Origin of the sequence: Schumannella luteola (assembly GCF_013408685.1) — a bacterium.
Classification (GTDB): Bacteria; Actinomycetota; Actinomycetes; order Actinomycetales; family Microbacteriaceae; genus Schumannella; species Schumannella luteola.
Genome location: NZ_JACBZY010000001.1, coordinates 2,386,126 through 2,499,762, shown reverse-complemented (window position 1 = coordinate 2,499,762; position 113,637 = coordinate 2,386,126). Strand labels below are relative to the sequence as shown.

The following is a 113,637-nucleotide window of genomic DNA, read 5'->3' as shown; positions in this document are numbered from 1 at the left end:
ACGCCGACAGCAGGGCGACGAGCACGCAGGCGACCGCGAGCGAGGGCAGCAGGATCAGCACCGCGCGCATGGCGCCGTGGTCGGCGAGGCGACCGCCGGCCACGTTGCCCACCGTCATGCCGATGCCGAGGGTGGCGAGAGCGAAGGGGACGAAGCCGGCACCGAGGCCGGTCACCTCGGTCGTGAGCTTGGTGACGTAGCTGTAGACCGCGAAGAATCCGCCGAAGCCGACCGCTCCGGCCGCGAGGGTGAGCCAGATCTGACTGCGGGTGAAGACCTTGAGCTCGCGGCGCAGGGTCGCCTTCGGGTCGCCCGGCGAGCTCGGCACCAGCAGCGCGATCGCGACGGCCGTCAGCGCGAAGATCGCGGCGACGACGACGTACGACACGCGCCAGCCGAACTGCTGGCCGAGGAAGGTGATCGAGGGCACGCCCACCACGTTGGCGATCGTGAGCCCGCTCAGCACGAAGGCGACGCCGCGCCCGCGCTTGCCGGGGCCCATGAGCTGGCCGGCGACGAGCGAGGCGATTCCGAAGTAGGCGCCGTGCGGCAGGCCGGCGACGAAGCGCGCGGCGACCAGGGTCTCGAAGGTCGGCGCGGCCGCCGAGAGCACGGTGCCGAGCGTGAACGCGATCGCCAGGCCGAGCAGCAGACCGCGGCGCGGCAGCTTCGCGGCGAGAGCGGCGATGGTCGGCGCGCCGACGACGACCCCGAGCGCGTAGGCCGAGATCACGATGCCGGCGCGGGCGATCGCCTCCTCGGGCTGGGCCCGGTTCAGCTCGGGGAGAACTTCCGCGGCGATCTCGGGCAGCACGCCCATGGCGACGAACTCGGTCGCGCCGATGGCGAAGCCGCCGAGCGCGAGAGCGAGGAGGGCGAGACGGACGCGGGCGGGCGACAGACCGGGCAAGGAAGACCTGCGATTCGAGACGAGATTCGGTGGTGGATGACGGCTCGCCGTCGAGCTGGTCGAGTCTAGTGGCGGCGGGACCCGCGGCTCAGCGTGCGGAGCCGAAGGTGGGCGCCTCACCGAGCGCCGAGACCCTGCTCTCCCCCGGCGACGCCGTGGCGCGGTGCGCGCGGAGCAGCGTCACCACCGCCCAGACCAGCAGCACGACGTCGAGCGCGTTGCGGAGCGTGAAGACGAGCAGCAGGGCCGGGTCGAGCGAGAGGAACCAGCCGTAGAGATACGGGTAGAAGCCCTGGGTGAGGCCGGCGATCGCGAGAGCGGCCACGGCGGGCACGCGGAACGACGGGCCTCCCGCGGCGCGCGCCACGAGCCCGAACGCGACCGGCACCGCGATCCAGCTCACGAACTGCGGCGAGCCGACCTTCTGGAAACAGATCAGCGCCATCACGACCGCGAGGGCGAGGGGCGGCAGCACGGCTGCCGTGGTGGCGCCGCGGCGCAGCGCGAGCACCGCGACCGCGAGGACCACGAGCACCACGACGACGAGCAACGGCGTCATGACGGCGCTTGCGACCTCCACGCCCGGTCCGCGCAGCTGATACGTGAGCAGATCGTTGTCGTAGTACAGGCTCGAGCCGCCCGGGCGGTGCGCGGCGGCATCCCACATCCAGAAGCTGCTGACCGGCGCCTCGACCTGCAGTCCGCGGTCGCCCTGCTCGGTCACGAAGCTCAGCACGTTCGCACCCGAGCCGAGGATCAGCGCGATGAGGATGATGACGACCGAGGTGCCGACCGCGTAGCCGATCGTGCGCAGCCGGTGCGGGGCGGCGACGAGGATCGCCCCGACGAGGGCCGCGGGCCACACCTTCATCCAGGCCGCCAGCGTCAGCACCACGATCGCGACGCGAGGGTGCGCGGCGAGCAGCAGCAGTCCGGCGAGCGACAGCGGCACCGTGACCGAGTCGATGCGGCCGAGGGCGATGGGGCCGAGCGCCAGCAGGAACGCGAGCCACCACCAGCCGGCCACGGCGCGGACACGGTCGCGCGCGGTGCCCAGCAGCATCGCGAAGGCGCCCGCGTTGAGCAGCATGATCAGGCTCAGCCAGCCCGCGGCGTAGTTATGCTCCCCCGCGATGCGGGCGATGAGCATCGGCACGAGGGCGAGCAGCGGGTAGACGAAGGGCTTGTCGATGCCGACCCAGCCGGCGCCGCCGAGCCCCTCGCGCGTCCACAGCGTGTAGACCCACTCGACGTCGCCCAGCGGGTAGCCGGTCTTCTCGCCGCCGAGCGCGATCGCGCCGACGACGAGGTGCACGACCACGAAGGCGATCCAGAGCGGCAGCGGATGCGCGACCAGCCGGCGCAGCGTCGACGCGGAGGCTTCGGCAGTCGACGTCACCCGCACAGCCTAGGTCGGCTCGGCTGTGACACGGGCCGAGGCGAGCTTCAGCGCGTCGCGACCAGGGCGGCGATCGCGCCCGGCAGCTCCGCGGCGAGATCGAGGATCGTCAGCGGCCCGCCGTGCGAGGCGCGCGCGGCGGCGAGGCCGTGCAGCACGGCCGCGGAGGCAGCCAGGTCGACCAGCACGCCGGGGTCGGAGGCGATCTCGTCGGCGTGCGTGGCGACGAGCGCCCCGAGGATGCCGGCGAGCGCATCGCCCGCTCCCGCGGTCGCCGTCCAGGTCGGCGCGGACCGCGCGACCAGCACCCGGCCGTGCGTATCCGCGGCGTAGGTGCTGTGCCCCTTGAGCAGCACCACCGCATCCAGCTCGCGCGCGGCCGCGACGGCCGCGGCGCGCGGGTCGGCGCTCACCTCGTCGCGCGTCGCGCCGGTGAGCCGGGCGAGCTCCCCCGCGTGCGGCGTCAGCACGACGGGCGCCGAGATGCGCGGGCGCAGCTCGAAGCCGCCGCCGTCGAGCACGGTCGGCACCGGCGAGGCGAGGGCGGGGGCGATGCGGTCCTCGCGCTGCGGATCGGGGTCGGCGGCATCCTGTCCCGAGCCGATCAGCCACGCCTGCACCCGACCGGGCCCGGCCACGACCTCAGGACGTCGCTGCAGCACGAGGCGGGTCGCCCTGCCGGGGCCGAGGTAGCGGATCATGCCCACGCCGGTGCGCATCGCCGCCTCCACCCCGAGCACGGCCGCTCCGAGATAGCGGGTCGAGCCGGTCACGATCCCGAGCACCCCGCGCGAGTACTTGTCGTCGTCGGGGCCCGGCACGGCGATCCAGCGGGCGGCGTCGGCGGGCTGGTGCAGAGCGTCCACGTCGTCACCCTAGCCAGCCGTCATGACACCCGGCGCAATAGCGTGGGCGCATGGCGATCTCGATCCCCGACCGCGTGGTGCTGCTCGACTACGGACAGGTGGTCTCGCTCGCACCGAGCGACGACGATCGGCGGGCGATCGAGTGGATCGCGGGCGGCGGAGACGAGATCTGGCCCGAGTACCAGCGGCTGCGGCATCCGCTCGACCAGGGCGCGATCACGGTCGACGAGTTCTGGACCCGCATCGGCGCGAGCGTCGGCCGCGAGTTCGACCTCGCCACGAGGCACGCGCTCTGGTCGGCCGATCTGCGCGGCTGGCTGACGGTCGAACCGGGCACCGTGCGCCTGGTCGACGAGCTGCTGCAGGGCGGCACGCGCGTCGCGCTGCTGTCGAACGCGGGCCACGACTTCGCCTCGCCGTATCGGGGATCACCGCTCGGCTCCCGTCTCGAGCGCGTCTTCGTCAGCGCCGAGCACGAGCTGCTCAAGCCGGATGCGCGGCTGTTCGAACTCGTCGCCGAGGAGCTCGGTGTGCCGACCGATCGCCTCGTGCTGATCGACGACCGCGCCGAGAACATCGCCGGCGTCGAGGCCGTCGGCGGAACAGGGCACCTGTTCACGACGCCGGACGCCCTGCGGGTCTTCCTGCTCTCGCTCGCCTGATCCCGTGGCGGCGCCCGGCCGTTCGCAGCGATCGCCCGCCGCGCAGCCCTCGCCGCCGTCCCCCTCGCTCGTCCATCGCTCCACCGCCCCGGGAGGCCCCGTGCCCACGCTCTTCGACCCGATCCGCCTGCGCGCGCTCGAGATCCGCAACCGCATCTGGATCCCGCCGATGTGCCAGTACAGCGTCACCGCGCGCGACGGCGTGCCCACCGACTGGCACCTCGTGCACCTCGGCGCCCTCGCCCGCGGCGGCGCCGGGCTCGTGATCGCCGAGGCGACCGCGGTGACCCCCGAGGGACGCATCTCGGCGCAGGACACCGGACTGTGGAACGACGACCAGGTCGCCGGCTGGCACCGGGTGACCGACTTCATCCGCTCGCAGGGCGCCGCGAGCGGCGTGCAGCTCGCGCACGCCGGACGCAAGGGATCGTCGTGGCCGACCGAGGCCGGCCGCGCGCCCGGCTCGCAGTCCGTGCCGCTCGACGAGGGCGGATGGACCACCGTGGCCCCGTCCGCCGTGCCGCTCGAGGACTACGCCGACCCGCGCGCCCTCGATCTCGCCGAACTGCCCGGCATCGTCGCCGCCTTCCGGGCAGCAGCCCGTCGCGCGCTCGACGCCGGGTTCGACCTGGTCGAGATCCACGCCGCGCACGGCTATCTGCTGCACCAGTTCCTCTCGCCGCTCTCGAACATCCGCGACGACGCCTACGGCGGCAGCCTCGAGAACCGCGCCCGTCTGCTGCGCGAGGTCGTGCGCGCCGTACGGGCCGAGGTCGGGACCGACGTGCCGTTGCTCGTCCGCGTCTCCGCGACCGACTGGGCCGACGGCGGCTGGGATGCGGAGCAGACCGTCGAGGTCGCCGGCTGGCTGCGCGACGACGGCGCCGATCTCTTCGACGTCTCCACCGGCGGACTCGTCGGCGGCGTCACCGTGCCGCTCGGCCCCGGCTACCAGGTGCGCTTCGCCGAGCGGGTCGCCGAGGCGGGAGCGCCGACGGCGGCCGTCGGACTCATCGTCACGCCCCGGCAGGCCGCCGAGGTCGTCGAGCAGGGCCGCGCCGACGCCGTGCTGCTCGGCCGCGCCACGCTGCGCGACCCTCACTGGGCGCTGCGCGCCGCGCACGAGCTCGGCGTGGACGCCGCCCCGTGGCCGCCGCAGTACCTGCGAGCGCGCACGAACCGGGAGTGGTGAGGGGACGAAGCCGCACCACTCCGGCTAGCGCCTCCGCGTCGCGTCCTGCACCTCGCCGACGAGCTCCTCGATGATGTCCTCGAGGAAGACGACGCCGCGGGTGGCGCCCTCCTCGTCGAAGGCGCGCGCGACGTGCAACCCCGAGCGGCGCATGATCGTCAGCGCGTCCTCGAGCTCCGCATCCCGGTAGACCGAGACGAGCTGGCGGATGCGCTTCGGCGGCACCGGCTCCTCCGACTCGTCGTCGTCGACGTCGATGACGTCCTTGAGGTGAACGTAGCCGGTCGGCTCGCCCGCCTCGTCGACGAGCACGTAGCGGCTGAAGCCGTGCTGCGCGACAGCGCGCTCGACGTCCGCCGGCGAGGCGTCCTCGGGCAGGGTGACGAGCTGCGGCATCTGCACCGCGATGTCGCGCACCGTCTTCTCCGTGAACTCGAAGGCGTTGCTGAGCGCGCCCGTCGTGTCGCTGAGCAGGCCCTCGCGAGTGGACGTCGCGACGATCGTCGCCACCTCATCCACCGTGAAGGCGCTCGCGGCCTCGTTCTTCGGCTCGATGCGGAACAGCCGCAGCACGCCGTTCGCGGTCTCGTTGAGCAGCCAGATGATCGGCCGGAACACGGTCGACACGAACACGAGCGGCGGCGCGAGCAGCAGCACGGCGCGGTCGGGCACCGAGAACGACAGGTTCTTCGGCACCATCTCGCCGAACACCACGTGCAGGAACGAGACGACGGTCAGCGTGATGATGAAGGCGACCGTCGTGATCACGCCCTCGGGCAGCGGGGTCAGCCCCAGCGGCACCTCGAGCAGGTGGTGGATGGCGGGCTCGGAGACGTTGAGGATCAGCAGCGAGCAGACGGTGATGCCGAGCTGGCTCGTCGCGAGCATCTGCGTCGCGTGCTCCATCGCCCACAGCGCGGTGCGGGCCGAGCGCGACCCGGCCTCGGCGCGCGGCTCGATCTGCGAGCGACGCGCCGAGATGACGGCGAACTCGGCGCCGACGAAGAAGGCGTTGACGAGCAGCAGGATGACGAGCCATACGATTCCCAGCACGTCGTTCATGCGCGGCCTCCCTTCGTCCGCTCAGCCGGGTCGGCGGATCCCGCCGTTCCCGCCGCGTTCGCTGCACCGGCCCCGCTCTCGTCATCCGAGCGCGGGGTGAAGCGCACCCGGTCGATACGGCGGCCGTCCATCCGCTCGACGCGGAACGCGCCCGCCTCGACCTCGACCGTGTCGCCGACCTGCGCCAGGCGCCCGAGCTCGCTCATGATCCAGCCCGCGACGGTCTCGTAGGGGCCCTCCTCGGGCACGGTCACGTTCGCGCGCTCCTGCAGCTCGTCGGGGCGCAGAGCTCCGGGGAAGGTCAGCCAGCCCCGGCTGCGTACCACGTCGGCACGCGAGCGGTCGTGCTCATCCGACACCTCGCCGACGAGCTCCTCGACCAGATCCTCGAGCGTCACGACGCCGGCGGTTCCGCCGTACTCGTCCATCACGACGGCCATCTGATAGCCGCGACCGCGCAGCTCACCCAGCAGCGAGTCGAGGCCCATCGTCTCGGGAACCCGCAGCGCCTCGGTCTGCAGCGCCGACACCGGCACCTGCTCCCGCCGGTCGCGCGGCACGCTCACGGCCTGCTTCAGGTGCACGACCCCGACGACGTCATCGATGTCGTCGTCGATCACCGGGAAGCGCGAGAAGCCGGTGCGCCGGGCGAGCCAGATCACGTCCTGCGCCGACTGGGTGCGATCGATGCTCGCCACGCGCGGGCGCGGGGTCATCGCATCGGAGGCGGAGTGCTCGGAGAAGGCGAGGGTGCGCGACAGCAGCGTCGCGGTCTCGCGGTCGAGCGCGCCCTCCGAGGCGCTGCGGCGCAGCAGGCTGCGCAGCTCCTCGGCCGTGCGCGCGGAGCTCAGCTCCTCCTTCGGCTCGATGCCGATGCCGCGCAGGATCGCGTTGGCCGTGTTGTTGAGCAGCGCCACGAAGGGCTTGAAGACGAGCGTGAAGCCGACCTGGAACGGGATGACGATCTTCGCCGTCGCGCGCGGCACCGCGATCGCGAAGTTCTTGGGCACGAGCTCGCCGAGGATCATCGACAGCAGCGTCGCCACGATGATCGCCACGACGGTCGCGATCGGCGCGACCGCCGGCTCGGGGAGCCCGATCGCCGCGATCACCGGCTCGAGGTAGTGGCTGAAGGCCGGCTCGAGCGTGAAACCGGTCAGCAGGGTCGTCAGGGTGATGCCGAGCTGCGCGCTCGAGAGGTGCGTCGAGGTGACCTTGAGCGCCCCGATGACCGGGTTCAGCATCCCCTCGCCCTTGTCGCGGCGCTGCTCGAGGTCGGCGCGGTCGAGGTTCACGAGCGAGAACTCGCTCGCCACGAAGAAGCCGGTGCCGATCGTCAGCAGCACGCCGACGATGAGCAGGATCCACTCGTAGCTCACGCGCGATCACCGCCCGCAGCGGACGAGGCGCGGATGCCGTGCACGCTCGAGCGCGCGCCGGGATGGTGGGAGGAGGGGCTGGGCGAAGATGGAGGGTCGTCCATGATTGCGGCAACTATAGCGGCGGGCCTCACCACGAGACCGGCAGCGCCTTGCCCTCCTCGTAGCCGGCCGCGCTCTGCACGCCGACCACGGCCCGCTCGCGGAACTCCGCCAGGCTCGTCGCGCCCGCGTAGGTGAACGAGCTGCGCACGCCCGAGGTGATCATGTCGAGCAGATCCTCGAGCGAGGGCCGCAGCGGGTCGAGGTAGATCTTCGAGCTCGAGATGCCTTCGGCGAAGAGCTCCTTGCGGGCGAGCTCCCACGGGTCGAGGCGGCCGAAGCGTGCGTGCACGGCCTTGGTCGAGGCCATGCCCCAGCTCTGCTTGTAGGAGCGGCCGTCGAGGTCGGTCTCGAGCTCGCCCGGCGCCTCGACGGTTCCGGCGAACCACGAGCCGACCATGACGGATGCCGCTCCCGCTGCCAGGGCGAGAGCGACGTCGCGTGGGTAGCGCACTCCCCCGTCGGCCCAGACCGTGGCGCCGAGCTCGCGCGCCGCCTCGGCCGTCTCGAGCACCGCCGAGAACTGGGGGCGGCCGACCGCGGTCATCATGCGGGTCGTGCACATGGCGCCCGGTCCGACCCCGACCTTGAGGATGTCGGCGCCCGCGTCGACGAGATCGCGCACGCCGTCGGCGGTGACGATGTTGCCGGCCGCGACGGGGACGCCGAGCTTCAGCTCGCTCACGATCTTGAGGGCGCGCAGCATCTGCTCCTGGTGCCCGTGCGCGGTGTCGACGACGAGCACGTCGACGCCGGCCGCGACGAGCGCGCGGGCCTTGGAGGCGACATCGCCGTTCACTCCGACCGCGGCGGCGACGCGCAGGCGGCCGCCCGCATCCACCGCCGGCGCGTAGAGCGCGCTGCGGAGGGCGCTGCGCCGGCCGAGGGTGCCGACGACGCGACCGTGCTCGCGCACGGTCGCGAACTCGCTGTCCGCGTCGACGAGCAGATCGAAGGCGCGGCGCGGGGAGTCGATGTCGTCGGCGTCGAGCGAGACGACATCCGCCTGCACCAGATCGCCGAGCCGGGCGTCGGGCAGCGTGTGCGCGAGACGATCGGCCGGGATCGCGCCGAGCTCGCGACCCGACGCGTCCTCGACCACGACGCCGTAGCCGGGCAGCGCCGGAACCTGCGCGCGCGCATCCGCCGCGGTCTGGTCCTCGTGCAGTCGGATCGCCGTGTCCCACCGCACCGACTGCTGCTTGACCCAGCGGATCGCCGCGTCGAGATCCTGCAGCGGCAGATCCTGCGGCAGCACGCCGAGCCCGCCGCGCCGCGCGAGCGAGGCCGCGAGTCGAGGCCCGGTGACCGAATTCATGTTCGCGGCGACGATCGGGATCGTCGCCCCGGAGCCGTCGTCGGGGGCGAGATCGACGTCGAGCCGACTCGTCACGGATGACCGACTGGGCACCAGGAAGACGTCGGAGTAGGTCAGATCATGGGCGGGCAGATCCCTCACGAACCGCATGCCCTCACGGTAACCGCAGAAACCCCCGAAAGTATCGGCCCGACACCCGGCTCACGGCGTCGCCGGCCCCTCCGCGAGCGTTAGGGTTGGAGGCGGTGCGACCGCTGTCGAGAGGCACTTCGGTCTCACCGGAACCTGATCTATTCGCAGCGAACAAGTGAGAGTGGGCGGTCGGCTGTGTCGAGCCACGTGACCGGTGTTACTCCGGAGGGCGAATCCGGAGCGTTCGGAGCCAACGAATGGCTCGTCGACGAGTTGTATGAGCGGTACCTCGTCGACAAGGAGTCGGTGGATCGGAGCTGGTGGCCCGTGCTCGAAGCACGGCACACCCAGGCGTCCGCCTCGGCCTCCTCCGACCCGACCCCGACCACCGCGATCCCCGTCGTCGGCACGGCCTCCGCCGAACCGACCGCAGCGGCACCGGCCGCGCCGGCGCCGTCCGAGGCCCCGGCCGCGCCCGCGACCTCGGCACCCGCCCCCGCGACCGAGCCGCCGACCACGACGGGCACCACGCCGGTCGCGCGCACCACCTCGGCCCAGCCGAAGCCGCAGCCGATCCCCGCCGACGCGCCGGCCGCCGCGCCCGCGACCGAGCAGCCCGAGACGACCGACATCGTCACCCCGCTGCGCGGCCTCGCGAAGACCATCGCGACCAACATGGACGCGAGCCTGACGGTGCCGACCGCGACGAGCGTGCGCACCATCCCGGCCAAGCTGATGATCGACAACCGCATCGTCATCAACAACCACCTGCGTCGCGCCCGCGGCGGCAAGATCTCCTTCACCCACCTCATCGCCTGGGCGATGGTGCGGGCGCTCGAGGAATTCCCGAGCCAGAACGTCTTCTACGACGAGGTCGAGGGCAAGCCCTCCGTCGTCGCGCCGGCGCACATCAACCTCGGCATCGCGATCGACCTGCCCAAGCCCGACGGCACCCGCGCGCTCATGGTGCCCGGCATCAAGCGCGCCGACACCATGAGCTTCGGCGAGTTCATCGCCGCCTACGAGGACGTCGTCTCCCGCGCCCGCAAGAACAAGCTGACGGCCGCCGACTTCCAGGGCGTCACGATCTCGCTCACCAACCCGGGCGGCATCGGCACCGAGCACTCGGTCCCCCGCCTGATGAAGGGCCAGGGCGCGATCATCGGCGCCGGCGCCCTCGAGTACCCGGCCGCGTTCCAGGGCTCCGCCCCGAAGACGCTCGCCGAGCTCGGCATCGGCAAGACGATCACCCTGACCTCGACCTACGACCACCGCGTCATCCAGGGCGCCGGCTCGGGCGAGTTCCTCAAGAAGGTGCACGAGCGCCTCATCGGCCAGCACGACTTCTACGAGGAGATCTTCGCCGCGCTGCGGATCCCCTACGACCCGATCCACTGGGCGGCCGACATCAACGTCGACCTCTCGGAGCGCGTCGGCAAGACCAGCCGCGTGCAGGAGCTCATCAACTCCTTCCGCGTGCGCGGCCACCTCATGGCCGACATCGACCCGCTCGAGTACAAGCAGCGCTCGCACCCCGACCTCGACATCGCGACCCACGGCCTGACGTTCTGGGACCTCGACCGCGAGTTCGTCACCGGCGGGTTCGGCGGCAAGCGCTCGGCACTGCTGCGCGACATCCTCGGCGTGCTGCGCGACTCGTACTGCCGCACCGTCGGCATCGAGTACATGCACATCCAGGACCCGGAGCAGCGCCGCTGGTTCCAGGAGCGCCTCGAGCGCCCCTACGAGAAGCCCGGCCACGACGAGCAGCTGCGCGTGCTGTCGAAGCTCAACGAGGCCGAGGCCTTCGAGACCTTCCTGCAGACCAAGTACGTCGGCCAGAAGCGCTTCAGCCTCGAGGGCGGCGAGTCGCTCATCCCGCTGCTCGACGAGATCCTGCAGGGCGCCGCCGAGGAGGGCCTCGACGAGGTCGCGATCGGCATGGCGCACCGCGGCCGCCTCAACGTGCTCACCAACATCGCGGGCAAGACCTACGGTCAGATCTTCCGCGAGTTCGAGGGCACCCAGGACCCGCGGATGCAGCACGGCTCCGGCGACGTGAAGTACCACCTCGGCACCGAGGGCACCTTCACGGCGGCGGACGGGTCGGAGGTCGCGGTGTACCTCGCCGCGAACCCCTCGCACCTCGAGGTCGTCGACGGCGTGCTCGAGGGCGTCGTGCGCGCCAAGCAGGACCGCAAGGGCGACGGCCAGTTCTCGACCCTGCCCCTGCTCGTGCACGGCGACGCGTCGATGGCCGGACAGGGCATCGTCGTCGAGGCCCTGCAGATGTCGCAGCTGCGCGCCTACAAGACTGGCGGCACCGTGCACGTCGTGGTCAACAACCAGATCGGCTTCACGACCTCGCCGCTCGACGCGCGCAGCTCGCTGTACTCGACCGACGTGGCGAAGACGATCCAGGCGCCCGTGTTCCACGTGAACGGCGACGACCCCGAGGCCGTCATCCGCGTCGCCGAGATCGCCTTCGACTACCGCCAGAAGTTCAAGCGCGACGTCGTCATCGATCTCGTCTGCTACCGCCGCCGCGGTCACAACGAGGGCGACGACCCGTCGATGACGCAGCCGCTCATGTACAACCTCATCTCGGCGAAGCGCTCGACCCGAACCCTCTACATGGAGGCGCTCATCGGTCGTGGCGACATCACTCAGGAGGAGTACGAGGCGACGCACCAGGACTTCCAGGACCGCCTCGAGCGCGCCTTCGCCGAGACCCACGCCGCCCAGACCGGCACGCTGCCGGTCATCACGGCCGACGGCGGCGCCGAGCGCGACCTCGAGCGTCCCGGCGCCCAGCAGAACGAGGACGACCGCACCGGCGAGCCGACCTCGACCGCGGTCGACGAGAGCGTCGTGCAGCTGATCGGCGACGCGCACGTCAGCCCGCCCGAGGGCTTCGCCGTGCACCCGAAGCTGCAGCAGCTGCTCAAGAAGCGCCAGACGATGACCCGCGAAGGCGGCATCGACTGGGGCTTCGGCGAGCTGCTCGCGTTCGGATCGCTGCTGACCGAGGGCACCCCGGTGCGCCTCGTCGGTCAGGATGCGCGCCGCGGCACCTTCTCGTCGCGCCAGGCCGTCTTCCACGACCGCGAGAACGGCCAGGAATGGCTGCCGCTCGGCAACCTCGCCGACAACCAGGCGAAGCTCTGGATCTACGACTCGCTGCTCAGCGAGTTCGCGGCCCTCGGCTTCGAGTACGGCTACTCGGTCGAGCGCCCCGACGCGCTCGTGCTCTGGGAGGCGCAGTTCGGCGACTTCGTCAACGGCGCCCAGACCGTGATCGACGAGTTCATCTCGGCGGCCGAGCAGAAGTGGAACCAGCGCTCCAGCGTCGTGCTGCTGCTCCCCCACGGCTACGAAGGCCAGGGACCCGACCACTCGTCGGCGCGCATCGAGCGCTTCCTGCAGCTCGCGGCGGAGGACAACATGACTATCGCGCGTCCGTCGACGCCGGCGTCGTACTTCCACCTGCTGCGCCGCCAGGCCTACGCCCGCCCGCGTCGCCCGCTCATCGTCTTCACCCCGAAGTCGATGCTGCGCCTGCGCGGCGCCACGAGCGACGTCTCGGCGTTCACCTCGGGTCGGTTCGAGCCGGTGATCGACGACGCGCGCATCCAGGACCCGAACGCGGTGAAGCGCGTGCTGCTGCACGCCGGCAAGCTGCACTACGACCTGGTCGCCGAGGCCGAGAAGCGCGAGACGGGCGACCAGATCGCCTTCGTGCGGCTCGAGCAGTTCTACCCGCTGCCGACCGAGCAGGTGCGCGAGGTCATCGCCCGCTACCCCTCGGCCGAGCTGGTCTGGGTGCAGGACGAGCCCGAGAACCAGGGCGCCTGGCCGTTCGTGAACCAGGAGCTCGCGCCGCAGCTCGACCGCCCGGTGCGCGTCGTGTCGCGCCCCGCCTCGGCGTCGCCGGCCGCGGGTTCGACGAAGCGCAGCGCGGCCGAGCAGGCCGAGTTCGTGGAGCGCGCCTTCCAGCTCGACTGAGCTGACGAGGCGCGGATGACGGCGCGGACGCGGAGACGATGGACCACGAGCTGATCCTGAGGTCTCTGCGCCGCGCCGTCGCCGCATCCCCGGACGACCGCGCGCTGCGGCGTCATCTGGCGCGCACCCTGGTCGAGGCGGGCGCCGGCGAGGAGGCGATCGCGCACCTGAGCACCCTGCTCGCCGCGGACGCCTCCGATTCCGAGTCGGCTCAGCTGCTCGAGCGCGCGCTCGCCGCCTCGATCGACAGCGCAGCCGACCAACCCGACGACGGAGCCGTCGACAGCGCGCCGACGTCGGCGGATGACGGCCCGACCGCGCCTGAGAGCGGGCCCCGTGCCGCCGAGCTCGCATCCGAGCCCTCGCCCAGCGCCGCCGAGTTCGACTGGGCCGCGGCCGAAGCGCAGGTCGACGGCCTCGTCGACCCGATGTTCGTGGGCGGCGACGGCGACGAGCCCGACACCGGCGCCTTCGACGTCGAGCGCAGCGGACTCACCCTCGCCGATGTCGGCGGCATGCAGCACGTCAAGGAGCGCCTCGACGCCGCGTTCCTGGCGCCGATGCAGAACGAGGAGCTGCGCCGGCTCTACGGCAAGAGCCTGCGGGGCGGCCTGCTGCTCTACGGTCCGCCCGGCTGCGGCAAGACCTTCCTCGCCCGGGCGGTCGCCGGCGAGCTCGGAGCGTCGTTCATCTCGGCCGGCGTCGCCGACATCCTCGACCAGTACCTGGGCACGAGCGAGCGCAACCTGCACGAGCTGTTCGAGCTCGCCCGGCGCAACGCCCCCTGCGTCGTGTTCCTGGACGAGCTGGATGCGCTGGGCGTGCGCCGCACCCAGACCCGGCACAGCGGCATGCGCAACATCGTGGTGCAGCTGCTGCAGGAGCTCGACAGCATCGGCGCCGACAACGAGGGCGTCTTCGTGCTCGCCGCGACGAACCAGCCCTGGGACATCGACCCCGCGCTGCGCCGCCCGGGACGCCTCGACCGCACGCTCCTCGTGCTGCCGCCCGACCAGGTGGCGCGCGAGGCCGTGTTCCGCGTGCATCTGCGCGACCGGCCCGTCGAGTCGATCGATCTCGCCGAGCTCGCGCGCCGCTCCGACGGACTCACGGGCGCCGACATCGCCTACGTCACCGAACTCGCCGCAGAGCGAGCCCTGCTCGACAGCGTGCGCAGCGGCACAGCGCGGATGATCGGCATGCCCGATCTGCTCGCCGCGCTGCGCGAGGTGCGGCCGTCGACGGGAGCCTGGCTGGATGCGGCGCGCAACGTCGTGCTGTTCGGCGACGACGACGGCACCTTCGACGAGCTGCGCGGCTACCTGAAGAAGTCGAAACGTCTGTGAGCGACCGACTCGATCGCGCGCAGGCGCTGCTCGCGGCCGGCCGGCCTCATGACGCCCTGCAGGAGGTCGGCGCTCACCTGCGCGAGTTCCCCGACGACCCGTGGGCGATGCTCGTCGCCGCCGACGCCTATCGTCAGACGGGCCGGTCGGACGAGGCGCTGCGGATGGCGCAGGCCGCGGTGTCGCGCGTGCCCGACGATGCGGACGCCTGGCGGGTGCTCGCCCACGCGCAGGCCGGAACCGGGCAGCACCGTGAGGCGCTCGAGTCGGCGATCCGCTGCGCCGATCTCGCCCCGCAGGAGTGGGCGAGCCACGCGACCGTCGCCGTGATCGCGACCGAGATCCCGAGCCGGCGCGACATGGCCATCCAGGCCGCAACGACGGCCTGCTCGCTCGCACCGCAGGAGCCGCAGGCGCACTTCGTGCTCGGCAACGCCTACCTCGAGCGGCAGAACTGGCGAGCCGCCGAGCAGGAGTACCGCACGGTGCTCGCCCTCGACCCGCACGACGAGGGGGCGCAGCACAATCTCGCGGTCGTGCAGCTGCAGCGCGATCCGGCCGGCGCCGCGCTCGAGCTGTCGCGTCTGAGCGCGGTGGATGCCGCCGGTGGCCTCGCCCGCCACAACCTTCTGGTTGCCCTCGGCAACCTCGTCACGCAGGCGCACGCCGTGATCTTCCTCGGGCTCTTCCTCGCCGTGCAGGTGCTGCGCCTCTCCGACCTGCCGCAGGACGCCGCCCGCGTGGTGCTCATCGTGCTCGGGGTGCTCGCGGCCCTCGGCACGGCATTCCTCGCCGTGCGCGCGCGGCGACGACTCGGATCGCGCTTCCGTCCGCTCGCGAAGCTCGTGCTGCACGCCGACCGGCTGCTGGCCGCGTGGGTCGTGCTCATGGGCGGCGCGCTGCTCGCGCTGCTCGTCAGCGGCGTGCTGCCGCCGGCGGCGTGGACCTGGGCGATCGGCGTCGGCGGCGCGCTCGTGCTGACGAGCGTCATCCTCGGCGTCGTGCGGCGCCGCCGTCAGCGTCGCCGCCGCGACGCACTCGGCGCATGAGCGACGAGACCGCGTCCGATCGCGCACGTGCGGCGCGCGGCGACGCCCGTCCCGACGATCCGCGCTGGTCGGCTCTCGCGATCCCCGCGAGCGAAGGCGGGCCGCCCGTGATCTCGGCGGACGCGCTCGCGTCGGCATCCGCACCGTTTCCCGTTCGACCCGCCGCGGTCATCCGGGATGCCGCATCCGACACGGCGAGGCAGGGTCCGGAGCCCACGAGATCGGGTCCGGTCAGCCCGGCGCCCGGGCCCGCGCCCGCCGCTCCTGCTCCGTGGGCGCTCGGCTGCACGGCGCTGATCGTGATCGTGGTGCTGATCGGCCTCGTGGCGGCGCTGACGTCGACCGCCTGGACCCAGATGTCCCCGTCGGGGATCGGTCTGGCCGCCATCGGGATCGGTGCCGCCGGGGCGTTCGCGGCCGGTGGCGCAGTCGCCGTCGTGCGCGGCGTGCTGGCACGCCGTCGACGCTGACCGCGCGCGCGACGCACATGCAGCGCCGCCGCAGCCGCCGCGGTCAGCCGCGAGCGACCGGCGGCGAGGACTCAGACGTGCGCGTTGAGACGCGCGAGGATCGACTCGCGAAGCTCCTCCGGAGCCTTCTCCTGGCAGGCGCTGCGCACCTTCTGCATGAGCGTCAGGCCGACGGCCGCCTCGGTCTCGCACTCGACGCATCCGGCCAGGTGCTCCGAGACGTCCTTGAAGTCGTCATCGCTCAGCTCGCGGTGCAGGAACTCCTCGAGCTCCGCCTTCGCTTTGTCGCAACCGCAGTCGGTCATCGTCCTCTCCTCGGGGTGTCAGCGACGACGAATCCGCGGTCGCGTGCGTAGTCGGCGAGACGCTCGCGCAGCAGGCGGCGTCCACGGTGCAGTCGGCTCATGACGGTGCCGACCGGGGTCTTCATGATGTCGGCGATCTCCTGGTAGGCGAATCCCTCGACGTCGGCGAGGTAGACGGCCATGCGGAAGTCCTCCGGGATCGACTGCAGCGCCTCTTTGACGTCGCTGTCGGGCAGGTGGTCGATCGCCTCGGCCTCGGCCGAGCGGGTGGTGCGACCCTGCGTGAGCGATTCGGCCGAGCCGAGCTGCCAGTCCTCGAGCTCGTCGATCGCGTTCTGGTACGGCTGCCGCTGGCTCTTGCGGTAGCTGTTGATGAAGGTGTTGGTGAGGATGCGGTACAGCCACGCCTTGAGGTTCGTGCCCTGGCGGAACTGGGCGAAGGCGCTGAACGCCTTGACGAAGGTCTCCTGCACCAGGTCGCCGGCGTCGGCGGTGTTGCGGGTCATGCGCAGCGCGGCGGCGTACAGCTGATCCATGAAGGGCAGCGCCTGCTCCTCGAAGAGGCGGCGCAGCTCCTCGGGCGGGAGCGCGCTGCGAACGCGCCCGTTGAGGTCCTCGTCGACGTCGGCGAGGTCATCGTCGTGATCGACCTCGCGCGCCGGGGCGTCACCGGTCGGCATCGGCGCGGCGCCGCGATCGGCGTCGTCCGTGCGGTCCGCGGCGTCGTCGGAGAGGTCGTTGTCGAGCTCGTCGTCGACGAGTTCTGAGTCGTCCCTGTTCATCGGCGACGAGTCTACTTCCGCGCGCCCGAGCACTCGGGTCGGGCGGGGGGCTTCGAGTACAGCCACGGGCGCTCCTCCTCGCCCGGGATGACGGGCGATATCCTGGTGAACCGATGCAGCTCTCCACCTATTCCGCGCCCGACTTCGATCCCTATGGCGACCGCGCCCCCGAGCAGCCGGAGCCCGGCCCCTGGGCGGCGCCGACGGCGACCGGTCCGCTGGATGCCCGGCTCACGCTGCCGGGGTCGAAGAGCCTCACGAACCGCGAGCTCGTGCTCGCCGCTCTCGCCGACGGCCCCTCGCTGCTGAGACGCCCCCTGCACTCGCGCGACTCGGCGCTGATGATCGAGGCCCTCCGCGAGCTGGGCGTGCAGATCGACGAGGTGCCGGGCGACGGCGACTTCGGGCCGGATCTGCGCATCACGCCCCCCGAGGAGCTGAGCGGATCCAGCTCGATCGACTGCGGCCTCGCCGGCACGGTCATGCGCTTCGTGCCGCCGCTCGCGGCGCTCGCGCTCGGTCCGGTCGTCTTCGACGGCGACCCGCACGCTCGCAAGCGCCCCATGCGCACGACGATCGACTCGCTGCGCGCGCTCGGCGTGGATGTCGCCGACGAGGGCCGCGGCGCCCTGCCCTTCACGGTGCACGGCACGGGTCGCATCGAGGGCGGCGAGCTGGAGATCGACGCCTCCGCCTCGAGCCAGTTCGTCTCGGGCCTGCTGCTCGCGGCCCCGCGCTTCGAGAAGGGCCTCACGCTGCGCCACACGGGCGAGCGACTGCCGAGCATGCCGCACATCGAGATGACGATCGCCACGCTCGCCGCCCGTGGCGTCGAGGTGATCTCGCCCGAGCCGGGCGTCTGGATCGTGCCGAACGCGCCCATCCGCGCGCTCGACGTCGACATCGAGCCCGACCTCTCGAACGCGGCCCCGTTCCTCGTCGCCGCGCTCGTCGCCGGCGGCACGGTGACGATCGACTGCTGGCCGGCCTCGACGACGCAGGTCGGCGACCACCTGGCCGAGATCCTGCCGCGCTACGGGGCGACCGTGCGCCGCGAGGGCAGCAGCCTGACGGTCGACGGCGGCGTCGGCGTGCTCGGCGGCGCACAGATCCCCGCGGTCGACCTCGATCTCAGCGAGGGCGGCGAACTCGCGCCCTCGATCGCCGCACTCGCGGCCTTCGCCGACGGCGCCTCGTCGATCACCGGAATCGCTCACCTGCGCGGCCACGAGACCGACCGCCTCGCGGCTCTCGCCGCCCTGTTCGCCGACCTCGGCGGGCAGGTGACCGAGATCGACGACGGGCTCGCGTTCCGCGCGCAGCCGCTGCACGCCGGCCCCTGGCGTGCCTTCGACGACCATCGCATCGCGACCGCCGGGGCGATCGTCGGCCTGGCCGTGCCGGGCGTGACCGTCGACGACATCGGCGCGACCGCGAAGACGCTGCCGCAGTTCCCGGAACTGTGGGAGCGGATGCTCGGGCTGCGCGCCGCCTCGGCGCCGAACCCGGCGGGGCTGCTCTGAACCCCGCGGCGCAGGGCGTCTCGACGACGGGCTCGGCCGGATGAGCTGGCTACCGCCCGACGACGACGCGCTCGACGCCTGGGACGACTCGTCGTACCGGGCCCGCCCGAACCCGAAGTCGAACCGCCCGCGCACCAAGCGCCGCCCCGAGCACGCGGACGCCGCGATCGGCCGCATCATCACGGTCGACCGCGGCCGCTACGGCGTCCTGGTCGACGAAGACGGCGACCAGGAGCGCGAGATCACCTGCACGCGCGCCCGCGAGCTGCGCAAGGCCGCGATCGTCACCGGCGACGAGGTGGATGTGGTGGGCGACACCTCGGGCGATGAGGGCACCCTGGCGCGCATCGTGCGCATCCGACCACGCCGCACCCTGCTGCGCCGCAGCGCCGATGACACCGATGCCGTCGAGCGCGTCGTCGTCGCGAACGCCGAGCAGCTGCTGATCGTGGTCGCCGCCGCGAACCCCGAGCCGCGGGCCCGCCTCGTCGACCGCTACCTCGTCGCGGCGTACGACGCCGGCATCCGCCCGATGCTCGTGGTGACCAAGACCGACCTCGCCGATCCGGCGCCGTTCCTGGCGAACTTCGACGGCCTCGACCTGCCGGTGTTCACGAGCGCGAAGGGCGAGGCCCCGATCACCGAGCTCATCGAGGTGCTGCGCGACCGCAGCACCGTCGCGGTCGGCCACTCGGGCGTCGGCAAGTCGACGCTCGTCAACGAGCTCGTGCCCGGCGCGGGCCGCGCGACCGGCGTCGTCAACGCGGTCACGGGTCGCGGCCGGCACACCTCGTCGTCGACGGTCTCGCTGCGCCTGCCCGGCGGCGGCTGGATCATCGACACCCCGGGCGTGCGCTCCTTCGGCCTCGGCCACGTCGACCCCGACAACGTCATCCGGGGTTTCAGCGACCTCGCGGCCGTCGCGGAGGAGTGCCCGCGCGGCTGCACGCACCTCGCCGACGCCCCCGACTGCGCACTCGACGAGGCCGTCGAGGACGGCCGGCTGACGCCGGAGCGCGTCGACTCGATGCGCCGCCTGCTCGCGACCCTGCGCCCTGGGATCTCGCGCGCCGAGTGAGCACCGGCGGTTCACCCCGCGCCGCTAGCCTGACGGGATGACCGACTACAGCCTCGCCGACGACCTCGCCGTCGCGCTCTCCCTCGCCGCCGAAGCCGACCTGGTCTCGCTCGATCGCTACCGCGCCGCCGACCTCGACGTGTCGCTCAAGGCCGACCGCACGCACGTGACGGATGCGGACACGCGGGTCGAGAAGGTCATCCGCGAGCAGCTCGAGGCCGTGCGCCCCGGCGACGCGATCTTCGGCGAGGAGTTCGGCGGCGAGCTCGGCGACGGCCGCGTCTGGGTTCTCGACCCGATCGACGGCACCGCGAACTTCCTGCGCGGCGTGCCCATCTGGGGCACCCTCATCGCCCTCGTCATCGACGGCGTGCCGCAGGTCGGCGTCGTCAGCTCCCCCGCCCTCGGCCGCCGCTGGTGGGGCGCCACCGGTCACGGCGCCTTCGTGCAGCAGCAGGACGAGGCGCCGCGCCGCATCCAGGTCAGTGACGTCGCGACCCTCGGCGAGGCCAACATCAGCTACAACTCCTTCCAGGGCTGGGATGCCGAGGGCCGCCTCGAGCAGCTCACGGCGCTCAACCGCGCGGTCTGGCGCAGCCGGGCGATCGGCGACATCTGGTCGTACATGCTCGTCGCGGAGGGCGCCGTCGACATGGCCGGCGAGTACGACCTGAAGCCGTGGGACCTCGCGCCGATCGCGCCGATCGTGCGCGAGGCCGGTGGCCGATTCACCTCGCTCGACGGCGGCGACGACCTCGGCGCCGGCAGCGCACTCGCGACGAACGGGCGCGTCCACGACGCGGTGCTCGCCATCACCGCACGCTGAACCGGGCGATCCCGCGCGCTATCGGGCAACACGGTCACCTATAGGTGCCAGAACCGGGCATTATGAGTACGTGCTCGAATCGCTCCCCATCCTCGACCTGTCCCGCCTCGACGCCGGAGCTCAGGAGGCCGACGCCTTCCGCGCCGAACTGCGCCAGGTGACCCGCGACGTCGGCTTCTTCTACCTCGTCGGCCACGGCATCGAGCAGCAGCTCATCGACGACGTGCTGGCTCTGTCGCGCCGCTTCTTCGAGCTGCCCGACGAGGCGAAGCTCGATATCGAGAACATCCACAGCGCGCAGTTCCGCGGCTACACCCGGGTCGGCAAAGAGCTCACGGTCGGCCGCGTCGACTGGCGCGAGCAGATCGACATCGGCGCCGAGCGCCCGACGGTCGACGGCGACGAGGACTTCTGGCGCCTGCAGGGCCCGAACCTGTGGCCGACCGCGCTGCCCGAGCTGCGGCCCGTCATCGAGCGCTGGATCACCGAGCTGAGCGACCTCTCGCGACGCCTGCTGCGCACCTGGGCCGTCGCGCTCGGCGCCCCGGAGGACTCCTTCGACGCGGCCTTCGGCGCCGACGACGCCTACCCGCTGCTGAAGATCGTGCGCTACCCCGGCAGCCCGGCCGGACGCGAGGGCCAGGGCGTCGGCGAGCACCGCGACGGCGGCGTGCTGACGCTCCTGCTCGTCGAGCCGGGCAAGGAGGGCCTGCAGGTCGAGCACGAGGGCGAGTGGATCGACGCCCCGGCCCTGCCCGGCGCCTTCGTCGTGAACATCGGCGAGATGTTCGAGCTCGCCAGTGAGGGCTACCTCCGCGCGACGCTGCACCGCGTCTTCTCCCCCGCCGAGCGAACCGACCGCATCTCGGTGCCGTTCTTCTTCAACCCCGCCCTCGACGCCCGGATGCCGCAGCTCACCCTGCCGCCCGAGCTCGCCGCCGAGGTGCGCGGGGTCACCGCCGACCCCGAGAACTCGAAGATCCTCGAGGTCTACGGCGAGAACGTGCTGCGCTACCGCCTGCGCGCGCACCCGAATGTCGCCGAGATCCACCACCCGGATCTGCTCGCGGCTCGCGCGAGCGCGGCAGCCGCGGTCAGCCCCAGCTGAGCGCCGAGAGGGCGGCCCAATAGTCCGCGGGTGCCTGCGAGAGAGCGCCGAGCGACGCCGTCGCCGAGGTGGCCGGCGTCGCCCGCACGTTCTGCGCGAGCTGGTCGCGGGTCACCGCTCCGAGCAGCACGATGTCGGCCCACGGCTCGGCGAGCACCGTGCCCACAGCGAGTTCATCGGCGGTCGCGCCGGCGGCCTCCGCCGCGGCAGCCAGCTCGACCGGGGCGGAGCCCGGCGCGAGCCGCCCGTTCGCGAGCGACTCCTTGACCACGACGAGCCAGCCGGCGTCGTGCGCGCGCGACAGCGCCGCGCCGGCGGAGTGCTCCAGGAGATTCCAGGTCGACTGCACGGCGCTGAACGGCGAATCGGGCAGGGCGAGCGCGCGATCGATCACGGCCCCCTGCTCGGGTCCGCTGGTCGAGAAGCCGATCAGCACGCCCTCCTCGCCGAGCTCGCGCAGCCGGTCGAGCAGCGGGGCGTCGTCCAGCGCGGGGCTGTCGGGGGTGAGCGAGTGGATCAGGTAGACATCCGGCGCATCGCCGAGAGCGTCGAGGGTCTCCGGCCACTGACGTTCGAGCTGCGCGAGGCTGTGCTCCTTGCGCTCGTGCACGGCCGCATCCATCTGCCAGCCGCCGACGTAGGAGTAGCCCCACTTCGACCCGATCGTCAGCTCCTCACGCCGACCCGGATGCGCGGTCAGCCACGAGCCCAGGAACTCCTCGGCTCGACCGTAGGAGCGCGCGGCGTCGAAGTAGCGGATGCCCGCATCCCAGGCGGCATCGAGCATCTGGTGGGCGTGGGCGCGCATCCACTCGACCGTGCGGTCGCCCGGGGCACCGAGATCCGCGTCGCGGTGCACGGTGATGTAGGCGGGGCGTCCCAGCGCGGCGAGACCGAGCCCGAGACGGTCGACGGCGGATGCGGGTTCGGTCACGACAGATCCAGACGTCAGGGTGCGACGGCGACACCGCGACAGCGGCATGGGCGGCATCGGCACGGAGAAGCCGGCGGACCCCACAACGCGCGACATGACCGGTGGTGGAGATGGGGGGAATCGAACCCCCGTCCACTGCTGCAAGGCTGCGCCTTCTACGGGCGTAGTCCGTGGAAGCGTTCTGCTCGGCCCCGATCTTTGTCACGAACGCCTAGATCGACGGGCCCAGTCTCAGTGCAAGTCCCGCGGTGCCCTGAGACACGACACCGCAGCGAGCCCTCTAAATGACGCCAGGGTCCGGGGCGAAGGCGAACCCGGTCTGACGGACTTTCAACCCTGCTTAGGCAGCGAGGGCGAAGTCGGTGCGCTTGGAATTGGCACCTATAAGTTGCAGAGATCGTTAACGAGATAACCCTGCATCCTCGGCCCGCTTCTCGCAGGGTCACAGGCAATGTCGAAACCGATCATCCCCGTGCCGCACAACCACCGCGATCTCGAGCGATCGAGAGAGCGGATGCTGCGGGCCATGTCGCGCGCTGTGGAGTTGCCAAGTCCGCTCGGGAACCGAGCGGCGTCCCAGTCTAAGCGCACACCGCTGACATCCGCACGGTCGGTGCGAGGATGAGCCCATGAGCGACGTCACGATCACGGTGCAGGGCGAGCACGAGACCTGGTTCGAGGCGGAGCGCGCGACGCTCGACCTCGCGATCGCCTTCGACGGCGGGGATCGCGAGGAGGTGCTGCGGCGCGCGAGCGACGCGGCCGCCCGGGTATCCGCCCGGCTCGAGCCGTTGCACGCCTCGGGTGCTGTGACCCGCTGGTCATCCGATCGCGTGCACGTCAGCGCGCAGCGCCCCTGGAACAACGAGGGCCGTCAGCTGCCGCTCGTGCATGCCGCGAATGTCGCCGTTCAGGCACGATTCCGCGACCGCGATGCGCTGGCTGCCGTCGTCAACGATCTCGCCGACCTCGACGGCGTGCAGATCACCGGCATCACCTGGGACCTCTCGGGCGAGACCCGACGCGCTGCCCTCGCCGAGGCGCAGACGGCCGCCGTCCGCGCCGCCGTCGCGAAGGGCGAGATCTACGCCCGGGCCGCTGGACTCAGTGCGGTCGCGCCGCTCGCGATCGCCGACCCCGGCATGCTCGCCGATGGCGGAGCGACCGGCGGCGGCGGGGTCTTCCCGGGGGCGGCCGCGCCGAAGATGATGCGCGCGGCCGCCGACAGCGCCGGCGGCGCGGCGGGCTTCGACCTGGTGCCCGAGCGCATCCGCATCGTCGCGCAGGTGGATGTGCGGCTCAGCGCGAGTTGACGATCGAGCCGGTCCGACGGCCGGCCTCGCTGCTCAGACCGCGCCGGTCGCGACCGGGCGCTCCGGATCGTTCGACCACTGCGACCACGACCCGGGGAACAGCGCCCCGCGTCGGCCGGCGAGCTCGAGCGCGAGCACGACGTGCGCCGCCGTGACGCCCGAGCCGCAGTAGACGCCGATCTCGGCGTCGTCGGTGGCGCCGATCGCGTCGAAGCGGGTGACGAGGCGGTCGGAGCCGAGGAAGCGGGCGTTCTCATCCAGGTTGCCGGCAGTCGGCGACGACAGGGCGCCGGGGATGTGCCCGGCACGCGGGTCGACCGGCTCCTGCTCGCCGCGGTAGCGCTCGGGGGCGCGGGCGTCGAGCAGCACCCCGTGCTCGGGGAAGGCGGCGGCGTCGTCGATCGTGAGCTGCGGCATGCGGTCCCAGTCGATCTCGATCGTGCCGTCATCGGGCAGCGTCCCCTCGCCGCCCTCGAGGCGACCACCCGCCTCGCCCCAGGCGCGCAGGCCGCCATCGAGCACGCGCGCGGTCGGGATGCCGGCGTTGCGCAGCATCCACCACATCCGCGCCGCCGAGACGCCGTGCGCCTGGTCGTAGACGACCACGTCGTCGCCGGCATCGACGCCGAGTCGGCGCAGCAGCGCCTGGAAGCGCTCACGCGAGGGCAGCGGATGACGACCGCGCTGCGGCGACGGGGGGTCGGCGAGGTCGGTCTCGAGGTCGACGAACAGGGCGCCGGGGATGTGCCCGCCGAGGTAGCGCTCGTGCCCGTCGTGGGCGCCGAGCTGCCAGCGCGCATCCACGATCACCGGAGCCCGGCCGGATCGCACCCTCTCGAGCAGTTCCTCGGCCTCGATCAGCGGTGACGTCATCGTCACTCCTCCTCTGGTTCGCGCAGCGGCGACGTCGTCGCGGCGCCCGCTCGAGAATCCTCCCGCGTCGATCCTGTGCTCCCGCTGTCGGCGCGCGCACGACCGCGCGACCGGGAGATCTGGTCGGCGATCGCGAAGATCAGCGCCAGCACGACGAAGCCGATCGTGACCACGCCGACCGAGCGATAGGCGTCGTGGTAGACCTCGATGCGCGCGCCGCTCTCCCCCGCGATGATCGCGTAGAACACGGCGGTGCCGGCGGCGAGGCCGATCGCGGTGCCGACGCGCTGACCCAGCTGCCCGATCGATCCGGCGACGCCGCCCTCGGCGACGGGCACCTCGGCGAGCGTCAGCGTCTGGTTCGGCGAGATGACGGCTCCCCCGCCGATGCCGGCGACGAACAGAGCCGCGGCCATGCCGTAGGGCGCGAGCTCGGGCGGCAGCACGACGGCGAGCGTGATCTGCGCGAGGAACCCGATCACGACGATCACCAGACCGCCGAGCACGAGCGGACGCCCGATGCGCCCGACGAGCCGGCCGCTGATCCAGGCGCTGAACGCCGAGGCGATCGCGAAGGGGATCGTGATCATGCCCGCGAACACCGGCTTCAGCTCGAGACCCTGCTGCAGGAACAGCGTGACCGTCAGGAAGGTCGCCGGCATCGCCGCGAAGTAGGCGGTCGCGATCAGGGTGCCGTTGCGGAAGCTGGCCCGGCGGAACAGCCCGAAATCGATCACCGGCGTCTTGCCGGCGGCGCGGTAGTGGCGCTCCCAGAGCACGAATCCGGTGAAGGCGAGCACGAAGACGATCAGGAGGAGCCAGCGCGCGGGCGGGTCGTCCTTGCCCGTCGTGAGCACGAAGGGGAGCATCAGCGCGAGCACGCTGACGCCGAGCAGAACGACGCCGATCGGGTCGAGCGTCGACGCCGCCGGCGAGGCGCTGCGCTGCCGACGCGGCAGCAGCCGCCATGCGAGCACGAACAGGATCGCGGCGAGCGGCACGTTCATCCAGAACAGCAGCCGCCATCCGTTCTCGTCGCCGCCGACGAGGATCAGCAGACCGCCGAGCGTCGGTCCGAGCGCGGTGGAGAGGCCGATGATCGCACCGAACAGGCCGAAGGCGCGGCCCCGATCCGGGCCCACGAAGAGCTGCTGCACCAGTCCGAGCACCTGCGGCATCTGGATGCCCGCGGCGACGCCCTGGATGATGCGCGCCACGACCAGCAGCTCGATCGACGGCACGAGCGCGCAGGCGAGGCTCGCGAGCGCGAACAGGGTCAGCCCGACGAGGAACATCGTGCGGCGCGACTTGATGTCACCGAGGCGGCCCGAGGGCACGAGCACGAGGCCGAAGGCGAGGGCGTAGCCGGCGACGATCAGCTGCAGGGAGGTGGGCCCTGCGTCCAGCGCCTTCTCGATCGAGGGCAGCCCCACGTTGACCTTCGACAGGTCGAGGATCGTCAGCGCCGCGACCGAGACGCAGACCGCGAAGGCGCGCCACGGGGATGCGGGCGGGCTGTCGGGGCGGGAGATCGCGTCGGGCTCGCTCATCGCATCCAGCCTAGAACCGGGGCCGTATCGGGCACCGGGTTGTGGGGATGCACACTCAGCGCGCCCGAAGCTCGGCCCGATGCGGGCCTCTGTCGTAGCGTGGCGGCATGACTCTGCGTCTCGGCATCGTGGCCGACTACTCCGACGACTTCCGCGACATCGCCGCCGAGGTGGTGGAGGCCGAGCGGGTCGGCGTGGATGTCGTGGCTGCCGCCGAGGCGTACAGCTTCGACGCGGTCAGCCGACTCGGCTACCTCGCCGCCGTGACGAGCCGGGTCACGCTCGCCTCGGGCATCATGCCGCTGTTCTCGCGCACGCCCACGATGATCGGCATGACCGCCGCCGGCCTGGATGACGTCAGCGGCGGCCGCTTCGAGCTCGGCCTCGGATCGTCGGGTCCGCAGGTCATCGAGGGCTTCCACGGAGTGCCGTTCCACCGCCCGCTCGCCCGGCTGCGCGAGACCGTCGAGGTATGCCGCGCGCTCTGGCGTCGCGAGCCGGTGGTCTCCGACAGCCCGAACCACCCCATCCCGCTGCCCGCCGACCAGGGCACCGGCCTCGGCAAGCCGCTCAAGCTCATCAACCACCCGCGCCGGGCGCGCATCCCCATCGCGATCGCCGCGCTCACCCCGAAGGCGGTCGCGCAGGCGGCGGAGATCGCCGAGAGCTGGATCCCGCTGTTCTACTTCCCGGGCCGCGCGCACCTCGCCTGGGGCGATGCGCTCGACGCCGGCTTCGCGCGCCGCCCCGACGAGCTCGGCGAGCTCGACGTGCAGGCGCAGGCCCCGCTGCTCATCGCCGACGACACCGACCAGGCGCTCGAGATCTACCGCGACCGCGTCGCGCTCTACGTCGGCGGGATGGGGGCGAAGGGCGCCAACTTCTACAACGATCTCGCGCGCCGCTACGGCTTCGTCGACGAGGCCGAGCGCATCCAGGAGCTCTACCTGGCCGGCGAGAAGAAGGCCGCCGCTGCCGCGGTGCCGGAGGAGCTGATCCTCGGCACCTCGCTCATCGGCAGCGAGTCTCACGTGCGCGAGCGCTTGCGCGCGCTCACCGACTCGGGCGTGACCACGCTCACGGCGCAGCCGCTCGCGCCGGAGCTCGGCGGGCGCATCCAGCAGCTCGAGGCGCTGCGGGCGCTCATCGACGAGAGCTGACCCGCCGAGAAGCAGGTCGACGAGCAGCCGCGCCCGACGGCGTCGCTACTCCCCCAGGTGCTTGCGGCTCGAGATCGCCCGCTCGGCCTCGCGCCGGTCCTGACGCTCGCGCAGCGTCTGACGCTTGTCGTACTCGCGCTTGCCCTTCGCGACCGCGAGCTCGACCTTCGCGCGCCCCTCGCTGAAGTAGATCGAGAGCGGCACCAGGGTGTAGCCGCCCTCCTTCGTCTTGTGCGTGATCTTGATGATCTGGGCGCGGTGCAGCAGCAGCTTGCGCTTGCGACGCGGGGAGTGGTTGTTCCAGGTGCCCTCGAGGTACTCGGGGATGTGCACCGCATCCAGCCAGGCCTCGCCGCGGTCGTCGACGAAGCCGTAGCCGTCGACGAGCGACGCCCGCCCCTCACGCAGCGACTTCACCTCGGTGCCGGTGAGCACGAGGCCCGCCTCGTAGGTGTCCTCGATGAGGTAGTCGTGGCGGGCACGACGGTTCGAGGCGACCACCTTGTTGCGGGTGCCTTCGTCCTTCTTGGCCATGCTCGCCTCCTGAGCCGGAAATGGATGTGGGCTGCGCGCCGCGACGAGGATGTCGTCACCGGCACGCAGCCCACCAGTCTAGCCCGCGGGAACTCCGGCTACACGCGCAGGTAGCGGCGGATGGCCACGCTCGACGCGATCGCCGCCAGCAGCGCCCCGCCCACCAGCAGCACCGGCACGACGGCGGCCGCCGCATCCATGCCGATGAACGCCGTGTTCGACAGCTGCGAAGCGAGATAGCCCTGCACGAAGAACTTGACCAGCAGCACGATCGCCCCGCCGGCCAGCAACGATCCGACGAGCGCGGCGATCACCCCCTCGAGCACGAACGGCGTCTGGATGAAACGGTTCGAGGCGCCGACGAGTCGCATGATGCCGAGCTCGCGGCGACGCGAGAAGGCGCTCAGCCGGATCGTCGTCGCGATGAGCAGCACGGCCGCGACGAGCATGAGCGCGGCGATGCCGATCGCCGAGTAGCTGGCGGCGTTGAGGATCGCGAAGATCGGCTCGAGGTAGGTGCGCTGATCGACGACCTCCTCGACGCCCGGCTGGTTCGTCAGGCTGTCGATGATGACATCCGACTGGTCGGGGTTCTTGAGGTTGAGCCAGTAGGCCTGCGGCAGGATGTCGGGCGTCACCAGGTCGGAGACGTTCGAGTCCTTGAACTGCTCCTTGAAGTTCTTGAACGCCTGGTCGTGGTCTTCGAAGGTGAAGTTCTTGATGTACGGGTTGAGCGTGTCGCCCTTGAGCTGCTGCTCGACCGAGGCGATCTGCTCCTTCGTGGCCTCCTGCTGCGCGCAGTTCGCCGAGGCGGAGATGTCGGTGCAGAGGTAGACGGCCACCTGGGCTCGGTCGTACCAGTAGCCCTTCATCTGCCCGATCTGCAGCTGCATGAGCATGGCGGTGCCGACGAAGGTCAGCGAGATGAAGGTCACCAGCACGACGCTGACGACCATCGAGACGTTGCGGCGCAGGCCCTGCCCGACCTCCGCGAAGACCAGTCCGAGTCTCATCGGCGCTCCTCCCCGTCCTGCGACGGCGTTCGATCTCCGCTGCTGCCGCGCTGGATGGGCAGGGTCGAGGTGGCACGGGTGACGGCCTCGGCGAGGGCCTCGGCGGCGGTCATGGGGGCGTCGCCGCGGCGGGCGGCGGGCTGCTCGCCCGTCGAGGCGGCGACGCGGGGCTGGTCGGCGGCTCGAGCCGGGGCGGCGGGAGCCGGAGCGGCGGGAGCCGGAGCGGGGTCGACGACCGGAGCCGGGGCCGGAGCGGCCGCGCGTGCGGCGGCGGGCGCCGGAGCGGCCGCGCGTGCGGCGGCGGGCGCCGGAGCGGTCGACGGCGTCTCGATGTCGGGGGCCTCGGTGAAGGGCGCGGCGGCCGGGGCGGCGGAGGCGACCGGAGCATCCACTCGCGGGTCGGCCTCGGCCGAGATGACCGGCAGCGTTCCCGTCATCGCCTTCTCGAAGAGCTCCTGGTCGTGCTCGAGTGCCTGGATCGGCACGGCCTGGGTCTGGTAGCCGCCCTCGCGCTCGTCGCGCACGATGCGTCCGGCGACGAGCTCGATCACGCGGCGCTGCATCTGGTCGACGATGCCGGCGTCGTGAGTCGCCATCAGCACGGTCGTGCCGTTCGCGTTGATCGCCGAGAGCAGCGCCATGATGCCCGCGCTCGTGGCGGGGTCGAGGTTTCCGGTCGGCTCGTCGGCCAGCAGGATCGCCGGCTTGTTGACGACGGCGCGCGCGATCGCGACGCGCTGCTGCTCACCACCGGAGAGCTCGTGCGGCATGCGGTTCTGCTTGCCGGCCAGGCCGACCAGCTTGAGCACGTCGGGCACGGCCTCCTGGATGAAGCCCTTGCTCTTGCCGATCACCTGCAGCGTGAAGGCCACGTTGTCGAAGACGGTCTTGTTGTGCAGCAGGCGGAAGTCCTGGAAGACGACGCCGAGGTTGCGACGGAAGTACGGGACCTTGCGGTTGGAGAGCGTGTTGAGCGTCTGCCCGAGCACGTGCACGCGACCCTTCGAGGCGCGCTCCTCCTTCAGCACGAGGCGCAGGAAGCTCGACTTGCCGGAGCCCGAGGCTCCGACGAGGAAGACGAACTCGCCCTTGAGGATCTCGAGGTTCACGTCGTCGAGGGCGGGACGCTTCTGGCCCCGGTAGGTCTTGGTGACCGCGTCGAATCGAATCATGGCGGGTTCAGGCTAGGCACCCGTTCGACGGATGTCGGGCGCGACACCCCCGGCGCGCCGCATCCACGCCCCGTCTGGGGGTCAGCGGCGGCCGGAGCTGAGAGCGGCTCGTCGCTCGGCGTCGATTCGGGCCGATCGCGACCGCAGAGCGGGCAGGATGGAGCCGTGGATGCGCCCCGCCCCTCCCCCACGCTGGCCCTGCTGCTGCGCGCTCGCGCCGCCGAGCTCGAGCTCGCGCGCGTCTTCGACCCGCACGGCCTGACCGTGCGCAAGCACGCGGTGCTGCGGGCGATCGCGGCCACGCCGGGGCTGTCGCCGCGCGAACTCGCCCGACGAACGGGAGTGGATGTGCACGGCATCGCGACGCTCGTGCGCGCGCTCGTCGACGCCGGTCTGGTGCGCCAGCGCGAGCCCCGCAGCGTGCACACGCCCTACTACGCGGCGACCGAGCGAGGCGATCGCGCGCTCGACCGCGTCGACGCGGAGCTCGCCCGGCTCGACGTCGAGCTGTTCCTCGGCGACGACGGGGAATCGCTCGCCTCGGCGCTGCTCATCGAAGCGCAGCGGCCGGGGCAGGAGCCGCAGGACTGAGGGCGCGCTGTGAGCCCGTGCCGGAAAGAGCGGAGGCAGCCTCCGCAGTTCTAGCGTCGGGATCATGACAGAGAAGATCTGGTTCATCACCGGCGCATCCAAGGGCTTCGGCAAGGCCTGGGCGACCGCCGCCCTCGAGCGCGGCGACCGCGTCGCCGCCACCGCCCGCGACACCTCCGCACTCGACGAGCTCGTCGAGCGCTTCGGCGACCGCGTGCTCCCCCTGCAGCTCGACGTGACCGACCGCGACGCCGACATCGCCGCCGTCGACCGCGCTCACGAGCACTTCGGCCGACTCGACGTGGTCGTCAACAACGCCGGATACGGGCACTTCGGCTTCGTCGAGGAGCTGAGCGAGTCGGATGCCCGCGACCAGCTCGAGACGAACCTGTTCGGCGCGCTCTGGGTGACCCAAGCGGCGCTGCCGCACCTGCGGGCGCAGGGGGCCGGCCACATCATCCAGGTCTCGTCGATCGGCGGCATCTCGGCGTTCCCGCTGGTCGGCATCTACCACGCCTCCAAGTGGGCGCTCGAGGGGCCCAGCCAGTCGCTCGCGCAGGAGGTTGCCGGCTTCGGCATCCACGTCACGCTGGTCGAGCCCGGAGCCTTCTCCACCGACTGGGCCGGCCCGTCGTCGCGCCACTCGGAGCAGCTTCCCGCCTACGCGGAGTACCGCGAGAAGGTCATGGAGGGCCGCCGGTCCCGATCGGCCGACCCGGGCTCGCCGGAATCGTCGGCCGCCGCGATCCTGAAGATCGTCGACGCCGAGAAGCCCCCCGTTGCGCGCCTTCTTCGGCGCCTCGCCACTCGCGATCGCCGAGGCCGACTACGCCGGACGTCTCGAGAACTGGCGCGAGTGGCAGCCGGTGGCGCTGCTCGCGCAGGGCGGGGGCGACTCGCCGGCGAGCTGATCGTCGGCGCGGCGATCGCCCGCGGTCCTCCCACATGTCGGAGGTCTGCGCGACCCTGGGGGCATGAAGGCGATCCTCGTTCCCGGATTCTGGCTCGACGGCTCCTCGTGGAGCGACACCCTGCCCGCGCTCGAGGCCGCCGGCCACGAGCCCATCCCGTTCACGCTGCCCGGCATGGGCGCCGACCGCGCCGACGCGGCCGCGGTCACCCTCGATGACCAGGTGGATGCGGTGGTCGCCGCGCTCGATGAGGCGGCCGTTGACGGCTCACCTGTCGCCCTGGTCGGCCACAGCGGCGGCGGCACCGTGATCGGCGTCGTGACCGATCGGCGACCCGAGCTCGTCGCCCGCGCGGTCTATGTCGACTCGGGTCCGCTCGCCGAGGGCGGCTCGATCAACGACGAGCTGCCGATCGAGGAGGGTGTGATCCCGCTGCCCGACTGGGGGTTCTTCGAAGAGGAGGAGCTGGCCGGTCTCGACCCGGCGGCGCTGGACGCGTTCCGAGCGCGCAGCATCCCCACGCCGGCGCACGTCGCGAACGACGCGGTGCACCTCGGCGACGAGCGCCGCTGGACCGTGCCGACGGTCGTGGTCGCGAGCACGATGTCGTCCGAGCTGCTGCAGCAGCTGATCGCGAAGGACCATCCTTATGTGCGCGAGATCGCGAAGCTGCACCAGGTGCGCTACATCGACCTGCCGACCGGGCACTGGCCGCAGTTCAGCCGCCCGGCCGACCTCGGAGCAGCGATCGTCGACGCGCTGAGCTGATCGGGCGGGGTCGGCTCAGCCGACCTCGCTCAGTCGTCGTCGTCGCGACGCTTGCGCCAGCGGATGCCGGCGGCGATGAAGCCGTCGAGCTCGCCGTCGAAGACCGTGGCCGGGTTGCCGACCTCGTAGCCGGTGCGCAGGTCCTTGACGAGCTGCTGGCCGTAGAGGAAGTAGGAGCGCATCTGGTCGCCCCAGCTCGCCGTGATCGTGCCGGCGAGCTCCTTCTTCTTCGCGGCCTCCTTCTCCTTCTGCAGCAGCAGGAGTCGGGTCTGCAGCACCCGCATTGCGGCCGCGCGGTTCTGGATCTGCGACTTCTCGTTCTGCATCGAGACGACGATGCCCGAAGGGATGTGCGTCAGGCGCACGGCCGAGTCGGTCGTGTTGACGCTCTGGCCGCCGGGGCCCGAGGAGCGGAAGACGTCGACGCGGATGTCGCCCTCGGGGATGTCGACCTCGACGGCCTCCTCCATGACGGGGATGACCTCGACCGCGGCGAAGCTGGTCTGGCGCTTGTCGGCCGAGCCGAAGGGGCTGATGCGCGCCAGGCGGTGCGTGCCGGCCTCGACGCTCAGCGTGCCGAAGGCGTACGGCGCATCCACCTCGAAGGTCGCCGACTTGATGCCCGCGCCCTCCGCGTAGGAGGTGTCCATGACCTTGACCGAGTAGTCGTGCTTCTCGGCCCAGCGCAGGTACATGCGCATGAGCATGTCGGCGAAGTCGGTGGCGTCGTCGCCGCCGGCGCCGGAGCGGATGGTGACGACCGCACCGCGGTCGTCGTACTCGCCGTCGAGCAGGGTCGTGACCTCGAGGTCGCCGATCGCCTTGGTCAGCGAGGCGAGGTCGCGCTCGGCCTCGGCGGCCATCTCGGCGTCGTCCTCGGCGAGCTCGGCGGCGACCTCGAGGTCGTCGAGACGGCCCTCGATGTCGGTGACGCGGCGCAGCTCGGCCTGGCGGTGGCTCAGCGCGCTCGTGACCTTCTGCGCGTTCTCGGTGTCGTCCCAGAGGTCGGGCGCACCGGCCTGCTCGCTGAGCTCGTCGATCTGCTTCTGCAGCCGCTCGACGTCGACGACGGCGCGGATGTCGGCGAAGGTGGCCCGCAGCGCGGCGATCTGTTCGGGGAATTCAGGAGCGATCATGGCCGCCCCAGCCTACCCGCGTGCGGGCCGAGCACCGCGCGGGTGCGATGCCGGCATCCCGTCAGAGTGCCGGTCGGCCGCGGCAAAGGAGTCGGCACGCGCGGCGAGCCAGCCGGCGCGCGGAGTAGCGTCGAAGCGACATGACCGAGACCGACGCCGCGCCCGCCTTCCGCTGGCGCTCGGTTCTCGTCGTCGCCCTGCTGCCCACCGTGCTGTTCTCGATCGGCGAGGGCGCCGTGCTGCCGATCATCCCGGTGGTGGCACAGAGCCTCGGCGCCCAGCTCGCCCTCGCCGGCCTGATCGCCGCGATGATCACGCTCGGCACGCTGTTCGGCGATCTGCCGAGCGGGGTGATCGTGGCGCGCATCGGCGAACGCCGGGCGATGATGGGCGCCGCGGTGCTCGCCGCGGCCGGCGGCGGCGTCGCGCTGCTCGCACGGAATCCGCTCGTGCTCGGCCTCGGCATCCTGCTCATCGGCATCGCGACGGCCGTCTTCGCACTCGCACGCCACGCCTTCATGACGAGCTTCGTTCCGGCGCGGTATCGCGCCCGGGCGCTGTCGTCGCTCGGCGGCACCTTCCGCTTCGGCTACCTCGTCGGACCGTTCCTGACCGCGGCGATCATCCACCTCACCGGTCTCGCGGCCGCGGCGTTCTGGATCCACCTCGGCTGCTGCCTCGCGGTGATCGTGCTGCTCGCCGTCACGCGCGACCCGAGCGAGACCGTCGCGGCGGCGCGACGCGAGCACCGGGCCGCGGCCGGCCAGCCGCTCGAGACGGATGCGCTCGAACTCGCGCCGGAGGGCCTCTTCGCGACTCTGCGGCGCCATCGAACGGTGCTTCTCTCGCTGGGCCTCGGCTCGATGCTCGTCGCGGCGCTGCGCGCGAGCCGACAGGTGATCCTGCCGCTCTGGGCGGTCGCGATCGGCATGCACGAGGCGGATGCGGCGGTGCTCATCGGCGTCGCCGGTGCCGTCGACTTCGCGCTGTTCTACCTCGGCGGCCAGATCATGGATCGCTTCGGACGACTCTGGACTGCGGTGCCGTCGATGATCGGACTCGGACTCGGCCACCTCGCCCTGGCGCTCAGCGCGCCCTTCGGCTCGCCCGTGTGGTGGTTCGTCGCGACCGCTCTGCTGCTGGCGGTGTCGAACGGCATCGGCTCGGGCCTCCTCATGACCCTCGGCGCCGACCTGGCGGATCAGGCGCGCCCCGCGGCGTTCCTCGGCGCGTGGCGCTTCTGCAACGACAGCGGAGGCGCGGCGGCGCCGCTGCTGGTCTCCGCCGTCACCGCCCTGGCCGGGCTGCCGATCGCCGCGGCGCTGCTCGGCGTGCTCGGACTCGCCGGCGCCGTCGTGCTGCGCGTCTTCGTGCCGCGCTACTCGTCGCGGCGCTAGAGGCGGGAGCGCCCCTCGGCGATCCAGCGCAGCAGGTCGGCGCGGCGGCGCCCCGCGGTGAGCAGGATCAGTGCCGCCGGGATCGTCGCGAGCGCGCCGACGAGAGCGCCGAACGAGGTCCAGGCGAGAACCGTCCACGCGGTGAGCGCGAGCAGCACCACGGCGACGAGGAACAGCCAGCGGCGACCGGTCAGCGCGAAGCCGAGCAGGCTCGCGAACACGGCGACCGAGCGGGCGACGGTCTCGAACGGCGCGAGCGGGCTCGCCGAGCCGACGGCGGCGAAGGCGAGCGCAGCCGCCAGCAGCACGGCGCCGCCGGCGATGATCGCGGGCGCGACCAGCGGCGCGGGCGGGGTCGGCGGCGGGACGAAGATGCGGGGTCCGTCGCCGGGCTGCTCGGCCGGACCCGCGGTCGACGCGCCTCCGTTCACCGCGAGCAGCACGGTTCGCGCCTCGGTCAGAGCCGCGAGATCGGCGGCGACGCGCGGATGGTCGAGCACATCGGGATGCGTGGCGCGCGCCCGCAGGCGGAAGGCGCCCTCGATCTGCGCCCGCGACGCGTCGGGGGCGCATCCCAGCAGCTCCGACGCGGTGCGCACGTCCACGGCGTCAGGATACGACGGGCCGCTCTCCCCCGTCGGGGCACTGCCGTCGGCGCCGTCTTCGGCATCGCCCCGTCGGCACGTCGCTCGCTCAGCCGTAGACGGACCGCGCCCGCGCCGTGACCTCCAGGCGCAGCCCCTCGGGCACGGCGAGGCTGAGCAGCGGCGGCTTCCAGTATCCCGAGAGGCGCACGACGGCGCTGCGCCCGTCGGGCGTCGATGCCGACTCCAGCGCCGTGCCCTCGACGGGGCTCGGTGTTCCGTCGAGATACTCCTCAGCGGCCTCGCGAACACTCACGTCGTCGAGCTGCGGACCGCTGCGATCGCTCGCCCCGGGCTGGTCGAGGTCGAAGGACTCGGCTGCGGCGAGCGCGGCCCCGTCCGCGACCGTGAACAGCCGCTTGCGCTCCAGGTAGAGCGAGCTCGCCGCCGTGACGACGAGGATGACGGCGAGCGCCAGGGCCGCGAAGGCCGCGATCAGGGGAAGGGTCGATCCGTCCTCGTCGCGGAGCCTCCCGACGCTCCACCGGATCCGTCGCCTCATCCGCCCGCCCCGTGGAATCGGGAGACCGGCTGCGTCGCGCTCGCGCGCATGGGCACGCCGGCAGGCACATCGGCGTCGAGCGCCGTCGGGACGAGCGGCAGCGGCACGACGAGCTCGAGGGCGACGGCGACCTCTCCGCCGCGTGTGAGGCAGTCGTCGGGATCCGGATCGCAGGTCACCCGCACGGAGGCGGTCGCGGGATCGATGCCGTAGTCGGCGAGCCCGACTCGGACCGCCCGCTCGGCGGCGGACCGCGCGTCCTCGACCGTGTCGGCGCGCACGTACACGCGCGCCGCCTGACGCGCGGCTCCCTCGGCTGCGAAGGCGCCCGCCTGCAACTGGGCGAGGGCGATCACCAGGTACACGAGCGGGATGAGCAGCAGCATCCCCGCCGTGAGGAACTCCAGGGTCGCCGATCCGCGTTCGTCACGCAGAGCGACTTGACGCCGTCGTGCCCGCCGCCTCGTCGCGCGCGGCTCGAGCGTCCGGGGCGCGAGCAGCCCGGGCACGAGCATCCCGAGGTCAGAGCTGCTCGATCGCCGCATGACCTGACACCTCCAGCGCACTCGGGATGCCGATCAGGCCGATCACCGGCAGCGGCGCCCGCACCGTGACGATCGCGACCGGCTGCCCCTGCCACTCCCCCGAGCCGACCGTCACGTCGATCGGGTAGTCGCCGCCGAGTGTCGCCCCGATGAGCTCGCGAGTGCGCTCGACCCCGGCCTCAGGACCGACGTCGGCCAACGACGCCTGACGCGCGCCCTCAGCTGCGGCGTCGAGCACCGTGTTGCGCACGAAGAGCGCGAGGGCGAGCTGGAGCACGGCGAGGGTCACCAGTGCGAGCAGCGCGCCCACCAGCACGAACTCGGCCGGCGCCGAACCGCGCTCGTCGACGAGCCGGCGCCGGACGCGCGGGGGCACGACGCGGCGCAGCACAGGAGCCGGCATGCGCGAGGTCAGAACCCGGTGACCCGGGAGATCGCGCTCTCGAAGATCGAGCTGAGCGCTGGCCCGGCGAGACCCCAGACCACGATCACGAGCCCCGCGGTCATCAAGGTGATCAGCACCCACCCGGGCACATCCCCTCGCTCGTCGGCCAGAGCGCGCACCACCCGGGTGCGGCGGTTCGGTCGTGACATCGGGCCACCTCCTCGCCGGAACCCTCGCAGGTCGCCGCTGCGGGCGTCGGAAGTTGTCCACAGGGCGGATGTCGGCTCGCCACGACGGCTCTGCTCACCGCACCGATGGACTCGCTCGAGGCGGGCACCTCCGTCTCAGGAGGGATTGCGGCCGAGGTCCGCGCGACGCTAGACCAGAGGGACGGGGTCGAGATCAGGCGGCTCCGCGGGGCGGTTCCGTCGCTCTCGAGCAGCGACGGAACCGCTTCGGCCGAGACCACCACCTCCACCGAGACCGGCGGCGGCTACCGTCGGAGCGTGACCTCGACTCCCGGCGCGCGCATCCTCATCGCCCCCGATTCCTTCAAGGGCAGCGCGACGGCGCAGGAGGTCGCCGAGGCGATCGCCCAGGGCTGGCTCGCCGAGCGGCCGGATGACGCGGTCACCGCCCTCCCGCTGGCCGATGGCGGCGAAGGCACCCTCGATGTGCTGGAGCGCGCCGTGCCGGGCGCGGTGCGCCATCCGGTGCGCGTCACCGGACCAGACGGACGTCCCGTCAGCGCCAGCTGGCTCACGATCGACGGCGACGCCGGCCCCGTCGCGGTCGTCGAGCTCGCCGACGCGAGCGGCCTCGACCGGCTCGACACGCTGATCCCCTGGGATGCGCATACCCGCGGGGTCGGCGAGGTCATCCGGGCGGCGCTGGCGGACGCTCCGTCGGAGCTGCTGCTGGCGCTCGGCGGCAGCTCGTCGACGGACGGCGGGCTCGGGCTCCTCGCCGCGCTCGGCGCGATCGCCCTCGACGCGTCCGGCGATCCGGTCGCCGACGGCACCCGCGGTCTCGCCGACATCGCGAGCCTCGATCTGTCCGGCCTTCCCGCTCTGCCGACCGCCGGCGTCACCGTGCTCTCCGACGTCACCAACCCCCTGCTCGGCCCGCGGGGCGCCGCGGCGGTCTTCGGCCCGCAGAAGGGCTTCGCCACCGCCGACCTCCTCGCCGCCGAGGCCGCTCTCGCCCGTCTTGCCGCGCTGCTGCCGATCGACCCGGCGACGCCCGGCGCCGGAGCCGCCGGCGGCACGGGCGCGGGGCTCCTCGCCTGGGGAGCGCACCTCGAACCGGGCGCCGACCGGATCGCCCAGCTCGTCGGTCTCGACCGCCTCGCTGCGGACTCCGTCCTCGTCATCACGGGCGAGGGTCGCTTCGATGCGCAGACCGCCGGCGGCAAGCTGCCCTCGCGCGTCGCGAGTGCGGCCCGCGCCTCAGGCATCCCCTGGGCGCTCGTCGCCGGATCGATCGCCGCCGAGACCGACGACGCCGTCGCGAGCGTCGCGCTCGTCGACATCTCGGGCTCCACCGCGGCGGCGATCGCCGACCCGGTGCCTGCTCTGCGCGCCGCGGGAGCACGACTCGCCCGCGGCTGGACAGCCGACGGTCTCGACGGCTGAGCCCCGGGCCGAGCTGTGCCTCGTCATCTGCCGTCATACGCCCGGAGGCCGGAATGCCGCGCCGCATCCGCTCGTTCCGACCGACATGACGACGTTCGGAATCATCGGAGCAGGCAACATCGGCAGCCAGGTCGCGCGGGCGGTGATCGCCCACGGCCACCGGGTCGTGATCGCGAACTCGCGCGGACCGGAGACGCTGACCGAGCTCATCGCCGAGCTCGGACCGTCGGCGCGCGCGGCGACGGCGCAGGAGGCGGCCGAGGCCGCGGAGGTCGCCGTGGTGACGGTTCCGCTCAAGGCCTACCGCGACATCCCCGCCGCCCCGCTCGCGGGCAAGATCGTGCTCGACACGAACAACTACTACTGGGAGCGCGACGGCCGCATCCCCGAGCTGGATGCCGGCGAGGCCACGACCTCGGGTCTGCTGCAGCAGCACCTGCCCGAGGCGACGGTCGTGAAGGCGTTCAACCACATCGGCTCGGCCGAGATCACCACCACCGGAAGCCCGGCCGGCACCCCGAACCGGCGCGCTCTCGCGACGGCGAGCGACTCCGAGGACGGGATCGCGGCCATCACCCGGATCTACGACGAGCTCGGCTTCGACACCGTCAACGCCGGACCGCTCGCCGAGTCGTGGCGCGTCGAGCGCGATCGCCCCGCCTACGTCGTCCGGCAGAACGCCGACGAGCTGCGGGCGAACCTCGCGAAGGCGACGCGGACGATCTGACGCCGCGCCGGGCGAGGGCTCGGTGGATGCGGCGGTCGCCGCGCGTCAGGCCGTCTCGATGAAGCGCGCGCGGCGTCGCAGCAGATAGCCGACCGCGACGGCGCCCGTCGTCGCGAGCATCGCCGGTGCGAGCACGGCGAGACCCTGATCGGCGAACTCGACCACGAGCACGAGTGCGGTGATCGGCGCGCGCATCGTGACCGCGAGGAACGCGGCCGCCCCGACGAGGGCGAAGGCGACGATCGGGGCGCCGGGCCAGAGCAGCGTCCAGGCGGCGCCGAGCGCGAGTCCCAGGCCGGCGCCGATCGCGAGTGACGGCGTGAGGGTTCCGCCCGCGGCGCCCGCGCCGATCGTGCCGAGCGTCGCGAGGGTCTTGACCGCCGTGATGCCGAGGATCAGCAGCGCGGGAAGGGCGGCCGACAGCGCCAGCTGACCGAGCGAGCGGCCGTTGCCGAGGATCGCCGGGATCCACAGGGCGACGACGCCGACCAGACCGAAGACGACCGGCATGACGACGGCGAGCCGCCATCCCGTCGGCCGGTGCTTCTGAGCGAAGGCCGCCGCGCGCACGAAGCCGAGCGCCGCCAGCCCGAGGATCGGCCCGATCACGATCGACCCGACGACGAGCGGCGGCGAGAGCTCGACCTGCGGCATGACGTACAGCGGAGTCGTCGGCACGACGACATGGGCGACGAGCGCCGCGATCGCCGAGGTCGCGAAGGCGGGGATCACCGTGGCGAGCGTCACCTCGGCGAGCAGCACCTCCAGCGCGAAGATCGCGCCGCCGAACGGGACGTTGTAGACGGCCGCGAGGCCGGCCGCCGCGCCGCAGGCGACGAGCACCTTGCGCTGGGTGGCGTCGACGCCGGCACGCCGGGTCAGCCAGTCGGCCCAGAGCGCGCCGAGCTCGCGCGGGGCGACCTCGCGTCCGATCGAGGCGCCGAGCCCGACGATCACGATCTGCAGGCCGGCGTTGAGGATCGTGACGACGACGGGCATCCGCTTGCCGCCGACCGCCGCCTCGACCGAGACCACGGCGTGCTCGGCACGACGCGCTCCCCAGCGGCGCAGCAGCCACCATCCGACACCGCCGATCACGCCGGCGACGAGCAGCGCGATCACGCGGGCCGCGGGCGGCGCCTCGAGAAGTCCGTTGATGAACGTGCCCTCGGAGTAGTTGAAGGCGAGGTGCTGGATGCCATGCAGCGTCACGAAGACGAGTCCGCCGGCCACACCGGCGCCGACTCCGACGAGCGCGGTCACGACGATCGTGCGCAGCAGCCAGCGCCGGAACGGCCCGTCGACCGGGATGCGGGGTCGGGCCTCACTCACGGTGACGAGGCTAGTCCGCGGCGGGACGGGCTCGTGCCGCCGCCGGGGCGCTCGTGGCGGAGCCTCTGTCGGAACCCGCGCCTAAGGTGGCCGCGTGCAGCAAATAGTGTTCGTGCGCAACGTGAACGCCGGTCAGCGGGGTCATCCGTCGACCCCGGATCTGATCGGCGCCTTCGTCGACGCGGGCTTCGTCGATGTGTGGTCGTTCCAGAGCAACGGCACGCTCGTGGTCGAGCCGCCGTCCGAGGGCACGACGGGCCCGGCGGACGCCGTGGACGAGGCGATGCAGGCCTTGGCGGCGCGCACGGGCCTCGAGCGCGAGGCCTTCGCGGTGCGGGTGGATGACCTCGTGCGCATCCTCGCCGCCGACGCGGCAGGGCCGACGTCGGCGCGTCGGGAGCTGACGCTGCACGGCGGAGCCGTCATCGATCCGACCGCGATCGCGGTGACGAGCGAGGCGTCCCATCGCCGCTGCCGGATCGTCTCGACCGGCCCAGGGTGGGCGGTGCTCGAGAACGAGCGCGACCGCGAGAGCAACGCGACGCCGGTGGTCGAGCGCATCACGGGCGCCCCGGCCACGTCGCGCGGCTTCCCGACGCTGCAGCGACTGATCGCGAAGCTCGGCTGAGCCGGGCGCCGGTCTTCTCGGTGACCACTTTCGGGGCTGGTCGGCCAGAATCGGCCACAGCTACCGTGGGCCGATGATCGGCTTCCTCATCGACGTCGTCGGCGGATTCGTCGCCGAGGCGATCGGCGAGGGACTGGATCGGCTCCGGCGGACACTCGGCCGGCGCCCACGGTCTCGCGGTCGCAGCCGTCGCGGCCGTCACGAGATGCCGGGATGATCCGCTCCCGGATCGACCCCGGGGCGTGCGCTCCCGACCCGCCGTGCTGCCGAAAGTGAGTTGGTCACCATGTTCGTGATCGAAGACGAACTCCACGCTGAGGAGTTCGGCCGCTACGAGAGCCGTGACGAGGCGATGGATGCGCTCCGCGTCCTTGCGGCTTCGCCTTGGGATCGGGAGCCGAATATGGCTCCGTGCAGCGGCTGGGCTCGGTGCGGACGCGACTACGAGCTGGTCGAATACGACGCGTCGTCAGTGACCCAGCAGGAGCTCTCCCGCCGGACCGTCCTGACGGTCTCCGCCCAGGGCGCTCGATGGCTCTGAGCTCGCCCGTGGTCCGCGCCGATCCCCCTCGTAGCTGAGGTCGTCGTGTCGGCTCAGAATCCGAGCTGGAGCACCAGGATGCCGGGGAAGATCGCGAAGAGCACGGTGACGGGCAGGATCAGGAAGACGAGCGGCACGAGCATCGCGACCTCCTTCTTGCCGGCCGACTCGATCAGGGCGCGCTGGGCCTCGCCGCGCACGTCCTGAGCCTGAGCGCGCAGCACCTCGACGAGCGGCGTCCCACGATCGAGTGCGGGGACGAGCTGGTCGACCGTGCGCGCGAAGGACGCGACGTCGAGGGTCCGGGCGGCACGAGTCAGGGCGGTCGCGAGCGGGATGCCGCTGTTCACCTCGGCGATCACGCGGCCGAGTTCGCGCGCCAGCTCGCCGTTGCCGGCGCGGGCGACGCGACGCAGCGCATCCGCGAGTCCCTCGCCGGCGGCGAGCGAGAGCGTCAGGAACTCGAGCACGGTCGGCAGCTCCTCCGAGATGCGTGCGCCGCGCCGCCGTGCGGCCCGCGCGAGCAGCTGCTCGGGCGCGAGGAGCCCGAGCGCCGCGCCGACCGCCACCACGGCGACCGCCAGCACGATCGGCAGGGTTCCGGCGCGGATGCCCAGCGCGGCGATCACCGCCCCGACGACCGCGCCCGCCAGCGCCGCGAGCAGCTGTCGCGAGCGGAACCGCTCGACTTCGTCGTCGCGACCGGCCTGCCGCAGTCGCTTCGCGATCACCTCGTCGCCGCCGAGGATGCGCGAGATGGCGACGCGCGCCGGACGGGCAAGCGACCCCGCCAGCGCCCCGAACGCCGGGCTCGGTTCGGCCGGCCGTCGGGCGATGAGCTCGCGGGCATCGGCCGAGACGTCGAGGACGAACGGCGCGACCCGATCGACGAGACGCGGGCCCCTCAGGCGCGGAATCAGACTGGCGAGCACCCAGAGCCCGAGCCCGAGTCCGATTCCCGCAGGGATCGCCCAGGCGATCGCGGCGCTCATCCGAACCACCGCCGCTCTTCGGGCAGTCGGCCGACCGCGATCATGATGCGGTAGGCCACGATCGAGACCAGGAAGCCGCTCACCAGCAGCGCTGCGCCGAGCGGCGAGTCGTAGGCGCGCACCGCCTCGGGGCGCGTCGCGAGCAGCAGGAGCACGATCCAGGGCGCCGCGACTCCGAGCCGTGCAGCGTTCTTGACCCACGACTGGCGCGCCTCGACCTCCGCGCGCAGTGCCGCATCCTGACGGAGGTAGCCGGCGAGTCCGCGCAGCACCGCGGTCAGTTCGGTTCCGCCGACCTCCCGGGCCATACGGAGCGTCTCGACGATGCGGTCGGCGACCGGGTCGGCGAGGCGCGCCTTGAGTCCGTCGAAGGCGATCCCCATGTCGCCGGTGGCCTGCAGCTCGCGATCGGCCGCGGCGAAGGCGGCCCGCGTGGCCGTCGGCCCGCTGCGGCCGAGCTCGGCGATCGCCTCCGGCAGCGACATGCCGGCCCGCACGGCCGATACCAGGTTGTCGACGACGTCGGGCCAGACGATCCGGGTCGCGCGCCGGCGCCGCCGGGCCCGCCAGCCGAGCAGCAGGAGGGGCACGACCGCGCCGACGAGCCCGCCGACCAGCGCCAGAGCCGTGACGGGAGCGAGAGCGAAGATCACGGCGGCGCTCGCCACGCCGGCCAGCACGCAGAGCACGATCAGCACGGCCGGATGCAGGTCGCTCAGCCCGGCTTGAACGAGCCGCTCACGCAGCACCCGGCCGGCCCGCGTCTCCCCGCGCGCGATCCGATCTCCCGCCGGCCAGAGCAGCGGCGAGGCCGTGAGCAGCAAGCCCACGCCGAGCAGCAGCCCGAGTGCGATCGTCATCGCGCCGCCTCCAGCAGCAGGCGCGGATCGACGCCGTGCCGCGCGAACTTCGCGCCGCGCGCCGGAAGCCCGCCGGTCGGTACGAGCACGCCGTCGACCGAGCGGAACAATTCCGTCGAGGGAACGGTCGCCCCGATGACCGAGCCGGTCGGCGCGACGATCTCCGCGATCCGCCGGCGACCGCCGCGCTCCAGCTCGCAGTGCACGACCAGGTCGATGCTGCCGGCGACGGTCGGCACGACGAAGCCCGAGTCGATGTTGCGCCCGGCCAGCAGCGGCAGTGTCGAGAGCTTGACCAGCGCATCCGCCGCGCTGTTCGCGTGGATCGAGCACATGCCCGGCAGCCCGCTGTTCAGGGCGATGAGCAGGTCGAGCGCCTCGGCCTCGCGCACCTCGCCGACCACGAGCCGGTCGGGCCGCATGCGCAGCGACTCTTTGATGAGCCGCCGCAGCGTGACCTCGCCGGTGCCTTCGAGGCTGGGTTGACGGCACTGCAGCGCGACCGTGTCCGGCGCGTCGAGATCGAGTTCGAAGGTCTCCTCGACCGTGACGATGCGCTCGGCCTCCGGCACCTCGTTGAGCAGCGCCCCGAGCAGCGTCGTCTTGCCGCTCTGCGTCGCGCCGGAGACGAGGATGTTGAGCCCCGCCAGAACCGCGAGCCGCAGGAAGTCGGCGGCGTGACCGGTGATCGACCCGAGCTCGACGAGCCGGTCGAGGCCCCTGATCGATTTCTGGAACTTGCGGATATTCACCGACCAGTGCCGGGAGGTGATGTCGGGGATCACGACGTGGATGCGCGATCCATCCGGCAGCGAGGCGTCGACGAAGGGGCTCGACAGATCGACCCGGCGGCCGGTCGGATGCAGCATCCGCTCGACGAGTCGGCGCACCTCGGCGGCGTCGAGCGCGAGCGGCACACGCTCGCTCACCCCGGCACGGGCGACGAAGATGCGGTCGGGGGCGTTGATCCAGATCTCCTCGATCTCGGGATCGTCGAGGAAGGGCTGCAGCGCCCCGTACCCGGTGAGGGTCGCGACCACCTCGGCGGCGACGGCGCGCTCATCGACCAGCAGCGGCGCCGAACCCCCGAGGGCCCGCTCGCTGTAGCGGCGCACCTCATCGCGCACGTACCGCGCCGCGAGTGAGCCGTCGTCGCCGAGATCGATCCCCTCGCGCCGCACGCGGGAGCGCACGCGCTCGGTGATCAGGGCGATGGGCGACTCCACCCGCACAGCATGGCGAGAGCGCGCGGATGCCGTCGCAAGTTGTCCACAGGCCGGCACCGCGTGCGAGCATGGGCGGCGATGACTCCCGAGACCGACCCGTCGACGCCGCACGACGACGCCGCGATCCGTCGGCCGGCCCGATCGGACCGGGCGGCGCGTGCCGCCGAGCAGCAGGCCCGCGCTGAGGAGGTCGTGCAGCGCATCTTCGCGGGCGGCGATCTCGGCGCGGAGACCCAGGCGCTCTCCAACCGGTTCACCGACGAGACCTCGGCGCGGTGGCTGCGCCGTCTCCGCCGCCGGCCCTCGTCGCCGGACGCCGGCCGAGACGCCCCCGCCGGCACGATCGGCGACTGACGACGAGGTCGCCCGCGAGTCGCCTCGCTGATCGGCGTCTCAGACCGACACCCCTCAGCCCGCGGCCGCGCGCGCCCACAGATGCAGCATCAGGTACGACCGCCACGGGCGGAAGGCCTCGGCGAACCGCAGCACCGCCGCCGGATCCCACTGCTCTGCTCCGAGCCGTCGGAGTCCGAGCCGCACCGCCGAGTCTCCCGGCAGCGCGATATCGGGTGCGCCGTGGATGCGCAGCGCCAGGTAGTCGGCGGTCCAGGGACCGATGCCGCGCAGCGCGATGAGCTGCGCGCGGAGCCGTTCGGGGTCTGCCGGCGTGTCGAGCGTCAGCTCGAGTTCGCCCGAGTCGAGTGCTGCCGCGGCGCCGCGCAGCGTCGCCCGCCGCGACTCCGGGCCCCGCAGCAGGTCCGCGCCGCGGTCGAGCAGCTCGCGCGAGGTCGGGAAGAGTCGCGTGATCCCGCCGTCCGGTTCCGCCAGCGCCGACCCGCTGGCCGCGATCTCGCGCAGGTGGCCCTGCGCCGCGACGACCGAGATCTGCTGGCCGACGATCGCGCGCACGAGCATCTCCTCGGCATCCAGCGATCCGGCGATGCGGATGCCGGGCCGGGTCGCCACTCGGCCGGCGAGCGCGGGGTCACGCGAGAGGATGCCGTCGATCTCGTCGATGGGGGCGTCGAGATCGAACAGGCGCCGCACCCGGTGCTCCAGCTCCGCGTGCGTCGCGGCGTCGTCGGTGGATGACGTGATGACGATCCGACGACGAGCGTCGCCGCCGACGACCTCGTCCCCACCGACGAGACCACGAATCCCCTCCGCGTCATCGATCTCGACACCCGCCATGACCTCGGCCCCGCCGATCCGCAGCGCACGGCGGTACGACCGCTCCCCGACCTCCTCGATCCCCGGGATCGCCCGCACCCGCAGGAAGTCGAGCACCCCGTCAAGGTCGAGACGGGAATCGACGGTCAGCTCGGTGCGCACGTGACGATCCTGCCCGGCGCTCACGACATCCGCCCACGACATCGGGCGCCGACGACATCCGGTGACCCCACTCCCCTGCAGGTTCGGCGGGTTCGAGGAGTGGGGCCACCGGATGCGCTGAGCGAAGTGTGCGCGCGGCGTGGCGCGGCGGGCAAGCGATCAGGGACAGAATCACCCCCTCGCCGGGCGGGCGCACGACGGCGGCGCCGCCGCCCCAGCCGCCGGCCAGCCCTAGACTGAGCGCGCTCGCGGGAGTGGTGAAACCGGTAGACACGCAGGATTTAGGTTCCTGTGCCGAGAGGCGTGTGGGTTCGAGTCCCACCTTCCGCACTCGGATCCACCGACCTCCCCGCACCTCATAGCGAGGCCATAGCCGACGCAGGGCCGCGGCAGAGCCGCACCCGTCATCCTCGTCGCACGAACCCGCCGCCCCGCACGGCGGCCGAGCCGAGGAGACCGTCATGGCGCACCGCATCCCCGACCCCGAGCAGACCCCGACGGTCCCGCCTACGAGGGGCGCCTGCTGGCCCGACCCGACGAGGAGGTCGTCGACCAGGGGCCCGGATTCGACCTGCGCACCCTGATGAGCCGCCGCGCGATCTTCAGCGTCGCCGGGCTCGGTCTGGGCGCGACCGTGCTGGCTGCGTGCACGAGCACCGCTTCGACCGGCGGAGGCACGAGCACCGCCACCGCGAGCGCCTCCCCCTCGGCGGGCACGTCCGCCACTGCGAGCAGCGCGCTCCCGGCCGCCGAGATCCCCGACGAGACGGCCGGCCCGTACCCCGGTGACGGCTCCAACGGCCCGGATGTGCTCGAGCAGTCGGGCATCGTGCGCTCCGACCTGCGCACGAGCATCGGCTCGAGCGCCGCCGTCGAGGGCGTGCCGCTGACCTTCACCTTCCGCGTGACCGATCAGGCGAACGGCGACACCCCCTTCGCGGGCGTCGCCGTCTACGCCTGGCACTGCGACGCGCAGGGCCGCTACTCGCTCTACTCCGACGGCGTGACCGACGAGAACTGGCTGCGCGGGGTGCAGGTCGCCGATGCCGACGGGCAGGTCACCTTCACCTCGATCGTGCCGGGCTGCTACACCGGGCGCTGGACGCACATCCACTTCGAGGTCTATCCGACCGTCGCCGACATCACCGACGCGGGCAACGCGATCGCGACCTCGCAGATGGCGTTCCCCGAGAGCATGCTCACGACCGTGTACCAGCGCTCCGCCTACGACGGGTCGACCCGCAACCTGTCGCAGATCAGCCTCGCGAGCGACAACGTCTTCGGCGACGACGGCGCCGCGCTGCAGATGGCCACGATCACGGGGAATGCGGATGCCGGCTACGCCGCGTCACTCACCGTGCGGGTCGACACCACGACCACGCCGAGCGCCGGCGCGGCGCCCGGCGGCGGGGGCGGACCTCGATGAGACGAGGGGCCCGTTCGGGCGCGAGATGGCAGCTCGCGCAGCCGAGCACCGAGACCACGGCGCCGCCCGCGTACGTCTGGCGGATGACTTTGCCCGACTCTGCAGCTCCCCTGGGCTCTCTCCGAGGCTGCGGCGAGTAGCCTGACCTCACTATCCGCCGATCGCCCCGGCGACCGACGCCTTCGGAGCTCTCGTGATTCCTCCCATCCACACCGGTCTGATCCCGTTCCTCGACCCGGAGCGCATCATCGTCGCCGCCGGGCCATGGGCGCTGCTGGTCGTCTGCCTGATCGTCTTCGCCGAGACGGCGCTGCTCGTCGGCTTCGTGCTGCCGGGCGACACGCTGCTCGTCATCACCGGCCTGCTGACCTTCACCGGCACCATGACCGCGTCGGGAACCGGCATCCAGATCCCGATCTACCTGGTCTGCCTCGCGATCGCCGCCGCCGCGTTCATCGGGGGCGAAGTCGGGTACTTCATCGGCCACAAGGCGGGCCCGCGTATCTTCGAGCGCAAGGAGAGCGGCCTCTTCAGCCGCGAGAACGTCGAGCGCACCAACAAGTTCTTCGAGCGCTTCGGGCCCTTCGCGGTCATCGCCGCCCGTTTCGTGCCGGTCGTGCGCACCTTCGCGCCGATCGCCGCCGGCGTCGCGCACATGAACTACAAGCGCTACTCGCTGTTCAACGCCATCGGCGCCCTGATCTGGGGCGCCGGGCTGACGTTCGGCGGCTTCGTGCTCGGCTACTTCAAGCCGCTGGCCGACTTCGTCACGAGCTACATCGACGTCATCCTGCTCGCGGCCGTGCTGCTCGCGGTGGTGCCGACGGTGTTCCACACGATCCAGTCGTTCCGCAAGGCGAAGAAGGCGCGCCTCGCCGGCCAGGATGCGGCCGCCTCGGGCGAGTCGCTCAGCCTGAAGCTCGACGACGACGGCGCTCCCCAGGCCTGACGCCCGACGCGCTGACGTCGCGACGCTCAGGCTCTGACGCTGGCGCTGACGCCGCGGCTCAGCCGCCCGCGAGCAGCAGCACCACCAGCACGACGTTGAGCGCGCTGAGTAGCGCGACGGCGGCGACCGCCAGCACGGTCGTCCACCAGCGGTTGACCGCACCCCCGAGCACCGATCGGCGTGCCGTCAGCACCGCGAGAGGGATGAGCGCGAACGGGATGCCGAACGACAGCACGACCTGCGAGATCACCAGGGCGAGCGTCGGCTCGACCCCGCTCGCGATGATCGCGAGCGCCGGGATGAGCGTCACGGCCCGACGGGCGAGCAGCGGGATGCGCACGCGCAGCAGCCCGCGCATGATCTCGGCGCCGGCGTAGGCGCCGACCGAGCTCGACGCCAGTCCGGAGGCGAGCAGCCCGACGGCGAACAGGGTCGCGACGACGGGCCCGAGCGCGTCGCGGAGCGCGGCGTGCGCGCCCTCGAGCGTCTCGGTTCCGCCGACGCCCTGCAGGGTCGCGGCGGCGAGCACGAGGATCGCGACGTTGATCGTGCCGGCGATCGCGAGCGCGACGGTCACGTCGATGCGCGTCGCGCGCAGCACCCGCGGCAGTCGAGCCGGCTCGACGGCGCCGAACCGGTCGCGGGTGAGGGCCGAGTGGGCGTAGATGGCGTGCGGCATCACGGTGGCGCCGAGCACGGATGCGGCGAGCAGCACCGAGTCGGCGTCGGCGAAGCGCGGCACGAGTCCGGCGAGCACGCCGCCCGCCGAGGGCGGCGCGACGACCACCCCGGCGCAGAACCCGATGCCGATGATCGCGACGAGCCCGATCACGATGCGCTCGAACGACCGCCCCCGGCCCGACCCGTGCAGGGCGAGCAGCAGCAGCGAGACGGCGCCGGTGATGAACCCGCCGGCCAGCAGCGGCAACCCGAAGAGCAGGTTGAGCGCGATCGCGCCGCCGACGATCTCGGCCACGTCGGTCGCCATCGCGACCACCTCGGCCTGCAGCCAGTAGGCGCGGCGGGCCCAGGGCGAGCGGAGGCGCTGCCCGAGGATGCTGGGCAGGCTCTCGCCGGTGACGAGCCCGAGCTTCGCCGAGAGGTACTGCACGAGCCAGGCGATGAGGTTGGCCCCGACGACGACCCAGACCAGCAGGTAGCCGTAGCGGGCGCCGGCGCTCATGTTGCTGGCGACGTTGCCCGGGTCGAGGTAGGCGACCCCGGCGACGAGCGCGGGTCCGAGCAGGAGGATCAGCCGGCCGGTCGAGGCCGCGCCGCGCGCGCCGGACCCGCCGGTCGCGCCAGCCGTGCCGCCGGCGTGGCGCGCGCGGTCGCCCTCCTCCGCCGTCGAGGGGGCACGGGTGTCGGAGCTCATCGGGCCTCGCAGATCTTTCGGTCGACCAAAATCATGATTTCGGTGCGCCGAAACTATCACTCCGGCGAGTCGACGACCACCCAGACCGCGTTCTCCGCATCCATCGACACGTCGCCCGCGCGCACCGACGAATCGAGGCCGATCCCCCGTGCGGTCAGCTCGCGCAGCACCGCGGGATCCTCGTCGCTGATCCGGGTGACGACGCCGACGACCCCGCGGGTCAGCTCGGCCAGCAGGAAGCCCCGCGTCGCCGGCACCGCGCCCTCGGAATCGGGTATCGGGTCGCCGTGCGGGTCGCGCTCGGGATACCCCAGTCGCGCATCGATGAGGTCGAGCATCCGGTCGCTCAGCGCGTGCTCGAGCACCTCGGCCTCGTCGTGCACCTCGTCCCAGCCGTAGCCGTACTCCTGCACGAGCCAGGTCTCGACGAGGCGATGGCGTCGCACCATGCGCAGCGCCTCGGCCTCCCCCGCCGCGGTGAGCGCGATCGCGCCATAGCGAGGATGCTCGACGAGGCCCTGCGCCGTCAGTCGCTTCACGGTCTCGGTGACCGACGACGGCGCGAGGCCGAGTCGCTCCCCCAGACGCTTCGGGGTGATCGGCTCGTGCTGCCACTCGGTGTGGCCGTAGATGACCTTGAGGTAGTCCTCGACGACCTGACTGGGCGTGCGGGAGACCCGCGTCGCGCCGTGCTCGCTGCTGGCCGGACTCACGCGTCCAGGGTAGAGCGCACGAATCCGATCAGGGCGCCGAAGGCCTGCGCACGGTGGCTCACCGCGTTCTTCTCGTCGGCCGTGAGCTCGGCGGCGCTGCGCGTCTCGCCCTCGGGTCGGAAGATCGGGTCGTAGCCGAAGCCGCCGACGCCGGCTGCCGCCTCCAGCACATCGCCCGGCCAGCGGCTCTCCTCGACGTGCTCGACCGTGCCGCCCTCGCCCGGCAGCACGAAGGCCGCCGCGCAGACGAATGCGGCGCGCCGGTCGGCGATCCCCGCGAGGTTCGTCAGCAGCAGGCGCAGGTTGTCGCCGTCGTCGCGGGTTCCGGCGTACCGCGCCGAGTGGATGCCGGGAGCGCCGCCCAGCGCATCCACCGCGATCCCCGAGTCGTCGGCGATCGCCGGCAGACCCGTGTGCTCGGCCGCCGCCCGCGCCTTGATGAGCGCGTTCGCCGCGAAGGTGTCGCCGTCTTCCACCGGCTCGGGTCCGTCGTAGCCGACGAGCTCGTGCTCGCCCAGCCGGTCGCCGAGGATGCGCCGCAGCTCCTCGACCTTGTGCGCGTTGTGCGTGGCGAGCACGACCTGCATCGTCAGCTGCCGATCCGGCCGAGCGCCTCGGCGATCGCGTCGCCCTCGAGTCCGAGTGCGGCGCGCTGCAGGCGGGTCAGCTCGGCGGTGCCGGCGAGGCCCAGCTCGAGCAGGCGGTCGAGCTCGGCCTTGTCGAAGGGCGCGCCCTCGGCGGTGCCCTGCACCTCGACGAAGAGGCCGCGTCCGGTCGCGACGATGTTCATGTCGGTCTCGGCCGTCGAGTCCTCGGTGTACATGAGGTCGAGCAGCGGCTCGCCCTTGACGATGCCCACGCTGATGGCCGACACCGAGTCGGTCAGCGCGACGGCCTTCTTGCCGATGAAGCCCTTCTCACGACCCCACTCGATCGCATCCGCCAGCGCCACATAGGCGCCGGTGATCGCCGCGGTGCGCGTGCCGCCGTCGGCCTGCAGCACGTCGCAGTCGAGCACGATCGTGTTCTCGCCGAGCGCCTTGGTGTCGATCACGGCCCGCAGGCTGCGGCCGATGAGACGCGAGATCTCGTGCGTGCGGCCGCCGATCTTGCCCTTCACGGCCTCGCGGTCCATGCGGTCGTTGGTCGAGCGCGGCAGCATCGAGTACTCGGCGGTGACCCAGCCGCGGCCCTTGCCGGTGAGCCAGCGCGGCACGCCGTTCGTGAACGAGGCGGTGCAGAGCACCTTGGTGCGGCCGAAGGAGATCAGCGCGCTGCCCTCCGCCTGCTCGCTCCATCCGCGCTCGATCGTGACCGGGCGCAGCTGGTCGTGCGCGCGGCCGTCGGCGCGGGGTCCGGTTGCGGTGCTGTCGGTCATCGGGGTCCTTCCGGTTGCGGGATGCGGTGGATCGGGATCGTGCCGGTCTCGAAGGTCTCGACGTGCGTGACCTCGGGCCCGAGGAAGCGGGCGGCGAGACGGCGGAAGCCGACCTCGTCGGCGCCGGTCGCTTCGAACTCGCGCGTCGCCGGGGCGGCGTCGCCGGTCGCGGCGATGTCGTGCGAGACGAGCACGCGATAGAGATCGGCGGCGGTCTCGTCGGCGCTCGAGACGAGGGTGACATCGGGGCCCATGACGTAGGAGATCGCGGCGGCGAGCAGCGGATAGTGCGTGCAGCCGAGCACGAGGGTGTCGATGCCGGCGTCGCGCAGCGGCGCGAGGTACTGCTCGGCGACGGCGAAGAGCTCGGGGCCGCTCGTGACGCCGGCCTCGACGAACTCGACGAAGCGCGGGCACGCCGCTGTGGTGAGGCGGATGTGCGCGGCGGCCGCGAAGGCATCCTCGTAGGCGCGCGACTTGATCGTGCCCTCGGTGCCGATCACGCCGATGTGGCCGTTGCGGGTGTTGCGCACGGCGGCGCGCACCGCGGGCTGGATCACCTCGATGACGGGGATGCCGTAGCCCTGCTCGAAGCGCTCGCGCGCGTCCCGCAGCATGGCGGCGGAGGCGGTGTTGCAGGCGATCACGAGAGCCTTCACCCCGCGGGCGACCAGGTCGTCGAGCACTTCGAGGGCGTAGCGGCGCACGTCGGCGATCGGCTTGGGGCCGTAGGGGCTGTGCGCCGTGTCGCCGACGTAGAGCATGGATTCGCGCGGCAGCTGGTCGAGGATCGCGCGGGCCACCGTCAGACCGCCGACACCGCTGTCGAACACGCCGATCGGGGCGTCGGGCGCGGGAGCGGGTGTCACGTCGTCCGAGCCTAGTCGTCGGCCGGTGGGCGCCCGCCGAGCGGGACCGCGCGCCGTGCGCAGCGTGCGTGGGTGCCGACCACCCGTCGTGCGCAGTGCGCCCGCGTGCCGACCGTGCGCGCCGTGAACCGCGCGTCCTAGGCTCGCCCCATGACCAGCGCGCTGCTGACCGACCGCTACGAGCTCACGATGATCGACGCGGCGCTGCGCGACGGCCGCCACCTGCGTCCGAGCGTCTTCGAGCTGTTCGCCCGCCGCCTCCCCGCCGGTCGCCGCTACGGCGTGGTCGCCGGCACCGGGCGCTTCCTCGAGCTGCTGCGCGACTTCCGCTTCGGCGAGGCCGAGCTCGACTGGCTGCGCCGCGAGAACGTCGTGTCGGCCCCGACGGTCGACTTCCTCGCCGACTTCCGTTTCACCGGTCAGGTGCACGGCTATCGCGAGGGCGAGCTCTACTTCCCCGGATCCCCGCTGCTGGTCGTCGAGGGAGGCTTCGCCGAGGGGGTCATCGTCGAGACTCTCGCACTGAGCGTGTTCAACTACGACTCCGCCGTGGCGAGCGCCGCCGCGCGCATGGTCTCCGCCGCCGACGGCCGCCCCCTCGCCGACATGGGATCACGCCGCACCGGCGAGCGCTCGGCCGTCGCCGCCGCCCGCGCCGCCTTCATCGCCGGCTTCCGCGCGACCAGCAACCTCGAGGCGGGACGCACGTGGGGCATCCCGACGATGGGCACAGCCGCGCACGCCTTCACCCTGCTGCACGACAGCGAGCAGCAGGCGTTCCAAGCGCAGATCGACGCGCTCGGCGTCGGCACGACCCTGCTGGTCGACACCTACGACATCACCGAGGGCGTCGCGACGGCAGTGCGGGTCGCCGGACCGGAGCTCGGCGCCGTGCGCATCGACTCGGGCGACCTCGCGCCCACCGTCGCCGCCGTGCGCGCGCAGCTCGACCGACTCGGCGCGACGCGCACGACGATCACCGTGACCAACGATCTCGACGAGTTCGCGATCGCGGGCCTGCGCTCGGCGCCGGTCGACTCCTACGGCGTCGGCACCGCGCTGGTGACCGGCTCGGGCGCTGTCGCCGCCGGCATGGTCTACAAGCTGGTCGCCCATCATGACGGCGACGGCGCGTGGGTCAGCGTCGGCAAGAAGTCCGAGGCGAAGGCGACCGTCGGCGGCCGCAAACAGCCGGTGCGCCGTCTCGTCGACGGCGTGGCGGTCGAGGAGACGATCTACGTCGAGGACCCCCCGGTCGGCGCGGATGCCGGGCGGATGCTGCTGGTCGACCTCGTGCGCGACGGCGTCGTCGACGAGGACGCGCTGGGCGCAGAGGGCACGCTCCGGGCGCGACAGCACCACGCCAGCGCGATCGCCGAGCTGCCGGTCGAGGCGCAGTCGCTCGCCCGCGGCGACGCCGCCATCCCGACCGTCTACCGCTGAGCGGGATGCGGCACGGCCGTCCTGCGACCGCTGACGCCCGGCTCCTCGCGCGGCGCGCATGCGGCGCCGGACGATCAGCGGGTCAGTGCTTCATCCGCTCGTAGATGCGCTGGCAGTCGGGGCAGACCGGGAACTTCTCCGGGTCGCGACCCGGGATCCACTTCTTGCCGCAGAGCGCCTTGACCGGCTTGCCGGAGAGCGCCGACTCGAGGATCTTCTCCTTCTTCACGTAGTGGGAGAAGCGCTCGTGGTCGCCCTCTTCGAGCTGCGCGTCCTCGAGCAGCTGCTCGAGCTCGCGGTCGAGCACATCGATGCCGCCGGCGCCGCCCTGGTCGGGGTCCTGAGTTCTGCCCTGGAAGTCCACGGCCCTAGTTTCGCACGGAGAAGGCGACCAGCTCCGGGCCGCGGCGCTCGAAGCTGCGCCCGCCGAGCCAGATGCCCAGCACCGCCGCGATCAGCCCGGCCCCGATCCCCGCGAGCAGGGCGATCGTGTCCCAGTCGCCGCCCTGCTGCAGCCACAGCACCGTGGCCGTCGCCGCCGGTGCGATCACGAGCAGCACCGCCGCGAAGCTGAGCGTCTGAGCGCCGGCGCCGCTGCCGGAGCTCGACGGCGCCTCGAAGCCCTGCGCTCCGGGCGGCGGAGCCGCGTACGGGAAGCGCGCAGAGACCGCGCTCGAGACGCCGATCCCGCCCAGCAGCGCTGCCGAGCCGAGGCCGATCAACGGGGCGACGAGCGCCCAGTCGCCACCGGCGAGTGCGCTCAGCGGCACACCGATCGCGAGCAGCACGAGACCGATCACGAACGGCGGGATGGCGCGGCCGAGCCGGTCCCACACGCCGCGCACACCGGCGACGACGTGGCTCCACACCGCGCTCGAGTCGAAGGCGACGTCGTTGTGCATGGTCGCCCAGCCGAGCACCACGAGCATCGCCGGAACCGGCACCAGCGCGAAGTACTCGGCGGGCACCTTGCCGACGACGCCCGCCACGAAGGTCACGAGCGGGATCACGGGCAGCACGATCAGCGAGACCCGGTAGCGCGGATCACGCAGCCAGTACGCGGCGCTGCGCGCGGTGATCGCAGCGAGCCGACCGCTCGGCACGAAACGGAAGGCGCCGAGGGCGTCGTCGACGACCTCCTCGGACCGCGGTGCCCGGCGACCGTGGAACTCGCGCCCGATGATGAACCACCAGACGACCCCGAGCAGGGCGACGACGCCGATTCCGATGAGGATGACTCCCCAGGGCGAACTGCCGTCGGCGATGCGACCCGGCGCATCCCACAGCGCCCCGAACGGCGTGACGGCGAGGAACGCCCCCACCGGCACGAGCGCCGCGCCGAGATAGCGGGGGTCGGCGAGCGGCGGGGCGAGCAGCAGCGCGGCGAGGGCCAGGAGCACCAGCGCGACCGCGACGCGCACCGGGGTGCCGTGCTCGCGGCGGATGAGCCAGGCGCCCAGGGTCGAGCCGAGGCGCACGAGCTGCAGACCGAGGATGACGAGGACGACGCCCGAGACCACCGCGACACCCACGGCGCCCGGGACCGCCGCCCATCCGCTCGAGACGATGACCGTGTACAGCACCAGCAGCGCGGCCGGCAGAGACAGCAGGTCGGTCAGCGGCAGAGCGAGGGACAGGAAGCCGGGAGTGAGCCCGTAGCCCACGAAGCCGCGTGCGTGCAGCGACTCGTCACGCGCGGTGACGACGGGCAGCAGCAGGGCGATCAGGAGCACGAGGCTGCCGGCGGTCGTCACGGCCGGGCGGAAGATCCAGTCGTTCGCGCCGGCGAGGCCGGCGATCTGGCCCGCCACGACGACCACGATCGCGATCGACACGAGCGCCGTCACGACGGACACGATCGCTCCCCGCGGAGTGCGCAGACGGTTGCCGAGCAGCGTGATCCTCAGCCGGAGAAGCTCTGCAACCACTCCATGCCCTCCACTGCTCCCGCGCCGCCGGCCAGCTCGACGAAGCGGTCTTCGAGCGACATGCCGCCGAGCACCTCGCGCATCGAACCCGAGGCGAGCACCGAGCCCTCCGCGATGATGGCGACCTCGTCGCAGACGCGCTCGATCAGATCCATGCTGTGGCTCGACAGCACCACCGTGCCGCCCGCCGCTGCGAAACGACGGAGGATGCGGATGATCGCCGCCGTCGACACCGGGTCGACCGACTCGAAGGGCTCGTCGAGCACCAGCAGCCGGGGCGCATGGATCATCGCCGAGGCGAGCGCGATCTTCTTGGTCATGCCGACCGAGTAGTCGGAGACGGGACGCGCGAGCGACGCTGTCAGCCCGAAGGCGATCGCGAGGTCTCGACTGCGGTGCGCGATCGTGGCGCGGTCGAGGCCGCGCAGCGAGCCGGCGTAGTGCAGCAGCTGCGCGCCGGTCAGCCGGTCGAAGAGACGCAGGCGATCGGGCAGCACGCCCATGCCGTCGGTACGGGCGCGGCGCCCGGCCCAGACCTCGGCGCCGCGGACCTCGATCGCGCCGGCGTCGGGGCGCAGCAGGCCGGTGATCATCGAGAGCGTCGTCGTCTTGCCGGCGCCGTTCGGGCCGACGATGCCGAAGAACTTGCCCGCGTGCACGGTCAGATCGACGGCCTTGACGGCGTGCACCGAGCCGAAGCTCTTCGTCAGGCCGCGCACGGTCAGGGCGACCTCGGGGCCGTTGTCGGCGTCCGCCGGGGTCAGAACGTCATCGAGAACCGACTCGGCGACCGTGATGCTCGGGTCGAGCACCAGTTCCCGCTGAGCGACCGGCTCGTCGGCGAAGAGCGAGGCGGGAGGCGCGACGCGCGGCGCGGTCTCGACGACGGGCGACGCCGCGACGGGCTCGGGCTCGGGCTCGGGCTCGGGCTCGGGCTCGGGCTCGGGCTCGGGCTCGGGTGCACTCTGCTCGACCGGCGCGGGGTCGACGATGCGCACCGAGGTGGTCGGCACGTCGGATTCCGGAGTGTCGGCGGCGGGGTCGGCGACCGACTCGAGGACGGGGGCGTCTTCGGTCACAGCAGGATCCTCACCCGGCTCGCCCGTCGATGCCAGGGGGTCTGCCCCGATCTCCTCCTCGAGGATGACGGTCGCAGAGGCCTCCGCCTCCGCATCGGCGGCATCCGCGCCGGCACTCTCCGTCTCGGTCTCGCCAGGAGCTTCGACCTCGGCGGCCGAGTCGCTCTCCACGACCGGCGTCGGCTCGTCGACTGCGGCGGCTTCGTCGAGAGCAGCGGCCCCTTCGACCGCGGCGCTCTTCTCGCTGGTTGCCGCCGCGCCGCTGCGCTCATCAGCGGCGACCGTGCTCGGCTTCGGCGCGTAGGCGCGCGAGACCGGCTTGCGGGTTCGCGGGCTGGTCGCCGCGCTGCGGCTCGATGAGGTGCCGCTCTTCGCCGGCGTGCGTGAGGTGGATGAGGTGCGCGAGCCGGCACCGGAGGCCGCGCCCTTCGCAGCGGCGGCCTTCGCTGCCGAGGTGGTACGGCGGGCGGCGGGCTTGGCCGTGCTCGGTGTCGACGGGGTGGACCCATCGCCCTCGACGGGAGTCTCGGCGGCAGGATCCGCGGCGGGCTTCTTCGTCGAGCGGGAGCGCGCGGGCGTCGTGCGCGGGGTGCGCGACGCGCTCGGAGAACGACTCGCTGACGAGGATGTCGCGGCCGATCGCGAGGTCGAGCGACGCTTCGGAGCGGGGGCGCCCTCGGCGTCCGGAGCCGGCTCGTTCGTCGTCACCTGACAACCTTACCCATGCCGTACCCGAGTGAAACCCACGGCGTCGGGGCGTGACATCCCGTCGACGCCGCGGCGACCGGACGGGTGGACCGGTCGGGTCTCGCCCGATCACGAAGCGGTCACGAAAAGGTCGCAGAACCCTGGGCGCGCGTGACCGGAGATAGTTCGCCTGGCTAAACTTCCGGAGCACGACGTGGTGTCCGATGTGAGTCGGCGCGGTGAACTCCGCGTGAATCGGTCGCCGAAACGCGAACACGCGGTGACCCGCAGGAGTCCAGCTCCCGCGAACTTCCCGCTCACGACTCTCGGACACCCCCGATCGAGGAGAATTCACACGTGACCACGCAGATCGTGATCCTGGCCGCCGGTATGGGCAGCCGACTCGGACGCTCGCTTCCGAAGCCCCTGACGGAGCTCAGCGACGGCCGCACCATCATGCAGCAGCAGTTCGACAACATCCGCGCCGCCTTCGGCAAGAAGGCCAAGGTGACGATCGTCGTCGGCTACAAGATGGAGTACATCGTCGAGGCCTTCCCGCAGGCCGAGTTCGTCTACAACGAGCAGTACGACCAGACCAACACCTCGAAGAGCCTGCTGCGCGCGCTCAAGGCGTCGAAGGACGGCGGAGTGCTCTGGATGAACGGCGACGTGGTCTTCGACCCGGCCGCGCTCATCCGCGCCGCCGAGTGGGTCGAGGGCGACCGCAGCTTCGTCAGCGTCAACACCGCGAAGGTCTCCGACGAGGAGGTCAAGTACACGGTCGACGCCGAGGGCTTCATCGACGAGCTCTCGAAGACCGTCGTCGGCGGCCTCGGCGAGGCGGTCGGCATCAACTTCGTCTCGAGCCGCGACAAGGCCGGTCTCATCCGCCAGCTCGGCAAGGTCGGCGACCAGGACTACTTCGAGCGCGGCATCGAGCTGTCGATCGAGCAGGACAAGACGCGCTTCGAGCCGGTCGACATCTCCGACCTCTACGCGGTCGAGGTCGACTTCGCGGAGGACCTCGAGCGCGCGAACCTCTTCGTCTGACCTCGGACGTCTGAAGATCGCGACGGATGATCTGAAGGCCTTCTCAGGAAGGCCGCACGGCGGCGGCTCGCTTCGGCGGGCCGCCGCTATCGTTTCCCTGTGAGCACCACCACCAGCACCACGGCGACGGCGCTCGGACGCACCTGGTCGCCGGCGACGCGCTACCGCCGATCGCTCTGGCTGCTCACCTCGCGCGATCTGCGCGTGCGCTACTCGACCTCGGCGCTCGGCTGGGTGTGGTCGATCCTCGACCCGCTGCTCATGGCCGGCATCTACTGGTTCGTGTTCACGCAGGTCTTCCAGCGCGGCATCAACCACGAGCCGTACATCGTCTTCCTCATGGCGGCGCTGCTGCCCTGGACCTGGTTCACGGGCGCGATCGGCGACAGCACCAAGGCCTTCACGCGCGACGCCAAGCTCATCCGCTCGACCACGATCCCCCGCTCGATCTGGGTGACGCGAATCGTGCTCTCGAAAGGCATCGAGTTCCTGCTGAGCCTGCCGGTGCTGGCGCTGTTCATCGTCGCCTCGCAGTTCACGAGCCACCCGGCGGTGCTGAACTGGCAGCTGGTCTACTTCGTGCCCGCGATCATCCTGCAGGCCGTGCTGACGGTCGGGATCGGGCTCATCGTGGCTCCGCTGGTCGTCTTCTTCCGCGACCTCGAGCGCGCGGTTCGGCTCATCCTGCGTCTCGCGTTCTACGCCTCGCCGATCATCTTCAGCCTCGACGACCTGCGCCGCGTGCATCCGGCCTTCGAGCTGATCGGCTCGTTCAATCCGCTCACGGGGATCATGTCGCTGTACCGCGCCGGGCTGTTCCCGAAGGAGCTCGATTGGTTCTCCATCGCGATCAGCGCGGGGATGACCGTGGTGCTGCTCATGATCGGACTGCTCGTGTTCCGCCGCTGCCTCCCCGCCGTGCTGAAGGAGATCTGATGGGCGACGTGAGCTCCTCGGTGGCGGGCCCCGCCGCCGCGCGTGCGGCGCACCCCGACGCGGAGGTCGCGATCCGGGTGTCGGATGTCGGCATCCGGTTCAAGCGCAACCGCAGCTCGCGGCGCAGCTTCAAGGATCTGCTGTCGGGTCGCAAGCGCCGCAACCGTCCCGGCGAGTTCTGGGCGCTGCGCGGCGTCTCCTTCGACGTGCGCCCCGGCGAGGCGATCGGCGTGGTCGGCCGCAACGGCCAGGGCAAGTCGACGCTGCTCAAGCTCGTCGCCCAAGTCGTGCTGCCCGACGAGGGCAGCGTGTCGGTGCGCGGCGGTGTCGCCCCGCTGATCGAGATCACCGGCGGCTTCGTCGGCGACCTGTCGGTACGCGACAACGTCTACCTGACCGCGGGGCTGCACGGCATGCGACGCCGCGAGATCGACGCGGTGTTCGACGAGATCATCGACTTCGCCGAGATCGCCGACTTCGTCGACACCCCCTACAAGCACCTGTCGAGCGGGATGAAGGTGCGCATCGCCTTCTCGGTGATCTCCCGCCTCGAGGAGCCGATCATGCTGGTCGACGAGGTGCTCGCGGTCGGCGACAAGGCCTTCAAGGAGAAGTGCTACGCCCGCATCGAGGAGATGCTGGCCAGCGGACGCACGCTCTTCTTCGTCTCGCACAGCGAGCGCGATCTGCTGCGCTTCTGCACCCGCGGGCTCTACCTCGACAAGGGCGAGCTGCGACTGGATGCGCCGATCAAGCAGGTCGTCGACCGCTACAACGCGGAGTACGGGCCGAAGAAGCCGGCGCCGAAGAAGGCCTGAGCCGGCCGCGCTCCTCGGCCGTCTCCCGCGCGGCGCGCCGCCCGCGGTAACGGTCGCGACACGGCTTGCTGATCCTCTTCTGAGTCGCGCCCGGGAACGCGGCGAGGCCCGGAGGCGGCCACGTAGGTTGGCGCCATGCCCCGATCCGACTCGACCCCGAAGGCCCTGCGCCGCGCCGCCGAGGGCGATGTGCACCCCAAGTTCGCGACCGGTTTCGACCGTCTGCTGAGCGTGCAGCGTCCGGTCGTGCTGGCGCACATCCGCGGCATCCGCTCCCGGCACCCGCAGGCCTCGCCCGCCGAGGTCATCGCGATCCTCGAGAAGCGCTACCTCGCGGCCGTCACGACGGGAGGAGCCGCCGTCGGCGCGGCGTCGGCCATCCCGGCGGTCGGCGTGGGCGCCTCGATCGCGCTCTCCGGAGTCGAGACCGCCGGCTTCCTCGAAGTGAGCGCGCTGTTCGCGCAGTCGGTGACCGAAGTGCACGGTATCCCCGTCACCGATCCGGATCGCGCCCGCACCCTCGTGATGACGATGATGCTCGGCGGCGGCGGCGTGGATCTGCTCAAGCAGTTCGCGGGGCAGGCAGCCGGAGCAGGCGTCGCCCGCTCGGCCTTCTGGGGCGAGATGGTCTCCTCGGCACTGCCGAGCGGCGCGGTCGGCGTCGTCGCCGACCGGCTGAAGTCAGCCTTCCTCAAGCGCTTCGCCGCCTCGCAGGGCGCCGGCGTCGTCGGGCGGATGCTGCCCTTCGGCATCGGCGCGGTCGTCGGCGGCACCGGCAGTCACCTGCTCGGCCGCAAGGTCGTGACCTCGTCGCGCACGGCCTTCGGCCCGGCGCCGGTCGTGTTCCCGGCCGAGCTCGAGCCGCGCGTGGTGGCGCCCGGAGAGGACCGCCGTCCCCGCCTGCCGCTCCCCCGTCGTCGGCGCGCCGATGCGGCTGCCGCGGCGGACGACGTCGCCGGCGCGGGGATCCTCGGTGGCACCCACGTGATCGACTGGCGACGCCGGGGCGCTGGCGAGCCCGACGCCGATGTCGAGCAGAGCAGCGAGGGCGCCGCGCGCACCGAGCCGACCCGCTGAAACGAAGGGAACATCCCCCTCCACAGCACCGCCGACCGCGTGTTCTGCACAGGATTCGGTCCGGCGTCAGACGTGTTCCCTACCGTCCGAAGCGTGAACCCGTACCTCGTCCCGTTCGAAGTCGATCGTGAGACCACGCGCGGGATCGTGCTGCGCAACGTCGGGCCGGAGAAGCTGCGCGGGGTGTCGCTCATGCTCACCGGAGCGGGACTGATGCCGCTCGTGCACGCCGCCGTCCTGCCGCCGGCGACGGCACTGCGAGTTCAGGTGCGCGGCGCCGATCTCGCCCTCGATTCGGCGATCATCGTGCGGTGGCTTCGGCCCGACGGCTCCGAGTACCTCTGGCGGATCGTCTTCTAGTTCAGCCGCGGCGGCGACCGCGCTCGGCGACGAAATCGGCTGCGGAGTACGGAGCGTTCTTCTTCGGCAGGTGCTCTGCCGTGATCCCGGCGATCAGCGTGGATGCTTCGACTCCCAGAACGTGGGCGACTCGCACCAACGTGTCGAGGTTCGGATTGCCGATTCCGCGCTCGATCCGCCCGTAGTTCGCGACGTTCAGTCCGGCGAGATTCGCGAGCTCCATCTGAGTCACGCCGACCCGGATCCGCTCGATCCGGATGCGCTCGCCGAGCAGGCGCGCGGCAGCGGATCCGGTGGGCATGCGTCATGCCTATCGACCGCCAGCACAGGAGACGAGATCTAGAACGCGTGATGCTTTAATGCATCACGCACGGAGCATGTCTCATCGAGACCCGACCCGCCTCCGTCGCAGGGGGAACGAGCGTGACCACGATCCGTGAGCTGTTGGCCGAGTACGCGCAGATCGCGCCCGACACCAGGACCAAGGGCCTCTACTTCGAGCGCCTGGTCAAGAAGTTCCTCGAAGAGGACCCCTACTGGAGCGCGCAGCTCGAGACGGTCTGGCTCTGGAACGACTGGCCCGGACGCGACGGCAAGGTCGACACCGGGATCGATCTCGTCGCCGTCTCGCCGTCGGGCGAGGTCTGGGCGATCCAGTGCAAGTTCTACGCCGAGAGCTACTACCTGCAGAAGGGCGACATCGATTCGTTCTTCACCGCCTCCGGCAAGACGCCGTTCACGCGCCGCCTGATCGTCAGCACGGTCGCGAAGTGGTCGAAGCACGCCGAAGACGCACTCGAGGCGCAGCAGATCCCGGTGCAGCGCATCGGGCTCAGCACGCTCGACGATTCCCGCGTCGACTGGTCGACCTACCGATTCAGCGATCCCGACCGCGTCGGGCTCCGCGAGCGGAAGCAGCTGCGCGACCACCAGGTGAAAGCGCTCGGCGACGTCATCACCGGGTTCGGCGAGAGCGATCGCGGGCAGCTGATCATGGCCTGCGGCACCGGCAAGACGATGACCGGTCTGCGCATCGCCGAGCGCGTGGTGGGCTCCGGCGGGTCGGTGCTGTTCCTCGTGCCGTCGATCGCGCTGCTCGCCCAGACGCTGACGGAGTGGACGCAGGAAGCCGAGCTGCCGATCCGCAGCTTCGCGATCTGCTCCGACAACCAGGTCGGCCGCAACGCGGAGGACCTGCGGCTGCGCGACCTCGAGATCGGCGCCACGACGAACGCCGAGCAGCTCATCGCCGCGCTCGCGACTCCGACGAGCCCCGAGACGATGACCGTGTTCTTCTCGACCTACCAGTCGATCGGCGTCGTTCACGCCGCTCAGGAGGCCGGGCTCGTCGACTTCGACCTCGTGCTCTGCGACGAGGCGCACCGCACGGCGGGCGTCATCGAGATCGAGGAGAAGCGCTCCGACTTCGTGCGCGTGCACGACAACACCTTCGTGCGCGCCGACAAGCGCCTCTACATGACCGCCACGCCGAAGCTCTACGGCGAGTCCGCGAAGCGCAAGGCCGATGAGGCTTCGGTCGAGGTCGCGAGCATGGACCGGGTGGAGGTCTTCGGCCCGGTCTTCCACAAGCTGGGCTTCGGCACCGCCGTCGAGCAGAACCTGCTCAGCGACTACAAGGTGCTGGTGCTCGCGGTCAGCGAGGACGCCGTCAACGAGAGCTTCCAGAAGCAGTTCGCTCTCGCCGGGAGCGAACTCAACATCCCCGACGCCGCGCGCGTCGCCGGCATCTACAAGGCGCTCTCGAAGACCGCGGTCGAGGGACTCGACGAGGCGTCACGGGCTCCGATGCGTCGCGCGGTCGCGTTCGCGACGAACATCAAGGCGTCGCAGCAGGTGCAGCAGATGCTCGACGGCAACGCCGCGCTGTCGACGGCGGTCCCTCGACGCGCCGCTGACCTCGTGATGCAGGCGCAGCACGTCGACGGCTCGATGAACATCCTCGAGCGCACACAGCATCTCGACTGGTTGAAGGGCGCGATCACCAAGAACGAGACGCGCATCCTCACGAACGCGCGCTGCCTCAGCGAGGGCGTGGATGTGCCGGCGCTCGACGCGGTCATCTTCCTCAATCCGCGCAACAGTCACATCGATGTCGTGCAGAGCGTCGGTCGCGTCATGCGCAAGGCCGAGGGCAAAGACTACGGCTACGTCATCCTGCCGATCGCGATCCCCGCAGGGTCGACGCCCGAGGAGGCACTCGACGACAACGACAACTTCCGCGTCGTGTGGCAGGTGCTGCAGGCGCTGCGCGCCCACGACGACCGCTTCGCGGCGACGGTCGAAGCCATCCGACTGAACCCCGGCGGCACGAAGAGCGACCAGGTGCAGGTCATCGCGATGAAGGACTTCGCGCCCAACCGCGACAGCGACGAGAGCACGGGGAGCTCGACGCAGCAGCGGCTCGACTTCACGCCGCTCGGCGAGGAGTGGAACGACGCGATCTACGCGAAGCTCGTGCGCAAGGTCGGCGTGCGCGAGTACTGGGAGAACTGGGCCGTCAACGTGGCGGAGATCGCGACGCGGCAGAGCGCCCGCATCCGCCAGCTGCTCGACACGAAGGCTGGCATCCGCCGCGAGTTCGACCGTTTCGTGAAGGGGCTGCGCGCCAACCTCAACGAGAGCATCACCGAGGGCGACGCGCTCGACATGCTCGCGCAGCACATCATCACCGAGCCGGTACTCGAGATCCTCTTCGACGACTTCAGCTTCCGCGACAACAACCCCGTCGCCGCAGCGATGGGGCGGATGCTCGACGCCCTCGCCGACACCAACGTCGACTCGGAGACGAAGGAGCTCGCCGACTTCTACGCCGGCGTGCGCCGCAGCGTGGGCCAGATCACCGACGCGCAGGGCAAGCAGCGCTTCCTCAAGCAGCTCTACGAGCGCTTCTTCCGCCTGGCGATGAAGAAGGCCTCCGAGCGGCTCGGCATCGTCTACACACCCAACGAGATCGTCGACTTCATCCTGCGCAGCGTGGATGAGCTCTCGCGCGAGCACTTCGGCAAGGGTCTCGCCGACGAGGGCGTGCACATCCTCGACCCCTTCACCGGGACGGGCACGTTCCTCGCGCAGCTGATCCTGGACAAGGAGCTGATGCCCGATCACGCACTCCCCCACAAGTTCCGCAACGAGCTGTGGGCGAACGAGATCAATCTGCTCGCCTACTACGTCGCCGCCGCGAACCTGGAGCAGGCGTACCGCTCGCGGATGGGCGGCAACTACGTCGCCTTCCCGCACATCGCCCTGACCGACACGTTCCAGAACACGGAAGACGGCGACCAGCTGGATGCCGAGGGCGTGTTCGAGCAGAACAACGAGGTCGTCGTCAAGCAGCAGTCGACACCGATGTCAATTGTTCTCGGCAACCCGCCGTGGGCCGTCGGACAGACCTCAGCCAATGAGGACAACCAGAACCTTCGCTATCCGACCTTGAGATCACGGATCGACGAGACATACGTGTCTGGCTCTGCCGCGACGCTCTCGAAGTCGATGTACGACGCGTATGTTTCGGCATTCCGGTGGGCGAGCGATGGGGTCGCGAAACCCGGGATCGTTGCGTTCGTGACGAACAGCGGATTCCTGTCCGGGAACTCTGCCGACGGGTTCCGGAAGGCGCTCGTGGACGAGTTCGACGAGATCTACGTCTTCAATCTGCGAGGAGCCACCCGAGAACCCGGCCCAGGAGCCGGCGGCAATGTCTTCGGAGTTCGAGTCGGGGTGGCGGTCACCGTACTCGTTTCGCACGGAGGCGAGCGAGGATCAGTTCATTACGGCCAGAGCGTCGATAACGCGAGCGTCGGAGAGAAGCTGGCAGAGCTCAGGAATGCGAGTATTCGTTCTCTCGCGACTGCGACTATCGTCCCGAACCAATCGGGCGACTGGCTGGATCAGCGCACTGACCAGTTCAGCTCGATGAGCGCAATGGGCGAGACTCGATCCGACCCCGATGGTCTGATCGGCCAATACGGAATGGGCACCGCAACCAACAGAGACGCATGGGTTTACTCCAAGTCGGCCGTTGACGTGCTCGCGCAGGTCGGACGGCTGATCTCCGAGTACAACCGCCAGGTCGAAGAGCGAACGAGAGCCGGCGCGCTGGAACTCGAGCGCGATCCGAAGCGCATCAGCTGGAGTCGCAAGCTGGTCCGGGCTGCTGATGGGGCGGTCAGGCTGCAATCCCCGACGCGAAAGGCGCTCCGTGAAGTTCTCTACCGTCCTTTCAACCGCGAATTGCTCTTTGTCGACCGGACACTGAACGAGAGCCCGAGCCGCCTCACCCGTCAGATGACGGATTCGAACCGCGCGATCGTGGTCACCTCACCGAGTTCGCATTTCGACTTCTGCTGCGTCGCCACCGATCTTCCGATCGATCTTCACACGCTGGACTCGGCTCAGGCGGTTGTCCGTTTTCGGACCCCCGAACCTGCGGAGGGCGAACTCGATGTCTTCGGCGCGAGCGATCCGATCGACAACGTGACCGACGAGATCCTCGCCGAGTACCGGCGCGACTACGACGCAGCGATCACGAAGGACGACATCTTCCACTTCGTGTACGGCGTGCTGCACTCCCCCGAGTACCGCACCCGCTTCGCCGCCGATCTCAAGCGGACGCTGCCGCGCATCCCGAAGGTCGGCGACTTCTGGTCCTTCGCGAACGCCGGCAAGGAGCTCATGGAGCTGCACATCGGCTACGAGGAGGCCGAGCTCTACGAGCTGGACGGCGTCCCGGCCGATGACGAGCACCTGCTCGTGACGCAGATGAAGTACGGCGGCAAGCGCGGCGCCGACAAGACGACCGTGATCTACAACGAGCACGTGACGCTCACCGGCATCCCCGAGAAGGCGCAGGAGTACAAGCTCGGCTCGCGGTCGGCGCTCGACTGGATCCTCGAGCGGTACCGGGTGAAGACCGACAAGGCGTCCGGCATCGTCAACGACGCCAACAAGTGGGGCGAGGAGCACGGGAACCCGCGCTACATCCTCGAGCTCATCCAGCGCATCGTGACCGTGAGCCTGCGCACCGTCGACCTGGTCGACTCCCTGCCGCCGCTGAACATCCCCGACGACCCCGCCGCGGCGTCCACGACGTGATCAAAAGGTGATCGGTCGCCAACTGTCGCTCTCCGACACGGATGGCGACAGCTAGCGACCGATCACCGTCTACGGAGTCCGATCACCCGCGCGGTGCGTTCCGCCGAGCGGAGTCGCGGGGTCAGTCGCCCGTCGCGGGCTCGCCTTCCTCGTCGTCCTCGTCGTCGAGGGGGTCGCCGCTGTCGCGGTCGGGACCGTCGGCCGCGTGCAGCGCCGCGTGGCGCTCCCACTCGGCGACGAGGTGGTTGATGGCCGCATGGAAGCGGCGGGTCGCCGACCCCGGGGTCGTGTCGCCGAAGTGGTGCGCCGACCAGTGCGCGAGCGTCTCCTGGGCTTCGGCGTCGCGCAGCACGCGATCCACATCCCCCAGCACGTCGCCGGCCCGGTCGGCGTACAGCCATTCGGCCGAGCCGAGGTAGCCGTTCTCGTCGACGTCCGCCTCGGGGGCGAGCGGGCGGGTGACGATGATCGGCTTGCCCGTCGCGAGGCGGTCGTAGACCATCGCCGAGACGTCGGTGAGCGCGACGTCGGCGGCGGCGAGCTGCCAGCCCATCTCAGGGCCGTCGTCGAAGACGTGGTGGGCGGCCGCATCCTTCTGATTCGCCGCCGCGATCGCCGCGATGATCCTCTCGTTCGCGGCCTTATAGGCCGGGTCGAGCACGCCGCTGCGGGGATGCGGGCGGTAGATCAGGCGGTGGCTGGGCGAGGCGAGCACCGCATCCGCCAGCGCGACGCCGTGCGAGGCGACCGAGCCGTAGAGCGCCGACGGGCGGTCGCCCTCCCAGGTGGGCGCGTAGAGCACGACGATGCGGTCGTCGTGCGGGTACGGGGTGCTGCCAGCGAAGTGATCAGCCTGCGGGCGGCCGATCTCGATCGCCTTCTTGTCGACGTCGAAGTCCCACAGCTTGCGCGAGAGGCGCTGGATCGCGGCGGGACCGGCGACGAGGGCGTAGTCATAGGCCTTGAACTGGTTCGTCGTCATGTACATCTTGTCCGACTCGCCGTGGTTGATGAACGTGTGCCACATGCGGCTGTAGCGGAACATCTGGAAGTTCTTCGTGTTCTGGTTGACGTAGAGCACGACCTTGATCTGCTGCTCGTCGACGAACGACTCGAGCTCGGTCACCTTGCGCAGGTACTGCACCGGCAGCCCCGACTCCTCGTTGATCGTGAGGGCGGCGCCAGGGCTGCGGGTGATGATCGCGACCGGATGGGTCGCGGCGAGCTCCTTGAGCGGCGCGTACCACTGGCGGATCTGGTACAGGTTCGTGCGGGTGTCGGCGAAGTACACGGCCACGTCGATCGAGTTCGGCCGCGGCCGGGGGAACTCGCCCGAGCGCTGCGCGATCTCGCGCCGCGTGGCACGCGAACGGAGGATGTTGCGCAGCACGCGACGAGCGGAGCGGATGTCGTTCAGAAGCGGCACCGGACCATCCAAACATCGGCCGGAGGCGCGAAATCCCGTTCGGGGGTGATCGTGCCAGAATCGTGAACTTCGGGCAGGATTCCTGAAATCAAAGGGAAGTCGCTCCCCCATGATGGCAGAACGTGCCTAGAAATCGGGCACGATACGGGCACGTCGAGAACACCTCACGGAGTGACGGTCAGGCGACGCCCTGCTACTGGAGGCCCTTCCATTGGCCATCGACGCCGACCTTCACCTCGGCGGGCACCCACGCGCCGTTGACGCCGACGTAGACCTCGCAGTCCTTCCACACGCCGCCCACGGCCACGCGCACGCCCGAGAGCACGCGCACGGCGCCGGTGTTGCTCCAACCGCCGACCGTGCCGTAGGCGTCCGTGTGGTAGTTCCGTGCGGCGACGCGGAAGTAGACCACCGCGCCGGGCGTGAGGCCCGAGAACGACGGGTTGCCGCTGGTCGTGTCGCCCGAGGTGATGAGGGTGGAGAAGTTCGGCGAGTAGGACAACTGGTAGTGCCAGGCGTAGATGCCGTGGCCGCCGTCGTCGGTCGAGCCCGAGAACGTGAAGTTGGCCTGGCCCGTCACCGGGCTCGCGGCGGCGTAGACGTTCGGGGCGCTCGGAGCCTGGCTCCACAGGTAGGAGCCGCCGATGGTGCCGCTCCAGGTCGTGTGCCCGTCGTTGGTCGAGCCGCCTCCACCGCGCCCGAAGTTGGTGGTGCCGGAGTGCCGCACCTCCAGGTTCGCGGAGCCGCCGTTCACGCCCACCCACTGGCCCGTGGAGCCCGCGAGAGAGACCGAGGCACCACCGCCCGACACGTTGGTCCCCTGGAGCGCCAGGAGGCACCCGGTGGAGCCGTTCGCCATCGCGCGCCCGGGTCCGGGCAGACCGATGGGACCGGAGTAGATGACGGTCGGCCAGCCGGAGAAGGCAGAGCCTCCGTTGCCGCCGAACCCCTGCGAATAGGCCATCTCAGCCCACCGGCTTGAACCAGACCGCGTTGTTGCGGACCGGTGGCGTGCTGGTGGAGATGATCGAGTCAGCCTTGTCGGACTTCTTGGCCTCCTCGGTCTTCGCGCGGTCCTGCTCGTCAGCCACGCGGTCGAGCACGCCGTTGATGTCGTCGTAGCCGGTGCTGTGCGCGCGCGTGCTCGGGACCGTCGCCCAGCCCTTCGCCGCCGCCTTGTCGCCGTTCGCCATGATGTCCTCCTAGGTCAGTTGGTGCCCGTGGCCTGCGCCCACGAACCGGTTGCGGCGCTCCAGGTGCCGAGCGCGAAGAGCCAGGCGTTGGGCGGGGTGTCGATCAGTCCCTCGGAGCCGACGCGCATCGTGCTGTCGGTGAGGTCGAACTCCACGGATGCGACCTTGCCGACCTGCGCCGGGATACCCGGCATCGTCGCGATGAGGTCGTTCCCGGGCGTCGTGTTGAGGTCCGAGAGGCTGGCGAGGTCGAGCACCCGTCCGCGGCCCTGTGCGCGCGCGAGAGCGGCGGCGGCGAGCCCGGAGCCAGGGAAGGGCGCATCGACCTCGATGAGGGCTCCTAGGCCCGGCTGAGTGCCTGCGCTGTCGTACTGCTCCATCTGCTGGCCGGTGGCTCGGTCGATCCACGAGTAGCGCACGACCACGTGGTCCGCGTAGCCGGGCACAGCGCCGATGCCCTGCGGCCCCGGGTCGGTCGCTCCGAGGTCCACGGTGTCGCTTGCGTCGGTGAGGTTGACGGCCTGCGCCATGCGGATCACACCATCGACGGCATAGGCGTTGTTCACGAGCCGCCACTTGCGCTTGTCGTCGCAGAAGAGCCGGAGGCCCGCGGCCTGCACGATGGCGTTGAGCCAGTCCCAGACCTTCGTGCCGGGCTTGCGGAGGAGGCTGTCAGCGGAGCGGTTGTCGAGACGCGTGCGGGTGCTGGTGCTTCCGTCCGGCGTGCCGGTCCAGGCGAGCACGTAGTGCGTCGTGTCGAGGCCGGTGGTGCCGTCGAAATACTGATCGTCGTAGACGCCCGTGGCCTCGGTGAACATCCAGGCGGTGGCGTCGAAGGTCTGCCCGGAGGCCCAGTTGGAGCCGCCGTTCTGATAGACGTAGGTGCCGACCACGGTGGCCGTCGCGGGCACCTGGAAGGTGTGCGTGATCTTCGTCCAGGTGTTCGCGGTCAGGTTGACGGTCGGCCCGACCTCAGTCGGCAAGAGCGCGCCGTTGTTCCCGGTCCGCAACTGGAAACGGAGGCTCATGACCTTCGCCACGCTCGCGCGCACCCAGACGGTGGCTCGGTAGACCTTTCCCGGCTGGACGTTGGTGAGGTAGTTGGTGCCCGAGGTCTGCGAGTCGCCCACGTAGTAGAGCCCGGTGGCGCTCGCTCCGGTGAAGGTGGCGCGCACGAAGGTTGTGATGCCGGGCACGGGTGAGGTTCCGATGCCGGAGGTCTGGCGGGTCACGGTGGCGTTGCTGGAGTTCGCGCTCCACGAGTCCGGGCCGCCGCGCACGGCAGGGTTCGCGATGAGGTTGGTGGCATTGGCCGTCCGCGTGATGTCGGAGGTGAGCGTGCCCGCCTCCAGCGTCGCGGAGAACGTCGCCAGGACCGCGCCCACGAGCGCGCGGAGGTCCGTCGCCGTCGCATACGTCATGTCGATGGAGGTCCCGCCGATCATCTGGTCGATGAGAAGGGCCTCGTCGGTCCGCGCGATGAGCACGAGTTCGCCCGTGTCCGGGTTGGTCGTGCGGGCGTGGAACAGAAGGTCGAAGGTGCGGGTCTGCGTGAAGTCGTTGGGCGCGTCCCAGTCCTGCGTGATCGTCAGTTGGAGGCGCTTCCCGCGGTTGACGCGCGGGTCGAGCACGTCGAGCGCCGCCTGCTCGGGCTGAGCCACGGTGAGGCTGACCTCGCCGTAGGGAGCCCGCGACTTGTCGAGGCGGACCGAGCCGTCCTTCACCTTCAGCACCACTTCGGTCTGAGCGCTGGCGGCGTGCTTCGCGCCCGGGAGCACGGTCGGCGGCGTCCAGATGTCGTTGCGCTGGTGGTAGATCGTGTGGCCCTTGTCGGGCACCCACACGCGCACTTCCTCGTGCTCCACGTCGTACGCGACGGCATCGACTCGGATCGCATCGACCGCGATCAGGGCGTCACCCGCGGCCTCGATGTTGACCTGAAAGTAGTTGTATTCGATGTCCTCGACCGAGCGCTCGTAGGAGACCTGCGTCCACACGCCGGGCGCGAGCACGATGTCGTTGTAGTCCGGCTCCACGAACACGGTCGCCGCACCCGACATGTTGAGCAACCAAGCCGAGAACCGATAGACGCGGTTCCCTCGGTCGGTCTTCATGCGGAACTGGAGCGCCGCGCCGCCGCCCTTGTCGAAGTCGATGAGCGCGCCGCGCTTCCCCTCGTAGGCGGCGGCAGTCGGGTAGGTGACCTGCGGGTCGGCCCCGGTCGGGTCGCCGTTCTCGTCGTACGGCGGGTAGAAGTACGAAGCCGACGTGAACCGAGGCCAGTCGCTCGCCGTCTCCAGACCGTTGAAGTCGGTTCGCATTGCGGGCACGTGCTCCGTGTATGCGGGAGTCACGACCTCCCAGTGCGCGGGCACGTCGAGGACGTACTCCGGCACCGGGGCCTGCTTGGTCCAGTGGCCCGCCTCGACGGTGACCGGCTCCTCCCATGCGGCCTTGGTCCAGTTGAGCCCGAGCACCTTCGCGGTGATGGTGGGCTTCACGATGGCCGATGTCATCGAGCCACCTCCTGGAAGCCGAACTCGATGAGCCAGACCGTGCCGTCGTCCGTGTCGAGCGACAGCGTGGAGGCGTCGGTGACGACGAACACCATGCCGATGCGCGGCTTGTCGGAGTCCGCGAGCACGAGCACCCGGCCCGAGTTGAGGAGAAGGTCCCACTTGGTGGCGAGGGCGTCGTCGGTGCCGATAATCGCCTGCCACCGGCCCGTGCGGAGCCCCGCGGGCTGGAGCGTGACGGCAGGGTCGGGCGAACCGATGATGTCGTGCACGATGATCCGGCTGGGACGGTCCACGGAGTAGGCCGTCGTGAGGTCGAAGGAGAGCGCCTGACTCACGCCGTCCGAGACGCTGGTCGTCACAACTGCCTCCCGTACTGGTCAACGGCCTTCGCGGTGACCGTGATGGTGCGCTTCTTGTTCACGAAGGTGTCGATGGCGGTCTGAGCCGCACTCAGGTCCACGGAGGCCTTGATCTTGGCCGTGCGGTCGGCGGCCACCGCGTCGAGGTCAGCATTGGCCTTCGCCTTCCCGGTGCTCTTCGCCTCGATTTCGGCTTCGCGCTTCTTCGCCACCTTGTCGAGGTCAGCGCTGGCGGTCGCGGCGCTTGGCGTGGTGACGTTGACCTTCACGTCCTTGTCCTTCGGCTTGAAAGACGAGTCGAACTTCACCGCGGCCTGAGACCCGCCCTTGCTACCCGCGTCATCGAGCGAGGAGGCGATCTGCGCCTTCAGGTCGTCGGAGCCGGTAGCGAAGGCCGAGGCCAGGTTCTGCTGAACGGTGTCATCCAGAGCGAAGAAGTTCTCCCACTCCTCGGGGGTCAACTTCATCGAGGCGAGGTTGGTCTTGAATGCGCCGACAGCGACCTTCTGCGCCTCCACGGCGCTCAGGTACTTCTGCACGTCGAACGCGCCATCCTCGGCGGTCGCGGCGTCGGCGGCGGCCTGGCGAACCTCGTCGTAGCCCGAGGCGATGGCGTCCGAGGCGCTGGCCTGAATGTCCGCCTTCTGCTGGAGCGCTTCGGCTCCGGAGGCGGCGTAGGCCTGCTCAGCGAGCGCGGCCTCTTCAGCCACGCCCTGCTGTTCCTTCAACTTGTCGATGATCTTCTGAGTGGCGTCGATCTTGTCGGAGTTGGCCTGCTTGACCGCGTAGCCACCCGCGGAGGCGATGCCGTTCTCGTCGCGGAGCGAGCGGAGGTAGGTCTCCTGCTTCTCGATCAACTTGCCGTAGTCGCCACCCGCGCCGACGACGGCCTTCGCGACATCCTTGAACGACGTGACGCCGCTAAGGCCCGACTTCCGGTACGACTCGTACAGGTCACCGAGGGAGTCTTCGTTCTCGCCCGTAGCGGTGGCGAGGTCGCGGAGAGCGCCCGCCACGTAGTCGATGCTGAGCCCGGCGTCGCCCGCCTCGATCAGGGCGTCCGTGAGGTCTGCGACCTTCTCCTTGAAGGCCGCGGTCTGCTCGCCGTTGTTCTCCATCGCACCCGCGATGAGGCCCAGGCCCGCGGCACCGGCCACGGATGCGATGATGCCCGCGGGACCGAGGAGCGGACCGATGCTCGTGGCGAGACCGCCGAAGGTGTCCTGCGCGATCTGCGGCAGGTCGGCCAGGTCACCGCGGAACGACGAGAAGGTCTCGCCGATGTTCTGCGACACCTCGCTCTTGAACTCGGCGGCGGTCTGCTTGGTCTTGCTGAGGTCGTCGCCGCTCTGCCGCGAGAAGCGCTCCGACTCCCGGCGCGCGGTGTCGAAGCCGTCACCGATCTTCTCGGCGGCCTGCTGGGTCTCGCGGGCCTCGCGCTCGACCTTCTCCAGCGCCGTTTCCTGCTGACGGCCCGACGCCTTTGCATCGCGGCCCACCTTGTCCCAGTCATCACTGAGGATGTTGGCGTGGTCGCTCACGTCATCGAGCGAGTCCGTCACCCGGTCCAGGTCGCGAGACCCGGAGCGACCGAGGTCGGAGAGGCTGTCGGCCAGGTCCTCGGCACCGTCACCGGCGCCCTTCACGGCCTTCAGGAAGTCCTTGTTATCGCCGGTGATCGGCAACTTCAGTTCGCCGTTGGCCATTTACTTGAACACCTCCCAGAAGGATCGAACGGTGGTCTGCGCCCAGAGCGCGGCGAGGCGCGGAGCCACGTCCGCGACGGCCTTGTAGAACGGCCCCTCGCGGCGGCGGTAGGGCAACTGAGCGCCCATGCGGCGCGTGTAGGCCCGGGCACGGCGGGAGGCTCCGACCTTCACCGGACGGCGGAGCGAGCCGAACTCGACCTGCCGCGCGAGCGCGTTGTTAGGCAGGCCACCGCGGAGCCGCTTGGTGCCGCCTCCGGCGCGCACGATCACGCCGTAGTTCTTCACGTCCACCTTCGCCGTGCGGGCCAGGATGCTCTGCTCCTGCCGCGTCTGCGCGTGCTCGGTGACCGCCTGCTTCCACGCCGGGCCGATCATGATCTTGGTGGCCTTGTTGATCTGCGTGGAGACCTCACGGTCCATGCCTTTTAGGAGGAGGCCCGCGGCGAGCAGTGGCTTGACGTTGTAGCCGATCTTCACGGCGGACCTCCTTCCCGAGGTCGAGAGGTGGAGGTCAGGGCGTGGGCGCGACCTTGGTCGGCTTCTCGACGCACTCGAAGGTGACGGACGCGGAGAGGATGCCCTCCGACGATCCGCCGATGACGGTCGGTCGAAGCACGACATGGCCGGTGTACGAGGGGCCTCCGTCCACGGGCGTGAACGTGTACTCCTCGATTTCGCCCTCGTGGTCGAACGTGTAGTTGGTGAGCGAGTTCTCGGTCAGCACGTCCTGGAGAACGTCGAGAGCGATGCTCCAGTCGTCCTTCGTCAGCCGGGCCTGGCGGATGCCGCCGATCCCCTTGGCTCGCAGTACCGAGCCGCCCGAGGGCGTGAGGGTGCACGAGGTCACCGGGATGCTGTAGTCGTTCGATCCGAGGGTGAAGACGCCCTCCTCCAGAACGATCGTCTGAACGTCGATCTTGGCCATTTCGAGATTCCTTACTTGGTCGGAACTGCGGGATAGTCGTGCGGCAGGTAGGTCGTCACGGTGATGTCCGCTGACGGGAAGTTTTCGGTCACGTCGAACGTCGCTTGACCCCACTGAAGGGCCACCGCCGACTTGTCCTGAGCGACCTTCTCCAGCGCCTCGACCACTCGGTCCGCGGCGCTCTCGATGGCGTCAGCGCGCTTCTCCGGCGCGGTCTCTGCCACGAGCACGTGGAGCACGAGGTCGTGCCGATGCAGTCGGTCGATGGGCGCGCCCTTGTCGCTGGTGGCGCGGGTGTACTCGACGGTCTCGACCATCACCACCGGCTGGCGGAGGTTGTCCACGCTGAAGAGGTGAGGCTTGATAGTCCAGGCCTTCGGCAGGTGCTTCGTGATGGCGTCGGCCACCGCCTTGCGGGCGCTCATCGGAACCTCGGGATTCTCGACTTCGGGATGAGCAGGTGCTTGATATCGCGGTTGAGCGGGAAGAGCGCGATGGCCTCCGACTCGAAGCCCATGGCGTCGCCGTCGCGGTTGACCCGCCCGGCCTGCCACATCGCTCGCGCCTGCATCCAGTGCGCGACTCGCCACGACTCACCGGGCGCGATGGGCGTCTTGGTGCCGTCCTCGGCGGTCGTGAACGCTCGGTCCTCCAGCCAGGCCAGGAGGCCCGTCTTAGCCGCCGTGAGAAGGCCGTGGAGGATTTCGTCGCTGTCGGGCGCATCCGCCCACGCACGGCGCGCGGAGGCCAGCGTGAGCCAGCCATCCGACACCGCGGGCTCGATGATGATCGGCTCGACCTCGCGGGTGGCGTTGCCCTCATCGAACTGCGCCACGAAGTCCACCGGAACGTAGCCGGGCACGGTGAAGGGAGCCGGAGCGGTGGCCACGACGGCGCGCTCCTCGTCGTCCCAGTGCTGAGTGATCGGAGCCACGCCCGCGATGCGGACGGTCGCCCCGGTCACGTCGGCGTCGAACAGGTCCTCGGGCAGAGGGAAGACCATGCCCGCGGGCTGGTCTCCAGTCTTGTAGTGCATGGTCTTCCCTCCTTCCCCTGCGTCCCCTGTCGAGGCTTGGTGTTACTGGCCGCCCGTGAGCGCGAACGGGCTGACGCGCACGATGGCGTCGGCCTTGTGGATGAACGTGCCCGAGCCGCCGATGACGTTGGTGTCGATGCCGCCCTTCACGGTGTCCGGGGCCTCGATGCGGATCGGAGCGCCGGGCAGGTCGTAGACCTTCGCGGCCTCGCGTGCGCCGACGACGACCTCGCCCTCCGACAGGTCCGGCAGGAGGCGGAGCGTGAAGCCGTCGAGCGTGCCCTCCCCCTTCAGACCGAGCGCGGCGTTGAGGTAGCCGAGCACGTTGTTGGCCGGGGTCTTCGCGATCTGCTTCCACACGTCGCGGGCGACGAGCGCGAAGGTCGGGATGGCGTCGTTCGCCATGACCTGCGAAGCGCCGTCGATGAGCGCCGACAGGCCCGAGCCGATGGTGAGCCCGGTCGGGTCGTCGGCGTCGATGTCGTCGGCGGTGGCCAGGATGTCGGTCAGCGTCTTCGCGTCCTGCCACTTCGCGAACGACTCGGCCATGGCGGCGAAGTACGACTCGAAGTAGTTGGGCGTGTTGAAGAGGCGGTGCTCGATCGCGTGATCGTGGCCACCGGCCCAGAGCACGAAGTCCGCGGTGGCGGGCTCGGTCTCGGCGCTGGACGACGGGATGTTGCTCTTGTTGCCCGCCCACTGCGCGCCGGTCGGCTTGGTCTTCCAGCGGAAGCCGCCGATCTTCATCTCGGTGGCGTTCTCGTGGCCGAACAGGTCCGCCACCTTCTGCTGGTAGGCGACGCCATCCCACAGTTCGCCGACCCACTGCGGGGCGGTGTTGCGCGGGGCGACGGAGCCGGTGCCCGAGTACTTGATGTCCGTGAGCGCGAACAGGCCGGCCTGCGTCGTGGTGGTCTCGCGAAGGCGCTCCACCTGCTCGGCGCTGGCGCGTCCCTCGCTCATGAGACGGAACAGGCCGAACGCATCGGCCTTCGTGAGTGCGGTCGGAGCCGAGCCCGACTCGCCCGCGGTCTGGCTGACAGTCACGTCGGCCTCCTCTTCCTCTTCGGTTTCCTCCGTGACAGTCGTCACGGTGGTGGTCTTGGAACCGGACTCGGTGGTCTCGGTCGTGGTCTCGCTGTCGCGCTGGTAGCGGTAGGTCTTGCCGTCCGGGCCGACGAAGGTCTCCTCCGAGTGCGACTCCTCGGTGACGCTCTCCGGCTCGGCTTCGGTCACCGGGTCGAGGGCGAACAGGGCCGCGCTGGCGAAGGCTCCCTGCGGCACGAAGGCCGCGCCCGTGAGGGTCGAGGAGATGACCTTGGCCCCGCGGTGGACGATGTTCCGGACCTCGGCGGACAGGCGGGTCAACTTGCCCGCCTTCTTCTGCTCGATGAACTCGTCACCCTCGGGAGTGCGCGCGATGGAGAACACCGCGACAAGACCCTTCTCCGTGTCCTCGACGGACTTGAAGGAGGCCACCGGGTCGGTGAGTTCGTGGTTGCGGTTGGCGCGCATGGCGCTGAGGTCGCTCGGGACCTTCACAGTGCCGCGGTCGAACTGGAAGGCGCTCGCGTGCTCCGGGAGCGTCATCTCGCCCCACGGCACGAGGAGGCCGCGCACGGTGCGACTGGCCTCGTCCAGGGAGAAGACCCCGGCCTCCAGAGTGGTGGTGTCGTCGGTCATGGCTCACTCCTCCGTGGGCACGCCGGTACGAATCGGCGGGTTGTATGCGTCGTACTGGTCGAAGCGCACCCGCTGGCCGCGGGGCACGATCTTGGATGCGCTGAGCGCCGCCTCGATGGGCTTGGTCCAGAACGGAAGGTCGAAGTCGTAGAAGGCGTTCCGCTCGCCGTCCTTGGTCGTGTAGGTCAGCGAGTCGATGCCGGAGGTGCCGTCGATCATCGAGGGCCGCAGGTTGAGATGGGAGCCCACGTCGGTGCGGATCGCATTCCGGTTCTCGATGAAGAGCCCGGAGTCGTCGGTCGCCATGTGCGTATCCATCTCCACGCCCTCGGGCACGTACCCGACAGCGGCCCCGTTGGCGCGGGTGGCGGACTTCCACTCGTTCACGAAGTCCTCGATTTCCGCGCCCTCGGGCATCGCGTCGGAGTCGGTGACGCGGAGGATCAGAGCGGCGACGGGATTCTTGATTCGGTCCGTCCACGCGACCTCGGTGTCCCGAGCGCCGCGGAGCGTGCGGTCCCCCACCGCGAGCAGACCGGCGTACATCGGGATGTTGAAGAGCAGGTATTCCGACTCATGGACGGCCTGCTCATCGACCATCACGTGACCGTTGGTGATGGTCCACTTGGAAGCCGGGAGCCACGTTCCGTTGAGCACCGGGCCGAAGGTCGGAGAGTCGCCCGCGCCTCGGTCGAGGAGCCAGAGCGCACGCCCATAGAAGAGGCAGTCATCGACGGTGCCCGCCATGCGCTCATACGGCGTGTCCTGCTGGTCATCCCGATAGAGGAATGTGGGCTGACGCTCCGAGTCCAGCGGGCCGTTCTTGTCGAGCGCGACGAGCGGGAAGCCCGCGATGGTGCTCACCAGGAGGTTCCGAGCCCGGCTCACGGCAGGGATGAGGAGCGCTTCCTCGCGGCTCAGCGGGAAGTCCTCGACCTTCGCGCCGTCCGGCATGATCGCCTTGGCCACGGCGATGGTCGTGAGTCGGTCCTCGCCCGTGATCCACGGCGAGCGGGTCGTGAGGTCGATGGTGGACGCCAGCGCCTTCATGCGCTTGTCGGTCAAGCCGAGACGGTCCAGAATCCCCACGGAACAATGCTCGACAACGGGCGTTCTCAGAGAGCCGCCACGCGCGCACTAGGCGGCGAAGGAGGGCTTCTTGTAGGCCTTGCGCGGCTTGGCCTCGTCGTAGGCGCGGAGGGCGATGCTGGCGGCCTCCACGAGCGTGATGTCGTCCGTCTCGATGTTCACCCGCCCGAGCGCCCAGCGCTTCGCGTCGCCGGTCGTGCGCTTCTTCGTCTGGCTCACGGCGCGGGTCAACTCCTCGTCGCCCCAGTGGCGCACGTTGCCGTCGTCCATCTCGGTCTTTAGGAGCGCGGCGGCGGCGCTGACCTGCGGCCACGTCTGACCCTCGAACCGCGGCATCGGGTTCCGAAGGCGCTTCATGGCGTCCACCGCGGCCACGGTCGAGCCGGAGCCCGAGTCGTAGATGATCGGCGTCCGCAGGCGCTTGAAGGTCTCCTTGCCGCAGTCGCCCGCCCACTTCGTCCCGGCGCGATGGCCGATCACCAGGAGGCACGGGTGCCCGAGGTCGTCACGCCACACGGCCACGAACGCGGCCCACATCCCGAGCGGGTCCACCGCGAAGCCGACCCGGTGGTGCGCCGGGATGACCGGCACCTCGCCCGTCTGCTCGCCCGCGGCCCACTTCGTCATGTCGAAGAAGCCAGCCTCGCCGGAGGTGTCCGCGACGCCGCAGTACTCGCGGAGGAACGACGCCGGTCCGACCGCGCTGTAGGACTTCCGGATCGCGGCCTCGTCGGTCGTGGTGCCAATCACCGGGTGGATGTCGATGATGACGGCGCGGGCCTTCGGCCACTCGTCCACGTCGTCGGTGGTGAGGGTCTGCGGCGCGCTGTAGTCCAGGATCGAGTGCCCCTCCTCGCCCGCCCGGCCCTTCTCCAGTTCGTCCCACAGGAGGTTGCCCTCGCGGTACTTCGGCCCCGTCCCGGCGAACGTGATGTGCGAGCCCGGGCGCGTGTCCTGCGTCGCCGCCGCGCCGTCGAGGATGTCTTCGCCCATGTCGGGCTTCGCCTGCCCGGCCTCATCGAGGATGATCCAGTCCCACGCATCCGAGCGGAACGCATCGCCCTTCGGAGCCAGGAACGCGAAGACCGAGGTCGCGCCGTTCGGGTGCCGCCACTCCACGCGCTCCGAGCCGCCCGCCTTGTTCAGGTGGAAGGGTCGCTCGCGAGGATCGGGGAACAGGCCCTCCAGCGGGCGCACGATGTCGTCGCGGAACCGCTGGCGGGCCTTGATGGCCGTCGTCGTCATCGTGTACGCGACGAAGTAGTCCTCCCGCTCGGCTATCCGACCGATGGCCTTGGCGAAGAGGGTCGAGGTCTTGAACGACCGGCGCGGCATGAGCAGGCCCAGCGAGTCGTGCGGTGCGTCGAGGATGTCTGACAGGTGCACCTGGTGGCCCTGGATGGTGGCTCCTCGCATCGCACGCGGTCCGTGCAAACGGAGGAGTTCAGCACCCCGGACTAGTTCCCTGCGACCTTGCACGTGTGCAGGTGCGTCCGTGTGGAATCTGCCGCGAATGGAAGCGTTCTTCAGGTCCTCCAGGGTCCCGGTGAGAAATTCTCTATCGCTATCGCGCGGGGGTTGCTCGGCGCTCTCAAAAGCGTCGGAGTTTTCGTCACTCATCGCGGTAATCTCCCGAGATGGAGTTCTGGTCGGACATCGGTGACTTCTTCGCGACATTCGAGCCGAAGGACTGGGTGACCTCGGCCCTCGCCCTGCTCGCAATCCTCGTGGCCCTGTTCACCGCATCGCAGACGTGGAGGTACCATCCGCGCCCGCTGATCATGATCGACCGTGCCCTCTTGCTACCCGCGGTCGAGCCGGATGGGTACGGGAACGACGCGGGTCCGCGCATCGAGGTGGATGTAGTGAACCGAGGCAATGCCGCAGCCCACGCTGTTCGCATCGTGACGAAGGCGAAAGGCCGAAGGAAGGAATCGTTCGAGCGACCCATCCTCGAACCGGGTGCGACCTGGCGTATCGAGTTCACACTCGCTGACAAGATCAGGAGTCCGGACCCCGATGAGCCGCGTCGCCAGATAGCGCGATGGTCCCGGGACTCGGTGCCGAAGCGGGAGGTCCGAGTATGGCGACGCTGGCGACAGTCGCCGCTCATGCGCTTCAACCGGTTCTGGCCCGTCTTCGTGCGCGTGGGACGCAACGCCTGACTCACGCCGCCTGCTCCTTCGTCGGGTCGTAGTCCGGGCGCACGGGCAGGATGTGCGCGGTCATGAGGTGAGCACCGAGGCTGTCGCGCAGTTCGGTGACGGCCTGGTCGAAGCCGCCGGGGTGCGTGGTGTTGACCGAGAGCATCCAGTCGCAGTGCTTGCACGCGATGGTGCCCGAGGGGTCGAACTCGAACAGGTTGTCCAGTTCATCCTTCAGGCTCATGCGCTCTGCTCCTCTCCGTTGATCGGGTGGAGGTGCGCCTCTTCTGCGTGCGCCTCGGCGTACTGAGCGACGAGGAGGCGAGGGATGTCGCCGCCGACATAGGCGCGCTTCGTACTGGACCATCCGCACGGGCAGGCGAGCCACCACGAGTTGATGCCGAACCGCAGTTCGATCGCGTCGAGGATGGCGGTGATCGGTGCGTCGGTCATGCTCTCTGCTCCAGTCGGATGTGGTGGCTGGTGACGTGCGTGTCGAACACGCCTTCCTTGAATGCCTCGTCGTCGGCGCGGTCCGCGGGGAGCGTGTACGCCCAGCCGCAGGAGCAACGCACCCGGCCCTTGTCGATGTCGCTCACCACTGGCTCCATTCCGGCCGCCTCTTGGCGGCGCTCGCTTTCTTGATTCGCAGGGATGCGCCGATCTGGCCCCCGCCTTTCTCGTTGCACCTGCGGGTGCCTGCGCCCTTGCCGCCTCGGAAGGAGTGCGTTCCGCCCAGGTTGGACGGGGCGTTGATCTGCGCCTCGGTCCAGCCCATCCGCTTCGCCTGCGCGGCGCTGACCTTGTGGCCCACGCTGAAGTTCTCGCCGGGCTGGATGGGCTTGTGGCAGTCGATGCACACGAGCGAGCCCGCGCGGCGCTGAGCCTCCAGCCGGGGGCGGATGGTGCGCACGGTCTTGGACCACGCCGGGCTCTGGTGGTGGTCGCTCATCGTGCGGCCCTCCCGAAGGATCGGAACGTCTGACGGAGGTTGCGCTTGGCCTCGCGCTTGATGATCCACACCCGCCAGCGGCGACGAAGCCCGCTCACGCCATCACCGCCGACCCTGAGACCACGGAGTCGCCCACGAGGAACTGGACCTCGATGCGGCCCTCGTGCCAGCGGAGGGCGCCGGTGAAGCCGCCAAGGATGCACGGGAGCCACTGGCCAGGCGTGAGCCGTGCCCGGCGCGCGAGGCGGCGGGTACGACGACGATTCGTGAATCGCTCGATGGCACTCACGATGCCTGCTCCTCTGCGAGTCGGGCGGCCTCGACCATCTGCTCCTCACTGCCGAGGGCGAAGAAGGTCTCCCACTCAGCCGAGGTCAACTTCACGCTGGCCAGATCGGCGCGGAACTTGTCGATCCGGTGCGCGCGCTCGATGTGACGGGCCGCGGCCTGCTTGGTGTTCCTCACGACCTCGCCGTCCTCCTCCTGCACCTCCAGCCCCTTGGACATGGCGGCTTCGGCGTCGCGAACGGCCTCGATGGCGGCGGTCTCCAGCGATGCGGCTTCGGCCCGGCGCTCGGCGCGATTCACGAATCCGAGGATGAGCAGGCCCGAGGTCGCCGCGGCGATCACGAGAAGCGGAACGATGGTCAGGTAGTCGAGGAAGTTGAGGGTGATCATGAGGCGTTCTCCTTCTTGATGGCGTTGACCGAAGCGGCGTTCTGTCGCTGGCGGCAGATGATGCAGTAGGCCCGGCGTCCGAGGTCGCGCGAGCGGATGAGGTAGCGGCGTCCGCACGTGTGCTCGGTGCCGTTGTGCTCCCACGAGTTGGTGCAGATGACCTCGCAGGCCTTGTCCGGCGTCCAGTTCTCGCGGGCCTGCTTCGCCGTGCGTGGTGCGCGCAGGCCGGTCTGGATGACGACGAGCGAGCCATAGCGCTCGCCCATCCGCGGCTCCCGGCGCTCGGTCACAGCGGCACCGCGAGCAGGTCGGCCATGGCGTCGTCGTAGGAGGACTGGGGCATGAAGTCGGGAATCTTGAACTGAGCGACGGGACGGGCGTCCGCCTCGGTGGCCAGGTACTCGTGCATGAAGTCCGAGAACTCCTCCGGAGTCATAGCGATCACGGTGGATTCCTCGATGAGTGCGGGAAGGTCAGTGCGGTCCGGCTCCACCTGCGACGCCAGGAAGGCCGCGCGCTCCTTGCGGAGTCGGGAGACCGTGGCGGTGGAGCACCCGAGACGGGCGGCCTGCTCACGGATGGACAGGCCCTCCAGGTCTCCGAGTTGGAAGCCGAGGAACTTCGCCTGCCGCTTGCCCCGGCGCACCTGACCCGACTTGCGGCCCATCGCGGCGCGGTTCTCGAAGAAGTCCGCCCGCCACACCTGGAGCGCCCGCTCAGCGGCCCGAGGAGCCGTCCGGCCCTCGACCTGCGTCCACGTCGTCCCCGCGGCCCGGCGCACGCCCTGCTGGCTCTGGTGGATGTGGTCCGCGGCCTGCCCGGCATCCTCGATGAGAAGGGCCGTCAGCGCCTCCAGGTCGAGCGAGGAGCCAGCGGCGTGCGCGGCGTTGAGATGCCGCAGGGCCTGGCCCATGAGCCAACGTCCGAGCAGGTCGGCGAACTGCGCCTTGCCGTTCGGCTTCGGAGGTGTGTGCACTGGATGCTCCCGGATCGCACTCGACGCCCGGCCAGAGAGGCGGGCGGATTTCGATGGGAGCGGGCGGCGGGCTGAAAGGGACCTAGGTCAAGAGGAGCAATGCCACAAGCGCTACGAGAGAAGTGAAGCACGCGAGGAGGTCCGCTGTCCCGACATTCCGGAATCTGGCTCTATCACGAACTAGGGATTCACAGCATTCCCACTCGCCCACACGTGGGAGTAGCCCACAGCCCTGTCACGACCTAAGAGCCCCGACAGCCCTGCCTCTATCACTGAACTATCCCTCGGAGAAGGACACTTCGTGATAGAGGCAGAGAGCCGATTCCGGGCATAGAGAAGCCCGGTGGCTATCGCTCCTCAACGCCCACCACCGGGCTCACTCCAGACTAGAGAGCAGGGCCTCACGTGCCTTCGCCACGCGCAGAGGCGAGCGCTCTCTTGCGCTCGGCGTGTGCACTGTTCTTCGCTCCGATGCGCGCTCGCGCCTCCTCGGAGTGGAGAGGGCCATCGCCCTTCTCTGCTCGCACCTTCGCCCATCTGGCCAGTGCCGCCGCCTTCTTCTTCGGGTCGGGCACCCGGGGCGGGCGCTCCGGCGTGACGAGGCCCCTGGCCTGCTTCGCGAGGAAGGCGTCGCGGGCCTCCTCGGTGATGAGCACGTAGTCAGCGGCGATGTCCTCCAGCACGCCCAGGTCGCTCATGATCGCTTTCTCGAAGTCGGCCACCACCTGGCGGTTGGCGGCGGCCAGGAAGGAGTGCTGGTGATGCAGGATGCGGTAGTCCTCGGCGGTCCGCCACTTGTGCACCCCGGGCACTAGTTCGCCCTCCTGAGCCGAGCCTCGAAGGCCGCGAGGTCGTCGGCGCTGATGTCGCTGTCCTGGACGTAGACCTTGCTCGTGAGTTCGATGCTGGCGTGCCCGAGGGTCTTGGCCACGAGTCTGATGTCACGGGTGGCCTCGTAGAGCGCTGTCCCGCCTCGCTTGCGGAGCATGTGCGTGGTGGCGTGATCGAGCCCCAGAGAGGCGCGTGCGGCGTTGAATGCCGCGTAGTACATGTGGCGCATCACGCGGTTCCCTCGCGGCGTCAGGAACACGGGAGCATCGCCGATGCCCGGGCGCTCCTTCCGGAGCCGCTGGAGGGCGTCTAGCGCCTCTCCGGCCAGGTAGGTGATGCGGGCCTTCTTGCCCTTCGTGCGCTCGACCATGCCCTCGCGGTTGGTGAGTTGCCGCTCGACGCGGATGGTCTGCTTCTCGAAGTCGATGACGCTCCAGTTGAGCCCGAGGAGTTCACCCACCCGGAGGCCGGTCCCGTACTGGACGACGGCCATGGAGCGATAGGGCTCCGGCATCGCCTCGATGAGACTCCACATCTCGGCCTCGGTGATGACCGGGCGCTTGCTGTCGGGCTTCGTGGCCGCGCCCTCGACCGCGGGCGGCATCGACTTGATGAGTTCGTCCCGGTGCGCCTGGAAGAGCAACGACCTGAGCACGTTGTTGGTCTCCGGCACCGCGTGCGGGAGCGAGGCGAGGAAGGTCTCCACGGTGCTGTGCTTGATGTCCGAGAGCGCGACCTTGCCGAGCCCCGGCACGATGCGGAGCCGGAGCACCCGCTCCACGATGGCCACCCGGCTCTGCGTGATGCGTCCCCGGGCCTGCTGCGCCTGCTTGAGCGCGAGGAACTGCGGCGCGTACTCAGCGACGGTCAGGGCCTTCTTCTTCTTGGGCTTGCCGTGCTTCTTGCGGATGCGCGCGAGCGCCTGCGCGTCCTCAGCGGCGGACAGAGTTGAGAAAGTTCCGAGTGAGTGACCCTGACCGTCGCGTGCTTGATACCGGCCCGATTCGAGGCGTCGCGGCTTGCGCATCCTGGAGGCTTCTTCCACTTACGTGATACGCCCGAACTCGCGATTTTCGCTACTGAAAGCGGGCACGAACCGGGCAGGGACCCGCGACATCCCCGTGATTCCGGGAATCTGGTCCTGCGTGCCAGAATCGTGAGCAAGCGGCCGCGCTGCGGCGGAAGGGAACGGACCCGGGCGTTCTATGGCGAGTTTCACCTTCGGCGCCGGCAACCTGCTCAAGCTGCTGCGAGTGCCGGTCTACGCGCTCGGCGCCGCCGCATCCGTCGTCGTGCCGCGCACCCCGCGGCTGTGGGTCGTCGGCTCGGGGATCGGGCTCGGCGAAGGGGCCGTCCCGTTCTACGAACTCGCGCGGGCGCAGGCCGCGACGACCGCGCGGGGCGATCGACGCCGCGTCGTCTGGCTCGCCTCGACCGACGCCGAGCTCGAGGAGGCGCGCGCACGCGGCTGGGATGCGCTGCCCAAGCACGGCCGCCGCGGGTTCTGGGCAACGCTGCGAGCCCAGGTGGTCGTCGTCACGCACGGCTTCGGCGACGCCAACCGCTTCGGCACCCGCGGCGCGCTCGTCGTGCAACTCTGGCACGGCATCCCGCTCAAGCGCCTGCACCTCGACACGCCCGCCGCACTGCGGCTGTCGCCGCTGCCCGACCATCGGCTCGTCCGCGCGCTGATGCGCCGGGCCTACTCCGTCGCCGGCCGCGGGATCGCGCTGTTCCCGGTGGCGTCGGAGCTGGTCGCCGGCCGCATCTCGAGCGCCTTCGGCGTGCCGCGCTCGCGCATCCCGGTGACCGGCGACATCCGCGACGATGTGCTGCTGCGCGGCGAGCCGGACGCCCGGCGCGCGCGGGCGCGCGCTCTGATCGGCGACGCCGCCGGGCCGCTCGGATCCGGTCCCGTCGTGCTCTACGCGCCGACGTGGCGCGACGGCGCCCCCGACCCGGCCGCGCCCGACGCCGACGGATGGGCGGAGGTCGCCGCCTGGCTCGATGCGCACGACGCCACGCTGCTCATCCGCAGCCATCCGCTCGGCGCCGGCGACTATGCCGACGGCCCGCGCGCGTCGCCGCGCATCCGCATGCTCGGCTCCGACGTCGTGCGCGACGTCACCCCGGCGCTCAGCGCGATCGACACGCTCGTGACCGACTACTCGTCGATCGCCTACGATCACGCCCTCACCGGAGGGACCGCGGTGTTCCTCGCCCCCGACCTGGAGCAGTACGCCAAGAAGCGCGGACTCTACGAGGCCTACCGCGACTTCAGCGGCGGCGACCACGCGGTCGACTGGGCCGGCGTGCTGACGCGCCTGACGGCTCAGCGGGCGGATGCGAGTGCGGCCGAGCGGCACCGCCGTCACCTCGTCGACGAGCACGTCGACCACCGTGACGGCCGCGCCGCCGAGCGCGTGCTCGCCGCTGTGCTGCGCCGCATCGGCGAGCACGTTCCCGGATCGCTGGAGGGAGTGGATGCGCTGCCGCTCCCCCGCCCGCAGCTCACCGAGCTCGAGCTCGGCCTCGACGACGCCGGGCAGCCGGAGCTGCGGCTCGCACTCGAGGGGCTGCCGACAGGCGGCTCGGGTGTGGATGCGGATGCGGGCACGACGGCCGAGACCGTCGTCCGGCTGGAGGGCGCGCGCGCCTCGGTCACCGGACGCCTCCGGTCCGTCGACGACGACCGTGCCGACCGTGCCGGCCACCTCATCCGCATCCCGCTCACCGCCGAGCGCTGGGGCCGTCCGGGGCTCGCGCTGCCCTCGGGCGACTACCGGCTGCAGCTCGTGCTGCCCGGGGCGTCGCCGTCGTCGCGGATCACCGCATCCTCCGCGATCGCGAAAGCCGCTCCGCTGCGTCTCGAGCACGCGCTCGAGAACCTCGAGGTGGCGCCGATCGACGGCGGCCTCCGCGTGCGCGTGACCCCGCCGCTCGCCGCGGACGAGCGCGGGCGGGATGCCCAGCGCCGCCTGCAGACCGAGTACTTCCGGGCGATCTTCCGCCCCGACGACGCGGTGTTCTTCGAGAGCTTCTACGCGCGCACCGTCGCCTGCAATCCGGCCGGCATCGATCGCGCCCTCTCCCGGCTGCGACCCGAGACGACGCGCTACTGGAGCGTCGCCGACGCCTCCGTGCCGGTTCCCGACGGAGCCGTGCGGGTGATCGAAGGCAGTCGCGCCTGGTGGCGCGCCCGCGGCTCGGCTCGCGTGCTCGTCGTCAACGACTGGCTGCGCAAGCGCTTCCTTCGTCGGCGACACCAGAGGGTGCTGCAGACCTGGCACGGCACCATGCTCAAGCGCCTCGCCCTCGACCGCCCGGGAACCGGCCTGCGCACCCGCCTCGCCGTGCGACGGGAGCGCGATCGCTGGGATGTCATGCTCGCCCAGAACGACTACGCCGCCGGAGTCTTCCGCCGCGCGTACGCTTTCGACGGCCCCGTCTGGGAGCTCGGCTACCCCCGCAACGACGTGCTCGTCGACGGCGACGCCGCAGAGATCCGGCGCCGCGTCGGCATCCCCGTCGGCGCTCGTGTCGTGCTCTACGCGCCGACCTGGCGCGACGATCGCACCGAGATCGTCGACTACCTCGACCTCAGCTCCTTCGCCGAGCAGCTGCCCGACGACACCGTGCTGCTCGTGCGCGGCCACTCGCGCACGCTGCCCTACGGGCGCGACCTGCGGGGCGATCGGCTCATCGACGTCACGACCTACCCGGACGTCGCCGAGCTGCTGCTCGTCGCCGACATCCTCGTGACCGACTACTCCTCGGTGATGTTCGACTTCGCCGCGACCGGCCGGCCGATCGTCTACTTCACGCCCGACCTGGCGCACTACAGCGAAGACCTGCGCGGCTTCTACTTCGACCTGCTCGCCGAGGCTCCCGGCCCGGTCGTGCAGACCCGCGACGAACTGCTGGGGCTGCTCAGCGGCGACGCGCGCGCGGACGAGTTCGCCGAGCAGCGCGCCCGCTGGCGGGCCCGCTACGCCCCCGACGACGACGGCCACGCCGGCGAGCGGGTGGTGCAGCGGATGCTCGACGAGGGGATGCTCGGCTGAGCTGAGGACGACGCCCTCGCGGCGGTCAGGATTCGGTGCGACTCGTGTCGACGGCGTCGCGCGCCCCGCGCACCACGCCGACGACGAAGCCCGCCGCCCAGCTCAGGTGCATGACGGCCAGCACACCCGCGAAGCGGAGCCGGTCGACGAGGCCGCCGGTCGTGGTCGCCGCGGCGACCACGAGCAGAGCGAGATACGCGAGCGGCCCGAGATAGGCGAGCGCGAGGATCCAGCCCAGCACCCCGTGCAGCACTCCGGTGGCGTGCAGCGGCAGCAACACGACCGACAGCACGAGTGAGAGCAGCAGCACGGGCGGGGCGAAGAAGCGCAGCGGGTTGCTGCCGCCGAGGCGGCGCACGAGCTCGCCGCGCCAGATGCCGGTCGCGACGAACTGCCGCGCGAGACGTGCCCAGGTGCTGCGCGGCCAGTAGGTCACGCGCAGCTTCGGGTCGAGCCAGACGAGGTAGCCGGCGCGGCGCAGGCGGTGGTTGAACTCCCAGTCCTCGCCACGGCGCAGGGTCTCGTCGAACCCGCCGACCGCATCCAGCGCTTCGCGGCGCATGATGCCCATGTAGGCCGACTCCGCCGGCCCCTCGGGCACCTCGTCGCCGCCGTGGTACGCGCCGCCGCCGAGACCGAACCGGCTGTTGTAGGCCCGTGCGACGGCCGCCTGCACCCCGGGCTTGCCGGTCGCCTGCATGACACCGCCGAGGCTCGCGGCGCCGGTGCGCGCGAGGGTCTCGACGCCGCGCAGGGTGTAGTCGTCGGCGAGCTCGGTGTGCGCATCCACCCGCACGATCACCGGGAAGCGGCTCACCGCGATCGCGCGGTTCAGGCCGATCGGGATGTCGCTGTCGGGGTTGTCGACGATGCGGATGCGGGGCTCGGCCGCCGCCATCCGCTCGACGATCGCGTCGGTGCCGTCGGTGGACGGCCCGAGGGCGAGGATCAGCTCGCTCTCGCCCGGGTTCGCCTGCGCGAGGATGCTCGCCACAGCCGCCTCGATGTAGCCGACCTCATTGAGCACCGGCATGACATAGGAGACCCCCGGCTGCGGCGGAAGCGCGGGCAGCTCGGGGGCGGATGCCGGACTCGGGTCCATCGTGCTCCCCCGGATTCCGGCCGATCGCCGACGTGCGTCGACTCGTCGCGAGCCTAGCAGTCGGCGACCGGCCGTCGGCCGGGGTCGAGGTCAGCTGGTGTAGGTGCCCAGCGTGACCTCGACGGTCGTGGAGCGGTTGTCGCGCACGTAGGTGATCTTCGCCGTGGCGCCGCCGGCCTCGGCCCGCACCTGGGCGGTCAGGTCGGTCGCGCTCGTGATCGGGTGCCCGTCGAAGGAGGTGACGACATCGCCCTTCTGCAGCCCGGCCTTCTCGGCCGCGCCACCCGAGACCGGGGTCTCGGCGATGACGGCGCCGACCGTGCTCGAGGTCTTGAGCGTCGCGTCGCTGACCGACGCGCCGAGCAGACCGTGGGTGGCCTTGCCGTTGGCGATGATCTCCTCCGAGACGCGCTTGGCGAGGTTCGCCGGGATCGAGAAGCCGACGCCGATCGAGCCCGACTGGCTGGAGCTCGACGAGCTGCCGCCGGCCGAGGCGATGGCGACGTTGATGCCGATGAGCTTGCCCTCGTCGTCGAGCAGGGCGCCGCCCGAGTTGCCGGGGTTGATCGACGCATCCGTCTGGATGACAGGGATCGAGATCGAGCTCGTCGCGGTCTGCCCCGAGCCGCCCTGCTGGTTGTTCCAGAAGTCGAAGGGGCTGCCGTTGTCGCTGCCGCTGTTGCCGCCCTGGTTCTGGTCGGCGTTGTCGGGCGCGGCGGACGAGGCGATCTGAATGCTGCGGTCGAGCGCGCTGACGATGCCATCGGTGACCGTGTTCGACAGGCCGAGCGGGGCGCCGATCGCGATGGCGGTGTCGCCGACGTTGAGCTTCAACGAGTCGCCGAAGGTGATCGGCGTCAGGTCGTCGGCCTCGATCTTGATCACGGCGAGATCGACGGTCGGGTCGGTGCCGACGACCTTGCCCGCGAAGATGCGGCCGTCGGAGAGCGTGACCTCGATCGTGGCGTCGCCGGACTCGCCGTCGAGCGTGACCACGTGGGTGTTGGTGAGGATGTAGCCCTTGTCGTCGAGGATCACGCCCGAGCCCGTGCCGGCGGCGCTGGTGGTCGTCGCCGAGATCGTCACGACCGACGGGGTCGCCTTCGCCGCGACGCCCGTGGTCTGGTTGACCGACTTGCTGTCGTTGACGGTGATCGTCTGCGGACGCGCCGAGTCGGCGCTCGAGGTTCCGACCAGGGATGACATCGCGGCCGTCGCGATGCCACCGCCGCCCACGCCGCCGATGACGGCGCCGATCGCGAGAGCGGCGATCACAGGGATGGATGCCGAGCGCTTGCGCTTGGTCGACGCCGCGGCGCCGGTCACGCCGGGCTGCGCGGTCGCGTAGTCGAAGGTCGGCGCCGTGGCTGCGGGGCCGAACGACGCGCCGGGAGCCGGAGCGCCGGAGACCGGAGCGCCGGGGGCGGCGGCGTACGTCTGCGGGCCGGGCGCGGTCGGAGCCTGCGGTGCGCCGTAGCTCTGCGGCGTGGGGACGGCCGGCACCTCGCCGGAGCCGGCGGCCGGCGAGCTCCCGGGCGACGCGGGATTGCCGGGCGTCACCGGGTTCGCGGGCGTCTCAGCCGCGGCGGGGGCGGAATAGCCGCCCGAGTAGGCGCTGTGGTCGCTCGGCGTCGGCGGCGCCGAGTAGCCGAACTGGTGGCCGCCGTCGGCCGGAACCGCGGGCGCGGCCGGCATCGCGGCGGCAGCGGGCGCCTCCGGCGCGGCCGGAGCCTCGCTCGCGGAGGACGGGGTGGGCGCGGCGTGCTCCGCGGGCTGGGGCGCGCTGGCCTCCGGCTGCTCGGGAGTCGGCTGCGCCGGAGCCTGCGAGGGCTCGGCCGCGTCGTTCCCGAGCGAGTCGGTCGAGTTCTCGTCGGGGGTGCGGGGGGTGTCGGTCATGTCGTCAGCCTCACCGTGCTTCTTGTGCGATCTCTATGTCGACCCTGGGAGCGTACTCGGCCCCACCTTGAGGATCTCCGCACGCGCTCTCCCGGGGCCGGACGCCACCCGCCGCGTCAGCAGCCCGCGGCGACGCCCCCGGAGTCGGAGTCCGCGCCATCCGCCCCGGACTCCCCCACGACCTCGACCGACGCGACTCGCAACCCACCCCGTTCGCGATAGCGCTGCAGCTCGAAGCGCATCCGCTGGCGGCTGGGATGCGTCACCGCGTCGAGCGCGCCGTCGCTGAGTCGCTGCACGCGGGCGGCTCCGCTGTCGACGCACGCGGTCGCGAGCACCCGCACGATGCGGCCGTCCTGGCGCTCCGACGCCTCGATCCGCACGGCATCCGCTTCGGTCGCACCGCGCTGCACCCAGCCGCCGGCACGCCGGGTCTCGGCCTCGCGGCTCTCGCGGTCGAACTGCGCCGAGCTGACGGCGTCGCGCAGCGGCTCGACCTCGATCCACCCCGCCTGACCGACCCGGTCGCTGATCTCGCGATAGTCGCGGATCGCGTCGCGCGCTTCGAGGAGCACGCGCTCGTGCTCGCGGGCGGATTCCGCCGGATCGAGAGGGGCCGGCGTCGGCGGCGCCTCGAGTCGCGGCCCGATCGCGACCGCGATCGCCCCGATCGCGAGCATCAGACTCAGCAGCAGGGCGGCGAGGACCAGGGGACGACGGCGCATGTCCCGACGCTAGGAAGCCGCGGATCGGCGCGGATCCGCGGGGTTCGGATCCGGGGAGAACCGCCGGATCCCGCCCCTGTGGAGGAGCGAGAAAGCCGACACCTGTACCGCACCGTCCCCCGCTTTGGGGCGGATCGGGGGAGAACAGATCTGTTCGCCCCCTGCCTAGACTGTCCGGACCCGAAGACCTCACAGACAGGCCTGCTATGCCCCACCCCGCGCTGGACGATGCCATCGACGCTGTCGTCCGCATGATCATCGACGACGGATTCGACCGTGTCGACCTGCGTTCGGTGTCGCGCCGACTCGACTGCCGCGAAGACGAGCTGACCGCGATCGTGCCCACGCTCGAGGAGCTCGTCGTGCGCACCCTCGAGCGCGAGACGAACCAGATGATCGGCGCGGCCCTCGACAACATCAGCCGCGACCCCAACGGCGGGCTGCTGTCGCGCATCTACTACTACGTGCTCACCTCGGTGTACGAGAACGAGCTCGTGCGCCGGCTCTACCTGACCGATCCCCGCTCGCTCGGGCGCATGGTCAGCGCGATCGACGGCTTCGAATTCCGCCCCCGCACGGCGATCCCCGAGCAGCTCGTGATCGACCTGCAGAACGCGGGGCTCGTGCGGCACGACTCGCACCCGGCGACGGTCGCCGCGATCCTCACCGCCCTCTCGGCCGGGCTCGCACTCAGCGCCCCGACGATCGACTTCGACCGGGCCGCACGCGGAGCGGAGGATGCGCTGCGCACGCTCGTGGATGCCGACGTCACCGACACGACACGCGGCAAGGAGATCTACCACGCCTACGCGCTGGAGCTGCAGACTGCATTCCGCTGAGCGGCGGTCTGCGCACCTCGCGCGGGCTCAGTCGCGCGGCACGACCGCGAAGCGCCGCAGCGCGAGCGCCGGGTTGATCTCGCGCACCTCGGCGACGCGGCGCTGCGTCACGCGCGCCACCGCGACGCCGCTCTGCTCGCCCAGCGACGCGAGCGCGACCCCCATCGGGTCGACGATCATGCTGCTGCCGGCGCCGATCGGCGGCGCGTGGTCGGGCGCCGCCACGTAGATCGTGTTCTCGAGGGCGCGTGCCGTCACGAGCGTGCGCCAGTGGTGCTCCTTGAGCGGGCCGCGCACCCACTCACTCGGGATCAGCACGAGCTCGGCGCCCGCATCCACGAGCCGTCGCGTGACCTCGGGGAAGCGGAGGTCGTAGCAGGTCTGCAGGCCGACGCGGATGCCGTCGACCTCGAACACGGCCGGCTCGACGATCGCCCCCGGCACGATGCGATCGCTCTCGCGCGAACCGAAGGCGTCGTAGAGGTGCAGCTTGCGGTACTCGGCGCGCACGCCGTTCGCGTCGACCGCGACGAGGGTGTTCGAGAAGCGCTGCGACTCCCCCGGGATGCGCTCGGCCATCCCGGCGACGATCACCGCGTCGGTCTCGGCGGCGAGCGTGATGAGACCGGAGACGAAGGCGCCGTCGAGGTCTTCGGCGGCGGAGATCCAGCTCTCATCGAGCTGAGGGGCGAAGTACGACGAGTACTCGGGCGCGACGATGAGGCGGGCGCCGTCGGCCGCCGCCTCGCGAGCGAGTGCGCCGAGGCGATCCAGGTTCGCCGAGGAATCGGCACCCGGAGCGAACTGCAGCACGGCGACGACGAGTTCGCCGCGGGGCGTCGGGTCGGTCATCCGCTCAGCCTACAAAGCGGGGTCGCGCGCGATCAGCGCAGCCGCGCCCGCAGCACATCGACCTCGCAGCCGGGCGCGAAGGGGTCGAAGCCGTGCTCGCTGAGCCAGCGCACGTTGAACAGGCTGCGCAGCGACCACCAGCCGCGGATCGCGGCGCGATCGACGTCACGGCCGTAGCCGGCGAGCAGATCGTCGAGCCGGCCCTCGTGGCCGAGCGTGAGGGTCGCGAGGTCGAACATCGCATCGCCCGCCCCGGCCTCCGACCAGTCGAGCACCCCGGTGATCTCGTCCTGGTCGTCGGTGAAGACGTGGGTGATCTGCAGGTCGCCGTGGATGGATGCCGACGCATACGGCCGGAAGACGGCCTCGGCGACGGCCCGGTTCGCCTCGACCAGCTCGGCCGGAAGGATCCCGCTCTCGACGAGCTGAGCGCACTCCCGCTCGAGCTCGGCGCGGAGCTCGGCGGGGTCGCGGCGCACGTCGCGAGCGGGCAGGGGTGAGTCGTGCAGGCGGCGGACGGCCTTCCCCGCGGCGGTCCAGGCGCCGGCCGAAGCCGCCGAGGGCTCACCCAGCCGGCCGAGCGCGCGGCCGGGCAGCAGGCCGAGCGCGATCACCGAGGGCCGGGTCCACAGCACGGGGGCTGTCGGCAGGGGCGCCGCGGCCATCGCCGCGACCTCGGTCACGAGCCGGTCCGGATCGCCGTCGACCTTGACGAAGGTGTCGCCCACGCGCAGCGTCGCCCGCTCGGAGTGCGCGACGACGACCTGCACCTCATCCATCACCCCAGGCAATCACACCCGCCCCAGCCGACGACAGCAATCCGCGAGCCAAGATCAGGCGAGCGAGCGAAGCCGACTGAGAGGCGACAATCTCGCGCCACCCGAAGGCGACTCGCTCCGCCCGAAACGGCACCAGAGCCGACCCACCCCGCCCGAAGCCGCACCGAAGGCGTCCACTGGCGTGCCGCCCGAAGGGCGGACCATGAAAGGGCAAACAAGAAGACCCGTGACCGAAAGGTCACGGGTCTTCTTCTTGGTTGCGGGGACAGGATTTGAACCTGCGACCTCTGGGTTATGAGCCCAGCGAGCTACCGAACTGCTCCACCCCGCGGTGCGAGAACAACGTTACCACGGTTGCGGAGTGCTCTTGACCACAGGGGGCACGGAGGGTGAACGGCGTCAGCTCCCCGAGGCGGCGATGGCGGCTTCGACGGCGGCCTGCATGCGCTTGTCGGCTTCCGCCGCGGCGCTGAGGTCGTTGGCCGCGTAGGCCTTCGTGCGGTCGGAGAGCGCCGTCTGGTAGTCGGACAGCGCCTTCTTCAGCGCGGCGTTGTCGCCGGTTCCGGTCGAGCCGCCGGCGCCGGCTCCGGAGCCCGTGCTGCCGTCACCCGAACCGGATCCGGCATCCGTGCCGCCCGATCCCGCGCCGGTCCCGGTGTCTCCCCCGGTGCCGGTGCTGCCGTCGCCCGGTGTCACGCCGTTGTCGCCGGCTGCGGCGCCGGAGTCGCCGTCGAAGAGCTTGTCGAGCGCCTGGTCGAGGGTGTCCTCGAACTCGACGCGGTCGCCGAAGCCGACGAGCACCTTGCGCAGCAGCGGGTACTGCGTGCCGCTGTTGGCCTGCACGTAGATCGGCTGCACGTAGAGCAGGCCGCCGCCGACGGGCACGGTGAGCAGGTTGCCGCGCACGACCTCGGTGTTGCCGCCGCGCGGCTGCAGCAGGTTCAGCTGCGGCGCGATCTCGCTCGAGGTGGTGAAGGAGGTCTGCACCTGGCCGGGGCCGGGCACCGTGTCATCCTTCGGCAGCGTCAGCAGCGTGAGTTTGCCGTAGTCCGGTCCCGCATCCGCGTTGGCCGTCAGGTAGCCCTTCAGCACGCTGCGGGATTCCTTCGTGGTCGTGGCCGGGATGAACGTGGAGTAGAGCGTGAACGCCGGCTTGTCGGTGCCGGGCACCTTCATCGTCAGGTAATAGGGCGGCTGCTTGCCCTTGTCCTCGCCCGACGCGGTCGGGTCGGAAGGGGTCGTCCACTGGTCGTCGCGCGAGAACCAGGTGCTCGGGTTCGTCACGTGGTAGGTCTCGAGGATCGAGCGCTGCATCTTGAAGAGGTCTTCGGGGTAGCGCACGTGCTGCAGCAGCTGGGCGCTCATGTCCTTCTGCGACTTCAGCGTGCCGGGGAAGATCTTGCTGTAGGTCTTCAGCAGCGGGTCCTTGTCGTCCCAGGCGTAGAGCGTCACCTTGCCGCTGTAGGCGTCGACCGTGGCCTTGACGCTGTTGCGGATGTAGTTGACGTCGTCGAGGGCGTACTCGGGCTGCGGGGTGTTCGTGTCGGCGATCGACGACGACAGCTGCTCGACCTGCGAGTAGGGGTAGTCGGAGGTCGTCGTGTAGCCGTCGACGATCCAGACGACGCGCTTGTTCACGACGGCCGGGTAGGCGTTGCGGTCGAGCGTCAGGTACGGCGCGGCCTTCTTGACGCGGTCGATCGGGTCGCGGTCGTAGAGGATCTGCGAGTCCTTGTTGACGTAGTCGGAGAGCAGGATCTGCTCCGAGCCGAACTTGATCGCGTAGACGAGCTGCTTGAAGACGTTGTCGAGCTTCGGTCCGCCGTCACCGGTGTAGGTGTACTTGCGGGCGGCGCTGTCGTCGTCCTTGTCGCTCGACGGGTAGTCGATCTCGACCGGGTCGCTCGACTTCGGGGCGCCGACGATCGAGTAGCTCGGCGACTTCTCGCCGAAGTAGATGCGGGGCTCGTAGTCGCCGAGCTGGCCGCGGCTGGGGATGTCGGACTCGAGGAACTTGGGCTGGCCGTCTTCCGAGCGCTGGTTGCCGTAGGCGGCGACGACGCCGTAGCCGTGCGTGTAGACGACCGTGTTGTTGATCCAGCCGGGCGAGGCCTGGTTCTGCTGGTCGAGCTCGCGCACCGCGATGACGGTGTCCTGGGTGGTGCCGTCGATGTCGTAGCGGTCGACGTCGAGCTTGTCGGCGAACTGGTAGTACTGCTGCACCTGCTGCAGCTGCGCGAAGGTCGGGCTGACGACGTTCGGGTCGATGAGGCGGATGCTCGCCGTCGTGTCGGCGTCGTCGCGCAGGGCGCCCTGCTCCACATCGGTCTTCGCCGAGTAGGCGATCGTGTCGATGCCGGAGATGTTGTACGCGTCCTGCGTGGCCTTGATGTTGCGCGAGATGTACTCGCGCTCGAGCGACTGGGCGCTCGGCTCGACCTGGAAGCGCTGGATCAGGGCCGGGTAGGCGGTGCCGATCACGAGGCTCGCGACGACCAGCAGGCCGGTGCCGATGATCGGCAGGCGCCAGCGACCGACGACCGCGGTGACGATGCACAGCACGGTGACGAGCGCGAAGGCGATCGCGAGGATCAGCTTGCCGGGGATGACCGCATTGACATCGGTGAAGGTGGCGCCGGTGAAGAGGCTGCTCGCACCGCGCGAGTCGGTGAGCGTCGAGAACTGGTCGAGGTAGATGCTGACGGCCTGCAGCAGCAGGAACACCGCCGCGGTGACGGCGATCTGGACGCGAGCGGCGCGGGTGATGCGCACCTCGCGGTTGCCGACGCGGATGCCGCCGTAGAGGTAGTGCGTGGCGAGCATGGCGATGCCGGAGACGATGACGGCGGCCGAGGCATAGCCGAGGATGCCGTGGTAGAGCGGCAGCTCGAAGACGTAGAAGGAGTTGTCGAGGCCGAACTGCGGGTCCTTGATGCCGAACGGGGTGCGGTTGAGGTACTCGAGCACCGTCTGCCAGCGCATCGCGGTCGAGACGCCCATGAAGAGGCCGAGCACGGCGGGCACGCCGAACATCGCGAGGCGGCGCAGCGGCTCGACGACCTGCTGGTAGCGATCGAGCTGGGCGCTGAGCTTGGCGTAGACGGGGCGGACGCGGAAGGCGAGCTGCACGCTGACGAACACGGGGACCGCCATCCCCACGAAGCCGACGACGAACATGACGACCGTGGCGATCCACTGCGTCGTCAGCACGTTCTGGAAGCCGAGCTGGTCGTACCAGAGGAAGTCGGTGTAGAGGCTCGCGAAGAGGAAGAACGCGGCGACGATCACCGCGACGATGATGGCCGCGATTCCGATGGTGCCGCGCAGGCGGGAACGAGCAGGCCGGGGGCTTGTGGCGGTCACGAGAGTGCTCCTGATGGTGTGCGCCGGTGCCGAGACGCCGCGGCGTCCTCCGATCCTAGGCGGCGCGCCGCGGCGCTCTCTGCGAGATGACCGTGCGGGGCGGCCGGTTCGCGCAGGGCGGAGTCGGGTCGCCCGGGAGCCCGGGTCAGCGGTCTCGTCAGCCGCCGCAGGTCGGCAGCGCCGCGCGTCCCTTGCCGGAGGCGATCGCCTCGACCGCGGTCTCGGCCTGCTTCAGCGTGCCCACCGAGTAGACGGTGAGGCCGGACGGCACGTGCCCGACGACCTCGTCGCAGTTGCTCTTCGGCGCGAGGAAGAAGGTCGCGCCGGCGCGCTGGGCGCCGTACATCTTCTGCCGGATGCCGCCGATCGCGCCGACCTCGCCGGCAGCGTCGATCGTGCCGGTGCCGGCGATGTGCTCGCCGCCGGTCATCTCGCCCGGCGTCAGCTTGTCGACGATGCCGAGGGCGAACATCATCCCCGCGCTCGGGCCGCCGACCTTGTCGAGCTTGAGCTCGACGTCGATCGGGAAGGCGTAGTCGATCGAGGTGTAGACGCCGACCGCGACGGTGTCGCTGCCGTCGGCCGCCTTGGCGACCGCGGGCACGACGTCGATCGTGCGCTCGACGCCGCTGCGGCGCACCACGAGCGAGACCGGCGTGCCGTCGGCGTGCTTCGAGATCAGCTCGCGCAGCGCATCCAGGTCGCCCACGGCGGTGCCGTCGGCCGACACGACCACATCATCGGCCTTGAGCTTGCCGTCGGCGGGGCTGCCCTTCTCGACGCCGGCGACTTTCACCGAGCCGCGCACGTCGTAGTCGAGGCTGCGCAGCGCCGCGGCGATCGCCTCCTGCTGCGAGTTCTGCATCTCGACGGCGCTCTGCTCGTCGACCTGCTTGTCGGAGACGCCCTCCGGGTAGATCGATTCGAGCGGCACGACCGCCTCGGCCGGGTCGAACCAGGCGAGCGCGATATCGACCCAGTTGAGGCGCTGCTCGCGCGAGCCGAGGATGTTGACGGTCAGCAGGTCGAGCTGACCCGAGGTCTCGTAGGTCTTCGCGCCGTCGATGGAGATGAGCGGGGTCGCCTTGCCGTCGACCTTCTGCGATCCGAGCGTGTCGAACACGGGGCCCGGGCGCTCGATCACGTACGGCGCCGGAGTCATGCCCACGACCAGGGTTCCGACCACGCCGAGCACCAGCAGCACCCATCCGACGACCACCGAGCGCGGCGCGCGGCGGCGCGGACGCGGAGCGGGCGCCGACACGGGCTGATCGGCGAAGAAGGTCATGCGCGGTCTCGTCTCGGGGAGGGGCTGTCTCGCACGGCGGGCCGTGGTCGCGGCGGGTCGGGCGGTGTTCGCCAGAGGCGCACGGGAACCGGCCCGGAATGCCCCGTTCACCCGGCTCGGCCGGAGGGGCGACGGCTAGCGTAGTCGCCATGTCTGAGGAACCCCGACAGAGCGAACCCGGCGACGAGGAGTTCCGCGAGATGCTGCGGCAGTTCCTCGCGGGCGGCGGTCAGGGCGGCGATCTCGACCCCGCGAAGCTCGCCGCGGCGGCCGGTCTGCCGGCGGATCCCGAGCTGCTCAACCGTCTCATCGGCCAGCTGCAGCAGGCGCTGCAGAACTCGGCCGACGGCGTCGACTGGAACGTCGGCCTCGAGCAGGCCACCCAGCTCGCGACGCGCAGCAGCGTCGTCTCCACCCCCGGCGAGCGCTCGGCTCTCGAGCAGGCGCTGCACGTCGCGGCGCTCTGGCTCGACGAGGCGACCGAGATCAGCTCGCTCACCACGGCGCCCGCACTGCTGAGCCGCACCGAGTGGACGAAGCAGACGATGCCGGTGTGGACGCAGCTGGCCGCGCCCGTCGCCGACTCGATCGCGACCGCGCTGACCCAGGTGCTCGACGACGAGGGCGTCGGCGACGCCCCGGGCATGGAGGGTGTGGCGCAGAGCGCCGGCCGGATCATGCGCAACGTCGGCGGCACGCTGTTCGCGATGCAGCTCGGCCAGGTCGTCGGCCGCCTCTCGACCGAGGTGGTGTCGGGCGGCGACGTCGGCATCCCGCTGCTCGATGGCGAGACGACCCAGGCGGCGCTCGTGACCCAGAACGTGCACGAGTTCGGCCGAGACCTCGACATCCCCGACGACCAGGTCGCCCTCTACCTCGCGGTGCGCGAACTGGCGCACGCGCGGCTCTTCCGCCACGCGAAGTGGCTGCGGCTGAACCTGCTGACGCAGATCGGCGACTTCTCGCGCGGCGTGCGCATCGACACCGAGCGGCTGCAGGAGCTCGCCGCCGACTTCGACCCCTCGAACCCCGAGGAGCTGCGCGATGCGATGACGAGCGGTGCGCTGATCCCGCCGAAGAGCGCCGAGCAGGAGGCCGCACTGCACCGGCTCGAGACGATGCTCGCGCTCATCGAAGGCTGGGTGGATGTGGTGACGCTGCAGGCGACCGCACGCCTGCCCCGCGCCGACGCGCTCGCCGAGACCATGCGCCGCCGCCGCGCGACCGGAGGCCCGGCCGAGTCGGCGTTCTCGACGCTCGTCGGCCTCGAGCTGCGGCCGCGGCGTCTGCGCGAGGCGGCGGCCATGTGGCAGGCCGTGACGGATGCGGTGGGGTCGGCCGGGCGCGACGCGCTCTGGGCGCACCCCGACATCCTCCCCGGCAGCCAGGACATCGACGACCCCTCGTTCCTCGTCACCCGCCTCACCGGCGGGCTCGGCGAGCAGGAGGACGACGTCGACCGGGCTCTCGAGGAGCTGCTCGGCGACGAGGGCGGCGACCGGCCGACGGAGTAGTCCGCGAGCCCTCGCGCAGGCGCGTCGCCGACGCACCGCGACGGAGCGCCCGTGCCTGTGGATGATTCGCTCGCCCGCGACCGCACCCGGCGCAGGATGTGCGCATGGTGCTGCGACTCGATCCCGACGTTCCGGTGCTGTGGCGCTCGCCCGACTCGCTGCAGGTGGGCGTGCTGCGCGTGCACGGCGTGCTCGAGCGGGTCGGTCCCGCCGAGGAGCAGGTGCTGCAGGCGCTGCGCAGCGGGGCGAGCCGAGCCGCGATCGAGGTGCTCGCGGAGCAGGCGGGCGGCACGCACCTTCCGCTCTCGACCGTGCTGAGGATGCTGCAGCCGGCGCTCGCGCGCGCTCCCCGCTCCGGCCCGCGGGCCGCCCTGTTCGGCGCCGGCGCGATCCCGGAGGCCGTGCAGCGCCTGCTCGCCGACCGCGAGCTGCTCGTCGACGACACTGCGGATGCGGATGGCGCAGCCGATTCCGACCGAGTCGGCAGCGCCGCGCGGGCCCGCATCCGGCCCGGTCGCCGACCGCGAGAGATTCAGCCCGCCGCGGTTGTCATCGTGCCGATCGCCCCCTGGGTCGTCGCGCCCGCCGACTCGGGCCACTGGCTACGGCGCGACGCACTGCATCTGCCCGTGGTCATCGCCGACGGCGCGCTGGCGATCGGGCCGCTCGTGCGCCCCGGCAGCAGCGCGTGCCTGCACTGCATCCACCGCCACCGCGTCGATGCCGACCCGGCCTGGCCGGCACTCGCCGCCCAGCTGGTCGGCCGGCCGTCACCGCGGCTGGATGCGCTGAGCACCGCCCGCGCGGCCGTCACGATCGCCGAGGCGATCGAGGAGGTGCTCGACGATCCGGAACCCGCACTCGGGCGGCAGACGCTCGTCGACCTCCGCACGCGGACCGTCAGCGAACGACGCTGGCCGCCGCACCCGGAGTGCCGCTGCGGAGCTCATCCAGGAAGCGACTGGGCGCGCGACGCCGCGCCGACGGCCCCGCCTCTCCCCCGCCCGGCGAGGCGGACCAGCTGAGCGACAGCCGGCGACGGGCGCGGGTGATGCCGACGTAGAGCAGACGCCGCTCCTCGTCGATCGCGTCGAAACCGCGGGCGTGCACGATCGGCAGCAGGCCCTCGCTGAGCCCGATCAGATGCACCGCATCCCATTCGAGGCCCTTCGCGCTGTGCAGCGTCGCGAGCGTCACCGCGGCGATCGCCGGCTCGTGCTGCGCCTGCTGCCGCTCGAAGAGCTCGTCGGCGAAGGCGCGCAGCGTCGTGCCCTCGGGGGCGGCGTCGGCGAGATCGACGATCGCGTTGAGCAGCTCCCAGCGCTCGCGCTCGGCGGGCCCGGCGGCGGGCGGCTCGAGCGTCCAGCCGACGCTCTGCAGCACGTCGCTGACCGACTGGAACAACGGCTCCCGACGCGGGGTCTGCGCGATGCTGCGCAGCTCGAGCATGGCGCGCTGCACCGACGGATGGTCGAAGAATCGTGTCGAGCCGAGCACGCGCGTGGCGATCCGCCGATCGGAGAGGGCCTGCTCGAGGGCGATGCTCTGCGCGTTGACCCGGTAGAGCACCGCGATGCGGTCGGCGGGGATGCCGGACGCGAGCTGCTCGGCGACCTCCGCCGCCACGGCCTCGGCTTCCGCGCGGTCGCTGTCGTGCGCGGTCACCTGCACCGGCTCGCCGCGATCGCCGGCCGCCACCGGGTGCAGCTCCAGCGCGCCCGGTCGACCGCGCATGAGCCGGTTGGCGAGATCGAGCACGGCGCCGGTCGAGCGGTGATTGTTCTCGAGCTGCACGACCGTCGCATCCTCGTACCGCGCCCCGAAGCCGAGCAGGTAGTCGCTCGTCGCGCCGGCGAAGGAGTACACGGTCTGGCTCGCGTCGCCGACGACGCAGAGGTCGGTGCGCGGCCCGAGCCAGAGGTCGAGCAGGCGCTGCTGCAGCGGTGAGACGTCCTGGTACTCGTCGACGACGAAGAAGCGGTACTGCCCGCGCACCTCGTCGGCGACGGCGGGTTCGGCGTCGAGCATCCCCGCCATCACGAGCAGCACGTCTTCGAAGTCGATGCGGCGCTGCTCGTCTTTGAGGTGCTCGTAGGCCTGGTGCAGGCTCACCATCGCGCTGACGCCGAGACCGCCCGGCATCGCCTTGCCGTGCGCCTGCCGCTCGTAGGCGTCGAGCGTCAGCATCGAGACCTTGCGCCACTCGATCTCGCCCGCGACGTCGCGCAGCGCGGCCTTGTCGAGGCGCAGCTTGAGCCGCTCGGAGGCCTGCGCGAGCACGCCGGCCTTGCCGGTGAGGATGCGCGGCGGCAGCCCGCCCGCGATCGTCGGCCAGAAGTAGTTCAGCTGAGAGAGGGCCGCCGCGTGGAAAGTGCGCGCCTGCACCCCGCCTGCCCCGAGCGAGCGCAGCCGAGTGCGCAGCTCGCCGGCCGCACGCGCGGTGAAGGTGAGCGCGAGCACGCGGTTCGGCGCGTAGGCGCCGGTCTGCACGCCGTGCGCGATGCGGTGGGTGATGGCGCGCGTCTTGCCGGTGCCGGCGCCGGCAAGGATGCAGACCGGGCCGAGCAGGGTCTCGGCCGCGACGCGCTGCTGGTCGTCGAGTCCCGCGAGCAGATCGGGGGTGCTCACCCGATCACCAGCTGTCGTCGCCCAGGTCGCCGCCGAACCACTCCTCGATGATCGCGCGGGCGATCGAGCTGCGGCCGGGCAGACGCAGCGAGCCGTCGGCGACGGCCGCCGCGAGCTCGTCACGGGTGAACCAGCGCAGGTCGAGGATCTCCTCGCCGTCCGGGCGGGTCTCGACCCCGGCGCCGTCGGCGACGCGCGCCAGGAATCCGACCATCAGCGAGGCCGGGAAGGGCCACGGCTGGCTGCCGAGATAACGGGGGTCGGTCACGCGCACGCCCGACTCCTCGAAGACCTCGCGCACGACCGCGGCCTCGAGCGACTCCCCCGGCTCGACGAAGCCGGCGAGCAGCGAGAAGCGATCGGCGGGCCAGAGCGCGTTCGAGCCGAGCAGCAGCCGGTCGTCGGCGTCGGTGACGCCCACGATGATCGCGGCGTCGGTGCGCGGGAAGAACTCCTTGCCGGTCTCGGCATCCACCCGGGTCCAGCCGGCCTGACCGTGCTCGGTCGCGCGTCCGGACGCCGGGGCGAAGCCGTAGGAGCGGTGCCAGTTCGCCAGGGCGAGGGCCTCGGTGAAGATGCCCGCATCGCGCGTCGACATGTCGGCACCGAGGCGGCGCAGGTCGCCCCAGGAGAGATCGAGACCCGAGGCGCGGGCCGCCTCCAGCGCCGCGGCGGCGGCCTCCTCGTCGGTGATCACGAGCGCCGAGACCGCAGCGCCGAGGGCCGCATCGGGCGCCTCGGCGAGCGTGCGGCCGAGGTAGAGCGCGAAGCCGCCCGCGCGTGCGGCCCGGGCAGCGGCGGATGCGGTCGGCAGCAGCACGAGGCGCGCGCCGTCGACGAGGGCGTGCCCGTCGTGCAGCAGCACCACCCGCGCGTCGGCCGCATCGAGCAGCTCGTCGATCGGCGTCGCACGGCTGAGGTGGTCTCGGTCGAGCTCGGCACGGGACAGGGTGAGCCGTTCGGCGAACGACGGGGTCACGGCAATTCCTCCAGGCTCGCCGATCGAGGATCGGCGCTCATCACGTGCTCGCTGAGGATTCCGGCATCGGCGCCGCGCAACTGGCGGGCCCGGGCGTGGCGCGGGCTCCGTGCGGGGCTTGCCGACCTACCCTGTGGGGCATGGCCAGAACCCCTCTCACTCTAGCCGCGCTCGCCACCTCGGCCGTGGCCGGACTCGACGTGGTCGCGGCCTCGCGCATCGGCTCGCCGCGTGCCGGCGACTTCGACACCGCGCTGCTGAGCACGCGCGACGAGCGCTGGTACGTCGTGCGCGTGCCGCGCACCGAGACGGCCGAGAGCCGCCAGTCGGCCGACCTGCTCGCCCTCGGCGCGCTCACCTCCGGCATCCGCTCGCGTCTGCCCTTCGAGGTCACGCTCCCCGCCGGACAGGCGCCGATCGACGGCACCCGCGCCGTCGTCTACGAGTTCGTCGGCGGGTCGAAGACCCCCGTCTCATCGCTGACCGCCGACCTGGCCGCGTCGATCGGCCGGGCCGTGGCCGCCATCCACTCGCTGCCCACCAGCTGCGTCACCGAGGTGGGGCTGCCCTCGCTCGGACCCGTGCACGCGCACCAGACCTCCGGCGCGATCGTCGGCAAGGCGATCGAGACCGGCCTGCTGCCCGCCGCTCTGCGCGAGCGCTGGGAGGCCGCCCTCGCCGATGACCGGCTCTGGCAGTTCCAGCCGACCGTCGTCAACGGCGACCTCAGCTCGGAGACCGTGCTGAGCCACGCCGAGCAGGTGACGGGAGTGCTCGGCTGGCACGAGCTGCGCGTCGCCGATCCGGCCCGCGACCTCGCCTGGCTGTTCTCGGGGCGCCGCAGCGACCTCAGCGAGACCGTCGTCGCCGCCTATCTGCAGGAGCGCCCGGCCGCCGACCGCCAGATCGGCCAGCGCGCCAGCTTCTACGCCGAGCTCGAGATCGCGAGCTGGCTGCTGCACGGCACCCAGACCCGCAGCACCGAGATCGTGGATGACGCGGTGCAGATGCTGCACGGCCTCGTCGACGACGTGCAATCGTCGCTCGGCAACCAGATCGGCACGCCCACCGGCCCGGTGCTCGCCGCGCACGAGGTCGAGGAGCTGCTCGACATGGTCGAGAAGGATCGCGTCGAGCAGGCCCGTCGCGCGGGTTCGGGCGACGCCGGTTCGGCGTCGTCGAGCGCGAGCCGCGTCGAGCGCGCCAGCTGACCCGCCGCATCCACCCGGATCTCCGAGCCGGGCGTCGTCGATCAGACGGCGCCCGGCTCGATCCGTTCTGGTGGTCGCGACGGGTCGTCGGAACTAGCCCCGCCCGTCTCAGGCGGCGCGCGGCGTGATCCGCACCGGGCGTCCTCGCCACGGCAGCGCGAAGACGAGCGCGAGACGTCCGCGGCGGGCGAGCACGATCGCGACCGTCAGCGCCGTCAGGGCCGGGACTCCCCCGGCCACGACGAAGGCGATCGTCGGGCCGAAGGTCTCGGCGATCGCGCCCATGATCACGCCGCCGAGCGCCTGACCGCCGACGACCGTCATCAGGTAGAACGACATGATGCGGCCGCGGATGGCGAGGTTCGTCGACAGCTGCGTGAGCGACTCCGCTCCGGTCGCGAAGGCGATGCGGGTCACGCCGATGCCGACGAGCGCGCCGAGGAACAGCGGGTACCAGGGTGCGAGGCCCGCGAACACGGTCACGACGCCGTAGCCGATCGCCGCGATCACGATCGCGCGCAGCCGCAGCGCCCGGCGCCGGGTGGAGAGGATCGCGCCCGCGAAGGCGCCGACGGCGGCCAGCGAGCTGTAGAGCCCGTAGCCGGCGGCGCCAGTATGATAGCCCTCGTTCGCGGCGGCGGTGAACAGCACCGGCAGGTTCATGCCGAAGATCGCGACCGAGGCCAGCACGATCAGGGGGAAGAGGATGGTCGGCTTGCTCACGAGGTAGCGCAGCGCCTCGCGGATCTGCCCGGGAGCCGACGGCGTGCGGGCGACGGCGAGCAGCTCGTGGCGGCGCATGAGCACGAGCGCGGTCACCGCGACCAGCGAGGTCGTCGCGTTGATCGCGATCGACCAGCCCGAGCCGACGACGACGATGAGCACCCCGCTGATCGCCGGGCCGAGCAGCCCGCCCAGGTGGAAGATCGTGGCGTTCATGCTGATCGCGTTGCGGAGCCGGTGGGTGCCGACCATCTCGGCCACGAACGCCGAGCGCGACGGCCCGTCGATGGCCATCGACGTGCCGGTGACGGCCGCGATCACGAAGACCTGCCAGGCCTGCACGACCCCGGTCAGCACGAGCGCGGCGAGCACGCCGTTCGCGACCGTGCCGACGCTCTGCGTGCAGATGAGGATCGTGTGCCGGCGGAACCGGTCGGAGATCACCCCCGACCACGGTCCGAGCAGCAGCGTCGGCGCGAACTGCAGGGTCACCGCGAGGCCGACGAGCGCGACGTTGCCGGTCAGCTCGAGCACCAGCCAGTCGATCGCGATGCGCGCCATCCACCCGCCCGTGTTCGCGAAGACCTGCCCGAGCAGGTAGAGCCGGTAGTTGTGCGCCCGCAGCGCGCTGACGGTGTCGCGCCAGCGCGGCCGCTGCTCGAGCACCGGGATGGGCTCGGTCACGGTCGGATCGACGTACGGCGCTGCGCTGCGGGCGGGTCGAGAGGTCACCCCCTCACACCATCACGGACAGCACCATTGAGCGACCCGATTGCGACTATTAGTCTCATTGCGTATCTCAATGAGAGGTGGATACGGTGTTCGATCCCCAGCTGCTGCGCTCCTTCACGGCGGTCGCCGAGACTCTGAGCTTCACCCGCGCCGCCGAGCGACTCGGTCTCAGCCAGCCGACCGTCAGCCAGCACGTGCAGCGGCTCGAGAGCGCCGCCGGCCGGGCTCTCGTGCAGCGCGACACGCGCCAGGTCGCACTCACCGACAACGGGCGGGCGATGCTCGGTTTCGCCCGCGGCATCCTCGCCGCCCACGACGGCGCCGCCGCCTACTTCAGCGGCTCGGCGATGCGCGGTCGACTGCGCTTCGGCTCGGCCGACGATCTCGCGCAGACCGAGCTGCCCCGCATCCTCCGCCGCTTCCGCCGGGTGCACCCCCAGATCAACCTCGAGCTGACCGTCGCCCAGAGCGGCATGCTCGCCCGCCGACTCGCGGCCGGTGCGCTCGACCTCGTCTTCGTCAAGCAGGAGAGCGGCGCCGCCGAAGGGCGGCTCGTGCGCCGGGAACGGCTGGTCTGGGTCGCGCACCGCGACCTCGAGATCGACCCGACCGCTCCCCTGCCGCTCGTCGCGTACCAGGCGCCGAGCCTCTCGCGCTCCGTCGCGCTGCAGGCGCTCGAGGATGCCGGGCGCAGCTGGCGCATCACCTGCACCGTGCGCGAGATCAACGGCGTGCATGCCGCGCTGCGCGCCGGGCTCGGCGTGACCGTGCTGCCGCAGAACCTCGTGCCCGAGAACCTGCGCGACGTCACCGCGCAGCTCGGGCTGCCGCTGCTGCGCGAGATCGACTTCACCCTGCTCGACAACCCGCGGGCGCCGCGCGAGCCGGTCGAGGCGCTCGTCGCCGCGATCATCGGCACCGACGGACCGGCCGGGGCGCGCCACGACCGCTGAACCGGCGAGGTCGGCCGAGCAGGAGCTGGGCCGACCGCACGGCCGATCGCTCAGATGGCCGGTCGCTCAGGTGCTCGGCGCGATCCGCTCCATCGCCTCGGCCCAGCGCGCCGCGAGCGCGTCCTCGTCATCGATCCGCTCCGGGCGCAGCGTCTCGTCGTCGGCGACGAAGTAGAACGCCGCATCGATGTGCTCCGGATCGACGCCGCGCCAGCGCGCGTAGGCGAGGCGGTACAGCGCGAGCTGCAGCTGCTTCAGCTCCCGATCCGCGGCGTCGCGCGGCGCCTTGCCGGTCTTCCAGTCGACGATCTCGTAGCGGATCGCGTCCCCGTCGCCCTCGGCGTAGACGGCATCGATCTTGCACACCACGGTGCGACCGCCGAGCGGCAGATGGATCTCGCGCTCGACGTCGATCGGGCGCCGATCCGCCCACGGCGAAGCCTCGAAGGTCGCGCGCAGCTCGGCGAAACGCGCCGCGTCGACCGCGGTGAGATCCTCGCCCTCGATACCGCCGTCGAGCTCGCTGCCCAGCGCATCCAGGTCGTCGAAGCCGGCCATCGCCGAATCCGGGTCGCTGCGCTTCTCGACCCAGGCGTGGAACAGCGTGCCGAGCCGGGTCGCGCGATACGGCCGCTCGGGCATGGGGCGACGCAGTTCGGCGAGCACCCTGGCGGGATTCTCGACCCAGTCCTTGAAGCGCGAGGCGGGGATGCGCTCGGGCACCGTCACGGCGTCGGAGCCGCGCAGCCGCTGGCGGCGTTCCTCGAGCAGCAGCTCGACATCGCGCGACCAGCGGCCCGCGTCGGCGGGGTCTGCCGTGCGCACGAGCTCGGCGGCGGCCTCGACCCGCTGTCGACGGGAGCCGAGCGGATCACGCGGCCAGTCCGCCTTCTCGGGCTCGGCTACCAGCGGGTTCTCCTCCGACTCCGGCGCCTCGGGCAGTGCCGGCACGATGCCGTCGTCCGCCAGCTCGCGCAGGAACGCGCCGGGCCGCCGGGGTTTGGTCTGCGATGACCAGAACGATCCGCTCAGCAGCAGGTGACGGCGGGCCCGCGTGATCGCGACATAGGCGAGCCGACGATCCTCGAGCAGCTGCTGCTCACGCACCTCGCTCTTGAAGGCGCCGAAGAGATCGAGCACCTCCTTGCGCGTCGTCGCCTCGCGCCACCGGAAGTCGGGCAGCACCGAGGCATCGCCCCGGAACTCGTAGGGCAGCTCGCCGAACGCCACCCACGCGCCCGTATCGCGGGCGGCCGAGGGCATCTCGCCCTCCACGAGCCGCGGCACGGCCACGAGATCCCACTCGAGACCCTTCGATCCGTGGATCGTGACGATCTGCACGCAGCCGGGCTCGGGCGGGTCGGAGCGCGGCGAGAGCCGTTCGCGCGACTCGGCCTCGCGCAGCCAGCCGAGGAAGGCGCGCAGCGAGTTCTGCTGGCCCAGCTGCTGGAACCCGGCGAGGGCGTCGAAGAACGCCTCGAGCACGCGGCCGGATCCGGGTCGCGCGTCGTTCGCCTCCGCCTCGATATCGAGGTCGAGCTCCTGCAGCACGGTCGTGACGAGATCGTCGAGGTCGAAGCGCACGCGGCGTCGCAGTCGCGCGAAGGTCTCCCCTGCATCCCGCAGGCGCGCGAGGCCCTCCTCGCTGAAGCCGCGCACCGCGCCGTGATCCTCAGCCGAGGTCACCAGGAAGTCGAGGGCGTCGATCAGGGAGGCGCTGTCGTCATCGGCGACGCTCGCTCGCAGCTGCCGGGCGACCTCGTCATCGAGCGGCTTCTGCCGCAGGTCGCGCTTCTCGAGCCAGCGCGCCAGGTCGCGCAGTGCCGCGACGTCGGCCGTGCCGAGTCGCCAGCGCGATCCGAGCAGCAGCCGGATGAGCTCGGAGTTCGCGCCGGGATCGTCGACGACCGCGAGCGCCGCGACCAGATCGGCGACGAGCGGCTCGGCGAGAAGTCCGCCCACGCCGAGCACGTGGTATGGCACACCGGCACGACGGAATGCACTGAGGAACTGCTCGAGGGTGCCGCGCGAGCGCAGGATGAGCGCGGCCGACGGCGGCTGTGGATCGCCCGCGTCATCCGTGCCCCATTCGGCTGGGTCGGCGAGGCCGCCGCGGAACCAGGCGGCCACCTGATCAGCCTCCTCGACGACGGTCTCGGGATAGAGCAGCCGCACCGGATGGGCGTCGGCGCCGGGACGGGCGGTGAGCGCCGCGACCGACACCGGAGAGGTGAGCGCCAGCGGGCGGATGAGCCGGTTCGCGGCGTCGAGGATCCGCTCGCCATTGCGCCAGCTCGTCGTGAGCTCGAAGCGCGCATCCGATCCGAACCACGACCCGAACTGCCCGAGCCCGGCGGCGCTCGCCCCGCGCCAGCCGTAGATCGACTGGTTGGGATCGCCGACCGCCATGACCGGGTGCCGGGCGAAGAGCAGCGCGAGCAGCCGCGTCTGCACGACGCTCGTGTCCTGGTACTCGTCGAGGATCACGACCCGATAGCGGTCGCGCAGCTCGGTCACGACGTGCGGATTGCGCTCGACGATCCGGAGCGCGATCGCGACCTGGTCGCTGAACTCGATCGCGGCGCGGTCGCGCTTGGCCTGCTGCAGCTGCCGCGCCAGGCCGAGCAGCACCGGGAGCGCCGCGATGCGGTCGGTCATCGTGACCACGTCGGCGTAGGCGCCGCGACCGCCGGTCGGCAGGTCGGCGAGCGCACGGAAGTCCTCGGCCATCTGCTCGACCCGGTCGGCGTCGGCGACGTTCTCGGCGAGCTGGGAGGCGAGGCGCACGACGGCGGTGGCGAGCGCATCCACCGACTTCTCGGTGTCGGCGAGGCGCAGGTCGTCGCTGCGGGTCACGAGCTCGCGGGCGAGCAGCCAGGTGGCCGCCTCGCCGAGCAGCACGGCATCGCCGTCGTAGCCGACCAGCGGCGCGTTGTCGCGGAAGATCGCGCTCGCGAAGGAGTTGTAGGTCGACACGGTCGGGCTGTCGAGCAGCTCGGCGGCCGGGTCGTCGTCGCCGTCGCGCTCGGGCATCAGGTCGTTCTCGCGCAGCTGGGCGATCCGGTCGCGCATGCGGTGACCGAGCTCGCCGGCCGCCTTGCGGGTGAAGGTGAGGCCGAGGATCTGCGCCGGCGCGACGAGGCCGTTGGCGACGAGCCAGAGCACGCGGAACGCCATCGTCTCGGTCTTGCCGCTGCCGGCCCCGGCGACGACGAGGGCGGGGCCGAGCTCCGACTCGATCACGAGGGTCTGCTCGGGCGTCGGCGGATGGAGGCCGAGACGTTCGGCGATGCTGCGCGCCGAGATGCGGGTGGTGGTGCTCGTGGTGGTGTCGGTCATGTCAGTCACCGGTGACCTCTCCGGGCAGGTGCACGGCGCGCACGGCGCCGCCGTAGGCGAAGGCGTCGTCGATCAGCGTCGCCGGATAGTCGGGTCCCGCGATCGTCACCGCAGCACCACGGAGGGTCTCACGGAAGCTCTCGAGCTGATCGCCATCGAAGGGCTTCTGGTCACGCAGGGTGTACGGCGCATCCTTCGTCCCCTTCTTCGTGAAGAGCAGACGAGCGCCTCCGGGCGCGTGTCCGTCGGGCAGATCGGCGAGCGCTCCATCGGCGTAGGCGAGCTGGTAGGCCGACATCTGCGGATGCTCGGCCGCCTCCTTCGCAGCGAGCACGCTGCCGGTCTTGAGGTCGACGATGACGATGCGACCGTCGTGCGACTCGACGCGGTCGATCTTTCCGTTGACGCGGGCGGGCGGAACGTCGAAGCGGAAGGCGCCCTCCGAGCTCACGAGCACGACCCCCTGCGCCTCGACGGTGCGCAGGTAGGAGCCGAGCGCCTCGATCGCCCCCCGAGCCCGCCGCCTCTCGAGCTGCTCAGACCAGCTCGACTCGAACACGAGCTCGCCCCAGCGCTGCTCGAGCAGCCCCCAGAGCTCCTCGACCTCGGACCCGGTCGCGTGCTCGAGAGCGTGATGCACGAGCGACCCCACATTCGCGCTGAGGCTCGAGGAGCCGCCGGCCATGGTCTCGACGAACCATTCCATCGCCGAGCGGTCGAGGGTGCCGAGAGCGGAGGGCGACACCGGCACCCGCACCTCGGGGTCGCCGAGGTCGTACAGCTGCGCCGTGGTGCTCGCCTCGAGGGTCCCGTGCCACTGCGCGGGATCGGCCCCGGGCACCGCGTCGCCGACGAGCCGCGCCAGCGCGGCCGCCGCCGCGCGACGCTGCTCCGCGGTCGATCCGAGTTGAGTGACGGTGCGGCGCAGACGACCGGTCATGCCGCGCAGGTCGAGCGGCGGCGCATCCCCGTCGGGCTCGACCAGGCGATCGCCCGCCACCCGGGCGGCGAAGCCGTGGAAGGGGCTCGGGATCTCGTCCTCGCCCGCGACGGCGGCCACCACGACGCGGCGCCGGGCCCGGGAGACGGCGAGCGCGAACATGCGCAGCTCGTCGGCGAGCACCACACGGCGCTCATCGAGCACGGCTGCCGGCGCCGGGGCCGGCGCCGCGGCCTCCCTCGGCGGCGCGCCGGAGTCGAGCGCGGCGAGCAGATCTCCCGCGCGCAGCAGCGATCCGCGTGGCCGGAGGTTCGGCCACTGCCCCTCCTGCAGTCCGGCGACGATGACCGTGTCGACCTCGAGCCCGACCGCCCCGGAGGGCGTCGTGACGAGCACGGCCTCACCGACCGTGCGCGGCGCGAGCGTGTCCTCGGGGATGTCGGCGTCGAGCACCGAGGCGAGGAACGCCTCGGCCTCGCGGTCGGGCTCGCGCTCGACGAAGCGCCGCGCCGCCGCGAACAGCGCCACGACGCCGTCGAGCGCCCGGTTCGCCTCCTCGGCGGCGATGCCGCTGCCGAGCGCCGCGTCGCGCCAGCCGTCAGCGACCCCGCTGCGCTCCCAGGCCGTCCAGAGCAGCTCCTCGACCGTCGCGGCCGCCGCGTGCTGGGCGCGCAGCCGGGCGAGCAGGCGCGCCAGTCGCGCCGCTCGACGGCCGACCGCGTGATCGATCGTGGCGAAGCCGTTCTCGACGCCGAGGCCCTCCGCCAGCAGCCGCG

At 71.2% G+C, this 113,637-nt stretch carries 105 protein-coding genes, 2 tRNA genes, 1 other RNA gene and 1 pseudogene (2 of these 109 cut by a window edge); 38 read left to right on the top strand and 71 right to left on the bottom strand.

Annotated features, from left to right (window positions below; genetic code table 11):
• From BJ979_RS11285 to BJ979_RS11275, 3 genes are all read right to left on the bottom strand, one after another.
• Positions 1-910, bottom strand: partial view of an MFS transporter gene (locus BJ979_RS11285; RefSeq protein WP_179567908.1) — the 5' portion only. The gene continues 329 nt to the left of window position 1, outside the view; the window shows 910 of its 1,239 coding nt (coding positions 1-910); it begins with the start codon at positions 908-910; its stop codon lies off the left edge, out of view.
• A gap of 88 nt (positions 911-998) precedes the next feature.
• A complete protein-coding gene (locus tag BJ979_RS11280) occupies positions 999-2,309 on the bottom strand; it encodes a glycosyltransferase 87 family protein (RefSeq protein ID WP_179567907.1) in 1,311 nt (436 codons plus the stop codon).
• A 47-nt stretch (positions 2,310-2,356) separates the two neighbouring features.
• Complete coding sequence (locus BJ979_RS11275; protein WP_179567906.1) at positions 2,357-3,175, bottom strand: ADP-dependent NAD(P)H-hydrate dehydratase; 819 nt, start codon at positions 3,173-3,175, stop codon at positions 2,357-2,359.
• A 50-nt stretch (positions 3,176-3,225) separates the two neighbouring features.
• Here BJ979_RS11275 and BJ979_RS11270 point away from each other — a divergent pair, with 50 nt between their 5' ends.
• Positions 3,226-3,837 (top strand): HAD-IA family hydrolase, encoded by a 612-nt coding sequence (locus BJ979_RS11270; protein WP_179567905.1) that lies wholly within the window; start codon positions 3,226-3,228, stop codon positions 3,835-3,837.
• Positions 3,838-3,937: 100 nt separating this feature from the next.
• The gene (locus BJ979_RS11265; RefSeq protein ID WP_179567904.1) at positions 3,938-5,029 is read left to right on the top strand and encodes an NADH:flavin oxidoreductase/NADH oxidase; all 1,092 of its coding nucleotides are present in this window, start codon (positions 3,938-3,940) and stop codon (positions 5,027-5,029) included.
• Positions 5,030-5,053: 24 nt separating this feature from the next.
• Here the strand turns inward: BJ979_RS11265 and BJ979_RS11260 are convergent, their stop codons facing one another.
• The 3 genes from BJ979_RS11260 to guaB1 form a co-directional block, all read right to left on the bottom strand.
• Positions 5,054-6,091, bottom strand: a complete 1,038-nt coding sequence (locus BJ979_RS11260) for a hemolysin family protein (protein ID WP_179567903.1) — start codon at positions 6,089-6,091, stop codon at positions 5,054-5,056.
• Complete coding sequence (locus tag BJ979_RS11255) at positions 6,088-7,470, bottom strand: hemolysin family protein (RefSeq protein WP_343046675.1); 1,383 nt, start codon at positions 7,468-7,470, stop codon at positions 6,088-6,090. The genes BJ979_RS11260 and BJ979_RS11255 overlap by 4 nt, the downstream gene beginning before the upstream one ends.
• A gap of 130 nt (positions 7,471-7,600) precedes the next feature.
• Entirely contained in the window at positions 7,601-9,040 is a 1,440-nt protein-coding gene (guaB1, locus tag BJ979_RS11250) for a GMP reductase (RefSeq protein ID WP_179567901.1), read from the bottom strand.
• A gap of 177 nt (positions 9,041-9,217) precedes the next feature.
• On the opposite strand from guaB1, the gene BJ979_RS11245 reads away from it, so the two are divergent.
• The 4 genes from BJ979_RS11245 to BJ979_RS11230 are packed head-to-tail and all read left to right on the top strand — an operon-like array spanning position 9,218 to position 15,892.
• Positions 9,218-13,027: a multifunctional oxoglutarate decarboxylase/oxoglutarate dehydrogenase thiamine pyrophosphate-binding subunit/dihydrolipoyllysine-residue succinyltransferase subunit gene (locus tag BJ979_RS11245; protein ID WP_179567899.1), complete on the top strand. Its 3,810-nt coding sequence runs from the start codon at positions 9,218-9,220 to the stop codon at positions 13,025-13,027.
• 38 nt (positions 13,028-13,065) lie between these two features.
• Positions 13,066-14,373, top strand: coding sequence for an AAA family ATPase (locus tag BJ979_RS11240; RefSeq protein ID WP_179567897.1), 1,308 nt, complete (start codon positions 13,066-13,068; stop codon positions 14,371-14,373).
• Entirely contained in the window at positions 14,370-15,422 is a 1,053-nt protein-coding gene (locus tag BJ979_RS11235; protein WP_179567895.1) for a tetratricopeptide repeat protein, read from the top strand. Before BJ979_RS11240 ends, BJ979_RS11235 begins: the two co-directional genes overlap by 4 nt.
• Positions 15,419-15,892 carry a hypothetical protein gene (locus BJ979_RS11230; protein ID WP_179567893.1) on the top strand — a complete coding sequence of 158 codons (474 nt, stop codon included), beginning with the start codon at positions 15,419-15,421 and terminating at the stop codon, positions 15,890-15,892. Before BJ979_RS11235 ends, BJ979_RS11230 begins: the two co-directional genes overlap by 4 nt.
• Positions 15,893-15,963: 71 nt before the next feature.
• Here BJ979_RS11230 and BJ979_RS11225 read toward each other — a convergent pair whose 3' ends face one another.
• Together BJ979_RS11225 and BJ979_RS11220 are read right to left on the bottom strand one after the other, a co-directional pair.
• A complete protein-coding gene (locus tag BJ979_RS11225; protein ID WP_179567891.1) occupies positions 15,964-16,197 on the bottom strand; it encodes an alpha-ketoglutarate decarboxylase in 234 nt (77 codons plus the stop codon).
• Positions 16,194-16,877, bottom strand: a complete 684-nt coding sequence (locus tag BJ979_RS11220; RefSeq protein ID WP_179570266.1) for a sigma-70 family RNA polymerase sigma factor — start codon at positions 16,875-16,877, stop codon at positions 16,194-16,196. Before BJ979_RS11220 ends, BJ979_RS11225 begins: the two co-directional genes overlap by 4 nt.
• A 215-nt stretch (positions 16,878-17,092) precedes the next feature.
• Here BJ979_RS11220 and aroA point away from each other — a divergent pair, with 215 nt between their 5' ends.
• The 4 genes from aroA to BJ979_RS11200 all read left to right on the top strand — a co-directional run bounded on the left by aroA (position 17,093) and on the right by BJ979_RS11200 (position 21,514).
• Positions 17,093-18,502, top strand: a complete 1,410-nt coding sequence (gene aroA / locus BJ979_RS11215) for a 3-phosphoshikimate 1-carboxyvinyltransferase (protein ID WP_179567889.1) — start codon at positions 17,093-17,095, stop codon at positions 18,500-18,502.
• Between the two features lie 40 nt (positions 18,503-18,542).
• Positions 18,543-19,580, top strand: a complete 1,038-nt coding sequence (gene rsgA / locus BJ979_RS11210; RefSeq protein WP_179567887.1) for a ribosome small subunit-dependent GTPase A — start codon at positions 18,543-18,545, stop codon at positions 19,578-19,580.
• A gap of 37 nt (positions 19,581-19,617) precedes the next feature.
• Positions 19,618-20,406, top strand: a complete 789-nt coding sequence (locus BJ979_RS11205) for an inositol monophosphatase family protein (RefSeq protein ID WP_179567885.1) — start codon at positions 19,618-19,620, stop codon at positions 20,404-20,406.
• A gap of 70 nt (positions 20,407-20,476) precedes the next feature.
• On the top strand, positions 20,477-21,514 hold the full coding sequence (locus tag BJ979_RS11200) for an isopenicillin N synthase family dioxygenase (RefSeq protein WP_179567883.1): 1,038 nt from the start codon (positions 20,477-20,479) through the stop codon (positions 21,512-21,514).
• Here the strand turns inward: BJ979_RS11200 and BJ979_RS11195 are convergent.
• Positions 21,501-22,448, bottom strand: a complete 948-nt coding sequence (locus BJ979_RS11195) for an aldo/keto reductase (protein WP_343046674.1) — start codon at positions 22,446-22,448, stop codon at positions 21,501-21,503. The two genes, BJ979_RS11200 and BJ979_RS11195, sit on opposite strands and share 14 nt — an antisense overlap.
• A gap of 102 nt (positions 22,449-22,550) precedes the next feature.
• Positions 22,551-22,920: a transfer-messenger RNA gene (ssrA, locus tag BJ979_RS11190) on the bottom strand.
• A 157-nt stretch (positions 22,921-23,077) separates the two neighbouring features.
• On the opposite strand from ssrA, the gene BJ979_RS11185 reads away from it, so the two are divergent.
• Complete coding sequence (locus BJ979_RS11185; protein ID WP_179567879.1) at positions 23,078-23,761, top strand: SIMPL domain-containing protein; 684 nt, start codon at positions 23,078-23,080, stop codon at positions 23,759-23,761.
• Positions 23,762-23,794: 33 nt separating this feature from the next.
• Here BJ979_RS11185 and BJ979_RS11180 read toward each other — a convergent pair whose 3' ends face one another.
• Both BJ979_RS11180 and BJ979_RS11175 read right to left on the bottom strand, forming a co-directional pair.
• Positions 23,795-24,634, bottom strand: coding sequence for a sulfurtransferase (locus BJ979_RS11180; protein ID WP_179567877.1), 840 nt, complete (start codon positions 24,632-24,634; stop codon positions 23,795-23,797).
• Positions 24,635-24,636: 2 nt separating this feature from the next.
• Entirely contained in the window at positions 24,637-26,184 is a 1,548-nt protein-coding gene (locus BJ979_RS11175; RefSeq protein ID WP_179567875.1) for an MFS transporter, read from the bottom strand.
• Positions 26,185-26,291: 107 nt separating this feature from the next.
• On the opposite strand from BJ979_RS11175, the gene BJ979_RS11170 reads away from it, so the two are divergent.
• On the top strand, positions 26,292-27,344 hold the full coding sequence (locus BJ979_RS11170) for an LLM class F420-dependent oxidoreductase (RefSeq protein WP_218853482.1): 1,053 nt from the start codon (positions 26,292-26,294) through the stop codon (positions 27,342-27,344).
• Between the two features lie 45 nt (positions 27,345-27,389).
• Here BJ979_RS11170 and smpB read toward each other — a convergent pair whose 3' ends face one another.
• The 3 genes from smpB to ftsE all read right to left on the bottom strand — a co-directional run bounded on the left by smpB (position 27,390) and on the right by ftsE (position 30,063).
• Positions 27,390-27,878, bottom strand: a complete 489-nt coding sequence (gene smpB, locus BJ979_RS11165) for an SsrA-binding protein SmpB (RefSeq protein ID WP_179567873.1) — start codon at positions 27,876-27,878, stop codon at positions 27,390-27,392.
• Between the two features lie 98 nt (positions 27,879-27,976).
• A complete protein-coding gene (ftsX, locus tag BJ979_RS11160) occupies positions 27,977-28,891 on the bottom strand; it encodes a permease-like cell division protein FtsX (protein WP_179567871.1) in 915 nt (304 codons plus the stop codon).
• Positions 28,888-30,063, bottom strand: coding sequence for a cell division ATP-binding protein FtsE (ftsE, locus tag BJ979_RS11155; protein WP_179567869.1), 1,176 nt, complete (start codon positions 30,061-30,063; stop codon positions 28,888-28,890). Before ftsE ends, ftsX begins: the two co-directional genes overlap by 4 nt.
• A gap of 165 nt (positions 30,064-30,228) precedes the next feature.
• Here ftsE and BJ979_RS11150 point away from each other — a divergent pair, with 165 nt between their 5' ends.
• From BJ979_RS11150 to BJ979_RS11140, 3 genes are all read left to right on the top strand, one after another.
• Positions 30,229-30,654, top strand: a complete 426-nt coding sequence (locus tag BJ979_RS11150) for a MarR family transcriptional regulator (RefSeq protein ID WP_179567867.1) — start codon at positions 30,229-30,231, stop codon at positions 30,652-30,654.
• A gap of 64 nt (positions 30,655-30,718) precedes the next feature.
• Complete coding sequence (locus BJ979_RS11145) at positions 30,719-31,783, top strand: SDR family oxidoreductase (RefSeq protein WP_246286760.1); 1,065 nt, start codon at positions 30,719-30,721, stop codon at positions 31,781-31,783.
• A complete protein-coding gene (locus BJ979_RS11140; protein ID WP_246287109.1) occupies positions 31,686-32,333 on the top strand; it encodes an alpha/beta fold hydrolase in 648 nt (215 codons plus the stop codon). Before BJ979_RS11145 ends, BJ979_RS11140 begins: the two co-directional genes overlap by 98 nt.
• Before the next feature lie 29 nt (positions 32,334-32,362).
• On the opposite strand, the gene prfB is transcribed toward BJ979_RS11140, so the two are convergent.
• Positions 32,363-33,469: a peptide chain release factor 2 gene (prfB, locus tag BJ979_RS11135; RefSeq protein ID WP_141163273.1), complete on the bottom strand. Its 1,107-nt coding sequence runs from the start codon at positions 33,467-33,469 to the stop codon at positions 32,363-32,365.
• A gap of 140 nt (positions 33,470-33,609) precedes the next feature.
• On the opposite strand from prfB, the gene BJ979_RS11130 reads away from it, so the two are divergent.
• Positions 33,610-34,866, top strand: a complete 1,257-nt coding sequence (locus BJ979_RS11130) for an MFS transporter (RefSeq protein ID WP_179567863.1) — start codon at positions 33,610-33,612, stop codon at positions 34,864-34,866.
• Here the strand turns inward: BJ979_RS11130 and BJ979_RS11125 are convergent.
• From BJ979_RS11125 to BJ979_RS11105, 5 genes are all read right to left on the bottom strand, one after another.
• Positions 34,863-35,471 carry a J domain-containing protein gene (locus BJ979_RS11125; protein WP_179567861.1) on the bottom strand — a complete coding sequence of 203 codons (609 nt, stop codon included), beginning with the start codon at positions 35,469-35,471 and terminating at the stop codon, positions 34,863-34,865. The two genes, BJ979_RS11130 and BJ979_RS11125, sit on opposite strands and share 4 nt — an antisense overlap.
• A gap of 88 nt (positions 35,472-35,559) precedes the next feature.
• On the bottom strand, positions 35,560-36,012 hold the full coding sequence (locus tag BJ979_RS11120) for a pilus assembly protein TadG-related protein (protein WP_179567859.1): 453 nt from the start codon (positions 36,010-36,012) through the stop codon (positions 35,560-35,562).
• Entirely contained in the window at positions 36,009-36,557 is a 549-nt protein-coding gene (locus BJ979_RS11115; protein WP_246286758.1) for a hypothetical protein, read from the bottom strand. The genes BJ979_RS11120 and BJ979_RS11115 overlap by 4 nt, the downstream gene beginning before the upstream one ends.
• Positions 36,535-36,960 carry a TadE/TadG family type IV pilus assembly protein gene (locus tag BJ979_RS11110; protein WP_179567857.1) on the bottom strand — a complete coding sequence of 142 codons (426 nt, stop codon included), beginning with the start codon at positions 36,958-36,960 and terminating at the stop codon, positions 36,535-36,537. The genes BJ979_RS11115 and BJ979_RS11110 overlap by 23 nt, the downstream gene beginning before the upstream one ends.
• 8 nt (positions 36,961-36,968) lie before the next feature.
• Complete coding sequence (locus BJ979_RS11105) at positions 36,969-37,151, bottom strand: hypothetical protein (RefSeq protein ID WP_179567855.1); 183 nt, start codon at positions 37,149-37,151, stop codon at positions 36,969-36,971.
• Positions 37,152-37,448: 297 nt separating this feature from the next.
• Here BJ979_RS11105 and BJ979_RS11100 point away from each other — a divergent pair, with 297 nt between their 5' ends.
• Both BJ979_RS11100 and BJ979_RS11095 read left to right on the top strand, forming a co-directional pair.
• Complete coding sequence (locus BJ979_RS11100; protein ID WP_343046673.1) at positions 37,449-38,576, top strand: glycerate kinase; 1,128 nt, start codon at positions 37,449-37,451, stop codon at positions 38,574-38,576.
• Positions 38,577-38,661: 85 nt separating this feature from the next.
• Complete coding sequence (locus tag BJ979_RS11095; RefSeq protein WP_179567851.1) at positions 38,662-39,303, top strand: NADPH-dependent F420 reductase; 642 nt, start codon at positions 38,662-38,664, stop codon at positions 39,301-39,303.
• 45 nt (positions 39,304-39,348) lie between these two features.
• Here the strand turns inward: BJ979_RS11095 and BJ979_RS11090 are convergent, their stop codons facing one another.
• A complete protein-coding gene (locus BJ979_RS11090; RefSeq protein ID WP_343046672.1) occupies positions 39,349-40,635 on the bottom strand; it encodes a chloride channel protein in 1,287 nt (428 codons plus the stop codon).
• A gap of 94 nt (positions 40,636-40,729) precedes the next feature.
• Between BJ979_RS11090 and BJ979_RS11085 the strand changes: the two genes are divergently transcribed.
• Positions 40,730-41,263, top strand: coding sequence for a DUF1697 domain-containing protein (locus tag BJ979_RS11085; RefSeq protein ID WP_179567849.1), 534 nt, complete (start codon positions 40,730-40,732; stop codon positions 41,261-41,263).
• A gap of 286 nt (positions 41,264-41,549) precedes the next feature.
• Positions 41,550-41,804, top strand: coding sequence for a hypothetical protein (locus BJ979_RS11080; protein ID WP_179567847.1), 255 nt, complete (start codon positions 41,550-41,552; stop codon positions 41,802-41,804).
• A 53-nt stretch (positions 41,805-41,857) separates the two neighbouring features.
• Here BJ979_RS11080 and BJ979_RS11075 read toward each other — a convergent pair whose 3' ends face one another.
• Genes BJ979_RS11075 through BJ979_RS11065 form a run of 3 tightly spaced genes read right to left on the bottom strand, consistent with a single transcriptional unit; the run spans position 41,858 to position 44,882 of the window.
• Positions 41,858-42,796 carry a type II secretion system F family protein gene (locus tag BJ979_RS11075; protein ID WP_179567845.1) on the bottom strand — a complete coding sequence of 313 codons (939 nt, stop codon included), beginning with the start codon at positions 42,794-42,796 and terminating at the stop codon, positions 41,858-41,860.
• The gene (locus BJ979_RS11070) at positions 42,793-43,656 is read right to left on the bottom strand and encodes a type II secretion system F family protein (RefSeq protein WP_179567843.1); all 864 of its coding nucleotides are present in this window, start codon (positions 43,654-43,656) and stop codon (positions 42,793-42,795) included. The genes BJ979_RS11075 and BJ979_RS11070 overlap by 4 nt, the downstream gene beginning before the upstream one ends.
• Positions 43,653-44,882, bottom strand: coding sequence for a TadA family conjugal transfer-associated ATPase (locus BJ979_RS11065; protein WP_343046671.1), 1,230 nt, complete (start codon positions 44,880-44,882; stop codon positions 43,653-43,655). The genes BJ979_RS11070 and BJ979_RS11065 overlap by 4 nt, the downstream gene beginning before the upstream one ends.
• A gap of 78 nt (positions 44,883-44,960) precedes the next feature.
• On the opposite strand from BJ979_RS11065, the gene BJ979_RS11060 reads away from it, so the two are divergent.
• Entirely contained in the window at positions 44,961-45,236 is a 276-nt protein-coding gene (locus tag BJ979_RS11060) for a hypothetical protein (protein ID WP_179567839.1), read from the top strand.
• 54 nt (positions 45,237-45,290) lie between these two features.
• On the opposite strand, the gene BJ979_RS11055 is transcribed toward BJ979_RS11060, so the two are convergent.
• Positions 45,291-46,214: a DNA-3-methyladenine glycosylase 2 family protein gene (locus BJ979_RS11055; protein WP_179567837.1), complete on the bottom strand. Its 924-nt coding sequence runs from the start codon at positions 46,212-46,214 to the stop codon at positions 45,291-45,293.
• A gap of 248 nt (positions 46,215-46,462) precedes the next feature.
• Here BJ979_RS11055 and BJ979_RS11050 point away from each other — a divergent pair.
• The 3 genes from BJ979_RS11050 (at position 46,463) to BJ979_RS11040 (ending at position 48,589) form a co-directional block, all read left to right on the top strand.
• Positions 46,463-46,544: transfer RNA gene (locus tag BJ979_RS11050), tRNA-Leu, on the top strand.
• A gap of 253 nt (positions 46,545-46,797) precedes the next feature.
• Entirely contained in the window at positions 46,798-47,640 is an 843-nt protein-coding gene (locus tag BJ979_RS11045) for an intradiol ring-cleavage dioxygenase (protein WP_179567835.1), read from the top strand.
• Positions 47,641-47,845: 205 nt separating this feature from the next.
• The gene (locus BJ979_RS11040; RefSeq protein WP_179570258.1) at positions 47,846-48,589 is read left to right on the top strand and encodes a DedA family protein; all 744 of its coding nucleotides are present in this window, start codon (positions 47,846-47,848) and stop codon (positions 48,587-48,589) included.
• A gap of 58 nt (positions 48,590-48,647) precedes the next feature.
• Here BJ979_RS11040 and BJ979_RS11035 read toward each other — a convergent pair whose 3' ends face one another.
• Genes BJ979_RS11035 through murI form a run of 5 tightly spaced genes read right to left on the bottom strand, consistent with a single transcriptional unit; the run spans position 48,648 to position 52,924 of the window.
• Positions 48,648-49,964, bottom strand: a complete 1,317-nt coding sequence (locus tag BJ979_RS11035; protein WP_179567833.1) for an Nramp family divalent metal transporter — start codon at positions 49,962-49,964, stop codon at positions 48,648-48,650.
• 56 nt (positions 49,965-50,020) lie between these two features.
• Entirely contained in the window at positions 50,021-50,677 is a 657-nt protein-coding gene (locus tag BJ979_RS18170; RefSeq protein WP_179567831.1) for a metal-dependent transcriptional regulator, read from the bottom strand.
• Entirely contained in the window at positions 50,674-51,264 is a 591-nt protein-coding gene (gene rdgB, locus BJ979_RS11025) for an RdgB/HAM1 family non-canonical purine NTP pyrophosphatase (protein ID WP_179567829.1), read from the bottom strand. Before rdgB ends, BJ979_RS18170 begins: the two co-directional genes overlap by 4 nt.
• A 2-nt stretch (positions 51,265-51,266) precedes the next feature.
• Positions 51,267-52,055 carry a ribonuclease PH gene (gene rph / locus BJ979_RS11020; RefSeq protein ID WP_179567827.1) on the bottom strand — a complete coding sequence of 263 codons (789 nt, stop codon included), beginning with the start codon at positions 52,053-52,055 and terminating at the stop codon, positions 51,267-51,269.
• Entirely contained in the window at positions 52,052-52,924 is an 873-nt protein-coding gene (gene murI, locus BJ979_RS11015) for a glutamate racemase (protein WP_179567825.1), read from the bottom strand. The genes rph and murI overlap by 4 nt, the downstream gene beginning before the upstream one ends.
• Before the next feature lie 150 nt (positions 52,925-53,074).
• Between murI and BJ979_RS11010 the strand changes: the two genes are divergently transcribed.
• Positions 53,075-54,367: a nicotinate phosphoribosyltransferase gene (locus BJ979_RS11010; protein ID WP_179567823.1), complete on the top strand. Its 1,293-nt coding sequence runs from the start codon at positions 53,075-53,077 to the stop codon at positions 54,365-54,367.
• 82 nt (positions 54,368-54,449) lie between these two features.
• Here BJ979_RS11010 and BJ979_RS11005 read toward each other — a convergent pair whose 3' ends face one another.
• From BJ979_RS11005 to BJ979_RS18165, 3 genes are read right to left on the bottom strand one after another with little or no spacing between them, the layout of a single operon-like run.
• Positions 54,450-54,731, bottom strand: a complete 282-nt coding sequence (locus BJ979_RS11005; protein ID WP_179567821.1) for a DUF3039 domain-containing protein — start codon at positions 54,729-54,731, stop codon at positions 54,450-54,452.
• 4 nt (positions 54,732-54,735) lie between these two features.
• A complete protein-coding gene (locus tag BJ979_RS11000) occupies positions 54,736-56,223 on the bottom strand; it encodes a hypothetical protein (protein ID WP_179567819.1) in 1,488 nt (495 codons plus the stop codon).
• Positions 56,224-56,270: 47 nt separating this feature from the next.
• Positions 56,271-58,082 carry an ABC transporter ATP-binding protein gene (locus tag BJ979_RS18165; protein WP_343046669.1) on the bottom strand — a complete coding sequence of 604 codons (1,812 nt, stop codon included), beginning with the start codon at positions 58,080-58,082 and terminating at the stop codon, positions 56,271-56,273.
• Positions 58,083-58,418: 336 nt separating this feature from the next.
• Between BJ979_RS18165 and BJ979_RS10990 the strand changes: the two genes are divergently transcribed.
• The 5 genes from BJ979_RS10990 (at position 58,419) to BJ979_RS10970 (ending at position 62,302) form a co-directional block, all read left to right on the top strand.
• Complete coding sequence (locus BJ979_RS10990) at positions 58,419-59,111, top strand: phosphocholine cytidylyltransferase family protein (RefSeq protein ID WP_141163234.1); 693 nt, start codon at positions 58,419-58,421, stop codon at positions 59,109-59,111.
• A 99-nt stretch (positions 59,112-59,210) separates the two neighbouring features.
• The gene (locus tag BJ979_RS10985) at positions 59,211-60,047 is read left to right on the top strand and encodes an ABC transporter permease (protein ID WP_179567817.1); all 837 of its coding nucleotides are present in this window, start codon (positions 59,211-59,213) and stop codon (positions 60,045-60,047) included.
• Positions 60,047-60,865: an ABC transporter ATP-binding protein gene (locus BJ979_RS10980; protein ID WP_179567815.1), complete on the top strand. Its 819-nt coding sequence runs from the start codon at positions 60,047-60,049 to the stop codon at positions 60,863-60,865. Before BJ979_RS10985 ends, BJ979_RS10980 begins: the two co-directional genes overlap by 1 nt.
• A gap of 135 nt (positions 60,866-61,000) precedes the next feature.
• On the top strand, positions 61,001-61,942 hold the full coding sequence (locus BJ979_RS10975) for a hypothetical protein (protein ID WP_246286753.1): 942 nt from the start codon (positions 61,001-61,003) through the stop codon (positions 61,940-61,942).
• A 93-nt stretch (positions 61,943-62,035) separates the two neighbouring features.
• Positions 62,036-62,302 (top strand): hypothetical protein, encoded by a 267-nt coding sequence (locus BJ979_RS10970; protein ID WP_179567813.1) that lies wholly within the window; start codon positions 62,036-62,038, stop codon positions 62,300-62,302.
• A 1-nt stretch (position 62,303) separates the two neighbouring features.
• On the opposite strand, the gene BJ979_RS10965 is transcribed toward BJ979_RS10970, so the two are convergent.
• A complete protein-coding gene (locus BJ979_RS10965) occupies positions 62,304-62,603 on the bottom strand; it encodes a helix-turn-helix domain-containing protein (RefSeq protein ID WP_179567811.1) in 300 nt (99 codons plus the stop codon).
• A gap of 122 nt (positions 62,604-62,725) precedes the next feature.
• On the opposite strand from BJ979_RS10965, the gene BJ979_RS10960 reads away from it, so the two are divergent.
• The gene (locus BJ979_RS10960; RefSeq protein ID WP_179567809.1) at positions 62,726-67,414 is read left to right on the top strand and encodes a type ISP restriction/modification enzyme; all 4,689 of its coding nucleotides are present in this window, start codon (positions 62,726-62,728) and stop codon (positions 67,412-67,414) included.
• A 121-nt stretch (positions 67,415-67,535) separates the two neighbouring features.
• On the opposite strand, the gene BJ979_RS10955 is transcribed toward BJ979_RS10960, so the two are convergent.
• The 13 genes from BJ979_RS10955 to BJ979_RS10895 all read right to left on the bottom strand — a co-directional run bounded on the left by BJ979_RS10955 (position 67,536) and on the right by BJ979_RS10895 (position 80,973).
• Positions 67,536-68,840 carry a CDP-glycerol glycerophosphotransferase family protein gene (locus BJ979_RS10955; protein WP_179567807.1) on the bottom strand — a complete coding sequence of 435 codons (1,305 nt, stop codon included), beginning with the start codon at positions 68,838-68,840 and terminating at the stop codon, positions 67,536-67,538.
• Between the two features lie 193 nt (positions 68,841-69,033).
• A complete protein-coding gene (locus BJ979_RS10950) occupies positions 69,034-69,804 on the bottom strand; it encodes a hypothetical protein (RefSeq protein WP_179567805.1) in 771 nt (256 codons plus the stop codon).
• A 1-nt stretch (position 69,805) separates the two neighbouring features.
• Positions 69,806-70,033 (bottom strand): hypothetical protein, encoded by a 228-nt coding sequence (locus BJ979_RS10945; RefSeq protein ID WP_179567803.1) that lies wholly within the window; start codon positions 70,031-70,033, stop codon positions 69,806-69,808.
• Positions 70,034-70,047: 14 nt separating this feature from the next.
• Entirely contained in the window at positions 70,048-72,549 is a 2,502-nt protein-coding gene (locus BJ979_RS10940) for a carbohydrate binding domain-containing protein (protein ID WP_179567801.1), read from the bottom strand.
• Complete coding sequence (locus BJ979_RS10935; protein WP_179567799.1) at positions 72,546-72,911, bottom strand: hypothetical protein; 366 nt, start codon at positions 72,909-72,911, stop codon at positions 72,546-72,548. The genes BJ979_RS10940 and BJ979_RS10935 overlap by 4 nt, the downstream gene beginning before the upstream one ends.
• Positions 72,908-74,617: a hypothetical protein gene (locus BJ979_RS10930; RefSeq protein WP_179567797.1), complete on the bottom strand. Its 1,710-nt coding sequence runs from the start codon at positions 74,615-74,617 to the stop codon at positions 72,908-72,910. Before BJ979_RS10930 ends, BJ979_RS10935 begins: the two co-directional genes overlap by 4 nt.
• A complete protein-coding gene (locus tag BJ979_RS10925; protein WP_179567795.1) occupies positions 74,618-75,097 on the bottom strand; it encodes a hypothetical protein in 480 nt (159 codons plus the stop codon). It abuts the gene before it with no gap.
• 34 nt (positions 75,098-75,131) lie between these two features.
• The gene (locus tag BJ979_RS10920) at positions 75,132-75,545 is read right to left on the bottom strand and encodes a hypothetical protein (protein ID WP_179567793.1); all 414 of its coding nucleotides are present in this window, start codon (positions 75,543-75,545) and stop codon (positions 75,132-75,134) included.
• Positions 75,546-75,556: 11 nt separating this feature from the next.
• Entirely contained in the window at positions 75,557-75,970 is a 414-nt protein-coding gene (locus tag BJ979_RS10915) for a hypothetical protein (protein ID WP_179567791.1), read from the bottom strand.
• A complete protein-coding gene (locus BJ979_RS10910; protein ID WP_179567789.1) occupies positions 75,967-76,581 on the bottom strand; it encodes a hypothetical protein in 615 nt (204 codons plus the stop codon). Before BJ979_RS10910 ends, BJ979_RS10915 begins: the two co-directional genes overlap by 4 nt.
• A 42-nt stretch (positions 76,582-76,623) precedes the next feature.
• The gene (locus BJ979_RS10905; protein WP_179567787.1) at positions 76,624-78,264 is read right to left on the bottom strand and encodes a hypothetical protein; all 1,641 of its coding nucleotides are present in this window, start codon (positions 78,262-78,264) and stop codon (positions 76,624-76,626) included.
• Positions 78,265-78,267: 3 nt separating this feature from the next.
• Positions 78,268-79,353: a phage portal protein gene (locus BJ979_RS10900; protein WP_179567785.1), complete on the bottom strand. Its 1,086-nt coding sequence runs from the start codon at positions 79,351-79,353 to the stop codon at positions 78,268-78,270.
• A 48-nt stretch (positions 79,354-79,401) separates the two neighbouring features.
• Positions 79,402-80,973, bottom strand: coding sequence for a hypothetical protein (locus tag BJ979_RS10895; protein WP_179567783.1), 1,572 nt, complete (start codon positions 80,971-80,973; stop codon positions 79,402-79,404).
• Between the two features lie 17 nt (positions 80,974-80,990).
• Here BJ979_RS10895 and BJ979_RS10890 point away from each other — a divergent pair, with 17 nt between their 5' ends.
• Positions 80,991-81,518 carry a hypothetical protein gene (locus BJ979_RS10890; RefSeq protein WP_179567781.1) on the top strand — a complete coding sequence of 176 codons (528 nt, stop codon included), beginning with the start codon at positions 80,991-80,993 and terminating at the stop codon, positions 81,516-81,518.
• Between the two features lies 1 nt (position 81,519).
• On the opposite strand, the gene BJ979_RS10885 is transcribed toward BJ979_RS10890, so the two are convergent.
• From BJ979_RS10885 to BJ979_RS10840, 10 genes are all read right to left on the bottom strand, one after another.
• On the bottom strand, positions 81,520-81,741 hold the full coding sequence (locus BJ979_RS10885; RefSeq protein ID WP_179567779.1) for a hypothetical protein: 222 nt from the start codon (positions 81,739-81,741) through the stop codon (positions 81,520-81,522).
• Positions 81,738-81,950 (bottom strand): hypothetical protein, encoded by a 213-nt coding sequence (locus tag BJ979_RS10880; RefSeq protein ID WP_179567777.1) that lies wholly within the window; start codon positions 81,948-81,950, stop codon positions 81,738-81,740. The genes BJ979_RS10885 and BJ979_RS10880 overlap by 4 nt, the downstream gene beginning before the upstream one ends.
• Positions 81,947-82,096 (bottom strand): hypothetical protein, encoded by a 150-nt coding sequence (locus tag BJ979_RS10875; protein ID WP_179567775.1) that lies wholly within the window; start codon positions 82,094-82,096, stop codon positions 81,947-81,949. Before BJ979_RS10875 ends, BJ979_RS10880 begins: the two co-directional genes overlap by 4 nt.
• Positions 82,093-82,449: a hypothetical protein gene (locus BJ979_RS10870; RefSeq protein ID WP_179567773.1), complete on the bottom strand. Its 357-nt coding sequence runs from the start codon at positions 82,447-82,449 to the stop codon at positions 82,093-82,095. Before BJ979_RS10870 ends, BJ979_RS10875 begins: the two co-directional genes overlap by 4 nt.
• A 94-nt stretch (positions 82,450-82,543) precedes the next feature.
• The gene (locus tag BJ979_RS10865; RefSeq protein ID WP_179567771.1) at positions 82,544-82,738 is read right to left on the bottom strand and encodes a hypothetical protein; all 195 of its coding nucleotides are present in this window, start codon (positions 82,736-82,738) and stop codon (positions 82,544-82,546) included.
• Complete coding sequence (locus BJ979_RS10860; RefSeq protein WP_179567769.1) at positions 82,735-83,127, bottom strand: hypothetical protein; 393 nt, start codon at positions 83,125-83,127, stop codon at positions 82,735-82,737. Before BJ979_RS10860 ends, BJ979_RS10865 begins: the two co-directional genes overlap by 4 nt.
• Positions 83,124-83,393 (bottom strand): hypothetical protein, encoded by a 270-nt coding sequence (locus BJ979_RS10855; RefSeq protein WP_179567767.1) that lies wholly within the window; start codon positions 83,391-83,393, stop codon positions 83,124-83,126. Before BJ979_RS10855 ends, BJ979_RS10860 begins: the two co-directional genes overlap by 4 nt.
• Before the next feature lie 20 nt (positions 83,394-83,413).
• Entirely contained in the window at positions 83,414-84,103 is a 690-nt protein-coding gene (locus BJ979_RS10850) for a helix-turn-helix domain-containing protein (RefSeq protein WP_179567765.1), read from the bottom strand.
• Between the two features lie 401 nt (positions 84,104-84,504).
• Positions 84,505-84,906 carry a hypothetical protein gene (locus tag BJ979_RS10845; RefSeq protein ID WP_179567763.1) on the bottom strand — a complete coding sequence of 134 codons (402 nt, stop codon included), beginning with the start codon at positions 84,904-84,906 and terminating at the stop codon, positions 84,505-84,507.
• A gap of 8 nt (positions 84,907-84,914) precedes the next feature.
• On the bottom strand, positions 84,915-85,961 hold the full coding sequence (locus BJ979_RS10840) for a tyrosine-type recombinase/integrase (protein WP_179567761.1): 1,047 nt from the start codon (positions 85,959-85,961) through the stop codon (positions 84,915-84,917).
• 178 nt (positions 85,962-86,139) lie between these two features.
• On the opposite strand from BJ979_RS10840, the gene BJ979_RS17640 reads away from it, so the two are divergent.
• Positions 86,140-88,998 carry a CDP-glycerol glycerophosphotransferase family protein gene (locus tag BJ979_RS17640; RefSeq protein ID WP_246286751.1) on the top strand — a complete coding sequence of 953 codons (2,859 nt, stop codon included), beginning with the start codon at positions 86,140-86,142 and terminating at the stop codon, positions 88,996-88,998.
• Positions 88,999-89,023: 25 nt separating this feature from the next.
• Here BJ979_RS17640 and BJ979_RS10825 read toward each other — a convergent pair whose 3' ends face one another.
• The 3 genes from BJ979_RS10825 to BJ979_RS10815 form a co-directional block, all read right to left on the bottom strand.
• Positions 89,024-90,100, bottom strand: coding sequence for a glycosyltransferase (locus tag BJ979_RS10825; RefSeq protein WP_179567759.1), 1,077 nt, complete (start codon positions 90,098-90,100; stop codon positions 89,024-89,026).
• A 90-nt stretch (positions 90,101-90,190) separates the two neighbouring features.
• Positions 90,191-91,996, bottom strand: a complete 1,806-nt coding sequence (locus tag BJ979_RS10820; protein ID WP_246286750.1) for a trypsin-like peptidase domain-containing protein — start codon at positions 91,994-91,996, stop codon at positions 90,191-90,193.
• 116 nt (positions 91,997-92,112) lie between these two features.
• Positions 92,113-92,721, bottom strand: a complete 609-nt coding sequence (locus BJ979_RS10815; RefSeq protein WP_179567757.1) for a hypothetical protein — start codon at positions 92,719-92,721, stop codon at positions 92,113-92,115.
• A gap of 251 nt (positions 92,722-92,972) precedes the next feature.
• On the opposite strand from BJ979_RS10815, the gene BJ979_RS10810 reads away from it, so the two are divergent.
• Positions 92,973-93,560 (top strand): hypothetical protein, encoded by a 588-nt coding sequence (locus BJ979_RS10810; RefSeq protein ID WP_179567755.1) that lies wholly within the window; start codon positions 92,973-92,975, stop codon positions 93,558-93,560.
• A gap of 27 nt (positions 93,561-93,587) precedes the next feature.
• Here the strand turns inward: BJ979_RS10810 and BJ979_RS10805 are convergent, their stop codons facing one another.
• The 5 genes from BJ979_RS10805 to BJ979_RS10785 form a co-directional block, all read right to left on the bottom strand.
• A complete protein-coding gene (locus tag BJ979_RS10805; protein ID WP_179567753.1) occupies positions 93,588-94,412 on the bottom strand; it encodes a carbon-nitrogen hydrolase family protein in 825 nt (274 codons plus the stop codon).
• Between the two features lie 32 nt (positions 94,413-94,444).
• Positions 94,445-95,191 (bottom strand): phosphotransferase, encoded by a 747-nt coding sequence (locus tag BJ979_RS10800; RefSeq protein WP_179567751.1) that lies wholly within the window; start codon positions 95,189-95,191, stop codon positions 94,445-94,447.
• Between the two features lie 254 nt (positions 95,192-95,445).
• Positions 95,446-95,522, bottom strand: a tRNA-Met gene (locus tag BJ979_RS10795).
• A 68-nt stretch (positions 95,523-95,590) separates the two neighbouring features.
• Positions 95,591-98,554: a UPF0182 family protein gene (locus tag BJ979_RS10790; protein WP_179567749.1), complete on the bottom strand. Its 2,964-nt coding sequence runs from the start codon at positions 98,552-98,554 to the stop codon at positions 95,591-95,593.
• A 157-nt stretch (positions 98,555-98,711) separates the two neighbouring features.
• Complete coding sequence (locus tag BJ979_RS10785; protein WP_179567748.1) at positions 98,712-99,842, bottom strand: YlbL family protein; 1,131 nt, start codon at positions 99,840-99,842, stop codon at positions 98,712-98,714.
• Positions 99,843-99,991: 149 nt separating this feature from the next.
• Here BJ979_RS10785 and BJ979_RS10780 point away from each other — a divergent pair, with 149 nt between their 5' ends.
• Together BJ979_RS10780 and BJ979_RS17350 are read left to right on the top strand one after the other, a co-directional pair.
• The gene (locus BJ979_RS10780; RefSeq protein ID WP_179567746.1) at positions 99,992-101,356 is read left to right on the top strand and encodes a zinc-dependent metalloprotease; all 1,365 of its coding nucleotides are present in this window, start codon (positions 99,992-99,994) and stop codon (positions 101,354-101,356) included.
• A gap of 104 nt (positions 101,357-101,460) precedes the next feature.
• Positions 101,461-102,300: pseudogene (locus BJ979_RS17350) on the top strand (TOMM precursor leader peptide-binding protein); the annotation flags it as partial.
• On the opposite strand, the gene BJ979_RS10775 reads toward BJ979_RS17350, so the two are convergent.
• On the bottom strand, positions 102,257-103,984 hold the full coding sequence (locus tag BJ979_RS10775; protein WP_179567744.1) for an ATP-dependent helicase: 1,728 nt from the start codon (positions 103,982-103,984) through the stop codon (positions 102,257-102,259). The pseudogene BJ979_RS17350 and the gene BJ979_RS10775 overlap by 44 nt on opposite strands.
• A gap of 4 nt (positions 103,985-103,988) precedes the next feature.
• Entirely contained in the window at positions 103,989-104,963 is a 975-nt protein-coding gene (gene nudC, locus BJ979_RS10770; protein ID WP_179567742.1) for an NAD(+) diphosphatase, read from the bottom strand.
• Positions 104,964-105,103: 140 nt separating this feature from the next.
• On the opposite strand from nudC, the gene BJ979_RS10765 reads away from it, so the two are divergent.
• Entirely contained in the window at positions 105,104-106,174 is a 1,071-nt protein-coding gene (locus tag BJ979_RS10765) for a phosphotransferase (protein ID WP_179567740.1), read from the top strand.
• A 108-nt stretch (positions 106,175-106,282) separates the two neighbouring features.
• On the opposite strand, the gene BJ979_RS10760 is transcribed toward BJ979_RS10765, so the two are convergent.
• Entirely contained in the window at positions 106,283-107,629 is a 1,347-nt protein-coding gene (locus BJ979_RS10760; protein WP_179567738.1) for an MFS transporter, read from the bottom strand.
• 86 nt (positions 107,630-107,715) lie between these two features.
• On the opposite strand from BJ979_RS10760, the gene BJ979_RS10755 reads away from it, so the two are divergent.
• Complete coding sequence (locus BJ979_RS10755) at positions 107,716-108,582, top strand: LysR substrate-binding domain-containing protein (protein ID WP_179567736.1); 867 nt, start codon at positions 107,716-107,718, stop codon at positions 108,580-108,582.
• Between the two features lie 66 nt (positions 108,583-108,648).
• Here the strand turns inward: BJ979_RS10755 and BJ979_RS10750 are convergent, their stop codons facing one another.
• Positions 108,649-111,921, bottom strand: coding sequence for an ATP-dependent helicase (locus tag BJ979_RS10750; protein ID WP_179570250.1), 3,273 nt, complete (start codon positions 111,919-111,921; stop codon positions 108,649-108,651).
• 1 nt (position 111,922) lies between these two features.
• Positions 111,923-113,637: the 3' portion of a PD-(D/E)XK nuclease family protein gene (locus tag BJ979_RS10745; protein WP_179567734.1), read on the bottom strand. The gene runs 1,393 nt beyond the window's last position; the window shows 1,715 of its 3,108 coding nt (coding positions 1,394-3,108); its start codon lies beyond the right edge, outside the window; its stop codon occupies positions 111,923-111,925.

What these genes read in the sequence shown, in the direction of transcription:
- BJ979_RS11270 (WP_179567905.1), top strand. Translation starts at nt 3,226, where the DNA reads ATGGCGATCTCGATCCCCGACCGCGTGGTGCTGCTCGACTACGGACAG.
- BJ979_RS11260 (WP_179567903.1), bottom strand. Translation starts at nt 6,091, where the DNA reads ATGAACGACGTGCTGGGAATCGTATGGCTCGTCATCCTGCTGCTCGTC.
- guaB1 (WP_179567901.1), bottom strand. Translation starts at nt 9,040, where the DNA reads ATGCGGTTCGTGAGGGATCTGCCCGCCCATGATCTGACCTACTCCGAC.
- BJ979_RS11240 (WP_179567897.1), top strand. Translation starts at nt 13,066, where the DNA reads ATGGACCACGAGCTGATCCTGAGGTCTCTGCGCCGCGCCGTCGCCGCA.
- BJ979_RS11230 (WP_179567893.1), top strand. Translation starts at nt 15,419, where the DNA reads ATGAGCGACGAGACCGCGTCCGATCGCGCACGTGCGGCGCGCGGCGAC.
- BJ979_RS11225 (WP_179567891.1), bottom strand. Translation starts at nt 16,197, where the DNA reads ATGACCGACTGCGGTTGCGACAAAGCGAAGGCGGAGCTCGAGGAGTTC.
- BJ979_RS11220 (WP_179570266.1), bottom strand. Translation starts at nt 16,877, where the DNA reads ATGCCGACCGGTGACGCCCCGGCGCGCGAGGTCGATCACGACGATGAC.
- aroA (WP_179567889.1), top strand. Translation starts at nt 17,093, where the DNA reads ATGCAGCTCTCCACCTATTCCGCGCCCGACTTCGATCCCTATGGCGAC.
- rsgA (WP_179567887.1), top strand. Translation starts at nt 18,543, where the DNA reads ATGAGCTGGCTACCGCCCGACGACGACGCGCTCGACGCCTGGGACGAC.
- BJ979_RS11205 (WP_179567885.1), top strand. Translation starts at nt 19,618, where the DNA reads ATGACCGACTACAGCCTCGCCGACGACCTCGCCGTCGCGCTCTCCCTC.
- BJ979_RS11185 (WP_179567879.1), top strand. Translation starts at nt 23,078, where the DNA reads ATGAGCGACGTCACGATCACGGTGCAGGGCGAGCACGAGACCTGGTTC.
- BJ979_RS11180 (WP_179567877.1), bottom strand. Translation starts at nt 24,634, where the DNA reads ATGACGTCACCGCTGATCGAGGCCGAGGAACTGCTCGAGAGGGTGCGA.
- BJ979_RS11175 (WP_179567875.1), bottom strand. Translation starts at nt 26,184, where the DNA reads ATGAGCGAGCCCGACGCGATCTCCCGCCCCGACAGCCCGCCCGCATCC.
- BJ979_RS11170 (WP_218853482.1), top strand. Translation starts at nt 26,292, where the DNA reads ATGACTCTGCGTCTCGGCATCGTGGCCGACTACTCCGACGACTTCCGC.
- smpB (WP_179567873.1), bottom strand. Translation starts at nt 27,878, where the DNA reads ATGGCCAAGAAGGACGAAGGCACCCGCAACAAGGTGGTCGCCTCGAAC.
- ftsX (WP_179567871.1), bottom strand. Translation starts at nt 28,891, where the DNA reads ATGAGACTCGGACTGGTCTTCGCGGAGGTCGGGCAGGGCCTGCGCCGC.
- ftsE (WP_179567869.1), bottom strand. Translation starts at nt 30,063, where the DNA reads ATGATTCGATTCGACGCGGTCACCAAGACCTACCGGGGCCAGAAGCGT.
- BJ979_RS11145 (WP_246286760.1), top strand. Translation starts at nt 30,719, where the DNA reads ATGACAGAGAAGATCTGGTTCATCACCGGCGCATCCAAGGGCTTCGGC.
- prfB (WP_141163273.1), bottom strand. Translation starts at nt 33,469, where the DNA reads ATGATCGCTCCTGAATTCCCCGAACAGATCGCCGCGCTGCGGGCCACC.
- BJ979_RS11130 (WP_179567863.1), top strand. Translation starts at nt 33,610, where the DNA reads ATGACCGAGACCGACGCCGCGCCCGCCTTCCGCTGGCGCTCGGTTCTC.
- BJ979_RS11120 (WP_179567859.1), bottom strand. Translation starts at nt 36,012, where the DNA reads ATGAGGCGACGGATCCGGTGGAGCGTCGGGAGGCTCCGCGACGAGGAC.
- BJ979_RS11115 (WP_246286758.1), bottom strand. Translation starts at nt 36,557, where the DNA reads ATGCGGCGATCGAGCAGCTCTGACCTCGGGATGCTCGTGCCCGGGCTG.
- BJ979_RS11110 (WP_179567857.1), bottom strand. Translation starts at nt 36,960, where the DNA reads ATGCCGGCTCCTGTGCTGCGCCGCGTCGTGCCCCCGCGCGTCCGGCGC.
- BJ979_RS11105 (WP_179567855.1), bottom strand. Translation starts at nt 37,151, where the DNA reads ATGTCACGACCGAACCGCCGCACCCGGGTGGTGCGCGCTCTGGCCGAC.
- BJ979_RS11095 (WP_179567851.1), top strand. Translation starts at nt 38,662, where the DNA reads ATGACGACGTTCGGAATCATCGGAGCAGGCAACATCGGCAGCCAGGTC.
- BJ979_RS11080 (WP_179567847.1), top strand. Translation starts at nt 41,550, where the DNA reads ATGTTCGTGATCGAAGACGAACTCCACGCTGAGGAGTTCGGCCGCTAC.
- BJ979_RS11075 (WP_179567845.1), bottom strand. Translation starts at nt 42,796, where the DNA reads ATGAGCGCCGCGATCGCCTGGGCGATCCCTGCGGGAATCGGACTCGGG.
- BJ979_RS11070 (WP_179567843.1), bottom strand. Translation starts at nt 43,656, where the DNA reads ATGACGATCGCACTCGGGCTGCTGCTCGGCGTGGGCTTGCTGCTCACG.
- BJ979_RS11060 (WP_179567839.1), top strand. Translation starts at nt 44,961, where the DNA reads ATGACTCCCGAGACCGACCCGTCGACGCCGCACGACGACGCCGCGATC.
- BJ979_RS11045 (WP_179567835.1), top strand. Translation starts at nt 46,798, where the DNA reads ATGAGCCGCCGCGCGATCTTCAGCGTCGCCGGGCTCGGTCTGGGCGCG.
- BJ979_RS11035 (WP_179567833.1), bottom strand. Translation starts at nt 49,964, where the DNA reads ATGAGCTCCGACACCCGTGCCCCCTCGACGGCGGAGGAGGGCGACCGC.
- rdgB (WP_179567829.1), bottom strand. Translation starts at nt 51,264, where the DNA reads ATGCAGGTCGTGCTCGCCACGCACAACGCGCACAAGGTCGAGGAGCTG.
- rph (WP_179567827.1), bottom strand. Translation starts at nt 52,055, where the DNA reads ATGACCGACAGCACCGCAACCGGACCCCGCGCCGACGGCCGCGCGCAC.
- BJ979_RS11010 (WP_179567823.1), top strand. Translation starts at nt 53,075, where the DNA reads ATGACCAGCGCGCTGCTGACCGACCGCTACGAGCTCACGATGATCGAC.
- BJ979_RS10980 (WP_179567815.1), top strand. Translation starts at nt 60,047, where the DNA reads ATGGGCGACGTGAGCTCCTCGGTGGCGGGCCCCGCCGCCGCGCGTGCG.
- BJ979_RS10975 (WP_246286753.1), top strand. Translation starts at nt 61,001, where the DNA reads ATGCCCCGATCCGACTCGACCCCGAAGGCCCTGCGCCGCGCCGCCGAG.
- BJ979_RS10965 (WP_179567811.1), bottom strand. Translation starts at nt 62,603, where the DNA reads ATGCCCACCGGATCCGCTGCCGCGCGCCTGCTCGGCGAGCGCATCCGG.
- BJ979_RS10950 (WP_179567805.1), bottom strand. Translation starts at nt 69,804, where the DNA reads ATGGCCTATTCGCAGGGGTTCGGCGGCAACGGAGGCTCTGCCTTCTCC.
- BJ979_RS10945 (WP_179567803.1), bottom strand. Translation starts at nt 70,033, where the DNA reads ATGGCGAACGGCGACAAGGCGGCGGCGAAGGGCTGGGCGACGGTCCCG.
- BJ979_RS10940 (WP_179567801.1), bottom strand. Translation starts at nt 72,549, where the DNA reads ATGACATCGGCCATCGTGAAGCCCACCATCACCGCGAAGGTGCTCGGG.
- BJ979_RS10930 (WP_179567797.1), bottom strand. Translation starts at nt 74,617, where the DNA reads ATGGCCAACGGCGAACTGAAGTTGCCGATCACCGGCGATAACAAGGAC.
- BJ979_RS10920 (WP_179567793.1), bottom strand. Translation starts at nt 75,545, where the DNA reads ATGGCCAAGATCGACGTTCAGACGATCGTTCTGGAGGAGGGCGTCTTC.
- BJ979_RS10915 (WP_179567791.1), bottom strand. Translation starts at nt 75,970, where the DNA reads ATGAGCGCCCGCAAGGCGGTGGCCGACGCCATCACGAAGCACCTGCCG.
- BJ979_RS10910 (WP_179567789.1), bottom strand. Translation starts at nt 76,581, where the DNA reads ATGCACTACAAGACTGGAGACCAGCCCGCGGGCATGGTCTTCCCTCTG.
- BJ979_RS10905 (WP_179567787.1), bottom strand. Translation starts at nt 78,264, where the DNA reads ATGACCGACGACACCACCACTCTGGAGGCCGGGGTCTTCTCCCTGGAC.
- BJ979_RS10895 (WP_179567783.1), bottom strand. Translation starts at nt 80,973, where the DNA reads ATGAGTGACGAAAACTCCGACGCTTTTGAGAGCGCCGAGCAACCCCCG.
- BJ979_RS10890 (WP_179567781.1), top strand. Translation starts at nt 80,991, where the DNA reads ATGGAGTTCTGGTCGGACATCGGTGACTTCTTCGCGACATTCGAGCCG.
- BJ979_RS10885 (WP_179567779.1), bottom strand. Translation starts at nt 81,741, where the DNA reads ATGAGCCTGAAGGATGAACTGGACAACCTGTTCGAGTTCGACCCCTCG.
- BJ979_RS10880 (WP_179567777.1), bottom strand. Translation starts at nt 81,950, where the DNA reads ATGACCGACGCACCGATCACCGCCATCCTCGACGCGATCGAACTGCGG.
- BJ979_RS10870 (WP_179567773.1), bottom strand. Translation starts at nt 82,449, where the DNA reads ATGAGCGACCACCACCAGAGCCCGGCGTGGTCCAAGACCGTGCGCACC.
- BJ979_RS10860 (WP_179567769.1), bottom strand. Translation starts at nt 83,127, where the DNA reads ATGATCACCCTCAACTTCCTCGACTACCTGACCATCGTTCCGCTTCTC.
- BJ979_RS10855 (WP_179567767.1), bottom strand. Translation starts at nt 83,393, where the DNA reads ATGGGCGAGCGCTATGGCTCGCTCGTCGTCATCCAGACCGGCCTGCGC.
- BJ979_RS10840 (WP_179567761.1), bottom strand. Translation starts at nt 85,961, where the DNA reads ATGCGCAAGCCGCGACGCCTCGAATCGGGCCGGTATCAAGCACGCGAC.
- BJ979_RS17640 (WP_246286751.1), top strand. Translation starts at nt 86,140, where the DNA reads ATGGCGAGTTTCACCTTCGGCGCCGGCAACCTGCTCAAGCTGCTGCGA.
- BJ979_RS10825 (WP_179567759.1), bottom strand. Translation starts at nt 90,100, where the DNA reads ATGGACCCGAGTCCGGCATCCGCCCCCGAGCTGCCCGCGCTTCCGCCG.
- BJ979_RS10820 (WP_246286750.1), bottom strand. Translation starts at nt 91,996, where the DNA reads ATGACCGACACCCCCCGCACCCCCGACGAGAACTCGACCGACTCGCTC.
- BJ979_RS10815 (WP_179567757.1), bottom strand. Translation starts at nt 92,721, where the DNA reads ATGCGCCGTCGTCCCCTGGTCCTCGCCGCCCTGCTGCTGAGTCTGATG.
- BJ979_RS10810 (WP_179567755.1), top strand. Translation starts at nt 92,973, where the DNA reads ATGATCATCGACGACGGATTCGACCGTGTCGACCTGCGTTCGGTGTCG.
- BJ979_RS10805 (WP_179567753.1), bottom strand. Translation starts at nt 94,412, where the DNA reads ATGACCGACCCGACGCCCCGCGGCGAACTCGTCGTCGCCGTGCTGCAG.
- BJ979_RS10800 (WP_179567751.1), bottom strand. Translation starts at nt 95,191, where the DNA reads ATGGATGAGGTGCAGGTCGTCGTCGCGCACTCCGAGCGGGCGACGCTG.
- BJ979_RS10785 (WP_179567748.1), bottom strand. Translation starts at nt 99,842, where the DNA reads ATGACCTTCTTCGCCGATCAGCCCGTGTCGGCGCCCGCTCCGCGTCCG.
- BJ979_RS10780 (WP_179567746.1), top strand. Translation starts at nt 99,992, where the DNA reads ATGTCTGAGGAACCCCGACAGAGCGAACCCGGCGACGAGGAGTTCCGC.
- BJ979_RS10765 (WP_179567740.1), top strand. Translation starts at nt 105,104, where the DNA reads ATGGCCAGAACCCCTCTCACTCTAGCCGCGCTCGCCACCTCGGCCGTG.
- BJ979_RS10750 (WP_179570250.1), bottom strand. Translation starts at nt 111,921, where the DNA reads ATGACCGACACCACCACGAGCACCACCACCCGCATCTCGGCGCGCAGC.